The organism is Streptomyces sp. AM6-12, assembly GCF_044327085.1.
GTDB lineage: Bacteria > Actinomycetota > Actinomycetes > Streptomycetales > Streptomycetaceae > Streptomyces.
On the sequence record NZ_JBIQWN010000001.1, the window covers coordinates 3,390,144 to 3,503,787 of the forward strand.

The following is a 113,644-nucleotide window of genomic DNA, read 5'->3' on the forward strand; positions in this document are numbered from 1 at the left end:
CTCGTCGCCGAGGCGGAGCGCCGGGTCCAGGGCGCGCACCCGGCTGCCGGTCAGCTCCGCGAACCGGCCCGCGCCCTCGGCGTGGTCCTCGTGGCCGTGGGTGAGCAGGGTCAGGGCTATCCGCCGGCCGGCCTTCTCCGCCGTGTCCACGACCGCGCGCAGATGGCCCTCGTCCAGCGGTCCCGGATCGATCACCACGGCCAGGTCGGAGTCCGGCTCGGCGACGATCCAGGTGTTGGTGCCGTCCAGGGTCATCGCGGAGGGGTTCGGCGCGAGGACGTTGACGGCCCGCGCGGTGGCGGGTCCCGAGCCGGCCATGCCCCTGGGCTGGCCGGGCAGCGCGCTCGCGTCGGTCATGCGCGGCCTCCCCCGGTCGCGTCGGCGGGCGCGGCGCCCGTCGGGACGTGCTTGGTGAACTCCTCGTGCCCCGGCCAGGAGAGCACGATCTCGCCGTCCCTGAGCCGGGCGGTCGCCTGCACCGGGGTCAGATCGCGCGCCGCGGCGGCCGCGAGCGCCTCGGCGGCGGTGCCGTACGGCAGGAGTTCGCGCAGCGCGGCGATGGTGGGCGGCATCATCAGCAGCTCGCCCCGGTCGTACCCGGCGGCGGCCTCGGCCGGGCGCATCCACACCGTCCGGTCGGCCTCCGTGGAGGCGTTCCGGGTGCGCTGCCCCTCGGGGAGGACGGCCGCGAAGAACCAGGTGTCGTAGCGGCGCGCCTCGAACTCCGGGGTGATCCAGCGCGCCCAGGCGCCCAGCAGGTCCGAGCGCAGCACCAGGCCGCGCCGGTGCAGGAACTCGGCGAAGGACTGCTCGCGCGCGACCAGGGCGGCGCGGTCCGCCTCCCAGTCGTCGCCCGTGGTGTCGCCGACGACGGTGTCCGGATCGGGCCCGGCGAGCAGGACGCCCGCCTCCTCGTACGTCTCCCGGACCGCCGCGCAGACGATCGCCTGGGCGCCGGCCTCGTCCACCCCGAGCCGCTCGGCCCAGGACGCGCGCGAGGGGCCCGCCCAGCGGATCCGCGTGTCGTCGTCGCGCGGGTCGACACCGCCGCCGGGATACGCGTACGCGCCTCCGGCGAAGGCCATGGAGGCGCGTCTGCGCAGCATGTGGACGGCCGGTCCGGCCTCGGTGTCCTTCAGCAGGAGCACCGTCGCCGCGCGCCGGGGAGACACCGGGGTGAGGGTGCCGTCCGCGAGCGCGCGGATGCGGTCCGGCCACTCAGGGGGGTACCACTGACCGTTCGCCATGGCCGGAGGCTATCTGGTGTAGGGCGAATGTTCGAGAGGTACCGGAGTGGCCGGGCGGGCGGTGGCGGCTGGGGCTACGGAACCAGCTCGACCTGGATCTCGACCTCGACCGGCGCGTCCATCGGGAGCACCGCGACGCCGACCGCGCTGCGGGCGTGCACGCCCTTGTCGCCGAGGACCTCGCCGAGCAGCTCGCTGGCGCCGTTGATCACACCGGGCTGGCCGGTGAAGTCGGCCGCGGAGGCGACGAACCCGGTGACCTTGACCACGCGCGCGATCCGGTCCAGGTCGCCGGCCACGGACTTCACGGCCGCCAGCGCGTTCAGCGCGCAGGTGCGGGCCAGGTCCTTGGCCTCGTCGGCCGTGACCTCGGCGCCCACCTTGCCGGTGACGGGCAGCTTGCCCTCGACCATCGGCAGCTGGCCCGCGGTGTACACGTAGGCACCGGAGCGCACGGCCGGCTGGTAGGCGGCCAGCGGCGGTACGACCTCCGGCAGGCTCAGGCCCAGGGCGGCCAGCTTCTCCTCGACCGCGCTCATGCCTGCTTCTCCCGCTTCAGGTAGGCGACCAGCTGCTCGGGGTTCGGGCCGGGCACGACCTGGACGAGCTCCCAGCCGTCCTCGCCCCAGTTGTCCAGAATCTGCTTCGTGGCGTGGACGAGCAGCGGCACGGTTGAGTATTCCCACTTGGTCATGGGCCGACTGTATCCGCTGTGACCGATCACTCCCCCGTCGTCTCCCCGTTATCCACAGCCTCCCGCGTGACGGTCGGCCGGACTGGTTAGTCTCGAAGACGTGAGCAGGCTCCAGGTCGTCAGCGGCAAGGGCGGGACCGGAAAGACGACGGTCGCCGCCGCACTCGCGCTGGCCCTCGCGACCGAGGGGAAGCGGACGCTTCTCGTGGAGGTCGAGGGCCGGCAGGGCATCGCCCAACTCTTCGAGACGGAGGCGTTGCCGTACGAGGAGCGGAAGATCGCGGTCGCTCCCGGCGGCGGGGAGGTGTACGCGCTGGCCATAGACCCCGAACTGGCCCTCCTGGACTACCTCCAGATGTTCTACAAACTGGGCGGCGCGGGCAGAGCCCTGAAGAAGCTGGGCGCCATCGACTTCGCCACCACCATCGCGCCCGGCATCCGGGACGTCCTGCTCACCGGCAAGGCGTGCGAGGCGGTGCGCCGCAAGGACCGCCGCGGCCGGTTCGTCTACGACTACGTGGTCATGGACGCGCCCCCGACCGGCCGTGTCACCCGCTTCCTCAATGTCAACGACGAGGTGGCGGGCCTGGCGAAGATCGGCCCGATACACAATCAGGCACAGGCCGTGATGCGGGTCCTCAAGTCGCCGGAGACGGCGGTGCACCTGGTGACGCTGCTGGAGGAGATGCCGGTCCAGGAGACCGCCGACGGCATCGCCGAACTGCGGTCGGCGCGGCTGCCGGTGGGCCGGGTCATCGTGAACATGGTGCGGCCCGAGGTGTTGGACGCCGCGGACCTGGAACTCGTGCGGACGGTGGACCATTCCGCCGTGGCCCGGTCCCTGTCGGCCGCCGGCCTCGGCGGCGCGCGACGCGGCGGGAACGCGGAGAAGCTGGTGGACCCGCTGCTGGCCCAGGCCGCGGAGTACGCCGAGCGCCATGCCCTGGAGCAGGAGCAGCGCGCCGTGCTCGGCGAGCTGGGCCTGCCCCTGCACGAACTGCCGCTGCTGGCCGAGGGAATGGACCTGGCGGGTCTGTACGAACTCGCCGCCGAGCTGCGCGACCAGGAGGTGTCATGACAGCCGAGGAGCAGGGCACGGCCGCGGGCCGGAAGGCGGCGGCCGAGGACCGGGACGGGAGCCGCGAGGAGTCCGGGGGGCGCGAGGAGCCCGGGGGGCGGAGGGAGCACGGCGAGTCCGCTGGACGTGGGGCGTCCGAGGGGCGTGGTGGGGCGGAGGGGCGGGAGGCGGCGGCCCGGCGGCTGGCGTCCTCGCGGGTGCTCGACGTCGACGCGCTCCTCGACGACCCGAAGACGCGCATCGTGGTGTGCTGCGGCTCCGGCGGCGTCGGCAAGACGACCACCGCGGCCGCCCTGGGCCTGCGCGCGGCCGAGCGGGGCCGCAAGGTGGTCGTCCTCACCATCGACCCGGCCCGCAGACTGGCCCAGTCGATGGGCATCGACTCCCTCGACAACGTGCCCCGCCGGGTCAAGGGCACCGACGGCGACGGCGAACTGCACGCCATGATGCTCGACATGAAGCGCACCTTCGACGAGGTCGTGGAGGCGCACGCGGACCGCGAGCGGGCGGCCGCGATTCTGGCGAACCCCTTCTACCAGTCGCTCTCGGCGGGCTTCGCGGGCACGCAGGAGTACATGGCGATGGAGAAGCTGGGCCAGCTGCGGGCGCGGGACGAATGGGACCTGATCGTGGTCGACACCCCGCCCTCCCGTTCGGCCCTGGACTTCCTGGACGCCCCCAAGCGGCTCGGCTCCTTCCTGGACGGCCGGCTGATCCGCCTGCTCACCGCCCCCGCCAAGCTGGGCGGCCGGGCCGGCATGGCGTTCCTGAACGTGGGGATGTCGATGATGACCGGCACCCTGGGCAAGCTGCTCGGCGGTCAACTCCTCAAGGACGTCCAGACGTTCGTGTCCGCGATGGACACCACCTTCGGCGGCTTCCGCACCCGCGCGGACGCCACGTACAAGCTGCTCCAGGCGCCCGGCACCGCGTTCCTGGTGGTGGCGGCCCCGGAGCGGGACGCGCTGCGCGAGGCCGCGTACTTCGTGGAGCGGCTGGCCGCGGAGGACATGCCGCTGGTGGGGCTGGTGCTCAACCGGGTGCACGGCAGCGGCGCGGGCCGGCTGTCGGCCGAGCGGGCGCTCGACGCCGCGGAAAATCTTGCGGACCCCGGCATTGTGGATCAGGCGGGCGGGAAAGCTGGACTTCGTAACTCTCCCGACACGTACGGCAGTTCACGATCTCCCGCAACCGAGGCCGCACCCGGCGCGGCGACCGGTGCCGACGCTCCCCCCGGAGGCTCCCCCACCGACGAGGAACGCTCCGTCGACCGGCTCGCCGCGGGCCTGCTGAGGCTGCACGCCGAACGCATGCATCTCCTGGCGCGCGAGCAGCGCACGCGGGACCGTTTCACCGCCCGCCACCCCGAGGTGGCGGTGGTCGACGTACCCGCGCTGCCCGGCGATGTGCACGACCTCACGGGCCTGCGCGACATCGGCGACCGTCTCGCGGCGGGCGCGCTCACGGACCGCCCGGCGGAACCGTCGTAGTACCGGACCCGTCGTAGCACCGGACCCGTCGTGACCCGGCCGGAAGCCGGGCACCGTGAGGACAAGCCGGGCATCGGGCGGGCAAGGGGAACCGTGGCCGTCCGGGGGCTCTCGGCCGAACCCCAGGTGTGCCGGACGGATGCCCGCTAGCTGACGGCCGCGTAGTTCTCGTACACCTCGTCGCTGTCGAGGCGCACGAACCCGGTGCCGCGCTCGTACTCCGAGCGGGCGGTCTCCAGCAGCCTGCGCCAGGAGGTCACGGTGGGCCGGCGGCGCAGCAGTGCGCGGCGCTCCCGCTCCGTCATGCCTCCCCACACGCCGAACTCGACGCGATTGTCCAGCGCGTCCGCCAGGCACTCGGTGCGTACCGGACATCCGGTGCACACCGCCTTGGCTCTGTTCTGCGCTGCTCCTTGCACGAACAGTTCATCCGGATCGGTAGTGCGGCAGGCAGCCTGCGCACTCCAGTCGGTTACCCAGCCCATACCGGCGCCGTCCTCTCCCGAATCGAGGCTCCCCCACGGCGGCAGCGGCATATTCACCGCCGCCAGTTGAGGACGTTACGGAAGGTGGACACAGCGCAACACCCCCGTCGGGCCCAATCTTGAATGGCCCGAACGGACTATGGGTAAGCGGCAGATCACCCGCGGGAGTGAGCTGACGACATATGCGACTGTCCCGGCAAACCAGGACAGCTACGGTGCGCCACAGCGGGCACCGGGTGACACACGAGGCGCAAACGGACACGTCCCGAGGCGCGGCACGGGGGTTCGCGACGGTTCCGGACGCCGGAGCGAGTGGTACGGGCCGTGCGGCTGTGACAGTTGGGAGCAGCTTAGGCCAAGGGCTGCGCGCCTGTCCGGGAAATGGAAACGTAGGCAGGTCAGGCGGCTCGCGGGGACCGAGCGCCGGCACCGGAACATCCCGAGGGCAGGCCGCTCCCGCAAAACGCTCAGGAGTACGGATTAGGCTGCCCCCATGCCAAAGAAGCGCTCGGGCGGTGGTCTGTCGCCGCTGCAGCAGGCCGCGAAGTTCCTCGGTGTCAGTGTGCTCGCGGGAGCCGTGATGGCCGGCATCGCGCTGCCCGCGGCCGGCGCTCTGGGCCTCGCGGCCAAGGGCTCGGTCAAGAGCTTCGACGACATCCCGGCCAACCTGAAGAGTCCCCAGCTCAGCCAGCGCACCACGATCCTGGACGCCAAGGGGCGGCAGATCGCGAGCGTGTACAGCAGGGACCGTACGGTGGTCGACCTCAAGGACATCTCGCCGTACATGCAGAAGGCGATCGTCGCGATCGAGGACTCGCGCTTCTACCAGCACGGCGCGATCGACCTCAAGGGCGTGCTGCGCGCCCTGAACAAGAACGCGCAGGAGGGCGGGGTCGCGCAGGGCGCCTCCACCCTCACCCAGCAGCTGGTGAAGAACTACTTCATCGAGGAGGCCGGCGACGACCCGACGAAGGTCGCCGAGGCCACCCAGCAGACGCTGGGCCGCAAGGTCCGCGAGCTGAAGTACGCGATCCAGATCGAGGAACAGCTCGGCAAGAAGAAGATCCTCGAGAACTATCTGAACATCACCTTCTTCGGCGAGCAGGCGTACGGCGTGGAGGCCGCCTCCGAGCGGTACTTCTCCAAGCACGCCAAGGACCTGAACCTCCAGGAATCCGCGCTGCTGGCCGGCATCGTGCAGTCCCCGAGCCGCTACGACCCGGTCAACGACGAGGCGGAGGCCACCAAGCGCCGCAACATCGTGCTCCAGCGCATGGCGGAACTGGGCGACATCTCCCCGCAGGAGGCCGCCCACGCCAAGCGCGAGCCGCTCGGGCTGCACCCCAGCCAGCCGAAGAACGGCTGCATCACCGCGGTCCAGGGCGCCGGCTTCTTCTGCGACTACGTGCGCGAGGTCTTCCTCACCGACCCGGTCTTCGGCAAGACCAAGCAGGCGCGCGCGAAGCTGTGGAACCAGGGCGGTCTGACGATCCGTACGACGCTCGACCCGCAGGCCCAGCAGTCCGTGCAGAGCTCCATCAAGGACCACGTCTACAAGTCCGACCAGGTGGCGACGGCCGCGACGATCGTCGAGCCCGGCACCGGCAAGATCCTCGCCATGGGCCAGTCCCGGCCGTACGGCTTCGGCACGGACGAGACGCAGATCAACCTGTCGGTGAACCAGGCCATGGGCGGCGGCGCGGGCTACCAGCCGGGTTCGACGTTCAAGCCGATCGTCGCGGCGGCCGCGATCGAGGGCGGCAAGTCCCCGGCGCAGCAGTACTCCTCGCCGTACGAGATGCCGTACCCGAGCCCGGTGGCCGCCTGCAACGGCAAGGTCTGGCGCAACGACCCGGGCAAGCCGGCCAAGCTGACCAACGAGAACGAGTCGGAGCACGGGCCGTACGGCATGAAGGAGGCGACCGCCAAGTCGGTCAACACCTACTACGTGCAGCTGATCAGTGACATCGGCATCTGCCCGGTGACCGACATGGCGAAGAAGATGGGCGTGGCGCGCGCCGACGGCCGCCCGATCGACCAGGCCCCCTCGATCGCCCTCGGCACCCAGGAGATGTCCCCGCTGACGATGGCGAGCGCCTACGCCACCTTCGCCTCGCGCGGCATGTACTGCACCCCGGTCGCCATCGAGTCGGTCACGCAGACGACCGGCAGCCGGGTGAAGTCGCTGCCGGTGCCGCGTTCGACCTGCTCGCGCGCGATGTCCGAGAAGACGGCGGACACCGTCAGCACGCTCCTCAAGGGCGTGGTCGAGGACGGCACCGGCCAGGAGGCCGGCCTCGGCGACCGTCCGAGCGCGGGCAAGACCGGTACGACGGACGAGCGCTTCGCCGCCTGGTTCGTCGGCTACACCCCGAACATGGCGGGCGCGGTCTGGGTCGGCGACCCGCGGCACCAGCGCAAGATGATCAACATCACCATCGGCGGCGTCCCGCACGACAAGGTCTACGGCGGTGAGGTCCCCGGCCCGATCTGGCGCGACATGATGAACGGCGCCCTGGAGGGCAAGCCGGTGGAGGACTTCAACCTGGTCGACATCCCGGACGACAACGGCTCCGGCGGCAACCACCAGGGCCAGGGCAACGGCGGCCGGCACGGCGGCACCGACGGGGGCGCCAACGGCGGCGGCCACGGACAGCTGATCGGCGGCCTGCTCGGCGGTCTGACCGGCGGCGGCGCGACGGGCGGCGCCGGCGACATCGGCGGCACGGTGCCGCCGGGCAACATCATCCAGGGACAGACGAACGGCGGTCCGAACGGCCGGGCGGTCGGGGGGACGGGCGGTCGCCGCTAGTCCCTGCCGGGAGTACGACGACGGGGCCGCACCCTTTGTTCGGGGTGCGGCCCCGTCTTGTTCCGGGGTGCGGCCCCGTCGTCGTACTTCCGTACTGTCTTCCCGGTCTTCCGTACTGTCTTCCCGGTCCCCGGCGTCAGCCCTGGAGGAGCTTCTTCACCGCGGCGGCGACGCGGCCGCCCTCGGCCCGGCCGGCCACCTTGGGGTTCACGATCTTCATGACGGCGCCCATGGCCCGCGGCCCCTCCGCGCCCCCGGCCCTGGCCTCCGCGACGGCCTCGGCGACGATCGCGTTCAGTTCGTCGTCGGACAGCTGCTTCGGCAGGTACTCGGCGAGCACCTCGCCCTCCGCCCTCTCCCGCTCGGCCGACTCGGCGCGGCCGCCCTTCGCGAAGGCGTCGGCCGCCTCGCGGCGCTTCTTCGCCTCGCGGGTGATCACCTTGAGGACCTCGTCGTCGGACAGCTCCCGCTTCTCCTTGCCCGCGACCTCCTCATTGGTGATCGCCGAGAGGGTCAGCCGGAGCGTCGAGGAGCGGAGCTCGTTGCGCTCCTTGATCGCGGCGTTGAGGTCGTCCTGGAGCTTCGACTTGAGCGTGGTGGTCATGTGGTCGATTGTCTCAGGTGGAAGGCACCGGGTGCCCGCCGTTTTAGCGGGTGGGCGGTCCCGGAGCGCGGCCGCGGTCTGACACGATGGTCATATGCGCGCGCGATACGGAATCCCCCTGGGAATCATGGCGGCCGGCGCCGCCGGTCTGGCGTACTCGGTGGGCTTCGAGGCCCGCTCCTTCCGGCTGCGACGGGTGACCGTCCCCGTCCTGCCGCCGGGCATGCATCCGCTGCGCTTGCTCCAGGTCTCCGACATCCACATGGTCGGCGGCCAGCGCAAGAAGCAGCGCTGGCTGCGCTCGCTGGCGGGGCTGCGCCCGGACTTCGTGATCAACACGGGCGACAACCTGTCGGACCCGGAGGGCGTGCCGGAGGTGCTGGACGCGCTGGGCCCGCTGATGGAGTTCCCGGGGGCGTACGTCTTCGGCTCCAACGACTACTACGGCCCCAAACTCCGCAACCCCGCCCGCTACTTGATGGAGAAGGCGAACGGCCGCCACGGCCTGAACGGCAACGCCCCCGCGGTCGGCGCGATCCACAACCCGTGGGAGGACCTGCGGGACGGCTTCGACGAGGCGGGCTGGGTGAACCTGACCAACACCCGCGGCGCCCTCAAGATCGAGGGCGTGTCGATCGAGCTGACCGGACTGGACGACCCCCACATCAAGCGCGACCGCTACGCCAGGGTGGCCGGCGGTCCGACGGAGTCGTACGACTTCTCGCTCGGCGTGGTCCACGCCCCCTACCTGCGCGTCCTGGACGCCTTCACCGCCGACGGCTACCCGCTGATCCTGGCCGGCCACACGCACGGCGGCCAGCTGTGCATCCCCTTCTACGGCGCCCTGGTCACCAACTGCGACCTGGACACGGACCGGGTGAAGGGCCTGTCCACGCACACGGCCGAGGACCGCACCTCCTACCTGCACGTCTCGGCGGGCTGCGGCACCAACCGCTACACCCCGGTGCGCTTCGCCTGCCCCCCGGAGGCGACGCTGCTGACGCTGGTGCCGCGGACCTAGGGTCTTCCGTCCAGCTCAGGCCCGATGAGAGAGGGGGTCTGCTGCCGTGCGTCGCGAGGCGGAGGACGGCGACACGGCGGAGCCATGGCAACCGACGACAACGCCGCGAGGCGCGGTGCCGGGCCCCGCGAGCCCGGCATGATCCGAACGAGAGGCCCTCACCCACCTGGCGTAGCCCACATGGCCCGCACGCCGGTCGCTTCCTAGCGTGAGGGCATGACCGCCCAGATACCCAGGGAGATTCCGGGCCTGCCCCCGGTCCCGGCGTCGTCCCCGCTGCTCCCGCGTTCCCCGGCGCCGGCCAGGGCGGTGCCGGCCCCCTCCCACCGCCCCGCGGCCGCGGCGTTCCGCCTGCTGACGGCGCTGCTCGCGGCGGCGGGCGTGACCCTCGCGGTCCTGCGGAGCACTCCGGCGCACGCGCTGAGCTACTTCGGCGTGCAGGCGGGCGTGATCCTGGCCGTGACGACGCTCCTGTCGGCGTCCCGCGCCTGGCGCGGCCGCCGCGCCCTGCCGTCCTGGCTGACCGGCGCGGCCCTCCTGTACGCGCTGGTGTCCGCGCTGACGTACCACCTGCTTCTGGCCCGGACACCGTTCAGCATGACGGCAGGGTCGACGCCTCCCGAGCGCTGGCACACCCAGTGGATCACCCTCCAGCTCCTGCACACGGCGGCCCCCGCGGCTGCCCTGCTGGACTGGCTGTGCCTGACCCCGGCCCCCCGCCTGCACCTCCAGCAGGCCACGACCTGGCTCCTCTACCCCCTGGCCTACCTGGCCTTCTGCCTCACCCGCGGCGCGCCCTACCTCTACCCCTTCCTGAACCCCGCCGCCCACGGCTACCGCGCCACCCTGACCAACGCGCTCCTCCTGGGCCTCGCGACCTACATCCTGGCCGGGCTCATCGTGACCCTCGACCACACCCGCCCGACCCCGATCAGCCGCCGCCTGTGAACCGATTTCGTTTCCTGGCCCCCGGTGGGCTAAAGTAAACGACGTCGCCGCGACAAGCAGCGACACCGGGGTGTAGCGCAGCTTGGCAGCGCGCTTCGTTCGGGACGAAGAGGTCGTGGGTTCAAATCCCGCCACCCCGACGCTGGCCAGAGGGCCAATCGCATGATCGCGATTGGCCCTCTGTCATGCTCGGGGGGCCAAACAGGGGGCCAAACGAATTTGATCAGGCCACCGCGTCGCCCTCTTCGTCGTCCCCCGTGCCCTCCCCTTCCTGATCTTCGGCGAAGATGTCATCCATCGCTTCGGCGCCCTGCGTGATCACGGGCCGGAGCTGCTTGCGGTAGACCGCCTCTGTGGTCGCCTGACTGCTGTGACCGACCAAGAGTGCGATCCGTTCCAGGGGGATGCCGTGGTCGGAGAGCAGGGATACGAAGCTGTGCCGGAGCTCCCGGGGCGTCCACTCAGGCTTCAGTCCGGCCTTCTTCACGATGGCCTTGAAGTCTCGCCGGACGTTGGCAGCGTCCAGCGGCTCGCCACTCCGAGTCGTGAAGACACGGCCGGTCGGGCTCCACTCCATCCCTCTCGATGCCCGCTCCTGCTTCTGCCATCGCATGTGCTCTTCGAGCACCTCGACCACCTGTTTCGGCAGAGCGATGGTCCGGCGGCTCTTCCTGGTCTTGGTCTCACCGTGCTTGCGCACCGAACGCCACACCGCGACGTGAGGCGGGATGCCGTCCGTCGTTTCTAGGAAGACGTGATCCCAGGTGAGGGGTCGCGCCTCTTCCGTGCGCACACCGCTGAGGAGCGAGAGCACGAGGTAGGCGTACAGCCGTGACGGACGCGCGGCGGTGAGCACGGCTTTCGCCTGCTCCAAATTGAGCGCCTTGCTCGGTCGACCGGGGCGTCCCTCCGGTGCGGTGACGAGTAGGGCCACGTTCCGCGCGGCCTTGTCCCTGCGCTGAGCGTGCGCGATAGAGCGGCGCAAGATGGCGAGCAGGTCTCGCAGGCTTCGCGTCGCCAGGAATTCGGCCCTGTCGTCCAACCAGTCGTCGACATCGTCCGCGCTGAGTTCCTTCAGCTTGGCCTTGCCGATGAACGGGATCAGGTGCTTGTTCGCCATCGAGCGGTTCTTGCCGATGGTGCCCTTCTCGTCGCGCCCCTTCAGCCCGCGCTCCAACCAGTCGTTCACGGCGTCGGCCACGGTGTAGTTGGCCGGTGCCTTGACGCCCGTCTGAACCTCCTTTTTCAAGTCCCGGATCTTCTGGCGGACTTCGGTCTTCGTCTTGCCGTACACCTTCGGTCGGCGGCGCTTGCCGTTCGGCGCATACCCCAGAGAGACGGCTCCGACGTAGCTCTTCTTGACGGGGTCCCAATAGATCGTGTCCGCACCGTGGCCAGCCCTTTGGGCACGCTTCGGGGTCTCAGTCATGCTGTGTTGTGCCTCCACATGGGGCAGGGCCGCGCCCTTAAAGGACGCGGCCCTGGCGGTCGGGATGTTGAGGTTCAGCCGGTGGCTTCCGCCTCGCTTTTGAGGAGTTCGACGTACCGCTCGATGTACTCAGGTGGCACAAGTCGGCGGCGGCCAATGCGGACGGTCTTGAGGCGTCCAAGTCGGATCTCCTCGTAGACCATCGATCGGCCAATACGGAGAGCCTTGGCAGCCTCTTCAGGGCGGTAGAGGAGCTGTTCAGCAGGTTCTGCGACTGTGCTCATCCAGTGACTCCAGGGCATCTGTCCGAGGTGCGGATTTCTGCGTCACCGCGTCATCTGCGTCATTCAGGGCTCTGAGCTGCTGGTTTGAGTGACGCAGGGAGTTTCGAAGTGCGTCACCGGTGACGCAAGCTGCCGCCACCGGGTGACGCGGGTGACGCGGGATGACGCACCCGCCGCCCGTCTGCGTCACCAATCTCTCAGCAGGTCACGGGGCGTTTGCCGTCCGTGGGTGACACAGGTGACGCAGCGTCTCTTTACTTCGGACAAGAGAGGGGTGATGTCTGTTGTAGTGCGCGACTCAGGGCGTGAAGAAGGAGCCGCTTCGCGGCACGACCATCGCAGGGCGGCGCCGCCGCCGAAGAGCAAGAGGAGCACGCTGGGTCGGGGTGCTCCTCTTGCTTGTGTCGACCGTCAGGGGTGCCGGCGGTCAGAATGCCGGTTCCTGCTCGTGTGCGGGCGGCGGGGCCGGAGGCCGGGCCATTTCGATGTACCGGGCCGCCTTGGTGCGTCCCCAGTCGATGAGGACGCCCCGGGCGGCGAGGGTGGGCTGAAGGCGTTTGAGGCGGTCTGAGAGGACTTTGCCGGTGGTCGGCCAGCCTTTTGGAAGGGGGCGGCAGTCCTCGCCGCTGTAGAGGCCGGTGAGGGCGTGCAGCCACTCGGCAGAGGTCATCCGCTCCTCTGCCCCCGGGGCGATGCCGGCGGCGTGCTTCAGGACGGTCTGCGCCAGCAGGTCACCCTCGATCACGTCGTCGTTGAGGTCGTCCAGGCTGGCCCGGTAGGCGGCGAGCGCTCCGAACCCGGTGGCCGCGTCGAGCTGCGCGCAAAGGTGCGCGAAGTCGGCCATGCGCAGGTCGGTCGGGATGTCCGCCTCTGCCGCACGCACCTTGACCGTGAGGTCGAGCAGGGAGCCGAGGATCACGGGCAGGGCTTGTGCGTACTCCGCCCACAGTTCCGCTTCGGTGCGCCGGACGCTGGGGCGTTCCAGGCGCAGCGGCAGGAGACGTTCGGCAAGGTCGGGCCGGATCACCCCGACGTCGATGCCGGTCAGCAGCAGGGGGCGGCGGTAGCGGGCCCGGACCACGTCCCCGTCTGTGTACAGGGCGCGTTTGACGGTCTCCGCGCCGGTGACGATGCAGCACATCGCGTCGGACAGGTCGGGGGCGAGGTGGGAGAGGTTGTCCAGGGCGGTGACCCATCCAGCGGCCACGGCCGCGATCAGGTTTTCCTCATCCTTCGGGGCGCGGCGTAGGTCACCGCTCATACCCTCGATGATCCGCACGAGCATCCGCCCGCCCGTCGACTTGCCCGCCCCCTGGGGGCCGGTGAGGAACGGAGCGGGGACGGGCACGGACGGTCCGAGGCAGCCGATCAGCCACGCGATGGCCAGGCATTCGGTCTCGGCGTTGGCGAAGTTGCACAGCCTGAGCAGGAGATCGATGCCCTTGCCGTCGGTGTCCTTGGCCGGCATGGGCAATTCGCCCGTGAGCTGGGTGCGGCGCCAGCACACCTCTGCGGGGTCGGGGGTGCGGATGTCCCATCCGGTGGGGTGGATACGGACCGACTGTCCGTCGTCGCGTCCCAGGTCCAGCCACGTCGCCCCATCGAACCCCGGCGCGACGCGGATGTGGACGGGCTGTACGTCCTGGCTCAGCGCGAGTGCCTCGATCAAGTCGAGTGCCTCCTTCAAGGCGGTGCCGTTGAAGACGCCGTATCCGTCGCGGAAGAGACCGACCATGAGTTCCTGCCGGTGGCTGCCCGAGGTGCCCTGGGAGCGGATCGGGCGGGCCACGGGGTGACCGTTCTTCTGCGCGTACACGGTGCCGTCAGCGGTGCGGAAGTACCGGAAGTGCTCTTGCGCGTAACCGGCGATGACGTCGCGGGCGGGAGTCTTGTCGTCGTCGGACATGATCACAGTCCCAACGTGGTGCGGGCGTTGGTCCACGCGTCCGTGCAGTGCCGCAGGGTCTCGCCCTTGGTCTGCGCGACGGTGAACAGCCGCGTGACGTGAGCCTCGGTGAGGCAGCCGCACCGGCCGTGCGTGGACAGCACCGCGAGGAACGTCCGGTACACGGTCGCGTGGACCGCGCTGCGCGCCTCGGTGATGCGCTGCACGGCCATAGCGATGCCGCGTTCCAGGTAGGCGGGCGTGCGGTGCGGGCACTCCCCGAAGCCGATCCCTGCGGGCGCGGTGGCGACGTGCGGCACCGGCCGGACGGGGGAAGGCTTCTTCGCCGCGAGCGCGCGCACGGCGTCCGGCAGGTCGACCATGTGACCAGTGCCCGGCCCCAGGTAGCGGGCGTAGGACATGGACGACTTGATGTCGACGCCGGGCCGGACCGCGTTGTGAGAGGTCATGGTGCCCCGGTAGATCCAGTGCTCACCGCGCGTCGTCGGCACGGTTCGCGTGGTCGGCAGGGCGGTATGGGCCCATGCGATGGCGTCAGCGTTGTCCAGGTCCACGACGGTCAGCCCGGCGGCGCCGGGGTGGTACGCGACGCACACCGCCTGCCGCCACGCCGCCGCCCACGGGGGCGAGACGATGACCGCCGGGTCGGTGGTGGCGGCGGCCCACGCGTGGCAGACGCCGGGGCAATCGCAGGGCCCTGGGGTTTTCATGTTCGGTCGGCCGCCGCACGTGTTGCCCGCGCAGGTGGGGCAGTTGCCGAACGGGACCTTGCCCCGTCGGAGGGGCAGGACCGGCACGCCGGCAGCGGCCAGTGCCAGCGCAGCCGGCAAGGGTTCGGGGAGCGGGCCCATGCCGTCCCGCCCTCGCCGGATCAGGGTCGGTTGCGTCATGCTGGGAGACCTCCACAGGTCAAGTGGTTGGCAAGTGGACAAGGGCGGCCCCGGTGTTCTTGGCGGAATCGGGGGCCGCCCTTGGCGTAGCTAGAAGTCGGTGCCGGTCATGTGGGCGATAGGGCCGGGGCAGTAGCTGTCGGGGCAGTCGCAGCCGCTGCACTCGTTGCAGATGTCGCCGGAGCACTCGTCACACAGGAAGTGGCCCGGGCATCCGTAGTCGCCGCACTCGTCGCAGTACTCGTCTTCGAACACGCAGTGATCTCCTCTGGTCAGCCGTGGAAGTGGTTGCGCTTGATCACGGCCTTACGGATGTTGACCGTGGTCCCGCCGTGGTGGCCGCTCGTGCTGAAGACCTGGACAGCGATCCATCCGCCGAAGATGACTGCGGCGAGGATGATGAGTTGGCCGATGAACGCGGTCAGTGCGGCGATGAACGAGGTGAGCAGCAGCAGCCCGCCGCACACCGCGAGGAACCCGACGCCCCCGAGGGCGACGTTCACGGCCGTGCGGGACACGGCCGGCTTGGCGGCGACCGGTTCGGGCTGAGCCGGTGCCACGGCGTAGCCGGTGACGACACGGCCGTCCGGCAGGACGACGCTCGCCACGGCCGGTATGTGGTCCGGCTGGACGGGAACGATCGGCGCCGCGTGCATGGCGGCGGGGGTGATCGGGGTGGGTTGGTGGACCACGAGGGGCGCGGTCGGGCGGGTGGTGGGTTCGTTCACGGCCGGGTGTCCCTTCAGTTGCCGAGGGCGGACAGGGCGTCGGCGGATGCCTGCACGAGGTTGTGGATGGGCTCGTAGGCGCCGGTCCCGGCGGCGAAGAACCCGAACAGGAACAGCACGAGCGCGGCGCCGCCGCCGGCGGACTTGGTCTTGACCGCGAAGACGGAGGCGGCGCCAAACAGCAGCACGGCGGAGATGTCGAGGATCATCGGGACCCTCCCGGGGTGTCGGTGCCGGCGCGGTAGATGCGCGCCCAGCGGTTGTAGAGCCAGCGCCCGGTGCGGATGCGCTTGCCGGTGGCGTGGCAGCGGCGGCAGTCCTTGCCGCGCTTCATGCGTCCCTTGCGGTCGGTCTTCAGGGCGTGGCCCATGCCACGGCAGCGGCGGCAGTCTCCGAACGGCGACACCGCACACACCCCGGCGTAACAGAGCGTGATGCCGAGTATGAGGGTGATAGCGAGCAGGGCGGAGGTCATGCGGGGCCCTCCCAGGCAGGTTTTCGGGGTTTGCGCAGGTGGGCCGCTATCCGCTAGCGGCCTGATCAGAGGCGGTTTGGAGCGCTAGCGGGGCCGCTAACGTTAGCGGGGGTTGCCGCTATCGTTAGCGGCCCCGGAGCGTCAGCCCGCGTCCCGCTTTCCGTCACGCTCCGCGATCGCGGCGACGATGTGGGAGCGGTCGACGCCGCGCCGGTTGACGACCTTGCCGTTCACCCGGCGCCCGACCTGGATGGTGGACACGCCGTGCGGCTTGAGCGCGGCGGCGAGCGCGTCGGGGTCCCATCCGTCGTAGACCTCCGGGCGCAGGTCCGCGAGCCGGGCCACGATGGTCTCCGACCACGCCTTGGCCTCCTTGGCCGGGACCACCGCGAGGATGTCCGCCAGCAGGTCATAGGCGGCCGTGGTCGGCTCCGGTGCCTCTCCGAGGGCGTGGCCGGCGAGCAGTCCGGCCTTCTCGCGGACGCGGCGGGCGCGGGCTGCGATGGTTTCGGCGCCGCCGGCGTCGACGTAGACGGAGCGGACGATCCGGGCGTCGGAGCCTTCACCCACGAAGTAGTGGATGCCCTTGTCTCCCCAGGCGAACATGGTCGCCCGCACCCCGCGCTTGTAGGCGGAGGTGCCTAGCACCATGTCGTTCTCCAACTGGCCCATCACCTTCAGGCACCACCGCGCGGATGCGTTGGCGCTGATGCCGGTGGGCAGCGACTTGGCGTCCGGGCGCTGCGTGGCCAGCAACACGACGATGCCGGTGGCGGGGCCGCGCTTGACCAGGTCGGTGATGATCTCCTCGAACTCCTTGCCGTGCTCGGGGTGCTCGAACAGCACCTGGCACTCATCCACCCCGACCACGATCGGGTGCAGCCCCAACGACCGCTTGTCGGCAAGGGCGCTGGTCACCTTGGACTCGGGGCAGATGTCCCGGGGCAGGGACCGGATCACCTTCGTGCGGCGGCGCAGTTCCTCGCGCAGGGCCCGGAAGTCGTCCAGCGCATACTGCACCGGTTCGTCGTCGTCGCCGGCGGCGTGCCGGTAGCCGACCGCGTTGCCCACCGGGTCCAGGTCGCCGGTGCCCTTCATGTCGTAGGTGTGCAGCTCAGCGCGCGGATCGAGAGCCGCGATCAGCAGCAGCAGACGCAGAAGGAACGTCTTGCCCATGCGCGGGATGGCGCCGATGACGCCCGCGATGTACATGAGCGTCACCTCGGTCCACCGGCCGCGCTGGTCGGTGCCGTAGGCGACCGGCTTGAACAGGTCTACGCTGCCGGACTTCAGCAGCGGCCACGCCGGCTGAGACGCCCGCGACATGTCCTGATCCCCGACCCACAGCACCAGGTGCCCGGTGTGCTCATCGGGGACCGCCTCGGGCCACACACACCCGAGCGGGCGGCGCAGACCGGAAGCGAGCCGCTCGCGACGCTCGATGATGTCCGTCACGGTCACGCCGTAGGGCAGGTTGCCCTCCGCACGCCAGCCGGGCCCGTCGCGGGTGATCGGGGCGGTGAACTCGAACCCGTCCCGTCCCTTGCCCTGTGCCTGATTGATCGCGGGAATGCCGAGCGCTCCCAGGGCCCGCAGCACGATGTCACTGGTCAGCTTGGTCGCCTTGGGTAGTTCCACGGCCCGGTGCACGACCGGGGCGTCCGCCTTGCGGCCAGCGGCCCCCAGGGCGAGGACGACCGCGCCCACGGATACGGCTTGCAGCCAGTCGGGGGCCAGCACGTACAGGGCGAGCGCGAGACCGAGGCCGGTGAACATCGCGAGCGCGGCGACCAGGGTCCGCAGCCGGACCCGTCCGTCACGCTGCCTCGACAGCTTCAGGTACTCGGCAGCGTCCTCCCGCCGCACGGCGGCGAGCCGGACCGGTTCGCCCTCACGGTCGGCCACCCACCGCATCGTGCCCCCGCCGAACTTCGCGGCGCCGGCCGGGGCCTGGAAGGCGAGACGGGCGGCGTAGACCGGGGCACGAAGCGCGTGGTAGCCGGCGGCGTGGGCGTAGTGGCGGGCCACCCACGCGGACGCGGTGCGCAGCTCAGCCACGGACTTCAGCCAGATGGGCACGACCGCGCGGCGGCGGGCGCCGGCGAGCCGACCGAGGTAGCCGGGACCGGTAGCCGCGGGGGCGGGCTGGTCGACCATGACCGGCGTGTCCGGGTCCGTCGGCTCCGGCTCCGGGGCGGGTGTGGGGGCCGGTTCGCGGGCGGCGCGGGCCTTGTCCAGGTCGACCACATCGGCGCCGTGGTCGGCGGCCATTTCGGCTTCCAGGCGGTTGAACAGTTCGTGGTCGTCGTCGGGATGCTTCACTGAGGCTTCCTTCTCTCGCAGAGGGAAGGCGGGGCCCGGTCCGTCGCTGTAGGAGGTGGGCGGACGGGCCCCGCCGGGAGTTCAGGCGGCGTACTGCTCGGGGTAGGCGCACGGCGCGCAGATGCCGAGTGAGGTGGGGATGACGTAGCCGGCGTCACGCCGGCAGGCGGGGCAGGTGCGGCGGGCGGCGTTGGCTTTGGCGAGCGCCGCCCATCGGGCCGGCGTCATGGGACGGACCGGCTTGGCGAGGTCGATGCGGTAGAGGTAGGCGACCAGCGGGCCCCGGCGGCGGCGTGGCCGTTCGAGCTGTGCGGCCACGTCTTGGCCACCGGGCCGCAGGCCACGGGCACGGAGTTGGCGGCGGGTGGCGTAGCCGTCCGGGGCCATGCGCCACCGGTAGACCGGCAGCGCAGCCATCAGGCGACGCGCTTCCACGCGGCCCGCAACCGGACCTCAGAGGCGGAGTGGCCGGCGGCCCGGAAGCGGGCGGCCATGTCGCGGTACGACAGGGGCGGCGTCTGGCTGTGCCGGATGTCGTGAACGAGCGTGTCCAGCGCGTCATCCGACAGTGCGGGCGCCCCCGTCTCCAGCGCCGGCACCGGATCGGTCGGGCCCCATACGGGGAGTTCCCAGTGGGGCGTGACGCCGGGTGTGACGCAGCTCGTCACGCTGGTCAGCGCCCTGCCGGTCTCCTCGCCCTTGCGGGCGGTCTCCAGCGTCGACCACGCCCCCGCGAGCCTCTGCGCGGTCTGTGCCTGGACGCGTGCGACGCGGGCGCCGGCTTCCGTCACGGCCGTCAGCCGCGTCTCCTCCGTCGCGGCTTCCGCCCGCAGCCGGGCGCGGGCCACGGCCGCTTCGTCGCGTGCCTCCTGCTGGATTCCCCGGATCGCGTCCAGCGCGAGCGGCGTGAGCGCGGTGCGCTCCCACAGGCTGTGGACGAGCCACAGGGCCTTGGCAGCGATCGGCAGCCACGCCACGGCCAGCCAGGCGCCGGCGGAGTGCTCAGCGGTCAGGGCGTGCGCGACCAAGACGCCGGCGGCGAGAACGCCGAAGGACCAACCGACCGCCGTTACGGCGCGGTTGTGGTCACCCTGCGCGGCCAGGCGGCGTTCGTAGGCGAGGGTGGCCAGCCATCCACCGTCGATACCGAGACCGACGACCAGAGCGACCGGCCACGGCACCGCCGCACCCAGCCACATCATGACCACCGCGAGGGTGAGCACCATCGACACGGCCGTCATCGCGACAGCCGGCAGCACGGTCTTGGCCCTCACCGGGCACCTCCCGCCTGCCCTGCAAGGGCACGGTCGACGTCCGGCTGATCGGCATACGCGGTCAGGACGATGCCCGCGCCGGCGAACTGCCCTTCGGCCTTCAGGACGCGGGTGCGTCCGTCGCTCTGGGTGCGGGAGTCGACCGCTTCCGGGGCGATCCGCAGGGCAGTGCGCCACTGCTCGAACGCGGCGAGGCTCTCGCCCGAGGTGTCGTGGAAGGACAGCCGCAGCCACTCCGGGAAGATCGGGGACACATCCACGTCGGGGGCGGGCAGGTGCGGGAAGTCCACGGCCAGCAGCCGCAGCGCGCGCAGGGGGACCGTGAGGTCGTCCAGCGTCATGCCGCACCCCCGGGCAGGCTCGTACCGGCCGCGCGGTTGACCAGCGCGACCCGGGCGGCGAGCGCCCGGCGCCGGGCCCGGCGGATACGCCGCACGTCCAGTTCGGTCGGGGTGCGGTCCAGGGTGGTGATGTGCGCGTCCAACAGGTCGACGTCCGCCAGGATGACGGGCATCTCCTGCTCAATCGCGTCCAGCTCCGCATTCGTCGGTTCCATGAAGTCCGCGAACGCCGTAACGGCGTCCTGAAGTGTGACAACGTGGTACATGGGTCGTGGTTCCTTCCAGCGAGGAACGGCCCGAACAGCACCCCCGGGTGGCCCCCCGGGGGTGCGCGCCGTTGGAGCGGTACTTCCGGCTCCCCGCGCTCCCGCCCGTACGTCCTCGCGCAGTGCGCGGAACGGACGGACGGGAGAGGCAGCCGGCCGCAGCGTGACGTGCTGCGAGCCGTGGTGGACCGTGCATGCTGTCCAGGCGCCGCCGACCGGTCCGTAACGGTGGCGCCCAGGGTTTTCGTCGGTACATCAGGAGTCCTTTCGACGAGGTCAACAGTGGTGAAGCACTGCAAGGGGGATCGCGTCCCCACTCTCCGGCCGTTGCTCGCGGTCACCGGGCCACCTCGCCAGTACGGGCCGAAGCCCTGTTCCACCTGGCCTTTAGCGGGATTGCAGCGTCCCCGCCCTGTGCATTCGTGCAGGTCAAGCGGCTGATTCCCGAGAATCCGGGAGGCCCGCTCGTTGACTAGCTTGCACTAGTCTGCTGTGGTGCACAACCTCTGTGGGGTGATGCGCGCTAGTTCGCTGTGGTGGGTACGCTCAGAGCATGACTGTCACAGGAGGGCCGAAGCCGAAAGCGGTGCAGGTCGCGGACGCACTTCGCGACGACATCAAGAAGATGAGACCGGGAGACAAGCTCCCGTCACAGCGCGAGTTGATCGACCGCTTCGGATTCGCGAGCCAGACCATCCAGAACGGCTTGGCTGCGCTCCGAGCCGAAGGGCTGATCGTGTCGGCCGGAAACCTCGGCAACTTCGTCAGCGACGGGGCTTCCCCCAGCAGCGACGTGCGCGACGACATCAAGGAAATCCGCTCCCAGATTCAGGCGTTGGCTGAACGGGTCGCAGCGCTCGAAGAGCGTTCCGCCCCGGGTGGTGCGTGATCTGCAACCAGCATGCGAGGAACGGAAGGTGTGACGTAAGTGACAGCCAGGGGACAGAGAAGCGGAGGTGGGGACATGTCCAGTGACACCCCCATGTCCCCTTCCCTGTCCCCCCAGCGCGCGGGTGAGACTCGGAGTAGGCACTCGGAGGAGGGCACATGACCAACGACAGGCCCGCATGGGCGCGGCGCATCGCTGCCGAACGAATGGCGCGCGACTGGTCGCAGCGCCAGGCAGTGAGGGCACTGCGGGCGCACGCTCCCACGGAGCTGCCCGCAGAAGACAGCATGATTCGCCAGTGGAAGCGCTGGGAGTCAGGCCAGATGCCGAACGACTTCTACCAACCGATCATCGCGGCTCTGTTCGGCACCGTGACGCACGCGCTCTTCCCGGCCCCTTCGCGGCGCGACGGGGACAAGGAGATCCTTGCAGCGTCCGGCATGGAGACGCTGGAGATCGTGAGCCGTCTCAACCGGTCCGACGTCGACAATGCCACGCTTGACGCCCTGCGGATCACGGCGGACCGGCTCGCCTCGGAGTACCCGTTCATGCCGAGCGAACAGCTCCTCATCGAGGGGCGGCAGTGGCTCCGTCGTGTCGTCGAACTTCACACGAAGAGCCTCACGCTCGCGCAGCACCGCGAGGTGCTCGCACTGTCTGGTTGGCTCGCGCTACTGGTCGGCTGTGTCGAGTACGACACGGGCGCACGCCACGCGGCTGAGTCGACGCGACAGGCGGCGCTCTCGCTCGCGACCGAGGCGGACCATGCGGAGGTCGCCGGGTGGGCACACGAGATGCGGGCATGGTTCGCCCTCACGACCGGCGACTACCGCGGCGTCATCGCAGCGGCGCAGGCCGGATCCGAGACGGCTCAGCACCACGGCGTGGCCGTGCAGCTCGCTGCCCAGGAAGCCAAGGCGTGGGCCCGGATCGGGGACCGCCGGCAAGTCGAGGTGGCCTTGGACAAGGGGCGGCGGTTGCTCGAAGGGATGCCGTACCCCGAGAACCTGGACAACCACTTCGTGGTGGATCCCACCAAGTTCGACTTCTACGCGATGGACTGCTACCGCCTGGTCGGTGAGGACAAGCTCGCACGCACGCTCGCCGAAGAGGTGCTGAGGGCGGGAACGGACTTCGACGGCACCGAGCGCTCGCCGATGCGCAATGCTGAAGCACGCGTCACGCTGGGCGTCACGGCGGCACGTGAGGGTGACTTGGAACAGGCACTCATCATGGGTGAACGAGCCCTCGAAGGGGACCGGCAGTCGGTGCCGTCGCTCATCATGACCAGCCGCGAACTCGCGGCCGAGATGAGGCGCCGGTACAGTGCCGAACCTGCGGCACAGGATTACCTCGCGCGGCTTCACTCGCTCGCCGACGAAAAGCCCGGATTCATGCCTCGCTGATCGGACACATGCCCCACGGCACCACGTGGCAGCCCAACAAAGGAACTGGGTCGGCATGGGCCTGTGCTCGCATTGAATCGAGCGCAGGCCCACGGCTTCTACACCAAACTGAGTTCCTCGACTGCCTCTTCAATCGACTCGTCAGGGACCACCCTAATCCACTGCCGTGTAGCGAGATTAGCGATGGCGCGCAAGATTTCGTCACGCTTCAATGGTGGGACTCGCCGGACCTTCCAAGCCTCAACCGCCTTCAGCACGTCTGTGGCAGTTGGAATCGCACCGTTCTTTCGGTACAGGAAGTAGGCCGTATAGTGCACGGTGGCCGCTATTTCAGCCTGAGTCGTATTGAACCTTGCGACCAGGTCGCAAGTTGAATCGATTGCGTCGCTCCACTTGTCGATCTGCGCAGCGTACTCTTTTCGAGCATCCTTATATGCATCGCCCACCTGGACTTCGAACATCCTGCCACGCTGACGCTCTGCCAGTAGGCCATTGTTTTGCAGTTTCGCAATCGCCGGTTTCAGCTGAGGTGAGAATGGACCAAAGCTGGCGCGCTCATAGTTGAACCCTGTAGGCACGCCGGCCATGGTCGCGAAGTAGGCCATCTTTTGAAGCATGATGCGGCCCACGGGCCACCGATAGGGCTGACCTTCAAGTCGATGAAGGATCTCCACTAGCGCAATGAGTTGAGGGTCGATCCTGCGTTGCGGTTCTTGCGATTCCTTATCATCCCAAAGATTGAGCTGGCCGGACGTCACATCGACGTCATATGGCGCATATAGCTCAACCGGGATATCCAACTCACCAAGATGACGGATGAGTACGGGAGCTACAACAGACCATTCAAGCTGACCGTTCCCGCAGCCGAGCGGTGGCACGGCGATTGAGCGCAAGCCCCAAGCCTTATACTGGGACTTAAGGTACTCAAGCCCAGCAACAATATCGGACAGCTTGCTAACACTTCGCCAATGCGCCTTCGTCGGGAAATTCACAATCATGTGATTCGCGGCGACGTAAGGGTACGGCTCACCAAGGCGAACTTGATTAGCCTTGCACCTGCGCACATAGTCTGCGAACATTTCTGGATAGCGCTTCTTGAAAGACAGAGCGATACCCTTACCCATCACGCCAACGGTGTTAACCGTGTTCACGAGACCGTGCATGGAGGACTGCAATAGGTCCCCCTGAACGATCCGCACGTTGTTAACGGAAGTAGACATGGGTATTCACCTCCACCTTCCAATCTGGTTGCGCCTCTTTGCAGATTTCAGCCTGCTGCTTGGTCAGAGTATAACAGCCGAAGATGAAATTAGGCAATACGGAATTAGGCACCAGAACTTCAGCGCATCGAGCGCGCTTGCATTCAACTTTCTGCCAAAAATCGCTATGGTTCCAGCTATCGGCATAGACGAGATCGTGACGGAGAACTGCCAAACCTGACGGTGACGCAAGAAAAAGGGTTGTGTCCGCTGCCGCATTACCATCCGTGATAACTGTGCCTGGAATGTCGAGCACATCCGGCAGTACTCGCACAACCATAAGATCCCGATGCCCTTTGCTCATAAGGTAGTACATCATCGGATTCCGAGCATCGAAGTAGAGGTTTGTGTACGAATGAAGCGGACCGCCGTTGGGGACGCTTTTCCGAGCCCGCCGGTCTTGTACGTCCTGCAAAGCTACCGAAAGGTGGTCTACCGCCTCTGCGGCACGATGGCTCAGCAAACCCCTCGTTGCTATGGACGCGAGATTCGAAATGGGGGTGATGTAATGAAGCTCCGCAACCCGTTCACGCTCCAACTTCGCTCCTATCCTGCGGACAACCCCCTGTGCCGCAAGTGGGGGTTGACCGTGGCCCGGGATGCCACGCCGCATCATCCAGGGACATCATGCCGCCTCGCACTGACAACGGGACCCCAGCAGCAGCGATGCACGCTGCCGGCAGCCGCACCACAGCCGAACGCGCCCCCTCACGCCGCGCTGGTCAGCGCAGACATCGCACGAGCGACGAAGGGTCTGGGGGGCCAAACGGGGGGCCAAATGAGGCAACCGCACCAAGACCGTCCCGGACGGTAGTGGACAGTCCCGGAGTCGAAGGAGCAGGTCGATGGTCCCGAAGCAAGGTCACGTAGGGGGCTGATCGCGTTCGGGACGAAGAGGTCGTGGGTTCAAATCCCGCCACCCCGACGCCGTAGTACCAGGTCAGGGGCCTGATCCAGTTACTGGATCAGGCCCCTGAGTGGTTCCTGGGTCAATCTTGGGAGCCGTCTGGGAGCCAACTCCGGAATCCGGCTCCCAGGCGGCTCCCGCTCCTCTCACTCGGAGGCGGTGCCAGGCAGGTCACAGGGGAGGAGCCGTCGAGCACGCGACGTAGCGAGATTCGACCCAGCGCGAACCTGCGAGAGGCGTCGACCCGTTTTGGTTTGCCAGGCGAGCAGGTCTCGTGTTTGTGAGGGTTGTGCCAGCCCGATGACCTGCTGTCCAGCCAGCCAGCGTGAGCATGATTGCAAGAACGTGGGCGTCGGATCGACAACAAACGCGACTACTGAGCGCGCAGGAACCTTGCGCGGCCGCCAGCGATGAATGCCCAGGCACGAGAGCTCGGTGCGGTGGCTTACTCCTCATCCGGACAGCCTCCGTGGCCCGGGCCGGCTCCCGACCCCTGCGCCGCTCTGGAGCCGGAGGCGGGCTCAGAGCCAGCCCCACGCCCTCCCCGAGGATCCGGCGACGGCGGCGTTCCTCCGCCCTGGCGCCAGGCAGAGTAGAGGACGGCCGTTGCGGAGGTACTCGCGATGATCTGATCGGAGGGAAGGTTCAAGGCGATCAGACCTGCGGGTGCGGCAACGATGATGGCGAGGGCGCAGAGATCGGCCGTGCGCTGGCGCATCGAGATTCCTTCTCACGTGGTGATTGCTGGTTGGCCTGACCACGGTGTCGGACGGCCATGGGGGTGCGGAAGTTCGATCTTCCGATCAGCTAGATTGAATGCTCCTTCAAGGAGATCCAAGGAACCGGAGGCGGGGGGATGGCACGCCGGAAGAGGGGCGGCCAGTGGTCAGAGCCGGACCCTGACCTCAGCGCGCCCATGCGGGAGATAGTCGGGCTGCTGCGGGACTTGGTCGATAGCAGCGGGATCTGCCTGAAGGGACTCCAGCAACTCCTGCTGGCCGAGCACCGCGAAGGCCCGCGCCCTCCCTCGTACCAGGTGCTCTCGGATCGGCTCCGGGGCAGGGGGCTCCAGAACAACGCCTCACTGATCTACTCGATCATTGCGGTGCTCGCTCCGCCGGAGCGTAAGGAAGCCGTGGCCGACGAGGTCAGGCAGCACTTGTTGGACGCACGCGCAGTCCTGGCAGCCGACAGTCCCCAAGCATCGCAGAAGCCGGCGTCCGGAAGGCCGGATCCTGAACTCGTAGACGTGCTGCGGGAGAACCGCGCACTACACAACAAGGTGGAACGGATGGAGCGCCGTCTGGCGCGGAAGGAGAAGGAACTGCAAGCCCTGCGTGAGCGGCTACGCGCCGCCGAGCGCCCAACCCCGACTGCGCGGGTCGGCTCCGCACAGGACGAGCCAACCACCGTAACCCGACTCTCTCCGGACGCAAGCGCCGCATCGGTTCCCCCAGTGCGCGCCGACATCACAGCCGGGACCGACGCTCCTTCTCCCGCCACTGACGCCGGAACTGGATACAGGTATGAGTCCTCCGACGTCACGATAGTCACCGATGCCCTGCGTGACATGCCGGACTTCGAGGCTACGACGGCGGCCGCCCTGCGCAATGCACTCGACAGCGTGCTCGACGGACGGCGGACGGGACGGTTCGACCTGGCCACGCTCGGCAAGGCAGAGAAGACCTACCTCGGCGCCAAGGTCACCCACGAGCTCATGGCAGCCTGGAGACTGCAGCCTGGCCGGGAGACCGATCTCCTGATCGGACGCCAGGAGGTGGCGTTGAAATTCACCACGGGCTCGACATGGGCGATCACACCCGGCGAGATCGGCAGGGTGTGCCTGCTCGTGTCAGCCAACGACCAGCGCTCCAGCTGGAGCCTTGGACTAATCCGCATCGAACCCGACCACCTCAGCAAGGCAGCCAACCGCGACTTCAAGCGCACGCTATCGGCCGCAGGCCGGCAAGCCGTCGTTTGGCTGTTTCACGACGCACACCTGCCGGAGAACACCCTGCTCCACCTTCCGGCGTCGCTTCGCGCGCAGATCTTCACCGCCGACGTGAGCGAACGCGGTAACCAGGCCCGGGCGAACAACCTCTTCAGGCTCGTGCAAGGCCGGATACTCAATCGAACCACCGTTTCCACCGTCTCCTTGACCGCAGACAGCCCGAAGCTGGTTCGAACCGCCCGGGAGAGGCTGCGCAGAGAAGGAATTCTCCTGCTCGGAGGCACCGGCCAGCAGGCTGAGATCGCCCGTACCCTCGGTCTGCCAGTGCCGCGCAATGGTGAATGGGTCAGCCGAAGAGTCACCCGTCGGCGTCCCCACCACGGCGACGCTCCCAGCATCACCCTGTCCGATGAGGTGTGGACCGTGGCCGGCCAAGACGACCCTGTCGAGATGGCTCCCTCGGTCGCCACACTGCGCTGACGAGTGCGTTGGCGGACACCCGCCAACGCGCCTAATGCGAACGGACGGGGCCTTCCAAGCAGTGTTGCAGGGCACCATGAAGCTACCGTACGGCGGCCGCGCGGGCGCGCAGCAGATCGTTAAGCACACGCACTGGCGACGTCGAGCACAGTGCCAGACGGACGTCGAGCGCCGTCTCCCATCGTTCGGTCAGCCCGAGCATGAGGCGCTTGCGCATGCCTGGGGTGACGTGTGCGTAGCGCGCCGAGACCGAGCCGTCGATGTGGCCCATGCGTTCGTCCATGAGCACCTTCTCGGTTCCCAGGTCCTCCATCATCGTCCGGTGGGTGTGGCGAAGGCCGTGGGGTGTGAGCCCCTTGGCTATCGGGAGCCAGCAGGCGTCGGCCCGATCGCTGGCACCCCGCCCCCGTGCTGGGACGCCGGGCCAAGGCTCGCCGAGCAGGGGTACCGGCCGTGGCTCCTGCGGTGCCTTCTTCGGGTACCAGCCGGAGACCGCCGGCGTGAACAACCAGGTCGCGAAACCGTTCCTGCGCCAGTGAGCGGCATGCTCCGGCACGACGCCGCCCCGCACGAACCGGAGATCCGCGATGGCCTGCTCGACCTTCGCTCGCGTGGCCTCGGTGACGCGCTCTGGGTGGTTGAGCACGTTGGACACCGTGCCGGTCGAGACGTCGGCACAGCGGGCGACGTCGACGAGCTTCGCGCCTTGGTGGCCGCCTGTGCGGGCCGCGCCCTGTCCTCGGAAGACGTAGGTCCTGCCGTGGCAGGGGCACGGCTCGGGCTTCGTGCGGGCGATGTGGTTGGCGACCAGCGCCGACAGCCAGTCCATCGAGTCGATGGTGCGGTAGCTGTCGTCCTTCGGCGGGCAGCGCACCAGCTCCCCCGTGTCGAGCTCGTACAGCTGCCACTCGACCCGGACGGCTCCAGGGCGGACGAACGCGGTCTGCAGGCCCACGACCTCGCCCCAGCGCATGCCGGTGTACCCCTTGAGGACCACGGCGACGAACTCGTCGTCGCGGCCGGAGAGCAGGGCGGCGCGCTCGGCGGTCAGCAGGATGCCGAGCGCGTCGGTGACCACCTTCTCCGGACCACGGTCTCGGGAGCGGCCGGCGCGCTTACCCCGTCCGCGCCGCCGAGCGGCTGGGTTGGACGTGATCAGGCCCTCGTCGATCGCGTCCTCGAAGATCAGGTGGAGCGTCGAGCGCCAGGTCTTGACGCTGGAGGCCGCGTACACGGCCTTCTCCTTCTTCTCCCACAGGTCGACGTCCGTGCGCAGGATGCCGGCGAGCGCCTTGTCCTCGAACTCGGGGAGCAGGTGCTCCTCGATGTGGCGCTTGTAGTTCTGCATCGTCGAGGCCGCCAGGTCCTGGGCCTCGTACCAGCGGTTCGCGTACTCGCCGAAGGTCTCCTGGCCGAGGGCCGGGTCGCGCCAGTCGCCCCGACGGTACTTGTTCTCGGCCTCAGCCGCTGCCCGTTGGGCCTCGCCCTTGGTGGCGAACCTGATCGCCTTGCCGTTCTCGTCGACGACCGTGTTGTGCTTGCCGGGCGCGACCTTGTACCGGCCGCGCCAGTAGTTTCCACGCTTCTCCGCGAAACCCAAGTCCCGCTGTCCCCCTCTTTTTGTCCTCGGCTACGCCAGATGCGATCGGGTCACGCGACGGTGCCGTACTGCTGCTGTCGACGCGGCGGGCGGGCCCGCAGGCGGGTCGCCGGCGCAACGACAGGGCGGCGAGGTTGCGCGGAGCCGGTCTGCGTACCGGGCTCGAAGAGCGGCTCCGTCCCCCGTGCAACTGACTGCGCAGGCTGGGCCGGCCGCTGCTCGTAGAGGCGGATGATCTCGGCGAGATGCTCGGCGGTGAAGCGGTAGGCACGGCCGACCCGGGTGTGCGGTATCAGGCGACGTCGCGCGCGGTCCTTGACCCACCAGGCCGAGCATCCGAGGGTGTCGGCGATCTCCTCGGGGCGGTAGAGGCGGGGCGGAGGGGCGTCAGACGGCCTGTGGGGGACGAGCGCGGGCGTGGATCGGTGCAAGGGGGCGGCTCCTGGTCGGGAGGTCGGGGAGGGGCTGCGTGGGCGGCTCAGGCGGCGCCCGGCCCCTGGAGGAGGGCGGCGGGTGACACCTGCAGGGCTGCGGCGATGGCGACGAGGTCGTCGATATCGCATCGCCGCTTGGCGAGTTCGATGCGGGACAGCATCGTGTTGGACATAGGGCGGCCCAAAGCGCAACAGCGCGCTGCGAGTTGGCGCTGCCCAAGGCCGCGTTCCGTACGCAGGATTTCGATGGCGCGAGCCGCCAGCATTCCTGCGGGCCCTATTTCCAGAGATCGTGCTGCCATGGCTCCAGTTGTAGTGTGCATTCGCCGGTTTGGTTAACCGGCGATCATCGGTTATGTTGCGCCGCGCTCAATGGGCGAGCGAGACGGTCGGGGTGCTGCGAAGGTCCGGATCCCCGAACGGACCCCGACACCAGAGACCCTCTCTGACGTGGGGCGTTGTGTTGTAGCTTCATCGCTCGCAGGACGTCAACGGCTTCCCGATGTGATCCTTCTGGCTCGGGATGTCGCGCAACTATTTGGTCAACCGCCGATCGTGCCCTACCGTTTTCGCACCGCCCTCGCCGACTCGATTTCCAGCGGCATTTCTGCCGTGAGAGATTGCGCCGGATAGTGCTGGACTTGCGCGACCTGGGTGTGGCTATGTTGACGACACCCCCGGAAAGCGCGAGCGGCCATCAACGCACCCCGCCTCAACGGCCGGACATCCCCCGCCCTTCACGCCCGTCCAACCCCCGACCGACGGTGAACCGTGGGCACCCAGCCCACCGGTCACCGAGTGAGGACCGCCCCTCTTGGCACGAATCCGCACCATCAAGCCCGAAGCCTTCGTCTCCGAGTCCCTGGCCGCCGTCACCCTGACCGCCGAGCGCACCTTCTTCGGCCTGCTCACCCAGGCTGACGACCAGGGCCGCCACCGCGACCACGCCGCGATCATCACCGGGCAGCTGTGGGTCCTGCGCCCCGAACACACACCTGCCGACGTCGAGAAGGACCTCGCCCAGCTCGCCGACACAGGGCTGATATGCCGCTACAAGGGCCTGGACGACAAGCGCTACCTGCACATCGTCACCTGGCGGCAGCACCAGAAGATCAACCGCCCCAGCGCGAGCCGGCTTCCCGCCTGCCCCCACCACGACACGCCGACGCCGGCCCGCACTGCACCCGGCGTCGGCGCCCCGACTGCGGGAGTCGGGATCACGGAGCCCCCACCGCAGCCTCACGGAGCCCTCCGCGAGGGCTCCGGGCGAATACGCGAGCCTGTGGTGAATCCGGTCACCGATGATGAAATAGCAGGTCAGGGCGATTTCACTGAGCCCTCCGTGAGACAGCGGGGAGAGCTCAGTGAGGGAGCGGTGACGCCTCAGCGTCCGGATCTAGGACCTAGGATCATGGATCTAGGAAATATCCCTTCGGGGGGCGCGAGCGCCCCCGCACCCCACGCCGTCTCGGCCAGCGAACTCATCGCCGAGTACGCCGCCGCTTGCACACACCGTCCGCCCAAGGACGTCCTGGGCCATCTCGCGCGCGAGGTGCGCAAGCTGCTCGGCGAGGGCATCGCCCCCGCCCACATCCGGGCCGGCCTAGAACGGCACCGCGCCAAGGGCCTGCATCCCAGCACTCTGCCGAGCCTCGTGCACGAGGTCATGAACGCGGTCCCCACCGCGCCGGTTGTCCACAGGGCGTGGACAAACCCCGCCGATGTCGAAGCCGCCTACGGAGGTGACCTCTGACCGCCACCCTCACCCGCGAGCCCCGCCGGGTCGGCCCGCTCGCCGATCGGCTCAACGGCATCCTTGCCAGTCGCGGCATCGACCTCGCCACCGCCGCCGTCGAGGAAGGGCACGCCGAGCCCGTCACCGCGCTGGAACTCGCCGACGCCAAAATCCCCGCCCGGTACCGCCGAGCCCTGGCCGACCATCCGAAGGTCACCACCTGGGCCGACGAGATCGCCCGCGCCGGACGCCCCGGCCCGGGCGGGCCGGGCATCGCCGAAGGCCCGTCGCTGCTGATCGCCGGCCCCACGGGCACGGGCAAGACGTACCAGGCGTACGGCGCCATCCGCACCCTGCTCGCCCGAGGGGTCCGTCTGCGCTGGGAAGCGACCACCACCGCCGACTTCCACGCGCGCCTGCGCCCCCGCGCCGGTCACGACGCCGAGCGTGACCTGCAGACCCTGGCGCGCTGCCCGCTGCTGTTCCTGGACGACCTCGGCGCGGCCAAGACCAGCGAATGGACCGAGGAGCTGACCTACCGGTTCATCAATTGCCGGTACGAGCACATGCTCCCCACCCTCATCACCACCAACCTTCCGATGGAGCAGCTGCGCGTCACCCTCGGTGACCGCGTCGCCTCCCGCCTCGCCGAGATGACGGAGCGCGTCATCCTCGACGGCCCCGACCGACGACGCCGCACAGCGCCCGCCGCCTGACTGGCCGCCTCAGCGCCCTCTCCTGGCCGACCCCGCCGCATCACCCTCGCTCACACCAGCCCTGCCCGCGCCAGCCACTCGCGTAGGCGGTTGCTCAGCGCTCCGTCGATTCGCCCTTCGCCCTCAATCCTCGACGCCTTGGAGCCTCCTCCTGCTTCCTCTCAGCCCCGTCCCCCTCGCCATACGGATCAGCGGCACGCCGCTCCTTCCTGACTGGGCCACCTCCCCGGTGATGAGCGTGGCGCTCCTCATCCCGCCCGTGGTGCTCGGCCTGCTCGCCGCGTGGCTGATCCGCCAGCAGCGCCTCCGACGGCATCACACCAACCGCTGGCGTGGAACCGCCGCGGTGCCGGTCGCGGCCGTGGCCGCGCTCGGCTGCACCGCGTACAGCGCGGACACCAGCTGGCGGTTCGCCGCCGACTACCTCGACATGGGCGGCACCGCCGAGCGCGTCGCGATGTTCGCCGCCGCCGAGCTGGCCCTGTTCGCCACCGCCCTGATGGCCCGGCAGAACCTCAACGGCCCGAAGCAGGCTCCCGGCCTGCCCGGCAGCCTCACTTGGGTCATCACCACCGTCCAAGTTCTGCCCGCCTACGCCGAGTCCGGGCTGGTCGGCGGCATCGTGCGAGCCTTCGTCGGCCCCGTCATGGCCGCGATGCTGTGGCACCTGGCCATGGGCATCGAGCTGCGCCACCGCACCCCCGACGCCGCCTCACGCGGCCTGGCCGCCGTCCTCGTCCGCCAGGCACGCGAACGCCTCCTGGCCCGGCTCGGCGTCGCCGACCAGGACGCCGATGCCGCCCGCCTCATCCGCGAGCGCGCACTGAGCGAAGCCGTCGCCCTGATCCTGCGCGCCGAGTCGACGACCGACCGCCAGCGCGGCAAGCGGCGGCAACGACGCCTGACGGAACGCCTGCACGAAGCCCTGGAGCGGGCCGACGTCGATGGCGACCTGCTCCAGGACGAGATGCTGCTGCGCAAGCTCGCCACCCGTAAGCAGGCCCTCGGCCTCGCTTCCATCACGCTGCCGCCGCGCTGGCAGGTCCCGGCCTCCAACCCCGCCCGGGAATCCGGGCACAGCAGCCCGCGCGCCGGCCGCACGGCACAACTGCCGCGGGCAGAGGAAACTGCCCGCCCGCACCCGTCAGATCCGGGTGACGACGAGGTGCCTCCGGCTGCCCGCCCGCAGCCTGCCCGCTCGGAGCCCGGGCTGCCCGCACGGGCAGAAACTGAAGAGAGCCGGGTGCTCACGGGCAAGACCTCGGGCAACCCTTCGGGCAGGCACGAGCGGAGACCAGCTGCCCGGAAGAAACGCGACGCCGGCAAAGCCCGTGCCTCCGACGAGGTCATCCTCAAGCACGCTCGCCTCATCTACGAGGAGACCGGCAGCGTCGGCCGCGACCGGGTCGAGGACGCCCTGCGCGCCGCCGGCTACACCGTCTCCAGCGACGGCGTCGGACGAGTCGTCCGCGAGTTCAAGGCCCAGCTCAAAGCCGCAGCCGGACATCCACCCCACTGATCCCCGCAGCACCAGCACTCCCGACCACACCCCGACCCGGAAGGCCCCATGCAGACCCCGCACCACGAAGACCCCATGGCCCCCGAAGAATCCCTGCCGCCCAACCCTGCCCCAGACGGAGCAAGTTGGAGGTCCGGACACTCCCCCGTGGGGGGAGCGCCCGAACCCGGTCCCGCCCCTGGGGTGGCGGGGCCCGTCCGGCGCCAGGGGGCGCCGGACGGGAAAGCTGCGACCGAGGGCGGACCGCAGCCAGGCAAGGCCAGCCCGAAGGGCAAGGCCAGGAAGGGAAAGTCGCGTCCGCGTGACAAGAAGCAGCGCCCCGCCCACAGCGTCCGCCTCAACGAGCCAGAACTCGCCATCATCCAGGCCGGCGCAGACCATGTCGGCATGAGCGTGGCCGGGTTCATGGCCCACTCCGCGCTGGCCGCTGCCCGGGACCAGTCCCGCACCGCCGCGGCCATCGCCACCGAGCGAGATGTCCTGACCGCGCTGTTCGGTGTGCGTCGTCAGCTCGGCTGGGCAGGCGGCAACGTCAACCAGATTGCCAAGGCACTCAACTCCGGTGCCGACGCACCGCACTTCGCCGCTGCCCTCGCCGACCTTCAGCGTGCCACACAGGCCGTCCAACGGGCAGCCGACAGGGTCGCCAACGGGCAGGAGGGCGAGACGGCTTGATCCCCCGGATCCACCAGCAGGGCAGCAACACCCTCGGGCTCCTGCACTACCTGTACGGTAAGGGCACCCACGAGGAGCACTTCGACCCGCACCTGGTCGCTTCCTTCGACGGCATGGCCGCCGACCCCGGCCGCGACCCCTCGGTCATGAAGAAGGGCCTCCAGAACCTCCTTGACCAGCCCCTCGCCCTCCTCGCCCCGGACCAACGCCCCGACAAGCACGTCTGGCACTGCTCGGTGCGCGCCGCCCCGGACGACCCGATCCTGTCCGACGAGCAGTGGGGCGACATCGCCCGCCGTATGGTCGCCGCTACCGGCATCGACCCTGGCGACGGCGCCGGCTGCCGCTGGGCCGCCGTCCGGCACGCCGACGACCACATCCACATCATCGCCACCCTCGTCCGCGAGGACGGCCGCCGCCCCGACCACCACCGCTCCGGCAAACGCGCTCAGGCCGAGTGCCGCCTGATCGAAAAGGCACTCGGCCTGCACCAGGTCGCGCCCGGGGACGGCACCGCCGCCAAGCGGACCACCAGCGCGGAGCGGCACAAGGCCGAACGACAGGGCAGGGAGCGTCCGGCGCGTGCGGAGCTGCGGGAGACCGTACGGCGTGCGGTGGCCGGCGCCGGCAGCGAGGAGGAGTTCTTCGACCGGCTGGCCGCCGCCGGTCTGTTGATCCGCAAGCGCATCGCGCCCTCCGGCGACCTGCTTGGCTACAAGGTCGCGCTGCCCGATGACCGCAATGGGGAGAAGGAGCCGGTGTTCTACGCGGGCTCCACGCTCGCTCCTGATCTGTCCCTGCCCCGCATCCGCGAACGCTGGACGCTTCCCGCCGAGGCCGCTTCGGCGAACGGTTCTCGGCCGGAGCAGGCCGCCCTGCCGGACGTGACAGGTCCCGCGTTCGCGCGGCGCCGGGCCACTGTCGCCACCTGGCAGGCGCTGCTGATCATCGATCACGGTGACGACGGCACGGCAGCGGCGCAGATCGCTGCGGCGGGTGAGGTCCTGGACGCGCTGGCCAAGACCTCCGCCTCCCATACCCGTGCTGAGCTGCGCGAGGCGGCCTTCGTGTTCGAGCGTGCCAGTCGCTCCCACATCAGGGCTGTACGCGGGCATGACCGGGGCCTGCGCCAGGCCGCCCGCGACCTCGTCCACAGCGGGCCCGCTCTGGGCCGCGGGGAAGACGGCGCCACCACCGCCATGCTCATCGACATGGCCTTCTTCCTCGCCATCGCGGCGGCGAACTGGCACGCGAAGAAGCACCACAGCCAGCAGGCCGCAGCAGCCTGGCAAGCCGCCGAACACCTCCGCGCCGCCTACCAAGCCGCAGCAGCCCAGCCGATGGCCGTCCTCCGCCAGCGAGGCCAACGTCTGGCCCTGCGTGCTCGGCAGCGGGAAGCCGACCTCCTGCACGAGGTGCTGCCGGACCTGGCCGCACGGGTCCAGGCCGAGCCCGGCTGGCCCGCCCTGGCCGCCACCCTCGACGACGCCCGGAAAGTCGGCCATGACCCGGGCGTCCTGCTGAGCGAGGCCGCCGGACGGCGCGAGCTCGACACCGCCACCTCCATCAGCGACGTCCTGGTATGGCGCTTGCGGCGCAGCGCCCACCTGCCCGCCCTGTCCGAGCGCTCCCACGACACACCCGCGCGAGGCGGTCGGCGCCAGGGGGCCTCGGCGCCCCGCGCGTTGCCGAAGCAGGGCCCTCTCGCTGCCCCACTGCTACGGTCGCCTGTATGACGCTCTCGGTCCCCACGAGTCAGACTGTTGACCTACGCGTGCAGCCAGTTGACGAGGTTCTGGATCGCGTGGCCCGGTCTCTGCAGGTGCGTTTCCTACCGGAAACGGTGGTGCGCAAGCGTCGATCCGTAGGAGCACGGACCGACCGCGAGACCTGGGTCCGCATTGAGCGACGCTTGCTCGACAAGATCACCGATCAAGGATGGAACGGCGCGGAGTGCGCCGCCCGCTTGGACGGCGTCGCCCAGCCGGCATGGCGGGGGTGCCTGGTCTGGCGGGACACGAACGAACAGGTGATGTGGCGGGCCGACGAAACTGACCTTCTGCCCGCCGCTCCAGTCGGAAGCGCCATTCTGAGTGAGGCCCCGGAAGTCTCGGACGAGTGGTGGGAAGGGTTGAACGCCTCTCTGGCCGCGCTGGCAGCGCACCAGACAAGGCGGATCGCCACACCCGACACCGAGACCATCACCCAGACGTCGGTCACCGAGGCCATTCGGGCTGTCTTTCCGAGCGATTTCGATACGACCGTCCAGCGTTGGGTGCCCGCCCACGCCGACCTGAACTGGGCCAACGTCACGGCGCCGGTTTTCAGCCTCTTCGACTGGGAGGACTGGGGGAACGCCCCACAGGGACTGGACTCGGCCTCGCTGTGGGCGAGCTCGCTTGCCGTCCCGTCTCTGGCCGATCGTGTACGGCAGGAGCGTCGGCGGGACTTCGAGAGCCGGGAGGGCAAGCTGATGACGCTGTTCGTCTGCTCTAAGATCCTTGGGCCGTACGCGCACCCTGAGGATCCGCGGTTGGAGCCTGCACAGCGCACGGCCGAGCAAGTCATCGAGGAGCTTCAAGCAGAGTGATGAGGCGAGCGGTCGCGGAGGAGCTTCCGATACTCCTGGACGGTCCGCTCCTCCACCTGGCCGGCCAGAGCTCCGACGTGTTCCCCAAGGTGGGTCGGCTCGTCGGTGCCCACGGCGATGGAGCCGACCTGCGGGAGATGGTAGGCGACTCTGAATGCTGCCTGGACGCGGGAGAGCCGACGGCCGTCCCGGAGGAAAAGGCGCGGGTCCAACCTGTGCCACACCGAGGCACTGGTGCTGCCCCCAAAGGGGCTCATCCCCCAAACCTCGCCACACCCCAGATTCCACGCATTGATGAGGGCGTCCGCCGCGGCCAGCGTTCTGGCGCCGACCAGCAAGCCGGCGCGCACCATGAGAATCGATGGCCTCGGCACGGTCAGGTCGACCACGCTCAGCACCGGTGACGGATCCCACGACGCGACCCCCCAGGCGCCGCACAGCCCCCTAGCTTTGGCGTCATCCAGGGCGGTGCACGCCGCTGCAAGCAGATCCTTGTCGTGCGGGACAGCTTTCCGGAGCGAGTGTTCCGGGTTGTGCAGGAACACCAGGTCCGGCTCCCGCCCCAGGTTCTTGGCCGCCTCCTCCACGGCCGAGTACAGCCGCGTGGGATCCAGGGAGTGCTCCGCCCCGTCGGACCCCGGGAAGTAGCCGACCTTCGTGGAGACCGTGAACTTCGGCAGCAGGTCACCGGCTGCCCGAGCCAGGACCTGGTGCGAGCGGAAGCCAAGGTAGTTGGTGCTGGTGTCGAGCGCGGTGACGCCCAGGTCCAGCGCCCCGGTCAGGAGTCGGCGTTCGTGACGAGACCGGTGTAGCCCGAGGACAATTCGGGGGTCAGGACCGCGCACAGCTCCTCCTTCACCAGGATCTCGGCGACCTCCACCACTTCGGCCCCTGCGACGGCCGCGGCCTGTTCCAGCACGACCGGCCTGCCGCTCAACAGCAGACGCAGCGCCGGCAGGGCCTTGGCCGCGAGGGTCAGCTTCTTCCCCGAGGCCAGGACATCGACGGTCTCCCCGCTCTCCCGTATCCGGGCAGGGAAGTGGGTGGTGCACACGACGGCGTCGAGCGGCCCGAGGATGTCGAGGAACGGCACATGCCTGGGCAGGGTCGTCTCCTGCTCGTACGCGGCCAGATAGTCGGCCGGGGAGCGCTCGCCGAGCAGTGCCGTGGCGGCCTCGGCCAGAGCCGCGCTGTCGGGAAGGTGCCAGCGGTCCAGATCGTGCCTGAAGATCTCGTGCTCCCGGCTCCAGTCGGCTAGCCAGGCGAGCCAGCTTGCGCCGGTGCGCTTGGTGATGCCGAACGTGACGTGGAGGCTCTTCCCCGAGCCGCTGCCGGTCCTGGTCGCCTGGTGCCAATGGCCTCGGGGGATGTGCATGACGTCACCGGTCCGCATCACTCCGGACCAGATGATCTCGTCGCTCGGAATGGTGTTGGGGTCGGAGTCCCGGTACATGGGGACCTTGCGGGAAGTCGCGCGCACCTCCCACTCCTTCTCGCCAGCCAGCTGCACGATCACGACGTCGTGGTCGTCCCAGTGCAGGGGGAAGCCAGCGGCGTCGTTCGTCGTCAGGTACGCGTTGACCTGCACACGCTCATGGGACCACCACTGCAACGCCCGGCACGCGACCTCCATCGTCGGGTCGAAGACGTTGGCCTGGTCGAGGATGAGCGTCGCGCCTTCTCGCAGGAGGTTTCCGAGGCTGCGCATGTTGACCATGGGGATGCTCTGACCCCGGGGGCTGACGCTGTCTGTGTAGTAGACAGCCGGGTGAACCTCCACACCCTTCTGGAAGCACCGGAACTGCGGACGGTTCAGGCTCCTGCGCATGGCGATGTCGAGCAGCCGGTTGGGGGTCAGGAGGCGGGAGAGGAGCGCGGGGTCGTCCAGACCGCCCCGCGCGAAACCCTTGCCCAGCTCCTCGGCCCCGCTCCATCCGAGTGCTGTCTCGATCGCGTTGATCAACCGATGTTCCATCGCTGCCCTTCCAAGGGTGTGGTCGCCTGATGTGGACACGGCTGGGGCAGGCACGGCCAGTCGTGCCTGCCCCAGCCGCTTGGGGCGGGCGTGCCTACTCGCTGTCGTGCAGGTTGCCGTCGCCGCCCGGCCACGGCGCGTCGCCGGAGCTTCCGGCGTTGTCGGACCGGAGGCTGTCGTACCGGTCGTGGACGGCGGTCAGCTCCTCGACCGCCATCAGCAAGCCGCTACGGGCCGAAGGCGGTGCCGTGCGCTCTTCCACCTCGTGCTCCTTCCTCTTGGGTCTCCCGCCGGGGCTCCGGCGGAAGGTCAGGGCCGCCTCACGGCCGTGGGAGAGATGGATTTCCGTGAGGCGGCGGTCATTGGGCGGCCCCGTAAGCCGCAGCTCTGCGCCTACGGCCGCATGGACTGACCGCTCATCGGCAGAACGGCCGCGTCCTGACGCATGTTGGCCTCCAGGACGCGCTGGTCCAGTTCGTACAGGCACGCCCGGCACGCGAAGAGAGCCGCGTGCATGCCGCTCGACCGGACGGGCCCGATCCACGTCACCTCAACGTCGTCACGGCCACACCACAGCCAGCACTCGCCATGCGCCTGCCATTCATGCCTGTCCCACAGCGCATAGGCCGTCGGCTCGCCGGTGACGGGGTCGATGTCGCGGCGGGTGGGGCGGAAGACCACATCGCGGTCGGGAGACAAAGCCGCTCGTACTGCGTGCCTCCCCATCAGGCGACTGCCATCGTCAGCGACCTGGGCTCGGCCGCATCCCGGTGCTTGGCCCACATCGCGAATAAGCCACGTGGTCCAGCGGCAGCCGTGCTCGCCTCCACCGCCATGGGCAGCGTCATCTCGGCCCATACGCGCTTACCGGCGCCGGCGGGCTCCCAGGCACAGCGCGCCGAGAACAGTCGGACCAACGCCAAGCCGCGCCCGTTCTCGTCATCCGGTTGGGCACGCCCTGTCCGCGGAACCGACGGGTCGCCGTCCAGGACATCGATCAGCAAGCGACCGGGCCGGTTGGCCAGGGTGACGGTGATCGGCCCCTCTCCGTGGACCACGGCGTTGGTGATGAGCTCCGAGGCGACGAGTCGGATGGCGTCGGCGATCTCCTCGTCCAGCGGCACACCCCATGCGCGTACCTTGTCGACGATCTCGCGCCGGGCCGGGGGCACCTCGGATTCGATACCCGCGAGGACGAACCGATGGACGAGCGTGGGCATGGCGGACGCCTCCGAAGAACTGGAGAGCGGCTCCATCCCCGACGGGGGGCACAGGAATGGAGCCGCCGATCTGAGGAGCCGCTCCGCGAGCGTTCAACTGAACTCGCTCGCCAGCGGCTGATACTCAGTCAACGGCGGTGCCCCGGTGCACCGGAACGTTTCTAGGGGGTTTCTCCTGGGGACGCCCTCCCCGTACTCGGGCACGCGAAGTAGCCTTCCAACTACGTCTTGAGCGGACGACAGGAGTGATGACGTGCCTACCGAGCCGTTAGCAGTCCACCCGCTGACCTTCCTCCTCCAGACGCGTGGATGGGGCAAGGCCGAGTTCGCCCGGCGCATACAAGACCACGGGAGGAAGCTCGGGATCCCGCTCGCCACCAACCGGACGACTGTATGGAAGTGGGCACAGGGCCAGGAGCCGGACGCGGACGCCCAGCGCGTCCTCGCCGACCTACTGGGCGTCCCGTACGAGCAGGCGCGTGCAGAGGGATGGCCCCGCTGGCTTCCCGTCTGGGAGGTGACCGGACTCACCGCTCCGTGGACAGAGGCCGGTACCGTCGAGGCATTGTCCGATCTGGTGGGGAGTGGACGGATGGACCGCAGAGGCTTCCTCACCATCACAGGAGCCGCCCTGACCGGTCTCGCGGCGAGCTGGGTGGACGCGCCCTCCGCCATGGCGGCGCTCAACGGCGACCGGGTCACGAACACAATGGTCTCGACGATCGAGCAACGCATCAGCACCCTCCGCACGCTCGACGACCAGCTTGGCGGTGCTCGACTACTGGAACAGGCTCGAGGCGACCTGGCTCTGGTCGCCGGTCTCCTCGGCGGTGGCCGCTACACCGACAAAGTCAGGCTCCGGCTGTACGCGCTCGCGGCACGCGTGTCGCACCTGACCGGATGGATGGCCTACGACGCCGGCCTACGATCCGCAGGCCAGCGCTATTACGTCGGTGCCCTGCGCAGCGCCCGCACCGCCGGCGACGACGCCTTCGGCGCCTTCATCCTCGCGGAGATGGGCGTACACGTCTCCGAGGCCGGGCGCACCGCCGAGCGTGTGGACCTCATCTCGACCGCCATCGACAACGCGCCACGCTCTCTGTCGCCCTGCACCCAGTCGTTCCTCTACCTGCACAAGGCAGAGGCCCTCTCACGCGACGGCGACCACCGCGAGGCTGGCACGGCTCTCAACCGTGCCACCTTCCTATGGGAGCGCCAGGTAACGGACGACAACCCGGACTGGCTCGACTGGTTCGGCGAGGCACAACTGCGGTCGACCGAGGGGAAGGTCCTGTTGCGCTCGGGGCAGGTGGAACGCGCGACCAGTTCCCTGGAGACTTCCGTGACGAGAGCCGCCCCCCGGGACAAGGCGGTACGGTCGAGCCGTCTCGCTGAGGCGCGGCTCGCCGGCGGCGACCTGGAGGGTGCGTTGGACGCAGCGAACTACGGCGCCGAACTGCTGGAGGACAGCGTCAGCTCCATTCGGGCCCTGAACCGCCTCAAGGAGTTCTCCACACGGCTGGAGCCGCACAAGTCCGTCCCCTCCGTGTGCGAGTTCCGGGAGCGCCTGCAGGAACTGTCCGTCGCCGTTTGATGTCGACCGCCTGGCCACCGCGAACAAGCCGGTCTCGGTGAAGAGGGCTGCAAGACTGCCAGGATGGCCGACATGACGACGATCTACGGTGAGGTGGCACCCGGGTTCGAGCCAGTGCGGGCGGCGTTCATGGAGAACTTCACCCGGCACGGAGACCTCGGCGCGGCGGTGTGCGTGTACCGGAACGGCCGATCGGTGGTGGACCTGTGGGGTGGTGTGGCCGACGCCGAAACCGGGCGTCCCTGGACACGCGACACGCTGCAACTGGTCTACTCGGCGACCAAAGGCGCGACCGCGACGATGGCGCACATGCTGGTCGAGCGCGGAGAGCTCGACCTGGACGCGCCCGTCTCGAAGTACTGGCCGGAGTTCGCCGCGAACGGCAAGGCGGACATCCCTGTGCGCTGGCTCCTGGCCCACCGGGCCGGCCTGGTCGCGCTGGATCAGCCGGTGCCGTTGAAGGAGGCGCTGGCCTGGCAACCGATGGCGACGGCACTGGCTGCTCAACACCCCCTCTGGACTCCGGGCACAGCGCACGGATACCACGGCCGGACCTGGGGCTGGCTGGTCGGCGAGGTGATCCGACGGGTGTCCGGCCGCTCACCGGGCCGCTTCTTCGCCGACGAGATCGCGGCCCCACTGGGATTGGACTTCTTCATCGGCCTGCCCGCCAACGAACGCGACCGAGTCAGCCGCATGGTGTACCAACGGCCGAACGTCGACCTCACCACCCTGCCCACCGAGTCGGTCCCCGAGGAACTCCGCGAGCAGGTCGCCGCTTGGCGGGACCCGAACTCATTCAGCAACAGGGCGTACGCCGTCACCGACCCGCCAGAGATCGACTTCGACTCACCGGAGGTGCAGGCCGCGGAGCTCCCGGCCTCCAACGGCATCGGCACCGCACGCGCCCTTGCCCGCATGTACGCCGCGCTGATCGGCGAGGTGGACGGCGTGCGCCTGCTCTCCCTGGACGCCCTGGCGTCAGCGACCGAGGAGCAGGCCAGCGGGAAAGACCGGGTGATGCTGATCCCGAGCCGGTTCAGCGCCGGGTACATGCTGCCCACCGAGGCCAATCCCATGACTGGCCAGAACTCCTTCGGCCACACCGGCCGAGGGGGCTCGCTTGGCTTCGCCGACCCGGAGCACGGCATCGCGTTCGGTTACACGATGAACCACATCATCGGGGGCCCCGACGACGTACGTGCGACGTCGCTGGTTGACGCAGTACGACGGTCGCTGCTGTAACCGGCATGCGGGCTACCCCATCAGATCTCCTTGAATGTCGCCTTTATGCCGAGTTCTTCTAGGCGCTGCTGGATCTGCTCGGCCTCATCGGCCTGTATGACCAGCTGGAGAGTGCCCTGTAGATAGCTGATCTGCCTTTCGTCTAGGGCCATGTAGAACGCCCGGAAGAGTGCGGCGAAACCGTCGGCGCTGTCACCGTTGGCCAGGAGGTTCTTGGTGAACGAGAAGGCGACCTGCCGGTCCCTAACCTGCTCCGTTTTCGGAGATTGGTCCGGACTCGGCCTGTCGGTCTCCCGCTGCCGGGGCACGCTTGGTGTGTCGATCGCCGAGCTGCCGGGCTTGCGCGGTGAGCCATTGTCGACGGTGTCGTCGGCGCTCACGAAGCATGGACCTTCGTGAACCGGCTGGTCGCAGTCGGCGCACGTCTTGGGTTGTGGCTTGGCGAGGCGCAGGCCCGTGCTCGCGAGGTTGACCTGCCCCGGTGCTGTGACCTCCACCTCGGTGCCCGCTCCGTCGACGATGCTCAGCAGGCCCTGGCTGACAGCATCGTAGATCGCCTGCTGAAGGTCGCGGTCACCGCCGTACAGCAGCGGCAATCGTGGGGCGCTGTAGAAGGCGGCTCGGATGTCAGAGAGGGTCTTGCCGTAGTCGTGGTCGCGAAGGTTGTGCAGGAGAGCCTTGGCGCTGAACTGGCCAGTGTCGAAAACCTTGTCCCGAGCAGCGAGGCCCTTCCAGACGAGCATGCCGTCGAGGGCGGTGATGTTGTCCTTGTCGAACGTGAGCTGGTCGAGGTACCGCTCCCCGTCCGGATCGGGCTGGGCGAGGTAGGCGACATGCTGGTAGGCCCGCTTGAGTGCCCTCTCCAACTGAGTCTTGGCCTCGGCGAGCTCCTTGGCGCCGATGGTCTTGAGCTCGTCGTCGTTCTGAATCTCGGGAGCCTGTAGAGCCTTCTGCCTCGCTAGATACTCCACCGCCAGGTTGCGTGCCAGGGCTCGCTGCTGGGTGTTCACCACGGCGTATACCGCACTGCTGGCCCACTGGACGGGGAGCTGCTGGGCACCTTGCCCGAGCCCCATGGCGACGGTGAGAGCCTCAAGGGTCGGCTTCTCCATGCCGTTGCGCAGGCTGTACTGCGCGGGGTCCAGCACGATGAGCCGGGTGGTGTAGGCGGTGTCCAAGCCTGCAGTGGCAAGGACGTCGGCAGGACTGCGTTGCGGGTCCGCCGAGACGAACTGCACCTCGCGGAAGGGGCCGTTGCTGGCCAGTCGCTTCGAGATGGCGGCGATGACCTGGTCACGCTCGGCTTCGGTGATGGTGCGCCGGATGTTCTTGACCAGCATGCGGTGGGTGAGCCGGGTGGAGAGGAAGTAACGGGCCGGCTTGTTGTTGCCCTGGCCGGGAGTGATATCGAGAGCGCTCATCCCTCGGTTGGGGTTGACCAGCTCATCGACGACGCCGTCGGCGTCGGTGACGGTGTACGTGGTCCCCGGCACGCTGGTGGCCGCCTTGACCTCAGGAGCACTGGCTCCGCGGCCCCGCCCCGGGCGCAGGGTGCCGACAACACTCGCCAGGAAGATAAAGGTGGCCGCACGTTCAGCCGCGCGTGGGTTGTTCGGGGCCCAAGTGCTGGATTGCCGCTCAAGGTCCTGGCGGCGCGCTGCGCCCGACGAGCCGTCGTGGTTGATAACTTCGATCTCGGCCAGGCTCCGGTAGTTCGCGATGGTGCGGTCGTCTTCCACCAGGCCGCTGCCCAGGAGCGCCTCCCGGACGGTGCTGTCCGACAGTGGCAGGTCTCCGGGCCCTATGAGTGCCGGCACCCACTCGCCTGCCTTGCCGCGCTGCTGCAGGGCATAGACCGTGGCAGCGAAGATGCGGATCGTGGACCGGACTCGCTGGAAACCGGCGACCTTGCTCCACTCTTCCTGCGCCAGACTCATCAGCATGGGGTGGAACGGGTAGCAAGCTGCCATCTGCATGGGCCAGTTGCGGCGCCACCCGGCTCCGATCGGGTCCCAGACCTGCTTGCTCCAGGTCTTGTCCGTCAGCACGTCCTCGTAGAGCGCGGCAGTCGCGGCGAGCACTTCACCGGCGGGTTCGGCGTCGAACAGCCGGCGGCGGAGGATGTCGGCGAAGTCACCCACGCCGGTCACGGTGGTCGGCAGACCATTGCGGTCGAGCTGACTGTTCAGGTCGTCGCGGCGAGCCTGAGCGGCGGGCGAGAGCGCAGTCTTGTCGATGTCGGAGGCGATCATCACGACCAGCATCGAAACGTGGGGGATATCGTTGACGGCATCGAGCAGTGCCCGCAGGAACGCCATGTCCTGAGCTGCCAGGTCGGTCTGGTTCGCGCCATCGAGCCCGTTGCCGATGTAGTCGAGCACCTCGTCGATGATGATCAGAACGGGTCGGTTCACCGCACTGATGGCCTCAGCGATCTTGTGCTTGTCGCTCCAGAACCGCCGGTAGCGCTCGAAGAGGGTGTAGTCCTTGGAGAACAGACGCCACAGGAAACGCTCATAGAGGTTGACCGCAGGCCCGTCGAGCTCCTGTACCCCAGCCCCCGGAGTCATGTTGTCGCAGGGCAGCACGACGACATGCGGACGTCCGAGGTCGCCGGTAAGAGCGTGGCCGATCCTGGCTTTCGCGCGCTCGGTCACCTTCTGACCGAGCTCGGTTCGCAGTAGCGCCCCTGGGTTGGCGGCCAGATGGTAGGCGCCGATGCACGCGTGCGACTTACCGCCGCCCATGCCCTGGTCGAGTCGAGTGACTGCTCGGGCTTTCAAGTAGTCGCTGCCACCACCGATGCGGATTGCAATTTCGCTGAGCAGGTCGATGAGTCGCTCGGTCGGATGCGTGATGTCACCGTAGTAGTCGGCGTCGGCATAGGGCGGCCGGTCCGCTCCCGTGGCGTGAACGGCCCGGAACAGCGACATCTGTACGTCATCGATTTGCCCGGATGCACTGCGGATCTCTTGGCGGAGCTTGAGCGCCTTCCACCACGGCGTCACGCTGGTCGTCATGGCTGCTCTCCTGGGCTGGCGGATACGAGGATCACGGGGGTGAGGGTGGTGTTGGTCGTCATCACATGAGCCGCAACTGGACGTCGTCGGTCAGTTGGAACTGGCCCTTTTCGTAGTCGCTCGCAGCAACGGCCTCAGCGGCACTGACCACGCCGGGCCGGTTGCGCAACACGCGGGTGAAGCGGACGGAGTCTGGGTCGTTGTCGGGAAGCCGGTCTGCGAGGAACTGGACTGCGGCCCACAGGAAGGTGTCGTCGGCCGCGTGCTCTGCGGCCGCCAGTACCTGCCCCATGGCATGTAGGCCCTCCTCCGAGGCAGCTGCGAGCGCGAGGGCAATGTCGATCACGGTCGAATCTCCGTCGATCTTGCCCTTGTAGTCCCGGGAGGCGATGAACCGCACACCCTTGTCGGCATCAGGAACCAGGTCGCGTATCGCCGCCAGGTCGAGCGAGGAAGCCAGAGCCTGCCAGCGCAGTTCGGACTTCGCCCGGATCTGGCGGTTGTAGAGCGTGATCCACCACAACGCGAACCGCGTTCGAGCGTCAAAGGTCTCCAGCGGCTGATGGTTGATCTCGACGGCCATGGCCTCCTGGACTGCAGCTCGCGCCAGCGGAAGAAACGTGTAGATGTCGACGGGTTCGCCCTTGGCGTCGAGGATCTCGCTGTAACGGCCGACGACCTCCATGGCGGGTCCGGCAGCGGCCATCAGCATGTCCGCCGGCGCCAAGCCCCACCGCTCCCAGTCCGGGTAACGCCGCTTGATCTCGGCCTTGATCTCGGCCTCGACCGCGCCCTTCCGCCCGGGGGATCGTCCGGGCGCCATGGGGCGGCACGACATGGTCAGGGTGGTCTCGATGTTCGCCTTGCCCTGGTGGTTGCTCGCCTCGGTGTTCGCGGGCCAGGAGCCCGTCATCACCAGGCCAGCCTTCTCGATGGCCGTGAGCAGGCGCTGCCAGACCTCCGGGTCTCCGGAGCCGAACACGATAGTCACCAGTCCGTCGTCGCGGACCACGCGACGCATCTCACTGAATGCCTCGGCGATCTTCGTGTCGTAATGCTCGCGAGTTCGGTGCTCGTTGGGTGCCTCCCCCCGGACCCGCTTGACGATGATCTCTTCCGACTTCTCCTGGCAGCCGTGTTCGTCGGAAGTGATGACGAGTTCGGGCCAAGTGTTGTGCAGGGCTCGCTTCAGCCATGCGTAGATCAGATCGGAGGAGTCGGCGTACGCGAGCATCTCGTCGTACGGCGGGTCGGTGACCACAGCAGTGATGCACGCGTCCCGCAGATTCATCGAGGTAGCCGACCCCCGAGTCACGCTGACCGACGTCCCCTGGATATCAGCCATCAGATTCGAAAGCGTCGACATGCTGCTCTTGCACAGAGACGCCCAAGAGCCCGGCCCAGTGCCGATTCCCACTTCGAAGAAGTCCTGAGAGAAGGTAATTGAGCCTTGATTGGCGTATATGTCATGGACCCCTGCGCGACTGATGTCGATCGTGCACCCGCGGGTAGCGCGTCGAAGCTTCCGCGCAACGACTGACCCGGCGTATCCGCTCAGCGCCCGTGCGTAGTCAGCGCTCACCCCCGCCTTGTACGTGAGTTCGTCGGCCACCTGAGCAATGGTCTGGGTGAGCATGACGAAAGCCAGGGTCTGCCGATCACACATGAAGTCGCCGTAGGTGCGCGCCCCGTAGATGGACGGCCCGATGATGTTGTTATTGCCCGGTGCGATCCGTTCGTCGGGTACGGCACTCAGAAAGGGGCTCGGGTCGGACAGCTCGCGTAGTGCCGCCGGCGTTGCGGCGACAGCCTCGAGCTCCGCCTCGGTGGGCTCCCGATACTCCTTGCCGAAGTCGGCCGAGTGGTCGGCCACCACTAGGAGCATGTCCGTGGCACGCCTCTCGTCGGTGAGTCGGCGATGCACATCGAGTGGGTGTACATGGCTGCAGAACGGACAGATCGCCGACTTCCCCGGCAGCGTCCGACCCTCAGCCGTACGAGCGCGTGTCAGCGTTGGGGTACGCCTTGGAGGTCCCTCGTGCACCACCGGTGCGCAGGTACCAGCAGCCGGGTCGGCTTCGATGTAGAACGACTGGCCGGGATCATTGACAGGCGGGGCGCCCTTGCGGCCACGTTTTTGACTCGGCCGTCGCAGCTCGTACGAGCCGACCAGAGGGAACCGGTTGCCGCACTCCTGGCACGGTATGGCGATGGCCCACAGGTACCCCCACGGTCGTTTGCCGTTGACCTCGGGGTAGTAGTCCGCCATGGCTGCCGTCCACCGGCGTCCCACCTCATCGAGAGTGGCGCGAACGTCAACAAGCAGCCGCGGCCGGTCGTCGTAGAGAGCGTCGCTCTCCTCAGCGAACGGCAGGCTCGGCTCCTGAGACCAGTCCCGGAAGGGGAAGTCGGTGAGGAGCGAGCTGGCCAGCACCGCGACCGGGCTGTAGTCGACACCGTGGGCTTCAAGCCCAAGCCGCCCCGCCTCGAGCGGGATCATTCCGCGCCCACTGAACGGGTCCAGGACCGATGCGCCCTCAGGGTTCGCCTTGAGAATCTCGTCGTGGAGTATCTGCCAGGCGGCGTAGCGCCCGGACATGGCAGTGTGCACCAGCTCTTGAAGACGCTGTTGCTCGGCCTGATCCTCTGGCCAGGGCAGCAGCGAGCAGAGCACCGCTGCCTTGGCCTGTGCGACAGGACGCTTTGCGAACCACGGAAACAGCCCGATCTCGGTCGCACCGCTTCCCCACCCCGCTGAACTGTTCACCGAAACCTCGGCACAGGGGAACCAGCGTTCGATCATGCGGGTCATGCGTTGCTCCCGGGGGCGTTCTTGAGACTGCTGCCCGGGACGCGGAACACCGCGTTCCCGGTCATGACGTTCGCGAAGAGGGTGGCGGGGTCCTGATAGGCGCCGAAGAATCGGCCCTTGCCGTCGGCACACTGGTCGATGACGTACAGCCAGTACTCCTTGCGGTGCTGGGTCGCGATAAGGACTTCGTTGCCGGTCATCCGAATGCCGTCGCTGGCCGCGCTGCCGAGCACGCCCTTGACCTCGACATGGCGGACCTGGCTGTGGCGGCGGGCCTCCAGGTCGTAACCGCGGCCCTCGGTATGGACATCGGCCACTGTCCAGCCGTCATCCTCAAGGAGTTGCTGCACGCGTCGCATGGAGACCAGTTCGGCGTCGATCTCGGCCTGGACAGTGATGTCGGCAGTAGCCAGGACCCGGATCCGACCCACCTGCTTCGGTTCGGTCAGCTGCACGTCTGCGAGCCGCTCGAGTTCTTCGAGGCGCTGAGCGGTCTGGGCCTGAAGCCGGTGCCTCAGCTCTAGCCGGGCAGTGCGATCATCGATGCGGTCGGTGAGGCTCAGTGGCAGGTTGGTCAGGTCACGGCGGGCTTGAGCGAACCAGTCGGCGCGCACCTTCCGGTGCTCTGCGACGGTCGCGGCAGCCACTCGTCGGGCAGCTGTGAGCGCGTGTCCCTCCCGGGCCGGATGCGGTGCGCTGCCGTTCTGGTCGGTGGGCACGAGGTTGGCCAGGGACTCCCACCTCACCGGGCGGGCGGTGCCGCTGTCGTCAACCTTGATCAAGGTGGCCCATACGCTGGCGCGCTTGCCGTTGCTCTCCGTCATCGTGGCCTCGTACGCGTACAGGTCGTACGGGGTGAGGCTGGTGGGATCTGCCGCGGCGCCGGACTGGTAGAGGTCCTCGGCCAGGGTGTGCTCGGCTATGTCAATCAGGTCGCTGAAGCCGGGCTCCCCGGGCCCGAGGGTGACGGTGTCGCCGACATCGATGCTCTCCGAGGCTTCGCGCACCACGTCCCCGCTGGTGGCGACGTGAACCTCGTTCCCTCCGCCCAACGTGGCCGGAAATCTTGCCTTGCCGCTCCGGGAGAGCCGCCGGAACCCGGGGCCGGCCGCGGTGGGCGTGGACTTCAGTACACCGGCCGCCGCGAGCCGGTCTAGGTATGCCTCGACAATGGCAGGGTTGATGCGTGCGAACAGGTCACGCTGGAGCAGCGTCAGCGCGGCCACTGCGTCCACCTGGCTGGCGAGGCGTCGCTCGTTGTCCCGTACCTTCCGGGCCGCCCGGATGAGTTCCTGGGCCTGGACTGCCTGGACAGCGTCGATGGCCTGCTGTTTCTTCAGCTCGTCGTTGCCGTAGAGGTCCGACAGCCACTTGTCATAGTCAACGCCGGTCATTTCGGCGACCACCGACAGGCTGTCGAACATCTGGCCGCGCAGTTCGTTCGCGGCCGTTACGAAGTTGTCCAGGAGGCGCAGCAAGGTCACGCCTTCCCGGGTGTCGGTGGCGACCAGGTTGTAGAGGTAGACATCGCGCTGCTGACCCACGCGGTGGATGCGGCCCATCCGCTGTTCGAGGCGGACCAAGGACCACGGGATGTCGTAGTTCACGAGCACGTGCGCGGCCTGCAGGTCGATGCCCTCGTTGCCGGCATCGGTGGTGACGATGATCTGGAATTCGCCGCGCATGAATGCCTTGCGCGCCTCGTCACGTTCGGTCTTGCTCTGGCGGCCGGAGTAGAGCTGGGCGCTGTATCCCTGGTCCTGGAGCTGCCGGGCGATCCACCCGGCAGAGTCGGCATACTCGGTGAAGATCACGGCCTGATCACCGCTTCCGGGGTGAATCCCGTGGGGTGCCAGGCAGTCGTCGGTGAGCCGCTTCCACTTAGACGGCTGCCAGCGGGAGTCGTTGAGCGTTGCCTCGATCTGCTGCACGAGGCTGTTGATCGCAGTTCGCTCCGCCCGCGTAGAAGCCGAGACCGTATGGATCACCTTGGCCTCGTCGACCTCGGCCTCGTCACCGTGGTCCTCACGGTCGGCGATGAGCGCCGCCTCAGCCTCGCTCATCGCCCCCATGTGCTCATGCCGCCGGCGCAGCGTCTGGGCCAGAGCGTAGAGACTGGAGGCTGCTCGCTTGCCGTAGACCATGCGGGCAAGCGGCTGCGCCACCGGAGGGAAGAACCGGTCGACCATTTCCAGGGCGGCCTTGTAGAAGCCGTACTCGGTCTGCGACAGCGGGACGCTGTGGTTGTGCGCCGTGCGGCCCTTGAACAACCGGGTCGTGCCGTCGTAGTCGACCAAGTCCTCCTTCATTCGCCGCAAGAAGTGGATGGGGCCAGGGCGCAGGGCACTGAGCTCGACGTTAGGGTCGCTGCCCGGATCCGGGTAGATCTCCGGGTCGACCAGGTGCAGCAGGTGCCGGAAGAGCCACTCCTTGCCTCGGTGGGGCGTTGCCGTCATCAGCAACGCCCGCGGTGTGTTCTTGGCCAGCAGCCGTCCGACCTGGTGGAATCCGGCGGCAGTCGGAGTCAGCCGGTGCGCCTCGTCGAAGACGACCAAATCCCAGCCAGCCTTGTCCGGCCGGATGGCGTCCTGTACCGCGGGATTCACGGCTGCTAACTCGAGCGAAACCACCCACAGGTCGTTGGAGTTCAGGGCGTCCTCACGCACCGTGGCTGAGGTTAACTGACGCAGACCGCCCCCCAGCAGCCGCTGGAAGTCGTCCACCCACTTCGTGGCGAGGTTCGCCGGGCACACGATGATCGCCCGCTTGATCAGGCCGAGCCTCTGCATCTCACGCAGGTACAGACCGGCCATGATCGTTTTTCCCGTACCCGGCTCGTCGGCCAGGAGGAAACGCAGCAGGGGCTGGGGAAGCATCGCTCCGTAGACGGCCGTCGTCTGGTGCGCGTACGGCTTCAGCGGTGTGGCTGCCATCGCGCTGGACTCGGCGTTGGTCGCCGCGGCGTTCATCCACTGTGTCCACATGGCCGCCAGCACACGTGCGGAGTCAGCCTTCCCGTCGCTGACGAGAGGCCGCACGGTCTCCGTGTCTCCAGCTACCAGATTCACTTCGTGACGACGGTCTTCGTCGTCGACCAGGATGAGGTCCCATGACCCCGGTTGATCTCCGGGCAGGGCGAACCTGACCGTGGCGAACTCCGGTACGCCAGCGGCCTGGACCCTTACTCTCTGACCACGCTCAAACGTGCCTGGGGCCTGCATGCCTATGCGTCAGCCTCAAGACTCGCCGGAACCCAGCCGAGACTGGCCAGGAGCCAACCCACTGCACGTGGATAAGCCATGCCCTGGTCCCTCCCCCTCGGCCAGCCGCGGTTCCCCCACCTGCGACTTACTAATGGAATGTCAAATTACTGTATCTCGCTGCTACTTCCAATACGAAGAGCACGAAGGGGGTCGCGCGGGCACGACTCCGCCCCCCCGTAGCCACGGACGCAAGGGGGGGTTGGAGCAGATGCGGGTCGGTCGGTCAGGGCAGCACGAGCGACAGGCAGGCAGCAGCCTTCCCTGGCGGCCGCCTCGCGTTTCGCCTCCAGTGCGGCGCAGGCGCCCCCGCTGCCACTGAAGGCACGTAACTGAGTTCAGCGATAGCAGGCTTTCAGCCGGATCTCCTCACTTGACGCCCTTGCGCGCAGGTGGGCCGCCGATGACGGTGCGGTTGGGGTCTCCGACTCATACCTCGCCCACACGCCCTCAAGGCGCTATGCTCCGGTCTCAGGCGACCACGCTCGCCGTTACGTCGGACCTGGGTTCCTCCCGCAACTACCCAGGGTTGAGGGCGCAAAGTGCCGCCGGGCGCGCGTGAATGAAAACTGCCGTTCCTCCTATGGGGCGCAGTGGGCGGGAGCACTGATACGCGCCCACCGGGAGCCGGACATGACGCTCGACAGGGACATCGCCACACTCGCACGCCGTATCCGGCGCGAGTCCGGGGACGTCATCCCCTTCCAACAGGCACGGTTGACCGCCGCGCGCGAGTTGGGCGGACTCCCCGTCCACACCATGGCGCCCAAGGAGCGGATCTCACTTCGCGTCCAGTACACCGGGGAGAGCAAAGCCGCTGCCCGATCCGCGATCAGCAGCGACACCCGCGGACTGGGCCTGGACGACTGCTCGGACGACCAGCGCGCCTTCCGGGCCGTACTAGCGTTCGCGCTTTTCAACGGCAACGTGTACACCGGTCCGACGGCGAAGTGGAACTACTCGGTTGTCGCCTCGTACGACCCAGTGATGTCGCCCCGCAGGGACCAGTTGGTGATGGTCGCGGAGCGCGCCCCGGAGAACGTGGCCACCCGGCTGCTGGCCAACGAGGGGGCCGACTCACGCGGCGTCCCCGGACTACGGCACGAGGCCAGCTACACGTGCCATGGGCAGCGCTCCGTCTGTCTGCGCCATCTGCCCACCGGTGCACTGCTGACCATCACCGGTGACCCGGCCGGATGTCGGCGCGGCAACAGGCGCAGCCTCGTGCCCCGGCACCCCTATCTCACGCTGGACAACGACCTCACCGCGCAGGAGCGTCGCGCACTGGCAGCGGTCCCCCCGATCTCGGGGGAAGCGACCACTCTGCTGGCAGGTCTCGTTTCCCGCTACAACCTGGTTGACCGGCGTGGCCACTGGGCGACCAGTCTGTCCTGGGACCCTCTGGAGCGCCCCGGAGTCGAACGCCGCAAGGAACCAGAAGTGATCCAGCACGGTCCCGTACGTCGACTCTGGGGCGCCGGCGACTCATGGGAGTACCGCTGGACCGGCTATCCAGAACCCCGCGACCTGGCTATGGCCCTGACCCACCGGGAGGCCGGAGTCAAGGGTGCGCGATTTACCCGCCACGGTGACACCTACCGGGTGGTGCTGGGCACCGCCTCGCTCGACCTCTGCGATGGGAAGGGCTGATCCATGCCGTTCCTCACCGCCCACCCGGGGTCCGCACCCGTGCTGGTGACTGCCGTTGTCCTGGGAGTCCTCCGCTTCACGTTCCCGAAGGACTCTCGCCACCGCCTGGAGCTCTGGAAGGCGATCCTCGAACACCGACGTCGGCGTTGGCAGGTGGCAGAGTGCCGCCGCGAGGTTGGAAGGTCCGGCAAGACGGGCCAACCGGCTCGTCCTACTGGAGCGGTGCGACGCGGCGGTCACCGATCAGCCCGGCCGCCCGGCAGCACCACCTGCGGGAGAACAGCACCTACCCCCTCGACGCTGAAGAATGATTACTCCCAGTCGCCTGATTGATCGTTTCAGAATGAATTGGCTGCGGGCTTGGCTGTCAGGTGCGGACGAGCTCGCTGGACATGATCGCGGAGCAGCCGGTGGCCATCGCGCCGTTTCCCGTATCGGGAGACTGCGAGGGCGACCCCGGGGATGAGGCTGACGCCGTCGCCCGTCGCTGCACAAACAGCTGCGCCGCACACGATCCAGAGCGTCCCGTGAGCCGGTCACCCAGGGTCTGGTCCGGTGCGCCTTGGAGGAGCTGGGTCGACTCGCCGCGGAGCCAGAGCGCGAGCCCCGCATCGCCTACCTGGAGCCGTTGGAGGAACTGGTGGACTTGCTCATGGAGCACGGAGCCGAGGAGGAGCTCCCGGAGGTGTCCTCTGTCGTGTACCGCAGGGCCGAGCGCGTGTTCGCGGAGGCGGAACGAAACGAGTGGTTCCGGAAAGGCCGCATCTTGCGTGATCCGTCCGAGCCTTCCGACGCCGCTCGCGACCACGCGCTGGTCACCGAGCTGTTGCGTAAGCTCGACGACACACGCTGACCGCTTCCTGCTGGGAGCCATCTGGGAGCCAACCCGCTCCCCGAACCCCTTCCAGGCCACGCGACACCAACCAAGCCAAACGCTCTGACCTGCGGAAACGCCATCGAAGCTGGCAGGCTCAACAACCGAACCTCATTCGGGACGAAGAGGTCGTGGGTTCAAATCCCGCCACCCCGACGCCGTAGTACCAGGTCAGGGGCCTGATCCGCTTAGCGGGTTGGGTCCCTTCTGGGTTTCTGGGGCACTCTTGGGAGCCATTTGGGAGCCGGACCCGAAAATAGGGACCAGCCCCCTGCACAGCTCCACGGAGGCAACCGCCGTCACGTGTCGATGCTCGGCTCCTGCGCCCAGGCGTCGTCATCCCAGCACCAACAATCCTTCGGATCACCAAGCGCACGCGGCACATCGGCACCTCCCCAAGGCACGGCGTGACCACGAAGGAAGCCCTCCGCCGCACTCATGGCTATCCACCGGACGGAGTACGCCTCCACCTTCGAGCGGCCGCCTTCGCACCGGAGCGCGCGGCGGCAGCTGTGCGGGAGATCCAGGACCTCCTGGCAGTGGGCCTCCTCAGCGACGAGATCGCTGAGGACGTTGAGTTGCTGCCCCACATCCGTCCGCCCCGAGGTGTAAGCGTCGAGGACTGCCTTCGGGTCATCCAGCAGCATCTTGAGCGTTTCCTGGCGGCTCCACCACCGCCCCGTTCCACAGTTCGACCCAAGATCGCATGGGAATGGAAGAAACGGTTCCCGGCACTTGCTCACTTCCTCGGGGCCTACTTCTACCAAGACAGCCTCATGGTGGAGTACTCCTCACATGCCGAGGCAGTCGACGACTATCTCTCCGGCGAACCACAGGAGGATGTCGAAAAGACCGCGTCGGAGATCGGCGAGTTCCTGACGCTCAGCCCCTCGGACGAGGAACTGGACGAGGCAGCGACCACGCTCGGTCTCTACGAGCCTCCGCCAGCAGATGTTTCTCTCCGTCAGTGGCTCATGGACATCAGGGACATCATCGTTCACCACTGTCCGCACGACTGAGTCACCCTCAGCGGTCCTCCGCACCCGAGAGCAACGCGCTCATGCGCCGTCGTAGACGTACAGCACCCCGAAGCGCGCGCCGCGCTCCTGGACGGCAGCGTCGTGACGGGCCACGGCACGGCGACGTCGGACCTCGACATCGTGGTCCTGCTCCACGGAACCAGGGTGGCGACCGCCATGTCGCTCGTCTTCTCGCCCGCGCCGCCGTCCGGGCACTTGCCCGCGCCGCCGTCCGGGCGCTCACCCTCGACACCGCCCGGGCGCTCGCCCTCTCCACCGTAAGGGCTTTCACCCGCGCCGCCGTTCGCCCTGCCGGCGGTGGTCGGGGGCCGACGGACCGGTGAAGTCAGGGCGGGCGGGCGCGGGCTGGGGCGAACGGCCCGCGCGGGTGTTCGAGCCTCCAGGAGTCACGCAGGCGAGTACCCGGGAGCCCCGCAGGTGAGCCCTCCAGGAGTCACGCAGGCGAGTACCCGGGAGCCCCGCAGGTGGGCCCCGGAAGTCCCACTGGTGAGTCCTCAGGAGTTCCAGAGGGCCGCGCCTCACGCCAGCGACAGGAACAGCCGCTCCATCCGTGCCTTCATCGCCTCCGCGTCCTCCCCGTTCCTGCGGCCCGACTCGATGTCGGCCACGCACTGCTGGAGCCCGGTGGCGATGATCGCGAAGCCGGCGCGGTCCAGCGCCCGCGAGGCGGCGGCCAGCTGGGTGACGACCTCCTCGCAGTCCCGGCCCTCCTCGATCATCCGGATCACCCCGGAGATCTGGCCCTGCGCACGCCGCAGCCGGTTCAGGACGGCCTTCAGGGAGGCGCCCTCGAGCTCCAGTTCCACGCTCACTCCTCCAGCAATACCCCTAGGGGTACTGTACGTCCGGATTCGGGGCCAAGGCGAGCGCCCGCGACCGCCGTGGCACGGAAGTTCTAGGCTTCCCTCTGTGAACTTCTGGTCGATCTATCAGCATGGCTTCGCGCGCATCGCCGCGTGCACGGGCCACACCGTCATCGCCGACCCCCGCGCCAACGCCGAATCGGTCCTGCGCCAGGCACGCCGGTGCGCCGGGGAGGGCGTCGCCGTCGCCGTCTTCCCGGAGATGGTGCTGTGCGGCTACTCGATCGAGGACCTGCTGCTCCAGGACCCGCTGCTGGACGCGGTCGAGGCGGCCCTGGCGGAGGTGGTCGCCGGGTCCGCCGACCTGCTGCCGGTGCTCGTCGTCGGCGCCCCGCTGCGCCACCGCAACCGGATCTACAACTGCGCGGTCGTCGTGCACCGCGGCAAGATCCTCGGCGTGGCCCCGAAGTCGTACCCGCCGAACTACCGGGAGTTCTACGAGCGCCGCCAGATCGCCGCGGCCGACGACGAGCGCGGCGGCACCATCCAGGTCGGCGGCGCGGACGTGCCGTTCGGCGTGGATCTGCTGTTCGCCGCCGACGACGTGCCCGGACTGGTGCTGCACGCGGAGATCTGCGAGGACATGTGGGTGCCGGTGCCGCCGAGCGCGGAGGCGGCGCTGGCGGGGGCGACGGTGCTCGCGAACCTCTCCGGCAGCCCGATCACCGTGGGCCGCGCCGAGGACCGCAAGCTGCTGTGCCGCTCGGCCTCCTCCCGCTGCCTGGCCGCGTACGTCTACGCGGCGGCCGGTCTCGGCGAGTCGACCACCGACCTGTCCTGGGACGGGCAGACGATGATCTACGAGAACGGGATGCTGCTGGCCGAGTCCGAGCGCTTCCCGCTCGGCGAGCAGTTCGCGGCGGCCGACGTCGACCTCGACCTGCTGCGGCAGGAGCGCAGCCGGATGGGCAGCTTCGACGACAACCGCCGTACCCACGCCGCCCGCACCGGCGACTTCCGCACGGTCCCCTTCGTGCTGGACCCGCCGCTCGCCGCCGACCTGGGGCTGCGGCGCCGGGTGGAGCGCTTCCCGTTCGTGCCCGCCGACCCCGACCGGCTCGCCCTGGACTGCTACGAGGCGTACAACATCCAGGTCGAGGGGCTCCAGCAGCGGCTCGGAGCGATCGGCGGCCCCAAGGTGGTCATCGGCGTCTCCGGCGGTCTGGACTCCACGCACGCGCTGATCGTCGCCGCCCGCGCGATGGACCGCGCCGGGCGCCCGCGCAGCGACATCCTGGGCTTCACCCTGCCCGGCTTCGCGACCAGCGACCACACCAAGGACAACGCGCACCGGCTGATGCGGGCACTCGGCATCACCGCGGCCGAGCTGGACATCACCCCGACCGCGCGGCTGATGCTCAAGGAGATGGGCCACCCCTTCGCCGAGGGCGAGCCGGTGTACGACGTCACGTTCGAGAACGTCCAGGCGGGCCTGCGCACCGACTACCTGTTCCGGCTGGCCAACCAGCGCGGCGGCATCGTGCTCGGCACCGGCGACCTCTCCGAGCTGGCGCTCGGCTGGTCGACGTACGGCGTCGGCGACCAGATGAGCCACTACAACGTCAACTCCGGCGTGCCCAAGACGCTGATCCAGCACCTGATCCGCTGGGTGATCAGCAGCGAGCAGTTCGACGCGGAGACCGGCGAGATCCTGGCCGCGATCCTGGACACCGAGATCAGCCCGGAGCTGGTGCCGGGCGAGGAGATGCAGTCCACCGAGTTGAAGATCGGCCCGTACGCGCTGCACGACTTCACCCTCTTCCACGTGCTGCGCTACGGCTTGCGCCCCTCGAAGATCGCCTTCCTGGCCTGGCACGCCTGGCACGACCCGGCCTCCGGCGCCTGGCCGCCCGGCTTCCCCGAGGCCAAGCGGGGGGCGTACGACCTCGCGGAGATCGTGCGCTGGCTGGAGGTCTTCTGCCGACGCTTCTTCGCGTTCGCCCAGTTCAAGCGCTCGGCCATGCCGAACGGGCCCAAGGTCTCGGCCGGCGGCTCCCTCTCCCCGCGCGGCGACTGGCGAGCCCCCTCGGACGGCAACGCGCGGGTGTGGCTCGCGGATCTGGCGCGGTTCGACTTCGAGCAGGCGGCACAGGGACGCTGACCGCCCGTCAGCCGCCGCGGCGGCAGTGGAACCAGGCGTCCCGCTGAGGCAGTCTTTTCCCTCGTGGCGAGTGTTCCGTTTCAAGGGGGACCCGGCGCACCCCACATGGTGGTGTGCGGGGACGACGGGCTCGCGCACCGGCTGGCGGCCGAGTTGCGCGGGGTGTACGGCGAGCAGGTCACCCTCGTGGTGCCGCCCACCGAACGCGCGGCGAGAGGGCCGGTGGTCGGCCGGGCGCGGGCCGCGTCGGCGGCGCTGCTCGACCGGATGGTCAACGCGGCGGTCGGCGGCCGGCCCGGCGTGACGGGCGGGCCGCCGACGGCGGGCGCGACGACCCCGGCAGGCGGTTCGGGCGGTGAAGCCCTGCTGGAAGCGGGGGAGTTGACCGAGGCGGTGCTCGCCGAGGCCGGGGTGGGGCGGGCCACCGCGCTCGCGCTGGTGCACGACGACGACGAGACCAACATCCGTGCCGCGCTCACCGCCCGCCGGCTCAACCCGCGGCTGCGGCTGGTGCTGCGGCTGTACAACCGGCGGCTCGGCCAGCACATCGAGGAACTCCTCGACCAGGCGGCGGCGTTGGCGTACGACGGCGGGGACGGCGCGGGCGCGGAAGCCTCGACCACCGTGCTGTCCGACGCCGACACCGCCGCGCCGGCGCTGGCCGCGACCGCGCTCGCCGGCACCAGCAAGGTCGTACAGACCGAGGGCCTGCTGCTGCGGGCGGTGGAACGCCCGCTGCCCGCCGACTCCGGTCTGCACACCCTCGCCCTGCTGTCGGTGAACGACCCCACCGGGTCGGCCGGCGGGGACCAGGAGCCGCGGCTGCTGCCGTCCGACGAGGAGGTACGGGGGGCCGCCGGGCGGACGGTGATCGTGCTGGAGCAGGTGTCGACGGCGGGCGGCCCGGAGTCGGCGGCGGGCGGGGCAGGGGTCGTCCCCTGGCTCAACTCGCTGTTCTCGCGGCGGCTGCGGTGGTCGCTGGCCGGTCTGGTCGGCTGTGTGCTGGCGCTGGCGATCGCCCTGTGGACGGTCACCGGTATCCATCCGGTGCGGGCCCTCTACCTCACCCTGCTCGACATGTTCGCCATCGACGACCCGGCGCTCGGCGCGCCGCTGGGCCGCCAGCTGCTCCAACTCCTGTCCGCACTGGTGGGGTTGCTGCTGCTGCCGGTGCTGCTGGCCGCGGTCCTCGAAGTGCTGGGCACCTTCCGCACCGCCACCTCGCTGCGCAGGCCGCCACGCGGGCTCGGCGGGCATGTGGTGCTGCTGGGTCTCGGCAAGATCGGCACACGGGTGCTGACCCGGCTGCGGGAGCTGAACGTGCCCGTGGTGTGCGTCGAGTCCGACCCGGAGGCGCGGGGACTGGCGACGGCGCGGCGGCTGCGGGTGCCGGTGGTGCTCGGGGACGTCACGCAGGAGGGGGTGCTGGAGTCCGCGAAGATCAGCCGGGCGCAGGCACTGCTCGCGGTGACCAGCTCGGACACCACGAACCTTGAGGCGGTGCTGTACGCGCGGACGGTACGGCCGGAGCTGCGGGTGGTGCTGCGGCTGTACGACGACGACTTCGCCACCGCGGTCTACCGCACCCTGCGCGCCGCGTACCCGCACGCCCTGACCCGGAGCCGGAGCGTGACGCATCTGGCGGCGCCGGCGTTCGCCGGGGCGATGCTCGGCCGGCAGGTGCTCGGCGCGGTGGCGGTGGAGCGGCAGGTGCTGCTGTTCGCCGCGGTCGACGTGGACGGCCATCCGATGCTGGAGGGCCGGACGGTGGGCCAGGCGTTCCGCCCCGGCGCCTGGCGGGTCCTGGCGCTCGCGGGCCGCAGCGACACCCCCGCGGACCATGTGCTGGCGAAGGGGGACCGCGTGGTGGTCGCCGTCACCCGCCGCGGCCTGGCCACCCTGCGCTGACCCCGCCCGCCACCTCCCCCACCTCGCCCACCCACCACCCGACTCGGTCGGCCAAGTGGGCACCGGCCCCGCGGGGGCGGTGAGCCGGAGACCGGCGCCGGTGGCGGCCCGGCGGGGGCGGCAAGCCCGGGACCGGAACCGGTGGCGAGCCGGAACCGGGGGGCGGAGCGGCGAGGCCGAGGCGGAGGCGGGACCCGGCGACAGCCCGGCGGGGGCGGCAAGCCCGAGACCGGAACCGGTGGCGGGCCGGAGGCCGGACCCGGAGACAACCCACGCGGGAGCCGAGGCTGAGACCGGCAACGGCAGCAACCCGGAACCAGAACCGGAGACCCGGGGACCCGGAGACCGGGACCGGCGGCGAACCGGAACCGGTGGCGGGTCGGGGAGCCGGAAGCGGTGGTTACGCCGGGAGGTGGCGTTTGGCGAAGTCCAGTTCCAGGGCCACCTGCTTGATGCGCTCGTCGACGACCAGGGAGCCGTGGCCGGCGTCGTAGCGGTACACCTCGTGGGTGGCGCCGAGGGACTGGAGGCGGTGGATGTAGTTGTCGATCTGGCGGATGGGGCAGCGGGGGTCGTTGACACCCGCGGAGATGTAGACCGGGGCCTTGACGCGGTCGACGTAGGTGAGCGGGGAGGACGCCTCGAAGCGCTCCGGGACCTCCTCGGGGGTGCCGCCGAGGAGGGTGCGGTCCATGGCCTTCAGCGCCTCCATCTCGTCGTGGTACGCCGTGACGTAGTCCGCGACCGGGACGGCCGCGATGCCCACCGTCCACGCCTCCGGCTGGGTGCCGAGGCCGAGGAGGGTGAGGTAGCCGCCCCAGGAGCCGCCGGTCAGCACCAGGCGGTCGGGGTCGGCGAGGCCCGAGGAGACCGCCCAGTCACGGACCGCCGCCACGTCCTCCAGCTCGATCAGGCCGACCCGGTGCTTGAGGGCGTCGGTCCACGCGCGGCCGTACCCGGTGGAGCCGCGGTAGTTGACGCGGACCACCGCGTACCCGTGGTCCACCCAGGCGGCCGGGCCCGAGGCGAAGGAGTCGCTGTCGTGCCAGGTCGGGCCGCCGTGCAGGTCGAAGACGGTGGGCAGGGGACCGCTCGCACCCGCGGGCTTCTGGATCAGGGCGTGGATACGGCCGCCGGGGCCCTCCACCCACACGTCCTCCACCGGCACCGACGGCGGGCACTTCATGCCGGGCGGGTCCAGGACCACACCGCCGGAGGTGGACCGCACGGCCGACGGCTCGGCGGCCGAGGACCACAGGTACTCCACACTGCCGTCCGGGCGCGCGGTGGCCCCGGAGACGGTGCCGGGCGGGGTGGGGACGCGGGTCAGCTCGCGGGTCGCCAGGTCGTACCGGAACAGTTCGCTGCGGGCCTCGAAGCTGTGCGCGATCAGCAGGCCCGAGCCGTCCGGGTACCACTCGGCGCTGACGTCGCCGGGCAGCTCCAGGGCGAGGTCCGTCTCCTCCCCCGAGGCCACGTCCCACACCAGCGGCTCCCAGCGGCCCCGGCGCTGGTGCCCGATGAGCAGCCGGGTGTCGCCCTCGACCGGGGCGAAGCCCAGCACCTCGAGGCCCAGCTCCTCGGCGCCGCCCTTGGTGTCGTCCAGCTCGGCGACCGTCGAGCCGTCCGGGCGCAGGACGCGCAGCGCGGCGTGCATGGCGTCGCCGTGCTCGGTGTGCTCGATGGCGATCAGGGAGCCGTCGTGGGAGAGGTCGCCGACGCCCGCGGACTCGCGGTGCCGGTAGATCTCCACCGGGTCGGCGCCCGCGCGGGCCAGGTGGATCGTCGTACCGTCCTCGTCCGTGGAGCGGCCCACGACCGCGGTGCGGCCGTCGCGGCCCAGGGCGAGGCCGGCCGGATAGGAGGGGGCGAGGCCGGGCACGGCCGGCTCGTCGGGGCCGCCGGTGAAGGGCTGGCGGCGCCAGATGCCGAACTCGTCGCCGTCCTTGTCGTCGAACCACCAGATCCAGGCGCCGTCCGGGGAGAGGGTGCCGTCCGTCGTGCCGTTCGGCCGGTCGGTGGCCTGGCGCTGCTCGCCCGTGGCGCGGTCCCACGCGTACAGCTCGTACGTCCCCGTCGCGTTCGACACGAACAGCGCGCGGTCGGGTGCGTCCTCGGCCCAGTCGGGCAGGGACACCCGCGGCGCCCGGAACCGCTTCTCCCAGTCCGGCATGTCCGCGCTGTCCGGCGCCTGCGGTGCGCTCGGCTTCGTGCTCTCAGTCTTGGCCCCAGTCATGCGCCCATACTGCCTGGCCGCGACGACAATTGTGCGCCGGGTGGGCACAGCCTGTGGATAACTTTCCGGCATGGGCATGCGGAGGAAGGCGCACAAGGGCCGACCCGCGGGCGGGGTGGTGGGGTGGGCGCCGTACCGTGGGGGCGTGTACCGGTTTCTGCTGACTCCGCGCTGGTGGGGCATCAACGTCTTCGTGCTGCTCGCCATCCCCTTCTGCATCTTCATGGGGTCCTGGCAGCTGAGCCGGTTCGAGGGGCGGCTGCACGAGGCACATGCCGCGACCCGGCAGGCGGCGTCCGACGGCACCGAGGCGGCGCGCCCGCTCGATTCGATGCTGCCGGTGAACAAGGCGACGTCGGGGCGGCGGGTGTCCGCGCACGGACGGTACGGGGCGCAGCTGCTCGTGCCCGGCCGGCAGCTGGACGGGAAGAACGGGTTCTACGTCCTGACGCTGCTGCGGACCGGCACCGGGAAGTCCCTTCCCGTGGTGCGGGGGTGGCTGCCCGGAACGGCGTCCGCGGCGAAGGCGCCCGCGCCGCCGCGGGGTGAGGTGACCGTCGTCGGGGCGTTGCAGGCGTCCGAAACGCCCGGGGACAACGGGGTCAGCGCGCAGGGCGGGCTGCCCGCGGGGCAGACGGCGGCGATCAGCTCGGCGTCGCTGGTCAACCTGGTGCCGGACCGGTTGTACGACGCGTGGGTGACGCTGGACAAGGCGGACGCCGGTATGAAGGCGGTGCCGGCGTCGGCGCCGGACGGTACGGGGCTCGATCTGAAGGCGTTCCAGAACCTCGGGTACACCGGGGAGTGGTTCGTGTTCGCCGGGTTCACGGTGTTCATGTGGTTCCGGCTGTTGCGGCGGGAGGTCGAGGCAGCGCGGGACGCTGCGCTGGGCTTGGCGCCGGAGGAGAGCGTGCCGGTGACGGTGTCCGGTAGCTGAGCCGCCCCGGCGGCACGACTGCCCGCAGCCTGATGCGGCATCCGTCTACGTCCCCCTGTCGTCCCTACGAATCCGCCAGTACCCCCGTGTAATACACCGTCCCCGCGCACTCCCCCGGCACCGTCGCCGAGGCGGTGGGGCCGCCGGGGGACGGGGTGTGGGTGATCAGGACACTGCCGTCGGCCGGGGCGCCGCCCGTGCCCAGTTGGGGGGCGGTGCCGGAGGAGCCGCCGGTGTCGGCCGCCGGGCCTTCGCTGGAGGTGGGCGTCGGGTCCGGGGACGGCCCGCCGTCCGTGCCGCCGCCGGTCGTGCCGCCCGCGCTGGGGCAGGTCTCGGAGGGGACGAAGGCGAACTTCTCCTGGTAGGCGGAACCCGGCTGGAGGACCAGACCCGCGACCTCCTGGGAGGGGTCGGGCAGACCCGTCGCCGCGTCGCCCGCCGCATGCCGTACGACGGTGATCTTCGCGGGGTCGGCCGCGCCCTGCGCACTCGCGCCCACCGTGCCCGCCCCGCTCACCGTGCAGGGACCGGAGGAGGTGTTGGTGACGCGGAACGTGCCGTACACCACCCCCGTGGAGTCCGGCGCGGCCGCGCTGCCCGTGGCGGAGCCCAACTGGGCCGGCGTGCACGCCGGGACGCCCGCGGCCAGGGTGGCGGAAGGGTTCGCGCCACCGGCGGCACCGGCGCCCGCCGCGCCGCCGCTGTCCTTGCCGCCCGGCTTCCCCGCGCCCTTGCCGGGCTGGGCCGGGTTGCCGTCCGTGCCCCGGCCGCCGCTCGTCCCGCCGCCCTGGTCCGTGCCGTGCCGCGTGCCGGAGTGCGCCTGGGAGGACTGGCCGGCCATCGCGGTGTCCGGGTCGGAGCCGCCGGAGTCGGAGACATGGACGAGGGCCGGGATCGCCGTGCCGAGGAACAGGGCCGCCGCCGCCATGCCCACGGCCGCCTGCCGCTTGCGGGCCCGGCGCGCGGGGACCGCCCGGCGCAGCCGCTCCAGCGCGCTCGCGTCCGGCTCGATGCCGTCGACCGCGGAGTGCAGCAGCCGCCGCACCGCCGCCTCGTCCGAGCCGAGGCCGCCGAGCGTCCGGGCGAGCCACTCGCCCTCGGACCCCGGACCGGTCCCTTCGCGGGCGGAGCCGGAGAGGTCGGCGCCCTCGGTGCTCCTGTCGTCGGGGCCGTGGTTCACAGTTTCGTTCCCAGCGTGCGGTGCGGAGTGGTGGTGGCGTGGGGATGGGGGCCGTAGGTCATGACGATTGCTCCATGGCCACCCGCAGCGCGGCGATGCCGCGGGAGCCGTACGCCTTCACCGAGCCCAGGGAGATGCCGAGCGTCTCGGCGACCTGGGCCTCGGTCATGTCCGCGAAGTAGCGCAGCACCAGGACCTCCCGCTGGCGGCGCTGGAGACCCTTCATCGCCTTGATGAGGTCGCGGCGCTCCAGCTGGTCGTACGCGCCCTCCTCCGCGCTCGCCATGTCCGGCATCGGCTTGGCCAGCAGCTTCAGGCCGAGGATGCGGCGGCGCAGCGTGGAGCGGGAGAGGTTGACGACCGTCTGCCGGAGGTAGGCGAGGGTCTTCTGCGGGTCCCGGACGCGTTTGCGCGCCGAGTGGACCCGGATGAACGCCTCCTGCACGACGTCCTCGCAGGAGGCGGTGTCGTCGAGGAGGAGGGCGGCGAGACCCAGCAGCGAGCGGTAGTGCGCCCGGTAGGTCTCGGTGAGATGGTCCACGGTGGTGCCGGTGACGGCCTCCGTGGCCGCGGTGTCGTCGGCGCCGTCACGCTGACCGGGTATGCGGGCGGGCCGCGCGGCTGGCATGGGCGCGATCACCGGCATGCCGCCGGGCGTGCGGGGACGCAGCGCCGCACGCGGCGGCCGGAGGGCCGCGGTGCCGCGTGCCCCGGTGAGTTCCAGTACCTCTGCCACGCCAGTTGGACACGTCTGCCCCCGCCAGGGTTGTACGCGCCGGACGCCACATGTGCGACAGCCGGCGATGCCTCAAGTGCCGTCATGCGTACCGTTCTTCCCCTATGTCCGATGTGGACGGGCACGACCCCGCGCCCGGTCCGCTCACGGCGCCCCCACCGCCCCCGAAGAGTGACCGCAAAGACGCTCCCGCCCTCCGCGTGGTTGCGGAGGGCGGGGAGGCACATCTTCTGTCGCCGGGAAGGCCGGCTCAAGCGATTTGGACCATGCCGCCGGACACACTTCGCACACAGATCCTACAAAGCGGCCACACGGCTCACCCGGTGTACTCCCGCGCGACCGACTCCGCGATCTGTACGAGGTTCAAAGCGGCGCCTTTGCGCAAATTGTCGCCGCAGACGAAGAGTTCGAGCGCGCTCGCGTCGTCCAGCGACTGGCGCAGCCGGCCCACCCAGGCGGGGTCGGTGCCCACCACGTCGGCGGGGGTGGGGTATTCGCCGGACGCCGGGTCGTCGCACAGCACCACGCCGGGCGCGGTGGCGAGGATCTCGCGGGCGCCGTCCACCCCGGCCGCGCCCTGGAAGCGGGCGTGGACCGTGAGCGAGTGGGTGGTGACCACCGGGACCCGGACGCAGGTGACGGCGACCGGCAGGCCGGGCAGCGAGAGGATCCGGCGGATCTCGTCGCGCACCCGCAGTTCCTCCGAGGACCAGCCGTCCTCGGCCGCGGTGCCGGCCCACGGTACGACGTTCAGCGCGACCGGCTCCGGGAACGGACCGGTGGCATCGCCCACCAGGCGTCGTACGTCCCCCGGCGCGGTGCCCAGTTCGGTGCCGGCGACCTGGGAGAGCTGGGCGCGCAGCGCCTCCACGCCGGCCCGGCCGGCCTCGCTCACCGCCTGGTAGGAGGAGATGACCAGCTCGCGCAGCCCGTACTCGGCGTGCAGGGCGCCGAGCGCGACGATCAGGGTGAGGGTGGTGGCGCCGGGGTTGGCGATGATGCCGCGCGGGCGGTTGCGCGCCCGGTGGGCGTTGACCTCGGGCACCACCAGGGGCACGTCCGGGTCGGCGCGGAAGGCGCCGGAGTTGTCCACGACCACCGCGCCGGCCGCGGCGGCGACGGGCGCCCACTCGGCGGCGACCGGCTCCGGCACGTCGAACAGGGCGATGTCGACCCCGTCGAAGGCGTCCTCGGTCAGGGCCGCGACCTCGGCCTCCGCCCCGCGCACGGACAGCTTGCGGCCGGCCGGGCGGGGGGAGGCGAACAGTCGGATCTCGCCCCAGATGTCCTTGCGCTGGGACAGGATCTGGAGCATGACCCGGCCGACCACTCCGGTCGCTCCCACGACCGCGAGCGTCGGCTTGGCGTTCATCGGCCGGTGCCTCCGTAGACGACGGCCTCGTCGGTGTCGGAGTCGAGCCCGAAGGCGGTGTGCACGGCGCGCACGGCCTCCGGCACGTCGTCCTTGCGGGTGACGACCGAGATGCGGATCTCGGAGGTCGAGATCAGCTCGATGTTCACGCCCGCGTCGGACAGCGCCTCGAAGAAGGCCGCGGTGACGCCCGGATTGGTCTTCATACCGGCGCCGACCAGGGAGATCTTGCCGATCTGGTCGTCGTAGCGCAGCGAGTCGAAGCCGATGCCGGCGCGGCACTTCTCCAGGGCGTCGATGGCCTTGCGGCCCTCGGTCTTCGGCAGCGTGAAGGAGATGTCCGTCAGGCCGGTGGAGGCGGCGGACACGTTCTGCACGACCATGTCGATGTTGATCTGCGCGTCGGCGATGGCCCGGAAGATCGAGGCGGCCTCACCCGGCTTGTCGGGCACGCCGACGACCGTGATCTTGGCCTCGGAGGTGTCGTGCGCGACACCGGAGATGATGGCCTGCTCCACCTTCTTGACCCCAATCGGCTCACTGCTGACCCACGTGCCCTGCAACCCGCTGAAGCTGGAGCGTACGTGGATCGGGATGTTGTAGCGGCGGGCGTACTCCACACAGCGGTGGAGCAGCACCTTGGAGCCGGAGGCCGCCAGCTCCAGCATGTCCTCGAAGGAGATCCAGTCGATCTTCTTCGCCTTCTTCACCACCCGCGGGTCGGCGGTGAACACGCCGTCCACGTCGGTGTAGATCTCGCAGACCTCGGCGTCGAGGGCGGCGGCGAGGGCCACGGCCGTGGTGTCCGAGCCACCGCGGCCGAGCGTGGTGATGTCCTTCTTGTCGGCGCTGACGCCCTGGAAACCGGCGACGATCGCGATGTTGCCCTCGTCCAGCGCGGTCCGGATGCGGCCCGGCGTGACATCGATGATCCGGGCCTTGTTGTGGACCGAGTCGGTGATGACGCCGGCCTGGCTGCCGGTGAAGGACTGGGCTTCGTGGCCCAGGTTTTTGATCGCCATGGCCAGCAGCGCCATGGAGATCCGCTCTCCGGCGGTCAGCAGCATGTCGAATTCGCGCCCGGCAGGCATGGGAGAGACCTGCGCGGCGAGATCGATCAACTCGTCCGTCGTGTCGCCCATCGCGGAAACGACGACGACAACCTGGTTGCCGTTCTTCTTCGCTTCCACGATCCGCTTGGCGACGCGCTTGATGCCCTCGGCATCGGCTACGGAGGAGCCTCCGTACTTCTGCACGACAAGGCCCACGTGCGCTCCTCGCTCGGTTCGTTTGTGTCGGCTCAGTTTAACGAGCGTCCGAAATCCACCAGCCTGCTCCCGCATGGTGAGACATCGGCCCGGAAGTTCCCGGACGCCCGCTTCCGGATGGCCTCCTGCCCGCCGGGGCCCGGCCCACGCGGAACGTGCGCCGGGTCACAGCGGGCGCCGCGGCGCGCGGGACCCGGTCACGGCGTCACGAACCCGGCTGGATCCCCAGCGGACCGCCGATCTCCTCGGCCATCACCCGGCCGGCCTCGAACTCCAGCGTCTCGTCGCCCATCGGACTCTGGTCGGTGTCGAGGCCGTCCAGCTCCTCCAGGGGCTGGTTGAGGCGGACGTGGATGAGCACCGACTGGAGGGCGCGCAGCACGGCGGAGGCAGTCGGGCCCCAGTTGGAGAAGTAGGAGAACTGCCACCACCACAGCGCCTCGCTGGTGCGGCCCGCGCGGTAGTGGACCATGCCGTGGCGCAGGTCCGCGATGATGTCGGCGAGGTCGTCGGAGATCCGGGCCGGCACCGGTGCCTTGCGGGGCTCGTAGGGGTCGAAGACCTCGGAGTAGACGTCGACGGGCTCCAGCAGCCGGGCGAAGTTCTCCCGCAGCTCGTCCACGTCCGGCTCCGGGCCCGGATCGGGCTCGTAGCGCTCGTCGGGGACGATGTCCTCGTGGGCGCCCAGCCGGCCGCCGGCCAGCAGCAGCTGGGAGATCTCCAGGAGGAGGAAGGGGACGGTCGAGCCGGGCTCGTCGCCCCGCGCCACCTCCGTGACGGCCACCAGGAAGCTCTCGACCTGGTCCGCGACCTGTACCGCGAAGTCGTCGGGGTTCTGCGACGTGGCGTGCAGCGTGGCGTCAGACATCTAGGAGTCTTCTCCCCTCGAAGGCGCGGCCGAGGGTCACCTCGTCCGCGTATTCCAGGTCGCCACCCACCGGGAGGCCGCTGGCCAGGCGGGTGACCTTCAGGCCCATGGGCTTGATCATGCGCGCGAGGTACGTGGCCGTCGCCTCGCCCTCGAGATTCGGATCGGTGGCCAGGATCAGCTCCGTGACCGTCCCGTCGGCCAACCGCGCGAGAAGTTCCCGTATACGCAGGTCGTCGGGACCGACCCCCTCGATGGGGCTGATCGCCCCGCCGAGCACGTGGTAGCGGCCGCGGAACTCGCGGGTGCGCTCGATCGCGACGACGTCCTTCGGCTCCTCCACGACGCAGATCACCGAGGGGTCGCGGCGCGGGTCACGGCAGATGTTGCACAGCTCCTCCTGCGCGACATTGCCGCACATCGCGCAGAAGCGGACCTTCGCCTTGACCTCCAGGAGTGCCTGGGCGAGCCGCTTCACGTCCGTCGGCTCGGCCTGGAGGATGTGGAAGGCGATCCGCTGCGCGCTCTTGGGACCGACGCCGGGCAGCCGCCCCAGTTCGTCGATGAGGTCCTGGACCACGCCTTCGTACAACGGACTGCCCTTCCTGGAGACCTTTCGGTACGTACGCTAGTTGGCCCGGGGTCAGAACGGCAGACCGGGGATGCCCGTGCCGCCGCCCAGGCCCTGGGCCAGCGGGCCGAGCTTCTGCTGCTGGAGCGCCTGCGCGTTCTCGTTGGCGGCCTGGACGGCGGCCACGATCAGGTCGGCGAGGGTCTCGGTGTCCTCCGGGTCCACCGCCTTGGGGTCGATCTTCAGGCCGCGCAGTTCGCCGGCGCCGGTCACGGTGGCCCTGACCAGGCCGCCGCCCGCCTGCCCGTCGACCTCCGTGTTCGCCAGTTCCTCCTGGGCCCGCTGAAGGTCCTGCTGCATCTTCTGGGCCTGCTGGAGCAACTGCTGCATGTTGGGCTGGCCACCACCGGGGATCACGATCAGCTCCTCTGTGTCTTTCTCCTTGGCACGAGCCTACGTGGTCCGGGCGGCCATCACACCGCCACTCTTTCGAGTGAGTCGGCGGCCGGGTCTCCAGCTGATCAAGGCCCTCTTCCGGGCGGAAAAGCCGGGAAAGTCACGACCGGGCCACCCGTCGGGCGGTAGGAAGGGTGCCGCACGTCGGCAGGGGATGTCACGCTACGTGACCGGTCGCGATCAGTAGGGAGTGCCGGGTGGGTCAGCCGGAGATGCAGCCCGAGGGGCCGCCCCAGGACGGGCGGGGCGAGGGCTCGGCCGGACCCCGGCCGGGTGATCTGACCGGGCGGGCGCTGCCGCCCGGCGACTGGGGCGAGCCCGGCGAGCGGCTGGACGAGCTGTACCGGTGGGTGGAGCACGGAGCGCTGCGGACGGCGGACTGGTATCTGCGGGACCGGGTGTGGAAGCGGCGCGGGGCGCGGGCGCTGCGGGCCGGGGCGGCCGTGGGGGTGACGACCGGGGCGGCGCTGCCGCTGCTGGAGCTGACGGGGGTGGCCGGGGGCGTGGCGCCGTGGGGCTGCCTGGCCCTGCTGCTCGCGGCCGCGTGCGCCGGCGCGGACCGGTACTTCGGGGTGACGTCCGGCTGGATGCGGGACGTGGCGACGGCCCAGGCGGTGCAACGGCGCCTGCAGGCGCTCCAGTTCGACTGGGCGGTGGAGGGGGTGCGGGAGGTGCTGGGCCCCACGGAGGGCACGGCGAGCGAGGCGGCGGAGCGGTGCGTGGTGCTGCTGCGCCGCTTCTCGGAGGACATGACGGAACTGGTCCGGGCGGAAACGGCGGACTGGATGGTGGCCTTCCGGGCGGGCGCGGTGCCGCTGGGAGTGCACTCGGTGGCGTACGTGCCCCGGCAGGAAGCGGTGGGCCAGACCGGCCGCTTCGCCCTGCCGCCGGCGGGGGGCGCGCGGCCGAACATGCCGAGACAGCGGCCACCGGAGCCGCGGTGACCGTGGAGTCCTCCTGCGGACCCCGGCCCGGCGATCCCACCGGTTCGGCGGTCGAGCCGGATCAGGGGCGGCAGCGGTACGGGCGGGCGGGAGGGCGAGAGGACGAACCGGGCACGTCCGCGGGAATTCGCCGTACGTTCAACCAGCCCGTACGGCAAGGGAGTTGGCCGATGCCATCCGCTCACTGCCGGGTGTACGTCAGGCTCTCCCCGCCGCCGCCCTGCTGCGCCCGCCGCAACCGCCCGTCCGGCAGCAGGCTGACCTCCGTCGGGTCGCCCGGTGTGCACGAGGAGGCGGGCTCGCCGCTGGTCACGACCGACGGCCCGATCTCCAGCGGGCCGCCGGCGCCCGGCGCCCGGCTCAGCCCGGCCGCGAAGACGCAGTGGTACACCCCGCCGCCCTGCGCGGGTCCCTCCGCGACCAGCGTCAGCACGTTCTCCCCCACCTCGCCCTGCCGGATGGTGAGCCGGCGGATGTTGATGCCGCCCGCGGTGTCGATGCTCGCCGCCCAGGTCCCGAGGTAGGCGTCCGGGACGGCACCCGCGCCCGAGGCGGAGGGCGAGGCCGGGGCGCGCTCCCCGGAGCCGGTGGGCGAGGCGGACCGCGACACCGGCGCGGGCCCTGCCGCACCGCTCCTCCTGCCGTCCACCCCGCTGTTCAGCAGCGCGTACACCGACCCGCCCGCGCCCACCGCCACGATCACCGCGATCACGACCAGCAGGGCCGTGGAGCGCCCGCTGCGCCGCTCCGGCTCCGGCTCGGGCTCCGCGCCGTAGGGCGGGTACGGCGGGTACGGCTGCTGGGGGTAGCCGTACCCGAAGGACGGGGCGGCCGGTGGCGGCGCGGACGCGGTGCCCCGCGCGACGTACGGCCGCGGATCGCCCTGCCGGGGGTGCGGCTGGGCCTCCTGCCGCGCCTCCCCGTACGCGCCGGGGACCGTCACCGGCAGCGGCGCCCCCTGCCCCGGCGCCGGCCGCCCGGCCCCGGCCCCCTCGGCCGGCTCTCCCCCGTCCAGCACGGCGGAGTGCTCGGGCGAACCCCCGGAACCGCCGCCCCGCGCACCACCCCCCTGGGCACCGGCGTCCCCGGTGTCCCCCGCACCCGGGCGCGCCCCCGCCCCACCGGAGCCGCCCGCACCCGTCTCCGGCTCCTCGACCTCCAGCAACCCCGCCGCCTGCCGTCCCAGTTGGGCCACCAGCGACCCCGGGAGCCAGGGCTCAAGGGAGCGGCCGCCGGTCACGGTGTCCTCCGCCCCCGTGCGCTCCAGCAGCGCGTCCAGGGACGGCCGGGCCGCCGGGTCCTTGTGCAGGCACTCCCGCACCAGGTCGGCTATCCCCTCCGGCACCCCCGCCAGCTCCGGCTCCTCCTGGGCGATCCGGAACATCAGCGCGTGCACCCCGCCGCCGGTGTTCCCGAACGGCAGCCGCCCGGTCGCCGCGTAGGTGAGCACCGAGCCGAGCGAGAAGACGTCGCACGCCGGGGTGATCGCGTCGCCGCGCACCTGCTCCGGCGCCATGAACCCCGGCGAGCCGACCAGCGACCCGGTCGAGGTGAGCCCCTCGCCGCCCGCCGTGCCCGTCTCCAGGGCGCGGGCGATGCCGAAGTCGATCACGCGCGGCCCGTCGATGGTCACCAGCACATTGGACGGCTTCAGGTCCCGGTGCACGATCCCGGCCGCGTGGATGTCCTTGAGCGCGTGCGCGAGCCCCGCCGCGAGGATCCGTACCGACCGCTCGGGCAGCGCCCCGTGCTCGTGTTCGACGACCCGTTCGAGGCTGGGCCCGGCCACGTACCCGGTGGCCACCCAGGGCACCGCCGCCTCGGTGTCCGCGTCCAGCACCGGCGCGGTCCAGTACCCGCCGACCCGCCGCGCCGCCCCCACCTCGCGCCGGAACCGGGCCCGGAACTCCTCCCGCGCGGCCAGTTCGGCGCGCACCAGCTTCACGGCGACCGTGCGGCCCCGGTCCGAGCGGGCCAGGTACACCCTGCCCATGCCGCCCGCGCCCAGCCGCGCCAGCAGCCGGTACCCCCCGATGCGGTGCGGGTCCCCCGGACCGAGTTCCTCCATGACCGCCCGCCCTTCCCGCCCCGTCAGCTGTGGCAACGGCCCGAGAATAATCCGGTCGTACGAGGTGCCGGAGGCCCGGTCGTCCACGGTTCCGTAACAGGCCGGACGCCCCGGTGCGGACCCGGTGTCGACAACCTGTCGCGGATTGGCCCCGCCCACGGAACAGGACGCCGATACCCCGTCCGCATGCCGGACATCTACGCTCGCCCGCATGACCCCTCAGACCGACCCCGCAGCCGGCGCCGCAGTGAAGGCCGCGGACCGCGCGCACGTCTTCCACTCCTGGTCCGCCCAGGACCTCATCGACCCGCTCGCCGTCGCCGGCGCCGAGGGGTCGTACTTCTGGGACTACGACGGCACGCGCTACCTGGACTTCACCAGCGGGCTCGTCTACACCAACATCGGCTACCAGCACCCCAAGGTCGTCGCGGCCATCCAGGAGCAGGCGGCGAAGATGACCACCTTCGCGCCCGCGTTCGCCATCGAGGCGCGCTCGGAGGCGGCCCGGCTGATCGCCGAGCGGACCCCCGGCGACCTGGACAAGATCTTCTTCACCAACGGCGGCGCCGACGCCGTCGAGCACGCGGTGCGCATGGCCCGGCTGCACACGGGCCGCCCGAAGGTGCTCTCGGCGTACCGCTCGTACCACGGCGGCACCCAGCAGGCCGTGAACCTCACCGGCGACCCGCGCCGCTGGCCCTCCGACAGCGGCACCAACGGCGTCGTGCACTTCTGGGCGCCGTTCCTGTACCGCTCCCGCTTCTACGCCGAGACGGAGGAGCAGGAGACCGCGCGGGCGCTGGAGCACCTGGAGACGACGATCGCCTTCGAGGGCCCCGGCACCGTCGCCGCGATCATCCTGGAGACCATCCCCGGCACCGCCGGGATCATGCTGCCCCCGCCGGGTTACCTCGCCGGGGTGCGGGAGCTGTGCGACAAGTACGGGATCGTCTTCATCCTGGACGAGGTCATGGCCGGTTTCGGCCGTACCGGCGAGTGGTTCGCCGCCGACCTGTTCGGTGTCGTGCCGGACCTGATGACCTTCGCCAAGGGCGTGAACTCCGGTTACGTGCCGCTCGGCGGCGTCGCCATCTCCGGGGAGATCGCGGAGACCTTCGGCAAGCGCCCCTATCCGGGCGGTCTGACCTACTCCGGGCACCCGCTGGCCTGTGCCGCCGCGGTCGCCACGATCGGCGCGATGGCCGAGGAGGGCGTGGTCGAGAACGCCAGGCGGCTCGGGGAGAGCGTGCTCGCGCCGGGTCTGGCGGAGCTGGCCGCGCGCCACCCGAGCGTGGGCGAGGTCCGCGGCGTGGGCATGTTCTGGGCGCTGGAGCTGGTCAGGGACCGGGGGACGCGCGAGCCCCTGGTGCCGTACAACGCGACCGGCGAGGCGAACGCGCCGATGGCCGCCTTCGCCGCGGCCGCCAAGAAGCACGGCCTGTGGCCGTTCGTGAACATGAACCGCACCCATGTGGTGCCGCCGTGCAACACGAGCGAGGCCGAGCTGAAGGAGGGCCTGGCCGCCCTCGACGCCGCGCTGTCCGTCGCCGACGAGTACACGGCGTAACCGGAGCTGCCGTCGGCACAGGCCGAACGCGTAAGGTGACGTGCTCATAAGACTCCGCAGAGTCGCTCAAAGGTACGAGTGCGTCACCCATACGCGTGAGGAGAATCCGGCCATGCCCGGCAACGGCGTCGTCACCCGCAGCACCCTGCGCCAGCAGATCGCGGACGCCCTCCGTGACGAGGTGCTGGCGGGACGGCTGCGGCCGGGCCGGGCGTTCACCGTGAAGGAGATCGCCGAGCAGTACGGCGTCTCGGCCACCCCGGTGCGCGAGGCGCTGGTCGACCTGTCCGCGCAGGGCATCCTGGAGGCGGACCAGCACCGCGGCTTCAGCGTGCCGGAGTACTCGCTCGCCGACTACCGGCACATGATCGGGGCCCGCGCCCTGGTCACGGACGGCATGTTCCAGGCCCTCGCCGCCGGGCACCCCGCCTTCCGCACCCCGCCCGAGGACCCGGCCACCCGTGCCCTGCTGGCGACCGTCCGCCGCCGCGGCGAGGAGGCGCAGCGCGCCGCCGCCGCGGGCGACCTCACCGTCCTGATCGGCTACGACCTGCGCTTCTGGCGCGAGCTGAGCGTGCTGTTCGGCAACCCCTACCTGGGCGACTTCCTGCACCGGCTGCGCGTGCAGTCCTGGGTCTGCGCCGTCCAGCACCTGCGCCGCCTGCCCGAGCTGCGCGGCCGCCTGTGGGCCGGCCACACGGAGCTGGTCGAGGCCCTGGCCCGGCGCGACACCGAGGGCGCCCGCGCCCTGGTCGGCGCGGCCAACGCCCACTCCCTGACGCTGCTGGAAGATCTGTCCGATAGCTGAGCGGACGTGAGGGTATGGGACCACACAGGCACCGATTAGGCTTCCCGGACGACCTCTTTGTGTGAGGAGCTCTCTTTGGCCTGTGACCTGTGGCTGGTACCGCTCGTCGACGTGTTGTGCCACACGCCGGACAACCCGTTCGCCGAGGAACTCGCGCACTACAACCACGCGCTGGCCGCGGCGGGGCTGCCGCCCGTGCCGGTGTACCAGTACATGCCGGGCCTGTCCGGCGAGGTCGCGCCGGTCGCCGGGTTCGACTACGACGCCCTGCACTTCCTGCGCCGCGCATACCTCCTCCAGGTCTGCGGTCTCCCGGTGACGCCGGTGGACGAACTCGGCGGGGACTACGAGCAGTTGCTGGAGATGTTCGAGTCCACGGCCCAGCAGTCGCACCTGGTCTGGCACTACGACCACGCGGGCGCCTACGTCCCGGTCGACTTCCCGCATCCGCTCTCCGACGAGCAACTCCTGGCGGGCGGCGGCCCGTTGGGTTCCGCGCAGGCGCTGCTGCGCGAACTCCAGTACGTCGCCCCGGTCATCGGCATCGATCCGGCCAACCCCCCGGCCCCGCCGACGCCGCCCGCGGCCCCCACCGAACTGGAGGAACCGGCCGCCCCCACCCCCTACGACCCGAACCCCTTCGCCCGCGAACGCCATGTCTGGCTGGGCCTGCACGCCGCCGCGACCCGTTCGCTGGCCCAGGGCTCGATGATCGTCTTCAGCTGAGCGCGGCCCTGAGCAAGGACGTGTGCACGAACCGGTCGGCGCCGGTGGGCCGATAGCGCCAGAAGAGCGGCCAGGTGGGTCCGTCGAGCGCGGGCACGGGAATGTAACTCGCCCAGTACGGCCCACTGGTGAGCCGGGTGACGCACTCCGGCCAGGCGCGGTGCCCGGTGGTCCCCGGCGCCACGAGGAAGTACACGCCCCGCCGCCCGCCGTCCGACTGCACGACCGGCCCCGGGTCCCCACGGGTCAGCCCGGCCAGCCGGTCGGCGATCTCGCGCCCGTACTCCCCGTCCAGCCGCACGGCGGTGGGCCTGGAGGCACACATCGGCGGCGGACTGGGGGTCTTCCAGGAGGCCCGCAAGTGGATGCTCATGGAGAAGTACCCGGCGCGGTTCCGGGACTTCTCGGGCCTGGAGGCCGGGGCGACCACCATCAGCTCGTACGAGACGCTGGTGGTCGACGGCCTGTTCCAGACGGAGGAGTACGCGCGGGCGCTGATCGGCGGCGGCTATCCGGCGGTCTCCGAGCAGAAGCGCGAGGAACTGGTCGAGGCGCGACTGGCCCGCCGGGCGCTCTTCGACCGGGACCCGGCCCCGATGATCGAGCTGATCCTGGAAGAGGGCGTGCTACGGCGGCCGTTCGGGTCCTGGGAGGTGCTGCGCGGCCAGCTGCGCTCGCTCGCCGAGGACGCGCAGCGGGACAACGTCTGCGTCCAGGTGCTCCCCATGGACCGTGGCCTTCGGGGCACGTACGCGGGAGACCGGGGCAGCATGAAGCTGGTCGTCACCAAGGACCACGAGCACGTCGTCTACTTGGAGATCGAGGACCAGGGCATCCTCGTCAGCGATCCGCCCGAGGTGTCCCAACTGGACCACCGCTATGCGAAGATCCGGGCACAGGCACTGAGTCCCGACGACTCACTGAGCCTCATCGAACGGTTGGCAGGGGAGATCCAATGACCGGCACCGGAGCCCTTCGGTGGTTCAAGTCCAGCTACAGCGACAGCGGGGGCGGGAACTGCGTGGAAACCGCCTTCACCTGGCGCAAGTCCTCGTACAGCAACGACAGCGGCGGCCAGTGCGTCGAAGTCGCCCCCTGCCCCACCCGGATCCACGTCCGCGACTCCAAGAACCCCGCCGGCCCCCACCTCTCGGTCACCGGCACCGCCTGGACGGCGTTCCTGGCGCACGCCGCCAAGTAACTGTCGCCCGCCCCCGCGCCCACCCCTCGGCCAAGCGAGTCGGGTGGGCGGGGGGGCGGAAGGACAACCGCTAGAAGACCGGCGTGCCCGCCTGGGTCAGCTTCCAGTTGGTGACCGCGAAGTCGGCCGGGTCGAGGGTCTTCGTCGCGGTGACGTAGTCGATCATCATGTCGCGGATCTCGTTGGTGGAGCTGTACGCGATCTCCGCCGTGGCGATGTGCGGGTAGCCCGAACCCCCGTTGGCCCGGTAGTTGTTGACGGCGACCACGAAGACTTGGTCGTCGGCGACGGGGGCGCCGTTGTAGGCGAGGTTCTTGATGCGGGAGCCCTCGGGCTGGGCGATGTCGATCTCGTAGTCGACACCCGCGGCGGTGTCGTACATGTAGTCCCAGAAGCTGTTGGCATTGGTCAGCGTCGCGGTGTCGACCTTCGTGCCCGCCGGGACCTGGACGTAGTACTTGGCCGCGTACTCCAGGTAATCCTTGAGCTGGGCGCCGGTGAGCTTCTTGGCGTAGAGGGTGTTGTCGTAGATGTAGAGGCCGGCGATGTCCTTGATGGTGACGTTGCCCTGCGGGATGTCGGCCGTGCGGCTGAAAGGCGCGGCGACCGAGATCAGCGGGAGGGCGGCGTCGGCGGCGGACAGGCCGGTCTTGACCGTCTCCATCTGCACCTTGTGGATGAAGTCCATGATCGGCACGTCCTTCCAGCAGGACTCCGCCGCCGAGAGGTTCGCCGTGCAGGTGCCGACCGGGGTGTTGACGTACTTCACCACCAGCTCGTGGTCGGCCTCCAGCAGCTTCTTGATCTGCGGGTCCTCCTCCACCCCGTTGGGGTTGAGGGTCCCCGCCTTCTTGCCCGTCACCTTCCACTGCCCGTGGTGGAGTTCGAGCTCGAAGTCGAAGACACTGAGCCGGTAGCCCCAGCAGTACGGCTCGGACAGCAGGACGTCCTCGCCGGTCTGCTCGTTCTTGACGGTGTACGACGGCACCTCGACGTGGGTGTGGCCCACCAGGATCGCGTCGATGCCCGGCACCTGCTCGGCGACCAGGTTGGACGCGTTCTCGACGTAGGGGAGTTCGTCGCCCCAGGAGGAGGAGCCGTCCAGGCCGGAGTGGTCGGTCAGGAAGACCACGTCGCAGCCGAGGGCGCGCAGCCGCGGCACGTACTTCTTCGCCTGCTCGACCAGGCCGGGGAAGACCAGCTTGCCGCCGACGTTGTCCTTGTCCCAGATCGCGATGCCGGGGTTGGTCAGGCCGAGGATGCCGACCTTGATGTCGGGGGCGCCGGGGACCTTGATGCGCTTGACGGTGTACGGCTCGAAGGCCGGGCGCAGCGTCTTGGCGTGCAGGGCGTTCGCGCCGAGCAGCGGGAAGTCGCACTGCTCCTCGAACTTGCGCAGCGTGTCGATGCCGTAGTTGAACTCGTGGTTGCCGAGGGCGGCGGCGTCGTAGCGCATGTGGTTCATGGCGACGGCCATGGGGTGCTTGGGGCCGTGCTTGCCGCCGGTGCCGGTGATCGGGTCGACACGGGCGAAGTAGTAGGCGAGCGAGGTGCCCTGGATGATGTCGCCGGCGTCGACGAGCACCACGCGGTGCTCGCCCTTGGCCTCGCGCTGCTGCTTGATGAGGGTGGCGACGCGGGCCACGCCGACCGAGTTGCCGGCCTTGTCGGTGTAGGGCGCGTCGGCGTAGTAGTCCCAGTCGAAGACGTGGCCGTGCAGGTCGGTGGTGCCCAGGATGGAGAACGACCAGGTGCGCGGAGCCTTTCCGGGGCGGTGACCGCGGTCGGCCGCCTCCGCGGTGCCGCTGCCCACCGCGCCCGCCGCGGCGACGGCGGCGCCGGTGACGGCCGACTTCTTCACGAACTCCCGGCGGTTCATCGGGCTGTGGGTCATTCAAGGCTCCTGAGACTGGAGTTGGCGCGAGCAGGGGGTCGTTCCATGCGGAGGCTACCCGCGTAGATCGTGCTCGCGCCCCTCATCGCCGGGAACCAGGAAATGACCATGTCCAGGTCAAGGATGGGTCAGGCGGGGCGGAAAACGGCGGCGCCCGCCGGACCCGCCCGAGGGCGGCTCCGGCGGGCGCTGCCGCAGGTGAAGCCGGGCCGAACGCCGGCTTGCCGGAAGGGATCAGAGGAAGGAATTGATCTCGATCGTCTCGTCCCGGCCCGGGCCCACGCCGATCGCGGAGATCGGGGCGCCGGACATCTCCTCCAGCGCCTTGACGTAGTTCTGCGCGTTCTTCGGCAGGTCGGCGAAGGTCTTGGCCTTGGTGATGTCCTCGGACCAGCCCGGCAGGTTCTCGTAGACCGGCTTCGCGTGGTGGAAGTCGGTCTGGGAGTAGGGCAGTTCCTCGACCCGCTTGCCGTCGATCTCGTACGCCACGCACACCGGGATCTGCTCCCAGCCGGTGAGCACGTCCAACTTGGTGAGGAAGAAGTCGGTCAGGCCGTTCACCCGCGTCGCGTAGCGCGCGATCACCGCGTCGAACCAGCCGCAGCGGCGGTCCCGGCCGGTGGTCACACCGCGCTCGCCGCCGATCCGGCGCAGCGCCTCGCCGTCCTCGTCGAACAGCTCGGTCGGGAACGGGCCGGCGCCGACGCGGGTGGTGTACGCCTTGAGGATGCCGATGACCCGGCTGATCTTCGTCGGACCCACGCCCGCGCCGGTGCAGGCGCCGCCGGCGGTAGGGTTGGAGGAGGTGACGAAGGGGTACGTGCCGTGGTCGATGTCGAGCAGCGTGCCCTGGCCGCCCTCGAACAGCACGACCTTGTCCTGCTCCAGGGCCTGGTTGAGGACCAGCACGGTGTCCGCGACGTACGGCTTGATCTGCTCGGCGTAGCCCAGCAGCTCCTCGACCACCTGGTCGGCGGCGATGGCGCGGCGGTTGTACAGCTTGGTGAGGACCTGGTTCTTGACGTCGAGCGCGGCCTCCACCTTCTGCTGGAGGATCGACTCGTCGTACAGGTCCTGGACCCGGATGCCCACGCGGTTGATCTTGTCCGCGTAGGTGGGGCCGATACCGCGCCCGGTCGTGCCGATCTTCCGCTTGCCGAGGAAGCGTTCCGTCACCTTGTCGACCGTCACGTTGTACGGCGTGATGACGTGCGCGTTGCCGCTGATGAGCAGCTTGGACGTGTCGACGCCACGCTCGTTCAGACCGCTCAGCTCGGAGAGCAGGACCGAGGGGTCGACGACGACACCGTTGCCGATGACCGGCGTGCATCCGGGAGAGAGGATGCCGGAGGGCAGGAGGTGGAGGGCGTACTTCTGGTCGCCGACGACGACCGTGTGGCCGGCGTTGTTGCCGCCCTGGTACCGCACCACATAATCCACCGATCCACCGAGCAGGTCGGTGGCCTTCCCCTTGCCCTCGTCACCCCACTGAGCACCGAGCAGCACAAGTGCGGGCACGCGCGTACACCCCTTCCGGGCGGGGCATGTCCAAGGTCAGGGGCGCGGGCGTAAGGTTCACCGCCGCGTGCCACCGCGACCGTCGTTGGCCGCACAACCGTCGGACCGGATGCCCCGGAATAGACGAAGCCCCTGGCGCAATAGCGCAAGGGGCTCTTGCACAAAGATGCTACCCGAGGAAGCGAGGCAGGACCGAGGTGGCGACCTTCGCGATGTCCGATCAGCTGCTGGTGATCATCGATCCGGGGGCACGGCAGACGGACGGGGAGTCCGTACGGATCGCGAAAGACGTGCTCAGCGCGGGTGCGGCGGCCAAGGTGTGCCTCCCCCAGGGTCCGGAGGAATTCGCCCGCGCACTGGGCCGCAGGGGGTCGCGCCGGCCGGTGGTGGTGGGCGACGACGCCGCCCTGACGCGGGCGGTGACCCTGCTGCACCGGGAGCGGGAGCTGGCCGGATGTGCGCTGTCGGTGGTGCCGGTGGGCGAGTCCCTCACGCTCGCGGCGTCCCTCGGGGTGCCGACCGGGGCGGTGGCGGCGGCGCGGGCGGTGCTGGACGGCGCGGAGCGGCGCCTGGACCTGCTGGCCGACGACAGCGGGGGCCTGGTGCTCGGCGGGCTCGCCATCCCCCCGGCCCCGGCGCGGGTGCCCGCGCCCGCGCCGCTGGCTGCCGCCGGCCGCCCCTGGTACCGGTCCCTGGTGCGCACCCTGAGCCCGCGCCCCACCCGGCTGACCGCGATACCCTCGCCCGGCCCCACCCGGCTGCGGGTGGAGGTCGACGGCGAGGCGCTGGTGGACCTCGACCGGCCGGTGGAGTCCCTCTCCCTGGCCCCGGCCACCGGCGGGCTCGCCGAACTGGAGGTCCATCCCCTCTCCGTGGGCGCCGAGGCGACGCCCCTGCGGGCCTCGGGGCACACCGTCACGGTCACCGGCCCCGACTTCCACTACCGCGCCGACGCACGGGTGACGGGCCCGGTACGGCGGCGGACCTGGCGGGTGCTGGAAGGGGCGTGGGGGCTGGTGCTGCCCGCCGGCAGATGACCCCGCACGCCTCACCTCAATGGTCTAGTGACAAATATTTAACCATGCGGACCCCTTCCCGTGCCCCCTTCTCGTCCAGCATCCTGCTCCATCAGGACCCAGGGACCGGACCCGGAGGGGATCATTCATGGCAGTGGACGAGGGCGTCGTCCCGGCGGCGGAGACCGGCGGCGATGAAACGATTCACCGGCTGAAACCCAACGCCGTCGGGTTGCTCGGCGTGGTGTTCATGGCGGTGGCGACGGCCGCGCCGATCACCGCGATGACCGGGAACGTGCCGTTCATGGTCTCGTCCGGCAATGGCATCGGGGCGCCCGCAAGCTATCTCGTCGCAATGGTCGTACTGGCAATCTTTTCCGTCGGATTCACCTCGATGGCGAAGCACATCACGTCCACGGGCGCCTTCTACGGATTCATCTCCTACGGCCTCGGCCGCACGATCGGCCTCGCCTCCGGACTGCTCGCCACCTTCGCCTACGTCGTCTTCGAGCCCGCGCTCATCGGGATCTTCTCCACCTTCGCCACGACCACCCTGCGGGACCAGACCGGGGTGCACCTGCCCTGGTGGTCGTTCGCGATCCTGATGCTGGCGATCAACGCCACCGGCACCTGGTTCGGGGTCAGCGTCGCCGAGAAACTGCTGGTGGTGCTGCTGGCGACCGAGGTGACGGTGCTCGCCGCGATGGCCGTGTCCGTCGCCCTGCACGGCGGCGGGCCGCACGGCTTCAGCCTCGCGCCGGTCGATCCGGTCAACGCGTTCAAGGGCACCTCCGCCGGGCTCGGCCTCTTCTTCGCCTTCTGGTCCTGGGTCGGCTTCGAGTCGACCGCGATGTACGGCGAGGAGTCCCGCGACCCCAAGCGGATCATCCCCAAGGCGACGATGGTCAGCGTCCTGGGCGTCGGCGTCTTCTACGTCTTCGTCTCCTGGATTGCCATCTGCGGCAACGGCGAGGCGGCGGCGGTGAAGGCCGCGTCCTCCGCGAACCCGCTCTCGATGTTCTTCGACCCCACCGAGCGGTACGTCGGCCACTGGGCCGTGGACGTCATGCAGTGGCTGATGATCACCGGGTCGCTGGCCTGCGGGATGGCCTTCCACAACTGCGCCGCGCGCTACCTGTACGCCCTGGGCCGCGAGGGCGTGCTGCCCTCGCTGAAGCGCACCATCGGACGCACCCACGCGCGGCACGGCTCGCCGCACGTCGCCGGGCTGGTGCAGACGGCGGTGGCGGCGGTGCTGATCGGCGCGTTCTGGATCGCGGGGAAGGACCCGTACACCGGGACGTACGTGCTGCTCGCGATCCTCGGGACGATGGCGATCCTCGTCGTCCAGGCCGTGTGCTCCTTCGCCGTGCTGGCGTACTTCCGCTCGCACCACCCGGAGAGCCGGCACTGGTTCCGCACGTTCGCCGCGCCGCTGGTGGGGGGCGTGGCGATGCTCGGGGTCGTGGTGCTGCTGGTGTCCAACATGGGAGCGGCGGCGGGCAGCGAGTCGGGCTCGCTGGTGCTGCGGGCCACGCCGTGGCTGGTGGGGGCGGTCGCGGTGGCGGGGGTGGCCTACGCGCAGTACCTGAAGCGGCGGGCGCCGGAGCGGTACGCGCTGGTGGGCAGGACCGTGCTGGAGGAGACGAAGGAGCGGTAGGCCGTCTTCAGCGGGCCCACTTCCCGCCCCGGCGGACCCGCCACCGCTCCGTCGTCTCCGGCGCGCCGGGCCACCGCACGGCCGGGCCGCCATACGGCCGGGCCGCCGCACGGCCGGCTCACCGCACAGCCGAGTCGCCGCACAGCCGCGCCACCGCACGGCCGGCTCACCGCACAGCCGGGCCACCGCACGGCCGGGACGCCATACAGCCGGGTCACCGCACGGCCGAGTCACCGCACAGCCGGGACGCCATACGGCCGGGCCACCGTACGGGCTGGGCCGCCGTACGGGCTGGGCCGCCGTACCGCCGGGCCGCCGTACAGCCGGGTTACCGCACGGCCGGGACGCCGTACGGGCTGGGTGGAAACGGCAGCCCGGTCGGCCGAGCGGGTGGTCAGCGGACCTGCACGCTCAGTCCCTCCAGTCCGCGGATCACGTAGTTCGGTTTGCGGGTCGGTTCCTCCGCCAGGGTGAGGGTGGGGGCCTGGCGGAGCAGGGAGGTCATGGAGGCGGTCAGTTCGAGGCGGGCCAGCGGGGCGCCGATGCAGTAGTGGATGCCGGCGCTGAAGGAGATGTGGGGGTTGTCGGCGCGGGCGAGGTCCAGGCGGGCGGGGTCGGCGAAGACGGCGGGGTCGTGGTTGGCGGAGCCGAAGACCATGGCGATCTCGGCGCCGCGCGGGATCACCGTGCCGTCGATCTCGATGTCGTCCAGCACCCAGCGCTCGAACAGCTGGAGCGGGGTGTCGTAGCGCATCAGCTCCTCGATCGCGGCCGGGACCAGCGAGTGGTCGGCGCGCAGGGCGGCGAGCTGGGCGGGGTTGCGGAACAGGGCCCACCAGCCGTTGACCGTGGCGTTGACGGTGGCCTCGTGGCCCGCGTTGAGCAGCAGGACGGCGGTGGAGATCACCTCCTGCTCGGTCAGCCGGCCGCCCACCCCGCCGTCACCGTCCTGCGCGGCGATCAACCCGGAGATCAGGTCGTCGCCGGGGTGCTTGCGCCGCTCGGCGATCAACTCCCGCAGGTAGTCGGAGAATTCGACCGACGCCCGGACCGCGCGCGCCGCCGTGTCCTCGGCGGGGTTCAGCTCGTACATCCCGCAGATCGCCGCCGACCAGGGCCGCAGCCGGTCCCGGTCGGCCTCCGGGATGCCCAGCATCTCGGCGATCACCGCGACCGGCAGCGGCTCGGCGACGTCCGTCAGCAGATCACCGCCGCCCTCCCGGACGAGGCCCGCGACCAGCTCGTCGGCCAGGCCGTGCACATACGGCTTCAGCCGCTCCACCGTGCGCGGGGTGAACGCCTTCGACACCAGCCGCCGGATCCGGGTGTGGTCCGGCGGTTCCAGGTCCAGCATCCCGTGGTCGTTGAGCGTGTGGAACGGCTCGTGCGCGGGCGGCGGCGAGGACTTGCCGAACTCCTCGTGGGTGTACCGGTGCTGGTACGTCCGCCCGAGCCGCCGGTCCCGCAGCAGCGCCGAGACGTCGGCGTGGTGCGGCACCAGCCACTGGTCCGTGGGCTCGTACCGGATCACCCGGCCGCGGGCCCGCAGCTCGGCGTAGGCCGGGTACGGGTCGGCCACGAACGCCGGGTCCCAGGGGTCGAAAGCGAGATCGCTGGAGCCTGCCATGCCCGGACGCTAACCCACCGGCCCCCGCTCCGACCAGATCAGCCGATGCGCTCCGCGAGGAGCACGTAGTCGTAGTAGAGGGGGCGGCCCTCCTCGTCCGCCGGGAGTTCGCGGCCGCTCTCGTTCGCCAGGATCACGTCGAGTTCCGGCAGGGCGTCGAAGCCGAGGTCGCCGTCCTCCCCGAGGTCGCCGTCCTCCCCGATGGCGTGGCCCCGTTCCGCGAGCCGCGCGCGCAGGTCCTCGCTCGGCGTGCGGAAGACGTCGAGCCCGTCGAGCAGCACCCGCACCCCGGCGTCCTCCTTCCGGAACCGGAAGATTTCGATGTCGCTCAGCTTCCCCTGGGTGAACCCGAGGGAGATGCCCGATCCCGAGGCGTCGTGCGTGAGATGGAGCTGGCCCGGTTCCTCGGCGGCCAGGGTGATCCGGGAGCCCCCAGCCGCGGCCACCGCGTCCCGCGCCTCCCCCACCGGCATGCCGAGCCGGAACGGCCCGACACCGGCATGCGGTACGAGTTCCAGCTCCAGCCCCTGACCCGGCTCCCGCTCCCGGCCCGACGCCGCGCTCATCCCGGCGTCACCAGGCGGGCCTCGTACGCGAACACCGCCGCCTGGGTGCGGTCGCGCAGGCCCAGTTTGACCAGGATGCGGCTGACGTGGGTCTTCGTCGTGGACTCGGCCACCACCAGGCGTTCGGCGATCTCCGCGTTGGACAGGCCCTGGGCGATGAGCACGAGGACCTCGGTCTCGCGGTCGGTGAGGTCGCCGTACGCGGCCGGGGCGGTGGGCAGCGGGCGGCGGACCTCCGGGAGGCGGGAGAACTCGGAGATCAGGCGTTTGGTGACGGAGGGGGCGAGCAACGCCTCACCGGCGGCCACCACCCGTACCCCGTCGGCCAGTTGGCGGGCCGAGGCGTCCTTGAGGAGGAAGCCGGAGGCGCCCGCCCGCAGGGCCTGGTAGACGTACTCGTCCAGATCGAAGGTGGTCAGCACCAGGACCTTCGCCGCAGCGTCGGCCGCGACGATCTCGCGGGTCGCCTCGATGCCGTTCAGCTCGGGCATGCGGATGTCCATCAGCACGACGTCCGGGGCGAGTTCGCGTACCCGCGCCACCGCCTCGCGGCCGTTGACGGCCTCGCCGACGACCTCGATGTCCGGCATCGCGTTCAGCAGGACGGAGAAACCCTCGCGGACCATCATCTGGTCGTCCGCGATCAGGACGCGGATCGTCATGCGCCGCCCCCGGCTCCGCCTCCGGCCGCCGGGTCCGCCGGGGCTGCCGGTGCTGCCGGTGCTGCCGGTGCTGCCGGTGCTGCCGGTTCCGCCGGGGTCGCCACGGGGAGGAACACCGCCACCTCGTAGCCTCCCTCGGCCGTGCGGCCCGCCGTCATCTCACCGTCCAGCATGGTGACGCGCTCCCGCATGCCGGTGATGCCGTGCCCGGCGCCCGGTGACGGCTTCAGCAGGCTCGGCGCGGGCGGCGGGCCGTTGACCACGCGCAGGCCGAGCCCGCCGAGGACGTAGGAGACCTCCACCCGTGCGCTCGCCCCCGGCGCGTGCCGCAGCGTGTTGCTCAGCGCCTCCTGCACGATCCGGTAGGCGGACAGCTCCACCCCCTGCGGCAGCTCGCGCACCGCGCCGGTCACCGCCTTGTCCACGCTGAGCCCGGCCTCGCGCACATTGGCGAGCAGCCCGTCCAGGTCGGCGAGCGTGGGCTGCGGGGCGTCCGGCGCCGCGTAGTCCTCCGCGCGGACGACCCCGAGGACCCGGCGCAGCTCGGTCAGGGCCGCGACCGCGTTCTCCCGGATGGTGGCGAACGCCTTCTCCAGCTCCGGCGGCGGGTTCTCCACCCGGTACGGCGCCGCCTCCGCCTGGATGGCGACCACCGACATGTGGTGGGCGACCACGTCGTGCAGCTCCCGCGCGATCGTGGTGCGCTCCTCCAGCAGGGTGCGCCGCGAGCGCTCGTGCTCGGTCACCGTCTGCTGCGCGGTCACCTCCAGGGCGGCCTCCTTGCGGACGTGCCGCACGGCGACCACCAGCAGGATCAGCGCGGACAGGAACATCATCTGGGCTATGTCGCCCTCGGCGTACGTGTGCCCGAACAGGCTCGCGTTGAAGAAGCCGTACACGCCGGTCAGCGCCCACATCCAGGCCGCCGTGCGCGGGCGGGTGCGGATCGCCACGACGGTGAGGACCACCAGGTGGGAGAAGAAACTGCCCGGCGTCCAGGTGCCGCTCATCCAGTCCCCGCCGCCGGCGATCGTGGTGACCGTGCCCGCGGCGAGGGACAGCCAGAACGCCCCGGCCGGGCGCGCCAGGGTCAGCAGGACCGGGGCCAGGGCCAGCAGCCCGCAGATCAGGGCCGGCCCCAGCGAGGTGCCGGCGCGGACCAGACCGACCCACATTGCCAGCACGCCGAAGAGAGCCACCACGGCGTGCGGGGCCCAGGGCGCGTACTCCCGCAGCCGGCCCGAGCGGCGGCGCACGAAGCGGCTGTCGGGGCCCAGCGGGGGCAGCGGCCGGTAGGCGAAGGCGTCGTGGAACAGGTCCTGCCGCAGCCCGGCGAGGGCGTCGGCGGCCAGCCGGAACTCCGGGCTGCGCGGGCGGCCGGACCCGAACGGCGAGGTCGGGGGCGGGGGCGTCGTCTCGGTCACACGGTAAACGGTAGGCGGCGGGCCGGAGTGGGTCGTCAGCTTGGAGACGGGTTCCGCGGGGTCCGTCTCAGGTACTACACGGGCCCCCGCCTCCCACGCGGGTCTACGCCACTCACCGCGCGCCGGGGCGTATCAGCCCCGACTCGTACGCGAAGATCGCCGCCTGGGTACCTCTCACAAGGGGGATCACGAGAGGATGAACGATGCATCTCGCTCTGAAGCGCGCCGGGACTTCGGCCGCTGCCCCGTTGCTTGTCGCCTGATGACGGTAGCCCGGCGGTCCGCCAGCATGCTCGGCTGCGCCCTGATGATCGCGTTGGCGACAGCCGGCTGCGAATCCGGTCATCGTGCCACCACACCGGCAAGCCGTTCACCCCGAAACGCACCATCATCGCTCCCCGAGTCGGCCGACGGAGAAACGCAGGACCCCCACGCACCATCGGTCGCCAAAGCCCCACACATCGCCTCCGATGGCATCACGTCTCTGGTCAGTGGCGCTGCGGTCAAAGGCAACGCCGTCTATGCGATCCCTGGCGGCATCAAAAAGGGAAAAACCCTTGCAATTGCCATCAATTGCAAGGGTTCGGGGCAACTTGCTGTACAGGTGCAACCGACCGCCACCTCCTTTCCGCTCCTATGCGAGAAAGGGAAGGTACTGCCGACCATGAACGAAATTCACATGAGCAACGCTCATTCCAGTGCCTCACTCCGTTTCACCTCAGGGCCAAACGTCGTGTGGTCCTTTGCTGCCGGATGGGACTCCAACCCGCCCGAGCAACGGTAATTACCAAGCCAGTTGGGCGATCTCCTCCGCGACGACCGCGCACGCGTCCGCCGCTGGGTCGATCAGGGGGAAGTGGCCCACGTCCGCCAGCAGGGTCAGGCCCACCGTCTCGCCCGCCTTCGCCGCGGCGTCCGCGTACGACTCGCTGACCGCCTCCGGTACGACCAGGTCCGCGCGGCCCTGTACGACGGTGGTGGCGATGCCGGTCGGGAGGAGGAGGGCGGGGTCGGCGTACGGGAGGCGCTGGGTGAAGTGGTCGGCGCCGCCCAGGAGTTGGAGTGAGGCGTGTTCGCAGACGGCCAGTCGCTCGGCGACCGTGAGGTCGGCGATCGGGGCGAGGGCGACCACGCCGCGCAGGGGGGCGGCGGCGGGCGGGCGCCAGGGGGAGTCGGCGGGCAGGACGTGCCGGGCGGCGGCCCACAGCGCGAGGTGGCCGCCGGCGGAGTGACCGGTGAGGACGGTACGGCGGAGGTCGGCGCCAGGCAGCGCCGTGCGGGTCAGGTCCGGGAGGGCGTCCAGGGCGGCGGCGACGTCCTGGAAGGTGTCGGGCCAGCGACCGGCGGGCGGGGTGACACCCTCGGCCCCGGCAACGGCCCCCGTCTCGCCGCCGCGGCGGTACTCCACGTTGGCCACGGCGAAGCCCCTGCGGGCCAGGAAGGCGGCGAAGGGGGTGACATGCCGGCGGTCGTAGCGGGCGCGCCAGGCGCCGCCGTGCAGGACGACGACCAGCGGGGCCGGGGTGTCGCCCGTCGTGCGGGGGGCGTAGAAGTCGATCACCTGGTCGGGGTGGGTGCCGTAGGAGGCGGTGGCGTCGGGGTCGACCGGGGCGTGCGAGAAGGCCGACTCCTCTTCGGCGGCGGCGCGGGCTGCGGCGGCGTCGTCCGGCATGCTCCAACCTCTCAGCGACGGAACGTTTCTGGGCGCGGCGGACCAGGTGGGGGTCATCGCCGGCCGTTGGCGGGGAACGGTATCAGGCACGTGACGTGCCGGTACGCGGGGCGGGTACGCCCATCGGCTCCCCGTCCCCGTCCGCCGGCCGCGGCCGGCGGACGGGGACGGCGGGGTGTCACCCCTTCAGGACCGCCCCGAGCACCCGCGCCGCCCGCTCCGCCTCCGCGAAGCTCGTGTACAGCGGGGTGAAGCCGAAGCGCAGCACGTCCGGCGGGCGGAAGTCGCCCACGACACCCGCCTCGATCAGCCGCTTCATGACGTCACCGGCGTTCTCGCAGCGCAGGGAGACCTGGCTGCCGCGCTCGGCGTGGGCGGCCGGCGTCACGGACTCGACCCGGTCCCCGGCGTACTCCGCCACGCAGGAGAGGAAGAAGTCCGTCAGCGCGAGCGACTTCGCGCGGACCGCGCCGATGTCCACGCCCTCCCAGACCTCCAGCGCCGCCTCCAGGGGCAGCATGGAGAGGATGTCCGGCGTACCGACCCGGCCGCGCACCGCGCCCGGCGCCGGGTCGTACGACGGCCGCATCCCGAAGGGCTCCGCGTGGGAGTTCCAGCCGGGCAGCGGGGAGTCGAAGCGGGGCTGGAGCCCGCGGCGGACGTACAGGAACGCCGGTGAACCGGGCCCGCCGTTCAGGTACTTGTAGGTGCAGCCGACCGCGAGATCGACGCCGTGCTCGTCCAGTCCCACCGGCAGCGCGCCCGCGCTGTGGCACAGGTCCCACACCGCGAGGGCGCCCGCCGCGTGCACCGCGGCCGTGAGCCGCGGCAGATCGTGCAGCCGGCCGGTGCGGTAGTCGACGTGGTTGAGCAGCACCGCCGCCGTACGCGGCCCGAGCGCGTCCGGCACCTCGGCGGGCGTCACCGCGCACAGGGTACGGCCGGTCAGCCGGGCCGCCGACGCCGCGATGTAGCCGTCCGTGGGGAACGTGGTGGCGTCCACCAGGATCTCGGTGCGCTCCTCTCCCGCCATCCGGGCCGCGGCCACCACCGCCTTGAACACGTTGACGCTGGTGGAGTCGCCGACCACGACCTGCCCCGGCGCCGCCCCGATGAGCGGGGCGATCCGGTCGCCGATCCGCTCGGGCGCGGTCCACCAGCCGCTCTCCTCCCAGGAGCGGATCCGCAGCTCGCCCCACTGGCGGCGCACGACGTCCGCGACCCGGTCCGGGACGTGCGCGGGCAGCGCGCCCAGCGAGTTGCCGTCGAGGTAGACGACGTCGTCGAGGACGAAGCGGGACCGCACCGGAGCCAGCGCGTCCGCCGCGTCCAACTCCTTCGCCCGCAAGGTGAGTTCAGACATAAGACCTGGCCGTCCACAGCTCGGGGAACACGTTCTTTCGGGCCCGCTTCTCCAGCCAGGCCACCCCGGCGGAGCCACCGGTGCCGGTCTTGGAGCCCATCGCGCGGCGGGTGGCGACCAGGTGGTCGTTGCGCCAGCGCCACACCAGCTCGGCCACGTCGGTCAACGCCTCGCCCAGCCGGACGAGTTCGCCGTCCTGGTCACCGGAGTAGATGTCCGCCCAGACCTGTTCGACGGCCGCGAAAGGCTCATGGCGCTGGGAGACGTCGCGGTCGAGAACCTCGTCCGGGACCGGGTGGCCCCGGCGGGCCAGCAGCCGCAGCACCTCGTCGTAGAGGCTGGGTTCGTGCAGTGCCTTCTCCAGTTCCGCGTGGGCGCGGGGGACGCCGCGGTGCGGGACGAGCATGGACGCGGACTTCTCGCCGAGCAGGAACTCCAGGCGCCGGTACATCGCGGACTGGAAGCCGGAACCCTCGCCGAGGGCGGCGCGGTAGGAGTTGAACTGGGCGGGGGTGAGACCGGCGAGCGGGGTCCAGGAGGCGTTCAGGGCCTCCAGCTCGCGCACCGAGCGCTTCAGCGCGGCGATCGCGGTGGGCACGTCGTCCGAGCGCAGCGCCTTGGCGGCGGTCTCCCACTCGTGCACCAGCACCGTGAACCACAGCTCCATCACCTGCGTGGTGACCAGGAAGACCATCTCGCCGGGGTCCTCGGAGAGGGGGTGCTGGAGGTGCGTGAGCACGTCCGCGCGGACGTAGTCCTCGTACGGCGTCGTGCCCGCGAAATCGAGATGCGGGGTCTCGGGCTCAGCGGCCTCGTGGGGGTGAGCCTGTTGGGACATCGCTGTCTCCTGTTGTTGCTCCGGGTAGCGGTCCGCCCCTGCCGATGCCGGCACGGGGGCCCCGGTCCCCACTCGCATCCTCCGCAATCACCCCCGCTACGGCAAGGCCCGCCTGTTGCCAGACGGGCCACACAGGTGACGCGCGCGCGTCAGCCGAGGGTCGAGGCCGCGGTGGGCGAGGAGTCCTTCAGGAACTGGGAGCAGCGCTCGTACTCCTCCTGCTCGCCGATGGCCTGGGCGGCGCGGGCGAGGGCGTGCAGGGCGCGCAGGAAGCCGCGGTTGGGCTCGTGCTCCCAGGGGACGGGGCCGTGCCCCTTCCAGCCGCTGCGGCGCAGCGCGTCGAGCCCGCGGTGGTAGCCCGTACGGGCGTAGGCGTACGACTCTACGACGGAGCCGCGCTCGAAGGCGTCGTCGGCGAGCTGCGCCCACGCGAGGGAGGAGGTGGGGTGCTGCGCGGCGACGTCCGCCGGCGCGGCGCCGCCCGCCAGCTGCTCACGGGGTTCCGGGTCATCGGGAAGGTGGGTCGGGGGCGGCCCGCCGAGCAGGTTCTCGTGAATGGTCATGGGTTCAGTCTCGCGTACGCGCGTCCACGACCGGCGCAGCCCCGTACGGGACGGCTACGAACCGCTTCCGGGGGACGGCTGCGAACCACTGCCGGGGGACGGCTGCGAGCCGCTCCGCTCGCCCTCCAGCGGAGGCGCCGCGAGCGAGCAGTGCGTATGCCGCTCCGGGTGCTGGCATCCCGCTGTCGGACGGCCCGTGACCAGGAAGAACGCGAGGATCGCGCCCAGCACCAAGACGCCCGCGCAGATCGGCATCGCCCGGTCGAAGGAGGCGTCGAAGGCCGACGCGGAGCGGTACGCGTCCGCCCCCATCCCGGCCAGCAGCGGCAGCGCCGCCACCGCCACCAGGCCCGCCGCCCGCGCCGCCGCGTTGTTGATGCCGCTGGCCACGCCCGCGCGGGCGGTGTCGACGGAGGCGAGGACCGTGGCGGTGAGCGGGGCGACGAGGGTGACCATGCCGGCGCCCATGACCAGCAGCGCGGGCAGCACGTCGGTGAGATAGCCCGCCCCCGGCCCGACGCGCAGCATCAGCAGCATCGCGACCGCGCACAGCAGTGGCCCCACGGTGAGCGGCAGCCGGGGGCCGGTGCGGTCGGACAGCGCGCCGGACGCGGAGGAGAACAGCAGCATCAGGATGGTGGTCGGCAGCAGCGCCGTCCCCGCGACCAGCGGCGACCAGCCGACCGCCACCTGCAACTGGAGCGCGGTGAGGAAGAAGAAGCCGCCGAAGGCCGCGTACACGCACAGCGTGACCAGGTTGACCGCGGTGAACTGCCGTGAGGCGAAGACGTCCGGCGGCAGCATCGGATCGGGCCGGTGCCGTTCGACGTACACGAACGCGGCCGCCGCGGCGAGGCCCAGCACCGCGCTCACCACCACCGCGGCCGTACCCCCACGCGCCTCGATGAGCGCGTACGTCAGCAGCGCCAGCGCCAGCGCGCCCAGTACCGCGCCGAGGACGTCGAAACGGCCGTGGGCGCCCTCGTCGGCGGACTCCGGCACATGCCGCAGGGCGACGGGCACGCACAGCAGGGCGAGCGGCACATTGAGCAGGAAGACCCAGCGCCAGCCGGGCCCGGAGACCAGCCAGCCGCCCAGGAAGGGGCCGACCGCGGCGCCGATCCCGCCGAACCCGGACCACAGGCCGACGGCGCGGCTGCGGTCGTCCGGGTGGAAGGACGCCTGGATCAGCGCGAGCGAGCCGGGGGTGAGCAGCGCCCCGCCGACGCCCTGGAGGGCGCGCGCCACGATCAGCAGCACGGAGTTCGGCGCGATGCCGCACAGCAGGGAGGCGGTGGCGAACCAGACCACCCCGAGCACGAAGATCCGGCGCCGTCCGTAGCGGTCGCCGAGGGAGCCGCCGAGCAGGATCAGCCCGGCCAGCGTGACCATGTACGCGTTGACGGTCCACTGCAGGGCGCCGAGGCTCGCGTCCAGATCGCGGCCGATGCGGGGCAGCGCCACATTGACGACGGTCGAGTCCAGCATGGCCATGCTGGAGCCGAGCACCGTGGTGAGCAGGATCCAGGTACCGCGGGACGAGCCGATCCGGACGTCGGGCATGTCCGAGATATAACCGGTGAGGTACGGCGGTACGCCTGACGACAGCGATACGGCGGACCCGGCGGCGCCGTGCTGACGACCGCCGGACCCGCCGTACGCGAGGTACGAAACCTACGGGCGCTCAGTTACTTGATCTTGTTGCCCGCGGAGCGCAGGTGCTGCGTGGCCTCCACGACGCGCGCGGCCATGCCCGCCTCGGCCAGCTTGCCCCAGGTGCGCGGGTCGTAGGCCTTCTTGTTGCCGACCTCGCCGTCCACCTTCAGGACGCCGTCGTAGTTGGCGAACATGTGACCGGCGACGGGGCGGGTGAAGGCGTACTGGGTGTCGGTGTCCAGGTTCATCTTCACCACGCCGTTCTCCAGCGCCGTGCGGATCTCCTCCTCGCTGGAGCCGGAGCCGCCGTGGAAGACGAAGTCGAACGGGGACTCCTTGCCGAACCGCGCGGCCACGCCCTCGTTGAGCTCCTTCAGCAGCTCGGGGCGGAGCACGACGTTGCCCGGCTTGTACACGCCGTGCACATTGCCGAAGGACGCGGCCAGCAGGTAGCGGCCCTTCTCGCCGAGGCCGAGCGCCTCCGCCGTACGGATCGCGTCCTCGACCGTGGTGTACAGGGAGTCGTTGATCTCGTGCGAGACGCCGTCCTCCTCGCCGCCGGTCGGGGTGATCTCCACCTCCAGGATGATCCGGGCGGCGCGGGCCTGCTCCAGCAGCTCCTGCGCGATCTCCAGGTTGTCGGCGAGGGTCTCGGCGGAGCCGTCCCACATGTGCGACTGGAAGAGCGGGCTGAGACCGGCGTCCACGCGCTTCTTGGACAGCGCGATGAGCGGACGGACGTACCCGTCGAGCTTGTCCTTCGGGCAGTGGTCGGTGTGCAGCGCGATGTTGACCGGGTACTTCTCCGCGACGATGTGCGCGAACTCGGCGAGCGCGACCGCGCCGGTCACCATGTCCTTGCTGTACTGGCCGCCGAGGAACTCGGCGCCACCGGTCGAGATCTGGACGATGCCGTCGCTCTCCGCCTCCGCGAAGCCGCGCAGCGCCGCGTGCAGGGTCTGGCTGGAGGTGACGTTGATGGCCGGGTAGGCGAACTTGCCTGCCTTCGCCCGGTCGAGCATCTCGGCGTAGACCTCGGGGGTTGCGATGGGCATCTGTCCGCTCCTTGTGTTGCGGGTGGGTTCTGCGTACGGCCCTGACCTAGACCTGGTGGGTGACGTCGTCGTCGGCCCCCCATCTTTCCAGACGGGGGGTGACGCACGACGCCCCCCAAGTCCAGGTCACACGGTCGTGTCAGTCCAGACCCAGTTCACCCTTCGAGAAGGCGAAACGGTACGGAACCCCCGCGCCGGCCTCGATCTTCTCGGCGGCGCCGGTCGCCCGGTCCACGATGGTCGCGACGGCGACGACCTCGGCACCGGCCTCGCGCACCGCCTCGACGGCGGTCAGCGGGGAACCGCCGGTGGTGGAGGTGTCCTCGACCACCAGGACCCGGCGGCCCTTGATCTCCGGGCCCTCGACCCTGCGCTGCAACCCGTGCGCCTTGGCCGCCTTGCGGACCACGAAGGCGTCCAGCCGGCGCCCGCGCGCGGCGGCGGCGTGCAGCATGGCGGCGGCGACCGGGTCGGCACCCATGGTGAGCCCGCCCACCGCGTCGAACTCCAGGTCCGCGGTGAGGTCCAGCAGCACCTGGCCGACCAGCGGAGCGGCCTCGCCGTCCAGGGTGATGCGGCGCAGGTCGACGTAGTAGTCGGCCTCCAGACCCGAGGAGAGGGTCACCTTGCCGTGCACCACGGCCTTGTCCTTGATCTGCTGAAGCAGCTCGCTACGCACGTCGCTCATGCCGCCCAGCTTAAAGGCGCCGCCAGCTCCAGGTGGTGGTCGCCTCCAGCGGCTCCAGGGGCGTGACCAGGCGCGGGCAGGTGTTCAGCCCGTTCGGCGGCCCGGTCTGGGGCTCCACGCAGACCGCCTCGGCCTGCTCGTCGTACACCACCACCCACTCCTCACGGCTGGCCACCTTCAGCTCCAGCCGCTCCGGCCAGGTGAGCGTGACGTCCACGCCGCCGGGCATCCCGAAGCAGTCGTCCCAGGGGCCCGGCTTCGGGTCGACGCGGTTGCCGGTGGGCAGGTGGTCGGCGCCGCGCTCCTCCTGCCAGGCGGGTTCGAAGTCCAGGGAGAGGTCCACGCCGTCGAGGGTGCGGTGGAACCAGGGGTGCCAGCCGATCTGCGCCGGGAACGAGTCGTCGTACGTCTCCACGGACATCGTCAGCGTCAGGCTGTCCCCGGCGAGCGCGACGACCTGGGTGACGCGGCCGGAGTGCGGCCAGGGGTCGGTCAGCTCGTACGTGATCACCGCCTCGTTCTCCGTGACGCGCGCGGTGCGCCAGGCGCCGTCGCGGGCCGTGCCGTGGATGGCGTGCGGCGGGGAGTTGAGGGGCATCTGCCGGACGATGCCGCCGTCCAGGAAACGGCCGTCACGGATGCGGCCGGCCCAGGGGACCATGGGGAAGCAGCCGAAGCGGTCGCCCTGCCGCAGCAGTTCCGTGCCGCCGATCCTCAGTCCACCGATGCGGCCGCCGCTGCCGGGCCGCACGATCACCTCCGCGTCGCCCGCGGTCAGCGTGATGTCGTCGTTACTCACGGGAAGACAGTACTGGTGATCGCGCCCCGAAGGAGCGCGGGGAGCTGGGCGACCGGCCACGACGAGATCCGCACAAGGCAGCCGCTCTCAACGGCGCTTGCGAAGGGCCCGGCCCACCACGATCGCCGACGCCACCGCCAACGCCGCGGCCGGCGCCGCCCACTTGAGTGCCTGGTTCGCCGAAACGGTCTGCGGGGCCGGTACCGGGGCGTAGCGGCCGCGCGGCGGGGCGTGGTCGACCTCCTCCGCGCTGCGGCCGATCATCGTGCGGCGGGCGTGGGCCGCCTCGGCGGGCGGCAGCCCGGCGTCGGCGAAGTCGTCCGCGGGGCGCTCCACGTCCCCGGCCGCCTGCCGCGCGTCCTCCTCGCCCTCTTCGCCATCCTCCTCCTCGCCCTCTTCGCCATCCTCCTCGTCGCCCTCTTCGCCGTCCTCCTCGTCGTCCGCGTCGGGGTCGAGCGAGGATGGCGGGATCTCGGTGTCGAAAACGGACGCGTGCCCGGCCTCCGGCGCCTCCCCCGGCTCCCGCGCCCCGTCCTCCCGCTCCCCCAGCCCCTCCAGGAACCGGCTCAGCAGCCGGGCCGCCGCCGCGCGGACCGCCTCCGCGGGAAGCTCCGCGAGGCGGCCGGACGCGTCCGCGCCGCCCTCGACCGTGACCGTCGTACCGCCCTCGGCGGCCGCGAGGCGCAGGGTGAGGGCGAGCTTGACCGCGCCGGTGCCGCGGGCCTCGGTGGCGTCCCCCTCGACGGTGTAGGTGCCGTCCTGCTGGGCGCGCACCCGTGCGGTTCCCCGGTAGGTGACGGAGTGTCCGCCGACGCGCAGTTTGAGGCGGCCGGCGACGGGTGGGGCGCCGGCGTCCTGCTGGAGTCCGGGGACGGCCTGTGCGACGCGCGCGGGGTCGGCGAGTGCCGTGGCGAGGCGGTCGGCCGGGACCGGGACGAAGACCTGGTGCTCCATGTCGGCTGAGCCTACCCAGCAGCGGGCGGATCGTACCCTCGGCGGAACGGCGGAACCCGCGCGGGCGCCCCGCTCAGTACCGCGGGTGGATCAGGGTGGAGGCCGGCATCCCGCCGGTCCGGGTCCGCTCGGCCGCCCGCCGGTCCGCCGCGAGGGCGGCCGGGGTGAGGGTGCCCGCGGGCACCGCCGGGTCCAGGCGCAGCGGCGGGGCGGCGCGGCCGGGGGCGGCGAGCAGGAAGCCCCAGTCGTGCGGGGCCTCGGGCGCGCCCGCCGAGCGGTCGGGGCCCGCCGGGAAGCCGGGGTCCTGGCCGGACACCCGGTAGGGGGTGGCGGCGAACCCGGCGGCGCGCAGGGTCGCGGCGACCGTCCAGAAGACACGGGGGCGCGTGGTGACGGACCCGGCGTGCACGACGAGCCGCCCGCCGGGGGCGAGCACGCGGCGGGTGAGGCCGTAGAACTCCTCGGAGTACAGCTTGGTGCTGGCGGTGATGCCGGGGTCGGGGAGGTCCGCGATCACGACGTCGTACGAGGCGGCGGGCGCGGTGCGCAGCCAGTTGAGGGCGTCGGCGGTGGTGAGGCGGACGCGGGGGTCGGCGTAGACATGGCCGTTGGCGGCGGCGAGGCCGGGGTCGCGGCGGGCCAACCGGGCGAGTTCCGGGTCGAGTTCGACGATGTCGACGCGGCGCACCCCCCGGTGGCGCAGCACCTCGCGCGCGGCGAGTCCGTCGCCGCCGCCGAGGATCAGCACGCGGGCGTGCGCTCCGGTGAGGGCGGGGTGGACCAGGGCCTCGTGGTAGCGGCGGGCGTCCCGGCCGCCGACGCGCAGCCGGCCGTCGAGGTAGAGGTCGAGGGGGCGGCCGCCGGTGCCGCCCGCGAGGACGACCTCCTGCACCCCGGTCTGCACGGCGACCCGCACGTCCGCGCCGTACACCGCCCGGCGCGCGGCGCGTTCGAAGTCGGCGGAGAGGGCGGCGGCGGAGGCGAGGACGCCGAGGACGGCGCAGCCGACGACGAGCAGGGTCCAGCGGGCGCGGCGGGTCAGGTCGCGCCGGAACAGTCCGAGGACGAGGGCGCCGCCCGCCACCACGTTGACCGTGCCGGTGAGCAGCGCGCCGGTCAACTGGCCGAAGAACGGCAGGAGTACGAAGGGGAAGGCGAGTCCGCCGACGAGGGCGCCGACGTAGTCCGCGGCGAACAGGTCGGCCACGGCGGCGGGCGCGTCCTGCCGGCGGATGCGCTGGATCAGCTCCATCAGCAGCGGGACCTCGGCGCCGATGAGCAGGCCGATGGCGAGCGAGAAGGCGACCAGCAGGCAGCGCGGTCCCTCGGCCCACAGCCCGCCCCAGCCGCCGGTCCAGGCGAACACGGCGTACAGGGCCATCGCGCTGCACCCGCCGACCAGGGCGAGCAGCGTCTCGACCGCGCCGAAGCCGACGGCGGTGTGCCGGCGCAGCCGCTTGGCGCCGAGCGAGCCGATGCCCATCGCGAACACCATCACGGACAGCACCACGGACGCCTGGGTGACCGAGTCGCCGATCAAGTACGAGGCGAACGCGACGAGTTCGAGTTCGTACACGAGTCCGCAGGCCGCGCAGACGAAGACGCACACGAGGACCAGGAACCGCCCGGTGCCGGGCCGGACGGGCAGCACCGCGGGGCCGGTCCGGGAGGGCGGGGGGCCCGTGGGCGCGGGGGCCTGCGGTTCGATCACCCTGCGACGTTACGTCACGCGGCGGGCACGCCTCGTCACCCACAGGTGTGGATCTGGGGTCGTCGGCCCGATCCGGGTTTATGCGGCGGACGCCCCGGGAGTTACGCGGCGCGGGCGTCCTGGCGGGGCCGGCCGCAGCGCGCCCGCGCGCCCACCCGGGTGCGGGTGGCGACGACCTGGCCATCCTGCGGGTAGGCGTGCCAGGTGCGCCAGTGCACATGGTCTTCGTGCCGCTGGGCCAGCATCGCGGTGAACGCGTGCGGGCTGCCGGGGAAGACGCCCGCGAGTCCGTGCGGGTGCTCGGAGACGAGGGCCAGCAACTCCTGGGCGCGGCCCGCGAAGGAGCCGGGGGTGAGCATCTCGACGCGCGCCGCGAACTCGTACTCCCACTCGCCGACGCGCTTGGCGACGCCGAGCGGCAGCGGGGTGCTGGAGCCGGGGATGCAGGCCACGGTCTCGGAGCACAGGCCGCGCTCCTCCTCCAGGAGGACCTGGTGCGAGGCGCCGAGCAGCCTCAACTGGAGCTTGGCGCCGGCCAGTTCGAGGTCGAGGGTGGCCAGGGCCGGAAGCGGTTCGCGCCCCAGGGCCCAGGCGAGGTCGGCAGCGCGCGTATCGCTGTAGCTGGTGTTCAGGGTCGTGAGCATGGATCGGCTCCGCTAACACGCAAATGAGGGGAGATGGCCGTGTCAGCCCGGCCGGCCCGGCCGGTAAGAGGCGTCTGCGAGACGTCCTGGGGGCTGCGTTGGCTGTATTGGCGTTTTAGAGGGAATCATGAACAGAGGGGCCGCCACAGCGTTTTTACCCAACTTCGGGGGCTTTCCATCCCTCGGGGGGCTCACAGCTCAACTGTTCCACCACGGCGCACGCCGGGCGCGGAAGCGGAGGCCCGCATCCCTCGTCCCGGCGGCCTCTCCCCGCCGCCGTCCGCCCCGCGCGCCTCAGCTGCTCCCGCCGCCGCACGAGGAACCCCCGCCGCAGGACGACCCGCCACCGCACGAGGAACCCCCGCCGCAGGACGAGCCACCGCCGCACGAGGAGTGCCCGCCGCCGCAGGAGTGCCCGCCGTGGTGGCCGCCGTGGCCGCCGTGGTGGCCTCCGTGCCCGCCCTGGTGCCCGTGGTGCCCGCCGGAGGAACCAGGGTCCCCGGCCCACCAACTGGCGCTGGTGTCACCCATCCCGCTCCTGCGCCCGCCCCGCGACCCGCCCCTGCCGCTCTCCTTGCCGAACACCCGCACGACGACGATGAACAGGACGAGCACACCCACCAGGCCGATCACGAACGGATCCATGGCGCCACCTTCTTCCGGTCCCCCGAAGCCACCCCCCGTGGGTGCCTCGTTCCTCCCCCGCGCCACGCGCGGTGCCCCGGAGATGCCCGCCCCGGACGCGCGCCAAAGCGGAGTTGAGGAACTCCAGAGCTTGGGCGCAGGATGGCCGCCATGACCTCCACCGCGCGCCCCTTCCTCAATCGCAGGCTCGCCGAGTTCGGTACGACGATCTTCGCGGAGATGTCCGCCCTCGCCGTCGCCACCGGGTCGATCAACCTGGGCCAGGGCTTCCCCGACACCGACGGCCCCGAGGAGGTAAGGGAGGCCGCCGTACGGGCGCTGCGCGACGGGCGCGGCAACCAGTACCCGCCGGGCCCCGGCGTCCCCGAGCTGCGCACCGCGATCGCCGCGCACCAGCAGCGCCGGTACGGGCTGTCGTACGACCCCGACACGGAGGTGCTGGTGACGGCGGGCGCCACCGAGGCCATCGCGGCCGCGCTGCTCGCGCTGCTGGAGCCGGGCGACGAGGTGGTGGCCCTGGAGCCGTACTACGACTCCTACGCGGCGAGCATCGCGCTGGCGGGCGGTCGCCGGGTGCCGGTGACCCTGCGCCCGCACGAGGGCGGCTTCCGGCTCGACCTGGACGAACTGCGCGCCGCCGTCACCGGCAGGACCCGGCTGCTGCTGATCAACACCCCGCACAACCCCACCGGAACCGTCCTCACCCGCGCCGAGCTGGCCGCCATCGCCGAGCTGGCGGTGGAACGGGACCTGCTGGTGGTGACGGACGAGGTCTACGAGCACCTGGTGTTCGACGACGCCGAGCACCTCCCCCTGGCGGGCTTCCCGGGGATGCGCGAGCGCACGGTGACCATCGGCTCGGCCGGCAAGACGTTCTCCTTCACCGGCTGGAAGGTCGGCTGGGTGACGGCCGCGCCCGCCCTGGTCAGCGCGGTCCGCGCGGCCAAGCAGTTCCTCACCTACGTCGCCTCGGGCCCCTTCCAGTACGCGGTGGCCGAGGCCCTCGCCCTGCCCGAGTCCTACTACGACGACGTCCGGCGCTCGATGCGAGAGCGCCGGGACATCCTGTCGGCCGGGCTCGCGGCGGCCGGCTTCGGGGTGTTCCGGCCGGCGGGCACCTACTTCGTCACCACCGACATCCGCCCCCTCGGCGAGAAGGACGGCTTCGCCTTCTGCCGCGCCCTGCCCGAACGCGCCGGTGTGGTGGCCATCCCCAACGCGGTCTTCTACGACGACCGCGAGGCGGGCGCGCCCTTCGTGCGGTTCGCGTTCTGCAAGCGCACGGACGTGCTGCGCGAGGCGGCGGAGCGGTTGCGGGCCATGTGAGGGACGGTTCGCCGCCGGTTGGCCGTGCCCTGCTCGCATCCGGGGCCCGGCCCTTGCAAGGTGCGGAGGTGTGACCCACGCCAGCACCGTTCTCGCTCCGCCCGTCACCACGCCCGAGCCCGCGCCCGGCGAACGCGCCCGCGCCTGTCTGCTGCGGGCGAGCTGCGTCGCCGTAGGACTGTTCCTCGGCGCGCGGCTCGCCGGCACCGCCGTCCTCGCCCTGCTCGCCGAGGCCGCGGGCCGGCCCGTCCTGGCCCTGCTGGGCCGCTCCTGGGACTCGGTCTGGTACCTGGGCATCGCGGCGCACGGGTACGGCCACGCCCTGGGCCGGCACGGCTACAGCGATCTGGCGTTCTTCCCGCTGTACCCGGCGCTGGTGCGGGCGGTGGGCGAGGTGAGCACGCTCGGCGGGGGCGCGGCCGGGCTGCTGGTGTCCTGGTCGGCGGCGCTGGTGGCGGCGGCGGGTCTGTACGCGGTGGGGACGCTGCTGTACGGGCGGCCGGTGGGGATCGCACTGGTGCTGCTGTGGGGGCTGCTGCCGCACTCGGTGGTGCTGTCCATGGCGTACACCGAGCCGGTGCTCACCGCGTGCGCCGCCTGGTCGCTGTACGCGGTGCTGACCGGGCGCTGGCTGTGGGCGGGGTCCCTCGCGGCGCTCGCGGGGCTGGCCCGCCCGAACGGGTTCGCGGTGGCCGCCGCCGTGCTGGCCGCGGTCGGCGGCGAGGTGTGGCGGCGGCGCGGCCGGGTTTCCCCCAGGCTGTGGACGGGCGCGGCGCTCGCCCCGCTGGGCTGGACCGGGTTCCTGCTGTGGGTGGGCCACCGCCGGGGCGATCTGCTGGGCGGCTACTTCGCCGTGCAGGCGCGCTGGGGCTCGCGGTTCGACCTCGGGCGCGGCTCGCTGCGCTTCGTACGCGCCCTGCTGCTGCACGGCGGCCGGGTGGTGTTCCCCATGGCGCTGCTGCTGGTGGCCGTGGGCGTGGTGCTGTTCGCGCTGCTGCTGCTCGACCGGCCGCCGCTGCCGCTGCTGGTCTACAGCGGGGTGCTGCTGCTGGTCGTGCTCGGCGGCTCGGGCATCTTCGAGTCCAAGCCGCGCTTCCTGCTGCCGGCCTTCCCGCTGCTGCTGCCGCCGGCCCGCGCGCTGGTGCGCACGGCGCGAGCCCGGCCCTGGCACGCGGCCGTGGTGGTCGCGGCCCTGGCCGGGCTGTCGTACCTCTACGGCGCGTACCTGCTGGTGCTGGGGCGCGCGCCGCTGTAGCGGTCCGGGCCGGTCACTCGCCGGAGCCGGCCTCGCCGTCCTCCGGCTTCTGCGGGCCGTCCGCCTCCTGCTCCAGGCCCAGCTGCTCCACCAGCCACTTGTCGAACTCGATCGCGGCGCGCACCCAGCTGACCGTGGAGGAGACGAAGTGGTTCAGGTCGACGCCGGTGCCGATCAGCATCTGGGCCTCGCCGATGAGGCGGACCGTGCCGTCGTCGTGGGTGTGCGTGTAGACCTTGGGCCACAGGGTGCGGCGGTTCCAGTCGTCGACCGACTCGAGGAGCTGGGCCTTGTCCTCGATCTGGTGCGGCCGGTCGTAGAAGGTCCGCACCGAGAAGACCGCGTGCTCGTCCTCCCCGCGGAACATGAAGTAGGTGCGGAACTGCTCCCAGGGGGCCGCGAGGTCGCCTTCCTCGTCGACGACGTACTTCAGCTCCATCTGCTCCAGGAGCTGCTTCACGAGGTCCTGGTCCGGGAGGACGGGGCCGCCCGGTCCCTGGGGCTGCGGCTCGGGCTGGCCCCCGAAGTTCGGAATCGAGGACGGGTCGATGCTCACCGTGTTTTTCCCTTCGTACGGATCCCGCCATCCTCCCCCATGCGGGGAGGGGGGTGGCAAGCCCGAGCGGCCGTAACACACCGATCTTTCAGAACGGGCCGGCTCGGGCAGGGGCCCTGATCGAGGGCGGCGATCCGGTCCGCCTCCGGGGCACCCCCTGCTACAGCGTCTTCCCCGTCGCCGGGCCCACCAGCAGGCCCTCGCCGGCGCGGTCGACGCGGACCGTGTCGCCGTCCTTGATCTCGCCGGAGAGGATCTCGCGGGCGAGCCGGTCGCCGATGGCGGTCTGCACCAGGCGGCGCAGCGGCCGGGCGCCGTACGCCGGGTCCAGGCCCTCCTCCGCGAGCCAGGCCAGCGCCTGGGGCGTGACGTCCAGGGTGAGCCGGCGCTCGGCGAGCCGCCTGCCGAGCCGCTGGATCTGGAGCTCCGCGATCCGCTCCAGCTCGGGCTTGGTCAGCGCGGAGAACACCACCAGGTCGTCCAGGCGGTTGAGGAACTCCGGCTTGAAGGACGCCCGTACGACCTCCAGCACCTGCTCCCTCTTCTCCTCCTCGCTCCTGAGCGGGTCGACCAGGAACTGGCTGCCCAGGTTGGAGGTGAGCACCAGGATGGTGTTGCGGAAGTCGACGGTGCGGCCCTGGCCATCCGTCAGGCGGCCGTCGTCCAGCACCTGGAGCAGGATGTCGAAGACCTCCGGGTGGGCCTTCTCCACCTCGTCCAGGAGCACCACGCTGTACGGGCGCCTGCGCACCGCCTCGGTCAGCTGGCCGCCCTCCTCGTAGCCGACGTAGCCGGGGGGCGCGCCGACCAGCCGGGCCACGCTGTGCTTCTCGCCGTACTCCGACATGTCGATGCGGACCATGGCCCGCTCGTCGTCGAAGAGGAAGTCCGCGAGCGCCTTGGCGAGTTCGGTCTTGCCGACGCCGGTCGGGCCGAGGAAGAGGAACGATCCGGTGGGCCGGTCGGGGTCGGCGACACCGGCACGGGAGCGCCGTACCGCGTCGCTGACCGCGCGCACCGCCTCGCTCTGCCCGATCAGCCGCTTGCCCAGCTCCTCCTCCATGCGCAGCAGTTTCTGCGTCTCGCCCTCCAGCAGCCGGCCGGCCGGGATGCCTGTCCAGGCGGCGACCACGTCGGCGATGTCGTCGGCGCCGACCTCCTCCTTGACCATGGTGTCGGCGACGGCCTCCTCCTCGGCCTCGGAGGCGGCCTCCAGTTCCTTCTCCAGCTGCGGGATCTCGCCGTAGAGCAGCTTGGCGGCCTTGTCGAAGTCGCCGTCGCGCTGGGCACGTTCGGCCTGCCCGCGCAGGTCGTCCAGCTTCTCCTTCAGCTCACCGACCCGGTTGAGGGACTGCTTCTCCTTCTCCCAGCGGGCGGTCAGTCCGCGCAACTCCTCCTCGCGGTCGGCGAGATCGCGGCGCAGCTTCTCCAGGCGGGCCAGCGAGGCCGGGTCGGTCTCCTTGCCGATCGCCAGCTCCTCCATCTTCAACCGGTCGACGGAGCGCTGGAGTTCGTCGATCTCGACCGGCGAGGAGTCGATCTCCATGCGCAGCCGGGAGGCCGCCTCGTCCACCAGGTCGATGGCCTTGTCCGGCAGGAAGCGGGAGGTGATGTAGCGGTCGGACAGGGTGGCCGCGGCGACCAGCGCGCTGTCCGCGATCTGCACCTTGTGGTGGGCCTCGTAGCGGCCCTTGAGACCGCGCAGGATCGCGATGGTGTCCTCGACCGTGGGCTCGGCCACCAGCACCTGCTGGAAGCGGCGCTCCAGGGCGGGGTCCTTCTCGATCCGCTCCCGGTACTCGTCCAGCGTGGTGGCGCCGACCATGCGCAGCTCACCGCGGGCGAGCATGGGCTTGAGCATGTTGCCCGCGTCCATGGCGGAGTCGCCGCCCGCGCCCGCGCCGACGACCGTGTGCAGCTCGTCGATGAAGGTGATGATCTGTCCGTCGGAGTCCTTGATCTCGGCGAGGACGGCCTTGAGGCGTTCCTCGAACTCGCCGCGGTACTTGGCACCGGCGACCATCGCGCCGAGGTCCAGCGCGACCAGGCGCTTGTCCTTCAGCGACTCGGGCACGTCACCCTTGACGATCCGCTGGGCGAGCCCCTCCACGACGGCGGTCTTGCCGACGCCCGGCTCGCCGATGAGGACCGGGTTGTTCTTCGTACGGCGGCTCAGCACCTGCACGACCCGCCGGATCTCCTGGTCCCGCCCGATGACCGGGTCGAGCCGGCCCTCGCGGGCGGCGGCGGTGAAGTCGGTGCCGAACTTCTCCAGGGCCTTGTACTGGCCCTCCGGGTCGGCGGTGGTCACGCGGCGTCCTCCCCTGGCCTTCTTGAAGGCCTCCAGCAGCTTCTTCGCCTCGGCGCCCTGCCGCCTCAGCAGCTCACCGGCGGCCCCGCCCTTGGCGGCGATCCCGATGAGCAGGTGTTCGGTCGACAGGTATTCGTCGCCGAGGTCCTTCGCCCGCTCGCCCGCGTCCGCGATCACGGCCAGCAGATCGCGGTTGGGCTGCGGGGGCGCGACGGTGGAGCCGGTCACGCTCGGCAGCGCGGCCAGGAGCTTCTCCGCGCCCGCCCGCACGGCGGCCTGGTCGGCCTCCACGGCGGCGAGCAGGTCGGCGATGTTCGCGCTCGCCCGGCCGGGGCCCTCGCCCTCCAGCAGTGCCAGCAGCAGATGCGCGGGGGTCAGGTCCGGGTGTCCCTCGGTCACGGCCCGGTTGCTGGCCGCGTTGATCGCGTCCCGGCTCTTGTTGGTCAGCTCGGCGTCCACGTGTGCCTTCTCCTCCTCGACGTACCTCGGCCTGCATCCTCTGCTGACTTAACCAGCGTACATAAAGTTGAGTCTATTCCACTCAAGGCGGCTCGCGCACCGCCCTGCGGCTAGGTTTTCGGGCATGGCGAACCACTCCGTGGCTCCGGGTTCCCCGGACGACGCGTACCTCGGCTTCTGGCGCGAGCGGCATCTGTGCACCCTGACGACCATCCGCCCGGACGGCAGCCCGCACGTGGTGCCGGTCGGGGTGACGTACGACCCCGGGGCGCGCCTCGCGCGGGTGATCTGCGACGGCGCCAGCGCGAAGGCGGCCCATGTCCGCGCCGCGGGACCGGACGGCGCCCTCGCGGCCGTCTGCCAGGTCGACGGGCGCCGCTGGGCCACACTGGAGGGCCGGGCGCGTCTGTCCGCGGACCCGGTCCGGATCCAGGAGGCGGAGCGCCGCTACGCCGAGCGCTACGGGCGCGAGCCCCGGCCGAACCCGAATCGCGTGGTGATCGAGATCACGCTGGAGAGGGCGCTGGGGCGCGGGTGAACGGGATGTGGAGGACGCGTGTCTCCACGGCGGCCGTGTTCGATCGGTTTCGGCCACTGTGGCAGCGGGGTCATACCGCGACATCCCCGATATGTCGCCACGCACAACAGCGGCGTCACCGTGTTCAGGTCACGGTGACGCCGCTGCGGGGGGAAGCGCCTGAGCGATCTTTTACGACGGGGGAATCGCGTCAGGCACTGCGGGGGGTGGCAGAGATGGTTCTCAGGTCGGACTCCACCGGCTCGGTGAGCCGGTGATCCCGCTGGTCCAGGTTCACGAAGATCATTCCGTACCGTATGGCACACCGCACCGGCTGAGGCGCCCCGCGCGGCTTGCGCAGGCACCGGTAGGCCCGGACGTCCTCCTCGTCGTCGCGCGTGACGACGACCGGCTCACCGAAGACGGTCACCATCAGCGAGTCACCGGGATGGGGAATCGCGGTCACCAGATCGATGAAGTGCCAGCCGGAGCGGTAGGCGGTGGCCATCTCACGGCGGAAGGAGCGGTCGTCGGGAGGCGTGGTCACATCAGCTCCCGGCTGCCGAAGGCCACTTGGTGTCGGAGGGCCACTTGGTGTCCGCCGGCCACTTGGTGTCGGAAGGCCACTTCGTGTCCGCGGGCACGGCGTTCGTCACGCCGCCAGCCGCCACCGACGGCCACTTGGTGTCGGAGGGCCACTTGGTGTCCGCGGGCACCACGCTGTTCGCGTCGAGCGTCGCCACCGACGGCCACTTGGTGTCGCTGGGCCACTTGGTGTCCGCACGCACCACGCTGTTCGCGTCGAGCGTCGCCACCGAGGGCCACTTCGTGTCCGCGCGCACGTCGCTCTTCGCGCCGAAGGGGCCACTCAGCACTCCAAGGGCCACAACGGCGGAGAAGGTGGCGACCAGCCCCGAGCGAATCATCTTCTTGCCCATGGTCGACTTCGTCCTCACTTGAAGGTCCCCTTCTTCCCCCGTCGGATAAGACGATGGCTCATTCAGGCACATCATGACCACACAATCAGTGCATCATGTTCCTGCATGTTCAGGACCCTGGGGGGTGGAGATTTGACTTCAAATCGGCACAATACGGTACATCCCCATGCGGTCACCGAACTGTGCGAGGAAGGGCGCCGACTTTACGCCAACGCCCTGCGTACCGGGCGTGTCTCACGTGCCGATGTCGCGGCGGTCCCGTGTCTGATGGAGTTCGCCCTGCTCCACCCGGACCCGGACGATCCCGACTGGCTGCGCCCGGTGCCCCCGGCCGTGGCTCTGGCCCAGCGGCTGTCGCCCCTCGAACGCGAGATAGCAGATCGCCGGCGCTGGGCCGTGGAACTCTCCGACATCTTCGAGCCGTTCCTCGCGCTGAGCACCCAGACGGCCTCCGCGACCGACTCGATCACCGTCCTGGAGGGCAACGACCGCATCAACGCCGCGCTCGACCTGGCCACCACCGAATGCCGGTCCTCGGTGCTCACCGTGCAACCGAGCAACCACTTCACCGAACGCAACGTACGCCAGGGCCTGGAGCGCGACACCGCCCTGGTGGAACGGGGCGTGCACATCCGCACCCTCTACCAGCACACCGTCCGCTACAACCTCAAGCAGCTCGGCTACGTCTCCCAGCTCACCAGCGGCAAGGTGGAGTACCGCACCATCGACGAACTGGTCGAACGGCTCATCATCTGCGACGAGTCGGTCGCCTTCATCCCCACCCGCGACGACCAGCAGGTCGCCCTCGAACTGCGCAACCCCGGACTCATCCGCTACCTCATCAAGGTCTTCGAGTTCATGTGGAACCGCGCCGTCCCGCTGACCGCCGGCGCCCCGTACGAGACCGCGCCCGACGGCATCACCGAGATCCAGCACTCCATCGCCAAACTCCTGGTCGAGGGGCACGTCGACGAGGCCATCGCGCGCCGGCTCGGCATGAACGTCCGCACCTGCCGAGCCCACATCGCCAAGCTGGCGCAGGCGCTGGGCAGCGGCAGCCGGGCCCAACTGGGTTTCCTCATCGCCCAGTCCGGCATGCTGGACCGGGACCTGTAGCCGGTGACCACGGTGGTACCGCACCCGTAACACGGCATCGAGGAGCTGTGCGCGCAGGGCCGCGAACCGTACCGGCACGCGCCTGCTGGAACCGGTGGCCGCTTCGGTGGCCCTACAGGAGCTGCTGCGCTCCTCCGCCGGACGCGTCGCCGCCGAACGCCGCCGTGAGGCCCATATCGCCCGGAGCCTCGAACCGCTGCTGCGGGCGGCCCGCGACCTGCCCGGCACCGCCCCCGGCAGCGCCCCCGTGGTCCGGGTGCACAGCGGCATCGACCGCATCAACCAGGTCGGCGCCACGGCCGAGGTCCGCGAGGAGTTCCTGGCGATCCAGCCACATGTGGACCACGCCCGGATGGCCCCCGAACCGGACGCCGCCACCTCCGACCGCGACCAGGCACTGCTGGGCCGGACGGTGGCCTTCATCCCCGCCGACGCCGAGCGCACCATGGCCCTGGAGATCCGCCGGCCGGCGATCGTGGCCCGTCTGGCGACGATGCCCGACCGGTTCTGGCCCCTGGCCACGCCGATCGGACCGCGGCACCCGCCGCGCCCCGCCGCGGGCGGCACCACTGCGCGCCAGCGGGCCATCGCCGCCCTCCCGGTGGAGGGCCGCACCGATGCCGCCCTCGCCGGCCGGCTGGGCATGAACGTGCGTACGTGCGGCTGCACATCGCCAAGCTCTCGGCCGCGCTCGGCAGCGTCAGCCGGGCCCAACCGGGTCATCTCCCCGGGCAGTCGGAGATCCTGCGCCGCGCGGACGAGACGCCGGGCTCATAGCGAGGCGTCCCGCGCGCCCGTCGGCAGGCCCCGGCCGCTGCCGTCCAGACCCGCCTGGGCGATCCGCACCCCGAGCTGCGTACGGCTCGCCGCGCCCAGGGTCTCCGAGAGGCGGGCGATGTGCGCGCGGCAGGTGCGCACGCTGATGCCGAGCCGCTCGGCGATCACCGCGTCCTGATGACCCTCGGCGAGCAGCGCCGCGATGGACTGCTCACGGTGCGAGATGCCCTCGATCCCGGTGTCCGGCAGCGGCGCGGTGAGCGGGATGGCCAACCGCCACAGCCGCTCGAAGACGGTCACCAGGTACTCCACCAGCGCCGGATGACGCAGCTCCAGGGCCATGGTGCGGTCCGCGTTCGCGGGGATGAAGGCCACGGTGCGGTCGAAGAGGATGAGCCGGTCGATGACCTCGTCCAGGGTGCGGGCCTCCACCGTGTCGCCCATCAGCTCCAGGTAGTTGAGCAGTCCCTGCCCGTGCCGGGCCACGTGCGTGTACAGGTCCCGCATGCGCACGCCCCGCCCGCGCAGCGCCAGCGCCCGGTGCAGGCCCTCGGTCAGCTCGGCCTCCCGCCGGATGCCGCCCGGCTGCACGGTGAGCACCTCGGTGGTGCACGCCTCGGTCGCCTCGTCCATCGCGGCCTGGATGCGGGACAGCCCGTCCAGCACCCGTACCGCGCTGCCCCCGGCCGGCGCCGCGAGCGCCTGCAACTGCCCGAGCCCGGCGTACCACTCGAAGGCGGCCAGCGCCGAGCCGACCCGGCGCTGGCTCTCGCTGACCTCGTCGTGGACCCCGCGCAGCAGCCGGGTCAGGATCTCCTGCGGGGCGGTGGGGACCAGCCAGTCCATGTCGTCGGGGTCCGGGTGCAGCAGGGCCAGCTCCAGCAGGCAGGGCACCGCCTCGGCCTCGGTGCGGGGCACCCGGCCCCGCCGTACCGCCCGCTCGTACACGCGGTCCCCGGCCTCGCACAGCCGGTCGGCACCGTGAGGATGCTGCCCCGCCCTCCGCCCGGCCATCGCGCATTCCACCCCCGGTGTGCTGCCACTTCCGCAGCGCAACTATGCGGGGCGCCGACCGGCTCCGCAACACGGCTCCCCGGAGCGCAGCGGCCGTTATCGGCCACTGTGTCCGGTTATCCACCGGGCTCCGCCCCTCGCATTGCAACAAGATGACGGTGGCGGCATGCACATGATCAAGGCATCGTCGGTCTCGCCGTACCGCGCTCACGGGGGTGGCGCGGTACGGCCCGCTACTTGAGACCGATGGCGGCGCACTCGGCCTTGTACTTGGCGGTGCAGATGTCCCCCACGGTGTAGATGCCGTCCGCGATGACGGTGTCCTTGATGGACTTGCGGGTCAGCGCGCTGACCTGGACCAGCTTGGCGGGGATGTTCTTCGTGGTGGGGCTGTCCACCCTGTCCTCGGTGAGGGCGTCGAACTGGATGTCCTTGCCCTGGACCTCGGCGACGGCCATCTGCGCCGCGGCCTCGGCCTCGTCGGGGTAGGACTTGTAGACGCTCATGTACTGCTCGCCCGCCACCACCCGCTGTACGGCGTCCAGTTCGGAGTCCTGGCCGGTGACCGGCGGCAGGCTGGTGACGCCCGCGGCCTTCAGGGCCTTGATGACGCCGCCCGCCATGCCGTCGTTGGCGGCGTAGACACCCGCGATGTTCGCCGCGCCGATCTGGCTGATCGCCTTGGCCATGTTGGCCTGGGCGATCTCCGGCTTCCAGTCGGTGGTGTCGTAGCTGGCCGCGATGGTCACCTTGCCGTTCAGCTCGGAGAGCGCGCCCTCCTTGAACTGCTTGGCGTTGGGGTCGGTGGGCGAGCCGTTCATCATCACGATCTTCTTGGCGGTGCTCACGTTCGAGCCCAGCGCCTCCAGCAGCGAGCGGCCCTGCACCTCGCCGACGAGTTCGTTGTCGAAGGAGACGTACGCGGTGATCGGGCCCTCGGCCAGGCGGTCGTAGGCGATGACCGGGATGCCCGCGTCCTTGGCCTTCTTCACCTCGCCGGCGATGGCGTGCGCGTCGACGGCGTCGAGCAGGATCACATCGACCTTGTCGTCGATCATCTTCTGCATCTGGCCGGCCTGCTTGGCCGCGTCAGCGTCCGCGTTCACGTACTCGACCTTGCCCTGCGTGGAGGTCAGGTCGGCGACCTTGCTCTTGATGATGGGGTAGTCGAACTTGTCGTAGCGCGTATTGGTCGTCTCCGGCAGCAGCAGGCCCACCGTGAGGTCGTTGCCCTTGGCCGGGCTCGCGCTCGTGCTGTTCCCCGTCGCGTTGAGGACGCCGCAGCCGGCCAGCGAGAGGGTCGCCGCGGAGGCGGCCACGGACAGGGCGATACGGCGCATACGAGGGCTCACTTCACGTGTGTTTCGGACGTGGGTGCTGCTAGAGGACCCAGGTGTCTGAAAAGACAACGCGGAGCCGACAGCCGGCGTCAAGAAGCCTTGCTTAACGAGTACGCAACGCTACGCGCCGTCCAACATGTGAAAGCAATGGGGAAAGCTCTCCAAACACCCTTTACGGACCGTCCATCCAAGGGGAGTTCAGGAGGCGGTAAAGAAAGGGTTGTGCCCGGGTTGTGCCCTCGCCCGGCCGGCCGCCGTGTCCGACGGGCCCAAAGGCGCCGAGGGGCCCGCGGACGGGATGCGTCCACGGGCCCCTCGCCGTGCGTGGTGCTGCGCGCGGTCAGTCGCCCTGCTGCGGGGACCGCTTGGGCCGCCACACGACCAGCGCGCTGGTCTGCTGGACCTCCTGGTACGGGACCAGGTCCCGGCGGTAGGAGGCGTGCACGGCGGCCTCGCGCTGGCGCATGGTGGCCGCCGCGCCGTCCAGGGCCGCTTCCAGCTCCGCGACGCGGGACTGGAGCGCGGCGACCTGGTTCTCCAGTTCGATGATGCGCTTGATGCCGGCCAGGTTGATGCCCTCGTCCTGCGACAACTGCTGCACCTGGCGGAGCAGTTCGATGTCACGGGCGGAGTAGCGCCGGCCCCGGCCCGCGGTGCGGTCCGGGGAGACCAGGCCCAGGCGGTCGTACTGGCGCAGCGTCTGCGGGTGGAGTCCGGAGAGCTGGGCCGCCACCGAGATGACGTAGACCGGGGTCTCCTCGGTCAGTTCGTACGGATTGCGCCGGCGGCCTTCCATCACCCTCAAGCTCCCTTCGCGGCCTCGAACAGCTCCGCCCGCGGGTCCTCGCCCGCGGTGGCCTCGCGATACGCCTCCAGTGCGTCACGAGCCTTCCCCGACAGGTCCTGCGGAACACTCACCTCGACGGTGACCAGGAGGTCGCCGCGGGTGCCGTCCTTGCGGACCGCGCCCTTGCCGCGGGCCCGCATGGTCCTGCCGTTCGGTGTGCCCGGAGGCAGCTTCAGGGTGACCGGCGGACCGCCCAGGGTCGGCACCCGCACCTCGCCGCCGAGCGCGGCCTCGGCGAAGGTGACCGGGACGGTCACCGTGAGGTTGTCGCCCTTGCGGCCGAACACCGGGTGCTCGCCCACGTGCACGGTCACGTACAGATCGCCCGCCGGACCGCCCCGCTCGCCGGGGGCGCCCTTGCCGCGCAGCCGGATCCGCTGCCCGTCGGTGACACCCGCCGGGATGCGGACCTGCATGGTGCGCGAGGACTTGGCACGCCCGCTGCCCTTGCAGTCCGGGCAGGGGTTCTCCGCGATCAGGCCGCGGCCCTTGCAGTCGGGGCACGGGTCGGTGAGCGAGAAGCCGCCGCCCGAACCCCGCGCGATCTGGCCGGTGCCGACACAGGTCGGGCACACCCGGGGGGTGCCGTTCTTGTCGCCGGTGCCGGAACAGGCCTTGCAGGGCTGCTGGGAGGTCATCCGCAGCGGCACCGTGGCCCCCTCGATCGCCTCGGTGAAGCTGAGGGTGACCTCGGTGTCCACGTCCTGGCCGCGGCGCGGCTGCGTACGGGTCGCCCCGCCCGCGCCGCCCCGGTTGAACAGGCCCCCGAAGACGTCACCGAGTCCGCCGCCGAAGCCCCCGCCCTGGGCGGTGCCGCCTCCGAAGAGGTCGCCCAGGTCGAAGTTGAAGTTGCCGCCGCCGGCGCCGGGTCCGGGGCGGAAACCGCCGCTCCCGAACAGGGCGCGCGCCTCGTCGTACTCCTTGCGCTTCTTGGGGTCGCCGAGGATGTCGTTCGCCTCGGAGATCTCCTTGAAGCGCTCCTCGGCCTTGGCGTTGCCCTTGTTGGCGTCCGGGTGGAACTCGCGCGCGAGCTTCCGGTACGCCTTCTTGATCTCGGCCTCGGTGGCGTCCTTGGGGACGCCGAGGACCTTGTAGAAGTCCTTCTCGATGAAGTCCTTGGTGCTCATCCCCGACGTCCCTCCTTCCCGTCCGCTGTGATTACGTCAGCCCTCCTCCGGGCCACCGTTCTCCTTGTCGTCGGCCGCCTCGGACTTCTCCTCGGCGCCCTCGGCCTTGCCCGCCTTCTCCGGCTTCGCGGCCTGCGCGCCGGGCTGCGGC

105 protein-coding genes and 1 tRNA gene (2 of these 106 only partly in view) are annotated in these 113,644 nt (G+C 70.5%); 36 read left to right on the plus strand and 70 right to left on the minus strand.

The genetic code is table 11. The features are described from left to right. The 4 genes from ACE4Q9_RS15290 to ACE4Q9_RS15305 all read right to left on the minus strand — a co-directional run. Positions 1–357: the beginning of an MBL fold metallo-hydrolase gene (locus tag ACE4Q9_RS15290; RefSeq protein ID WP_397984784.1), read on the minus strand. It extends 474 nt beyond the left edge of the window; the window shows 357 of its 831 coding nt (coding positions 1–357); it begins with the start codon at positions 355–357; its stop codon lies beyond the left edge, outside the window. Beyond that, on the minus strand, positions 354–1,247 hold the full coding sequence (locus ACE4Q9_RS15295; RefSeq protein WP_397984785.1) for an NUDIX hydrolase: 894 nt from the start codon (positions 1,245–1,247) through the stop codon (positions 354–356). The genes ACE4Q9_RS15290 and ACE4Q9_RS15295 overlap by 4 nt, the downstream gene beginning before the upstream one ends. 74 nt (positions 1,248–1,321) lie before the next feature. Next, a complete protein-coding gene (locus ACE4Q9_RS15300) occupies positions 1,322–1,786 on the minus strand; it encodes a RidA family protein (protein ID WP_397984786.1) in 465 nt (154 codons plus the stop codon). Beyond that, positions 1,783–1,941 carry a DUF4177 domain-containing protein gene (locus ACE4Q9_RS15305; protein WP_018547934.1) on the minus strand — a complete coding sequence of 53 codons (159 nt, stop codon included), beginning with the start codon at positions 1,939–1,941 and terminating at the stop codon, positions 1,783–1,785. Before ACE4Q9_RS15305 ends, ACE4Q9_RS15300 begins: the two co-directional genes overlap by 4 nt. Before the next feature lie 100 nt (positions 1,942–2,041). On the opposite strand from ACE4Q9_RS15305, the gene ACE4Q9_RS15310 reads away from it, so the two are divergent. Together ACE4Q9_RS15310 and ACE4Q9_RS15315 are read left to right on the plus strand one after the other, a co-directional pair. Next, a complete protein-coding gene (locus ACE4Q9_RS15310) occupies positions 2,042–3,019 on the plus strand; it encodes an ArsA family ATPase (protein ID WP_397984787.1) in 978 nt (325 codons plus the stop codon). Beyond that, positions 3,016–4,509, plus strand: a complete 1,494-nt coding sequence (locus ACE4Q9_RS15315) for an ArsA family ATPase (RefSeq protein ID WP_397984788.1) — start codon at positions 3,016–3,018, stop codon at positions 4,507–4,509. The genes ACE4Q9_RS15310 and ACE4Q9_RS15315 overlap by 4 nt, the downstream gene beginning before the upstream one ends. Positions 4,510–4,655: 146 nt before the next feature. Here ACE4Q9_RS15315 and wblA read toward each other — a convergent pair whose 3' ends face one another. Further along, complete coding sequence (gene wblA / locus ACE4Q9_RS15320) at positions 4,656–4,994, minus strand: transcriptional regulator WblA (protein ID WP_366669404.1); 339 nt, start codon at positions 4,992–4,994, stop codon at positions 4,656–4,658. 493 nt (positions 4,995–5,487) lie between these two features. Here wblA and ACE4Q9_RS15325 point away from each other — a divergent pair, with 493 nt between their 5' ends. After that, positions 5,488–7,806, plus strand: a complete 2,319-nt coding sequence (locus ACE4Q9_RS15325) for a transglycosylase domain-containing protein (protein WP_397984789.1) — start codon at positions 5,488–5,490, stop codon at positions 7,804–7,806. 136 nt (positions 7,807–7,942) lie between these two features. On the opposite strand, the gene ACE4Q9_RS15330 is transcribed toward ACE4Q9_RS15325, so the two are convergent. Beyond that, positions 7,943–8,410 carry a GatB/YqeY domain-containing protein gene (locus ACE4Q9_RS15330; RefSeq protein ID WP_397984790.1) on the minus strand — a complete coding sequence of 156 codons (468 nt, stop codon included), beginning with the start codon at positions 8,408–8,410 and terminating at the stop codon, positions 7,943–7,945. Positions 8,411–8,504: 94 nt separating this feature from the next. Between ACE4Q9_RS15330 and ACE4Q9_RS15335 the strand changes: the two genes are divergently transcribed. The 3 genes from ACE4Q9_RS15335 (at position 8,505) to ACE4Q9_RS15345 (ending at position 10,519) form a co-directional block, all read left to right on the plus strand. Beyond that, complete coding sequence (locus ACE4Q9_RS15335) at positions 8,505–9,431, plus strand: metallophosphoesterase (RefSeq protein ID WP_397984791.1); 927 nt, start codon at positions 8,505–8,507, stop codon at positions 9,429–9,431. A 216-nt stretch (positions 9,432–9,647) separates the two neighbouring features. Further along, positions 9,648–10,379 carry a Pr6Pr family membrane protein gene (locus ACE4Q9_RS15340; RefSeq protein ID WP_397984792.1) on the plus strand — a complete coding sequence of 244 codons (732 nt, stop codon included), beginning with the start codon at positions 9,648–9,650 and terminating at the stop codon, positions 10,377–10,379. A 66-nt stretch (positions 10,380–10,445) separates the two neighbouring features. Next, a tRNA-Pro gene (locus tag ACE4Q9_RS15345) sits at positions 10,446–10,519 on the plus strand. A gap of 83 nt (positions 10,520–10,602) precedes the next feature. On the opposite strand, the gene xerC is transcribed toward ACE4Q9_RS15345, so the two are convergent. The 13 genes from xerC to ACE4Q9_RS15410 form a co-directional block, all read right to left on the minus strand. Beyond that, entirely contained in the window at positions 10,603–11,808 is a 1,206-nt protein-coding gene (gene xerC / locus ACE4Q9_RS15350) for a tyrosine recombinase XerC (protein ID WP_397984793.1), read from the minus strand. A 74-nt stretch (positions 11,809–11,882) separates the two neighbouring features. Next, entirely contained in the window at positions 11,883–12,092 is a 210-nt protein-coding gene (locus ACE4Q9_RS15355) for a helix-turn-helix domain-containing protein (protein ID WP_274818003.1), read from the minus strand. A gap of 427 nt (positions 12,093–12,519) precedes the next feature. Continuing rightward, complete coding sequence (locus ACE4Q9_RS15360; RefSeq protein ID WP_397984794.1) at positions 12,520–13,998, minus strand: ATP-binding protein; 1,479 nt, start codon at positions 13,996–13,998, stop codon at positions 12,520–12,522. A gap of 2 nt (positions 13,999–14,000) precedes the next feature. Beyond that, positions 14,001–14,888 (minus strand): bifunctional DNA primase/polymerase, encoded by an 888-nt coding sequence (locus tag ACE4Q9_RS15365; RefSeq protein WP_397984795.1) that lies wholly within the window; start codon positions 14,886–14,888, stop codon positions 14,001–14,003. Positions 14,889–14,978: 90 nt separating this feature from the next. Then, positions 14,979–15,143 carry a hypothetical protein gene (locus tag ACE4Q9_RS15370; protein ID WP_358957433.1) on the minus strand — a complete coding sequence of 55 codons (165 nt, stop codon included), beginning with the start codon at positions 15,141–15,143 and terminating at the stop codon, positions 14,979–14,981. 17 nt (positions 15,144–15,160) lie between these two features. Next, the gene (locus tag ACE4Q9_RS15375; RefSeq protein WP_397984796.1) at positions 15,161–15,616 is read right to left on the minus strand and encodes a hypothetical protein; all 456 of its coding nucleotides are present in this window, start codon (positions 15,614–15,616) and stop codon (positions 15,161–15,163) included. 14 nt (positions 15,617–15,630) lie between these two features. Further along, positions 15,631–15,825, minus strand: a complete 195-nt coding sequence (locus ACE4Q9_RS15380; protein WP_328398940.1) for a hypothetical protein — start codon at positions 15,823–15,825, stop codon at positions 15,631–15,633. After that, entirely contained in the window at positions 15,822–16,091 is a 270-nt protein-coding gene (locus tag ACE4Q9_RS15385) for a hypothetical protein (protein WP_397984797.1), read from the minus strand. The genes ACE4Q9_RS15380 and ACE4Q9_RS15385 overlap by 4 nt, the downstream gene beginning before the upstream one ends. Positions 16,092–16,232: 141 nt before the next feature. Continuing rightward, positions 16,233–18,413: a cell division protein FtsK gene (locus tag ACE4Q9_RS15390; RefSeq protein ID WP_397984798.1), complete on the minus strand. Its 2,181-nt coding sequence runs from the start codon at positions 18,411–18,413 to the stop codon at positions 16,233–16,235. 81 nt (positions 18,414–18,494) lie between these two features. Continuing rightward, positions 18,495–18,830: an RRQRL motif-containing zinc-binding protein gene (locus ACE4Q9_RS15395; RefSeq protein ID WP_397984799.1), complete on the minus strand. Its 336-nt coding sequence runs from the start codon at positions 18,828–18,830 to the stop codon at positions 18,495–18,497. Continuing rightward, positions 18,830–19,687 (minus strand): protein spdB, encoded by an 858-nt coding sequence (locus tag ACE4Q9_RS15400; protein WP_397984800.1) that lies wholly within the window; start codon positions 19,685–19,687, stop codon positions 18,830–18,832. The genes ACE4Q9_RS15395 and ACE4Q9_RS15400 overlap by 1 nt, the downstream gene beginning before the upstream one ends. Continuing rightward, positions 19,684–20,028 (minus strand): hypothetical protein, encoded by a 345-nt coding sequence (locus ACE4Q9_RS15405; RefSeq protein WP_397984801.1) that lies wholly within the window; start codon positions 20,026–20,028, stop codon positions 19,684–19,686. The genes ACE4Q9_RS15400 and ACE4Q9_RS15405 overlap by 4 nt, the downstream gene beginning before the upstream one ends. Next, positions 20,025–20,294, minus strand: coding sequence for a DUF6284 family protein (locus ACE4Q9_RS15410; protein ID WP_397984802.1), 270 nt, complete (start codon positions 20,292–20,294; stop codon positions 20,025–20,027). The genes ACE4Q9_RS15405 and ACE4Q9_RS15410 overlap by 4 nt, the downstream gene beginning before the upstream one ends. Before the next feature lie 553 nt (positions 20,295–20,847). Here ACE4Q9_RS15410 and ACE4Q9_RS15415 point away from each other — a divergent pair. Both ACE4Q9_RS15415 and ACE4Q9_RS15420 read left to right on the plus strand, forming a co-directional pair. Next, positions 20,848–21,183 (plus strand): GntR family transcriptional regulator, encoded by a 336-nt coding sequence (locus tag ACE4Q9_RS15415; protein WP_397984803.1) that lies wholly within the window; start codon positions 20,848–20,850, stop codon positions 21,181–21,183. Between the two features lie 158 nt (positions 21,184–21,341). After that, entirely contained in the window at positions 21,342–22,589 is a 1,248-nt protein-coding gene (locus ACE4Q9_RS15420) for an XRE family transcriptional regulator (protein WP_397984804.1), read from the plus strand. A 98-nt stretch (positions 22,590–22,687) separates the two neighbouring features. Here ACE4Q9_RS15420 and ACE4Q9_RS15425 read toward each other — a convergent pair whose 3' ends face one another. Then, entirely contained in the window at positions 22,688–23,809 is a 1,122-nt protein-coding gene (locus ACE4Q9_RS15425; protein WP_397984805.1) for a macro domain-containing protein, read from the minus strand. After that, on the minus strand, positions 23,793–24,386 hold the full coding sequence (locus tag ACE4Q9_RS15430) for a DUF4433 domain-containing protein (protein WP_397984806.1): 594 nt from the start codon (positions 24,384–24,386) through the stop codon (positions 23,793–23,795). The genes ACE4Q9_RS15425 and ACE4Q9_RS15430 overlap by 17 nt, the downstream gene beginning before the upstream one ends. 1,285 nt (positions 24,387–25,671) lie before the next feature. Between ACE4Q9_RS15430 and ACE4Q9_RS15435 the strand changes: the two genes are divergently transcribed. Beyond that, positions 25,672–27,186 (plus strand): NaeI family type II restriction endonuclease, encoded by a 1,515-nt coding sequence (locus tag ACE4Q9_RS15435; protein WP_397984807.1) that lies wholly within the window; start codon positions 25,672–25,674, stop codon positions 27,184–27,186. 82 nt (positions 27,187–27,268) lie between these two features. Here the strand turns inward: ACE4Q9_RS15435 and ACE4Q9_RS15440 are convergent, their stop codons facing one another. Genes ACE4Q9_RS15440 through ACE4Q9_RS15450 form a run of 3 tightly spaced genes read right to left on the minus strand, consistent with a single transcriptional unit; the run spans position 27,269 to position 29,522 of the window. Then, positions 27,269–28,786 (minus strand): LacI family DNA-binding transcriptional regulator, encoded by a 1,518-nt coding sequence (locus ACE4Q9_RS15440; RefSeq protein WP_397984808.1) that lies wholly within the window; start codon positions 28,784–28,786, stop codon positions 27,269–27,271. A gap of 50 nt (positions 28,787–28,836) precedes the next feature. Beyond that, complete coding sequence (locus ACE4Q9_RS15445) at positions 28,837–29,217, minus strand: helix-turn-helix domain-containing protein (protein ID WP_397984809.1); 381 nt, start codon at positions 29,215–29,217, stop codon at positions 28,837–28,839. Between the two features lie 47 nt (positions 29,218–29,264). Then, positions 29,265–29,522 (minus strand): helix-turn-helix domain-containing protein, encoded by a 258-nt coding sequence (locus ACE4Q9_RS15450; protein ID WP_397984810.1) that lies wholly within the window; start codon positions 29,520–29,522, stop codon positions 29,265–29,267. Between the two features lie 512 nt (positions 29,523–30,034). Here ACE4Q9_RS15450 and ACE4Q9_RS15455 point away from each other — a divergent pair. The 6 genes from ACE4Q9_RS15455 (at position 30,035) to ACE4Q9_RS15480 (ending at position 36,455) form a co-directional block, all read left to right on the plus strand. Then, positions 30,035–30,973 carry a hypothetical protein gene (locus tag ACE4Q9_RS15455; RefSeq protein ID WP_397984811.1) on the plus strand — a complete coding sequence of 313 codons (939 nt, stop codon included), beginning with the start codon at positions 30,035–30,037 and terminating at the stop codon, positions 30,971–30,973. Then, complete coding sequence (locus ACE4Q9_RS15460) at positions 30,970–31,671, plus strand: ATP-binding protein (RefSeq protein WP_397987227.1); 702 nt, start codon at positions 30,970–30,972, stop codon at positions 31,669–31,671. Before ACE4Q9_RS15455 ends, ACE4Q9_RS15460 begins: the two co-directional genes overlap by 4 nt. Before the next feature lie 232 nt (positions 31,672–31,903). Continuing rightward, positions 31,904–33,190 (plus strand): hypothetical protein, encoded by a 1,287-nt coding sequence (locus tag ACE4Q9_RS15465; protein ID WP_397984812.1) that lies wholly within the window; start codon positions 31,904–31,906, stop codon positions 33,188–33,190. A 183-nt stretch (positions 33,191–33,373) separates the two neighbouring features. Beyond that, entirely contained in the window at positions 33,374–33,865 is a 492-nt protein-coding gene (locus ACE4Q9_RS15470; RefSeq protein ID WP_397987228.1) for a plasmid mobilization protein, read from the plus strand. After that, positions 33,862–35,601 (plus strand): relaxase/mobilization nuclease domain-containing protein, encoded by a 1,740-nt coding sequence (locus tag ACE4Q9_RS15475; RefSeq protein WP_397984813.1) that lies wholly within the window; start codon positions 33,862–33,864, stop codon positions 35,599–35,601. Before ACE4Q9_RS15470 ends, ACE4Q9_RS15475 begins: the two co-directional genes overlap by 4 nt. Continuing rightward, positions 35,598–36,455 (plus strand): hypothetical protein, encoded by an 858-nt coding sequence (locus tag ACE4Q9_RS15480; protein WP_397984814.1) that lies wholly within the window; start codon positions 35,598–35,600, stop codon positions 36,453–36,455. The genes ACE4Q9_RS15475 and ACE4Q9_RS15480 overlap by 4 nt, the downstream gene beginning before the upstream one ends. Here the strand turns inward: ACE4Q9_RS15480 and ACE4Q9_RS15485 are convergent. The 5 genes from ACE4Q9_RS15485 to ACE4Q9_RS15505 form a co-directional block, all read right to left on the minus strand. Continuing rightward, positions 36,443–37,300 (minus strand): aldo/keto reductase, encoded by an 858-nt coding sequence (locus ACE4Q9_RS15485; RefSeq protein ID WP_397984815.1) that lies wholly within the window; start codon positions 37,298–37,300, stop codon positions 36,443–36,445. The two genes, ACE4Q9_RS15480 and ACE4Q9_RS15485, sit on opposite strands and share 13 nt — an antisense overlap. Beyond that, positions 37,234–38,430: a JmjC domain-containing protein gene (locus tag ACE4Q9_RS15490; RefSeq protein ID WP_397984816.1), complete on the minus strand. Its 1,197-nt coding sequence runs from the start codon at positions 38,428–38,430 to the stop codon at positions 37,234–37,236. The genes ACE4Q9_RS15485 and ACE4Q9_RS15490 overlap by 67 nt, the downstream gene beginning before the upstream one ends. 94 nt (positions 38,431–38,524) lie before the next feature. Continuing rightward, positions 38,525–38,692, minus strand: coding sequence for a hypothetical protein (locus ACE4Q9_RS15495; protein WP_182790285.1), 168 nt, complete (start codon positions 38,690–38,692; stop codon positions 38,525–38,527). A 131-nt stretch (positions 38,693–38,823) separates the two neighbouring features. Then, complete coding sequence (locus tag ACE4Q9_RS15500) at positions 38,824–39,129, minus strand: hypothetical protein (RefSeq protein ID WP_397984817.1); 306 nt, start codon at positions 39,127–39,129, stop codon at positions 38,824–38,826. Positions 39,130–39,155: 26 nt separating this feature from the next. Continuing rightward, positions 39,156–39,650, minus strand: a complete 495-nt coding sequence (locus tag ACE4Q9_RS15505) for an ATP-binding protein (RefSeq protein WP_397984818.1) — start codon at positions 39,648–39,650, stop codon at positions 39,156–39,158. 253 nt (positions 39,651–39,903) lie between these two features. Here ACE4Q9_RS15505 and ACE4Q9_RS15510 point away from each other — a divergent pair, with 253 nt between their 5' ends. Both ACE4Q9_RS15510 and ACE4Q9_RS15515 read left to right on the plus strand, forming a co-directional pair. Continuing rightward, positions 39,904–41,244, plus strand: coding sequence for a tetratricopeptide repeat protein (locus ACE4Q9_RS15510; RefSeq protein ID WP_397984819.1), 1,341 nt, complete (start codon positions 39,904–39,906; stop codon positions 41,242–41,244). A gap of 72 nt (positions 41,245–41,316) precedes the next feature. Then, complete coding sequence (locus tag ACE4Q9_RS15515; protein WP_397984820.1) at positions 41,317–42,489, plus strand: serine hydrolase domain-containing protein; 1,173 nt, start codon at positions 41,317–41,319, stop codon at positions 42,487–42,489. A 20-nt stretch (positions 42,490–42,509) separates the two neighbouring features. Here ACE4Q9_RS15515 and ACE4Q9_RS15520 read toward each other — a convergent pair whose 3' ends face one another. The 3 genes from ACE4Q9_RS15520 to ACE4Q9_RS15530 form a co-directional block, all read right to left on the minus strand. Beyond that, complete coding sequence (locus ACE4Q9_RS15520; RefSeq protein WP_397984821.1) at positions 42,510–45,509, minus strand: DUF499 domain-containing protein; 3,000 nt, start codon at positions 45,507–45,509, stop codon at positions 42,510–42,512. Between the two features lie 61 nt (positions 45,510–45,570). Further along, positions 45,571–48,321 carry a DUF1156 domain-containing protein gene (locus ACE4Q9_RS15525; protein WP_397984822.1) on the minus strand — a complete coding sequence of 917 codons (2,751 nt, stop codon included), beginning with the start codon at positions 48,319–48,321 and terminating at the stop codon, positions 45,571–45,573. After that, complete coding sequence (locus ACE4Q9_RS15530; protein ID WP_397984823.1) at positions 48,318–51,290, minus strand: helicase-related protein; 2,973 nt, start codon at positions 51,288–51,290, stop codon at positions 48,318–48,320. The genes ACE4Q9_RS15525 and ACE4Q9_RS15530 overlap by 4 nt, the downstream gene beginning before the upstream one ends. A gap of 924 nt (positions 51,291–52,214) precedes the next feature. Between ACE4Q9_RS15530 and ACE4Q9_RS15535 the strand changes: the two genes are divergently transcribed. From ACE4Q9_RS15535 to ACE4Q9_RS15545, 3 genes are all read left to right on the plus strand, one after another. Continuing rightward, positions 52,215–53,231 carry a hypothetical protein gene (locus tag ACE4Q9_RS15535; protein ID WP_397984824.1) on the plus strand — a complete coding sequence of 339 codons (1,017 nt, stop codon included), beginning with the start codon at positions 52,215–52,217 and terminating at the stop codon, positions 53,229–53,231. A 562-nt stretch (positions 53,232–53,793) separates the two neighbouring features. Continuing rightward, positions 53,794–54,084: a hypothetical protein gene (locus tag ACE4Q9_RS15540; RefSeq protein WP_397984825.1), complete on the plus strand. Its 291-nt coding sequence runs from the start codon at positions 53,794–53,796 to the stop codon at positions 54,082–54,084. Positions 54,085–54,512: 428 nt separating this feature from the next. After that, the gene (locus tag ACE4Q9_RS15545; protein ID WP_397984826.1) at positions 54,513–55,124 is read left to right on the plus strand and encodes a contact-dependent growth inhibition system immunity protein; all 612 of its coding nucleotides are present in this window, start codon (positions 54,513–54,515) and stop codon (positions 55,122–55,124) included. A gap of 539 nt (positions 55,125–55,663) precedes the next feature. On the opposite strand, the gene ACE4Q9_RS15550 is transcribed toward ACE4Q9_RS15545, so the two are convergent. Continuing rightward, complete coding sequence (locus ACE4Q9_RS15550) at positions 55,664–55,951, minus strand: metal-sensitive transcriptional regulator (protein ID WP_111583148.1); 288 nt, start codon at positions 55,949–55,951, stop codon at positions 55,664–55,666. A gap of 103 nt (positions 55,952–56,054) precedes the next feature. Between ACE4Q9_RS15550 and ACE4Q9_RS15555 the strand changes: the two genes are divergently transcribed. Both ACE4Q9_RS15555 and ACE4Q9_RS15560 read left to right on the plus strand, forming a co-directional pair. Continuing rightward, positions 56,055–58,109 (plus strand): NAD(+) synthase, encoded by a 2,055-nt coding sequence (locus ACE4Q9_RS15555; RefSeq protein ID WP_397984827.1) that lies wholly within the window; start codon positions 56,055–56,057, stop codon positions 58,107–58,109. Positions 58,110–58,214: 105 nt separating this feature from the next. Continuing rightward, a complete protein-coding gene (locus tag ACE4Q9_RS15560) occupies positions 58,215–60,017 on the plus strand; it encodes an NAD-binding protein (RefSeq protein ID WP_397984828.1) in 1,803 nt (600 codons plus the stop codon). A gap of 400 nt (positions 60,018–60,417) precedes the next feature. Here the strand turns inward: ACE4Q9_RS15560 and ACE4Q9_RS15565 are convergent, their stop codons facing one another. Then, positions 60,418–62,190: a prolyl oligopeptidase family serine peptidase gene (locus tag ACE4Q9_RS15565; protein WP_397987229.1), complete on the minus strand. Its 1,773-nt coding sequence runs from the start codon at positions 62,188–62,190 to the stop codon at positions 60,418–60,420. Positions 62,191–62,398: 208 nt separating this feature from the next. On the opposite strand from ACE4Q9_RS15565, the gene ACE4Q9_RS15570 reads away from it, so the two are divergent. Beyond that, positions 62,399–63,190: an SURF1 family protein gene (locus ACE4Q9_RS15570; protein WP_397984829.1), complete on the plus strand. Its 792-nt coding sequence runs from the start codon at positions 62,399–62,401 to the stop codon at positions 63,188–63,190. Positions 63,191–63,254: 64 nt separating this feature from the next. Here ACE4Q9_RS15570 and ACE4Q9_RS15575 read toward each other — a convergent pair whose 3' ends face one another. The 7 genes from ACE4Q9_RS15575 to ACE4Q9_RS15605 all read right to left on the minus strand — a co-directional run bounded on the left by ACE4Q9_RS15575 (position 63,255) and on the right by ACE4Q9_RS15605 (position 69,602). Then, positions 63,255–64,370: a hypothetical protein gene (locus ACE4Q9_RS15575; RefSeq protein ID WP_397984830.1), complete on the minus strand. Its 1,116-nt coding sequence runs from the start codon at positions 64,368–64,370 to the stop codon at positions 63,255–63,257. 58 nt (positions 64,371–64,428) lie between these two features. Then, complete coding sequence (locus ACE4Q9_RS15580; protein ID WP_397984831.1) at positions 64,429–65,106, minus strand: SigE family RNA polymerase sigma factor; 678 nt, start codon at positions 65,104–65,106, stop codon at positions 64,429–64,431. A gap of 316 nt (positions 65,107–65,422) precedes the next feature. Next, positions 65,423–66,478: an aspartate-semialdehyde dehydrogenase gene (locus ACE4Q9_RS15585; protein WP_397984832.1), complete on the minus strand. Its 1,056-nt coding sequence runs from the start codon at positions 66,476–66,478 to the stop codon at positions 65,423–65,425. Then, positions 66,475–67,746 (minus strand): aspartate kinase, encoded by a 1,272-nt coding sequence (locus ACE4Q9_RS15590; RefSeq protein ID WP_397984833.1) that lies wholly within the window; start codon positions 67,744–67,746, stop codon positions 66,475–66,477. The genes ACE4Q9_RS15585 and ACE4Q9_RS15590 overlap by 4 nt, the downstream gene beginning before the upstream one ends. Positions 67,747–67,951: 205 nt before the next feature. Beyond that, a complete protein-coding gene (locus ACE4Q9_RS15595; RefSeq protein WP_397984834.1) occupies positions 67,952–68,614 on the minus strand; it encodes a DUF5063 domain-containing protein in 663 nt (220 codons plus the stop codon). After that, the gene (gene recR / locus ACE4Q9_RS15600; protein ID WP_069779610.1) at positions 68,607–69,206 is read right to left on the minus strand and encodes a recombination mediator RecR; all 600 of its coding nucleotides are present in this window, start codon (positions 69,204–69,206) and stop codon (positions 68,607–68,609) included. The genes ACE4Q9_RS15595 and recR overlap by 8 nt, the downstream gene beginning before the upstream one ends. Before the next feature lie 51 nt (positions 69,207–69,257). Further along, a complete protein-coding gene (locus tag ACE4Q9_RS15605; protein ID WP_397984835.1) occupies positions 69,258–69,602 on the minus strand; it encodes a YbaB/EbfC family nucleoid-associated protein in 345 nt (114 codons plus the stop codon). Between the two features lie 236 nt (positions 69,603–69,838). Between ACE4Q9_RS15605 and ACE4Q9_RS15610 the strand changes: the two genes are divergently transcribed. Then, complete coding sequence (locus ACE4Q9_RS15610) at positions 69,839–70,585, plus strand: SLATT domain-containing protein (protein ID WP_397984836.1); 747 nt, start codon at positions 69,839–69,841, stop codon at positions 70,583–70,585. Between the two features lie 181 nt (positions 70,586–70,766). Here the strand turns inward: ACE4Q9_RS15610 and ACE4Q9_RS15615 are convergent, their stop codons facing one another. Beyond that, the gene (locus tag ACE4Q9_RS15615) at positions 70,767–72,653 is read right to left on the minus strand and encodes a serine/threonine-protein kinase (RefSeq protein WP_397987230.1); all 1,887 of its coding nucleotides are present in this window, start codon (positions 72,651–72,653) and stop codon (positions 70,767–70,769) included. 211 nt (positions 72,654–72,864) lie between these two features. On the opposite strand from ACE4Q9_RS15615, the gene ACE4Q9_RS15620 reads away from it, so the two are divergent. From ACE4Q9_RS15620 to ACE4Q9_RS15630, 3 genes are all read left to right on the plus strand, one after another. Then, the gene (locus tag ACE4Q9_RS15620; protein WP_397984837.1) at positions 72,865–74,220 is read left to right on the plus strand and encodes an aspartate aminotransferase family protein; all 1,356 of its coding nucleotides are present in this window, start codon (positions 72,865–72,867) and stop codon (positions 74,218–74,220) included. 112 nt (positions 74,221–74,332) lie between these two features. Then, the gene (locus ACE4Q9_RS15625) at positions 74,333–75,028 is read left to right on the plus strand and encodes a GntR family transcriptional regulator (protein ID WP_397984838.1); all 696 of its coding nucleotides are present in this window, start codon (positions 74,333–74,335) and stop codon (positions 75,026–75,028) included. 75 nt (positions 75,029–75,103) lie between these two features. Further along, positions 75,104–75,754: a hypothetical protein gene (locus ACE4Q9_RS15630; protein WP_397984839.1), complete on the plus strand. Its 651-nt coding sequence runs from the start codon at positions 75,104–75,106 to the stop codon at positions 75,752–75,754. Here the strand turns inward: ACE4Q9_RS15630 and ACE4Q9_RS15635 are convergent. After that, positions 75,747–76,055 (minus strand): hypothetical protein, encoded by a 309-nt coding sequence (locus ACE4Q9_RS15635; RefSeq protein WP_397984840.1) that lies wholly within the window; start codon positions 76,053–76,055, stop codon positions 75,747–75,749. The two genes, ACE4Q9_RS15630 and ACE4Q9_RS15635, sit on opposite strands and share 8 nt — an antisense overlap. A gap of 64 nt (positions 76,056–76,119) precedes the next feature. Between ACE4Q9_RS15635 and ACE4Q9_RS15640 the strand changes: the two genes are divergently transcribed. After that, positions 76,120–76,713 (plus strand): DUF5753 domain-containing protein, encoded by a 594-nt coding sequence (locus ACE4Q9_RS15640; protein ID WP_397987231.1) that lies wholly within the window; start codon positions 76,120–76,122, stop codon positions 76,711–76,713. Beyond that, positions 76,710–76,955 (plus strand): DUF397 domain-containing protein, encoded by a 246-nt coding sequence (locus ACE4Q9_RS15645; RefSeq protein WP_397984841.1) that lies wholly within the window; start codon positions 76,710–76,712, stop codon positions 76,953–76,955. Before ACE4Q9_RS15640 ends, ACE4Q9_RS15645 begins: the two co-directional genes overlap by 4 nt. Before the next feature lie 70 nt (positions 76,956–77,025). Here the strand turns inward: ACE4Q9_RS15645 and ACE4Q9_RS15650 are convergent, their stop codons facing one another. Both ACE4Q9_RS15650 and ACE4Q9_RS15655 read right to left on the minus strand, forming a co-directional pair. Beyond that, positions 77,026–78,849, minus strand: coding sequence for a bifunctional metallophosphatase/5'-nucleotidase (locus ACE4Q9_RS15650; RefSeq protein ID WP_397984842.1), 1,824 nt, complete (start codon positions 78,847–78,849; stop codon positions 77,026–77,028). Positions 78,850–79,083: 234 nt separating this feature from the next. Then, positions 79,084–80,367: an adenylosuccinate synthase gene (locus ACE4Q9_RS15655; RefSeq protein WP_397984843.1), complete on the minus strand. Its 1,284-nt coding sequence runs from the start codon at positions 80,365–80,367 to the stop codon at positions 79,084–79,086. A gap of 212 nt (positions 80,368–80,579) precedes the next feature. Here ACE4Q9_RS15655 and ACE4Q9_RS15660 point away from each other — a divergent pair, with 212 nt between their 5' ends. Then, positions 80,580–81,404 (plus strand): diacylglycerol kinase, encoded by an 825-nt coding sequence (locus ACE4Q9_RS15660; RefSeq protein ID WP_397984844.1) that lies wholly within the window; start codon positions 80,580–80,582, stop codon positions 81,402–81,404. A 127-nt stretch (positions 81,405–81,531) separates the two neighbouring features. After that, entirely contained in the window at positions 81,532–83,043 is a 1,512-nt protein-coding gene (locus ACE4Q9_RS15665; RefSeq protein WP_397984845.1) for an APC family permease, read from the plus strand. Between the two features lie 394 nt (positions 83,044–83,437). On the opposite strand, the gene ACE4Q9_RS15670 is transcribed toward ACE4Q9_RS15665, so the two are convergent. From ACE4Q9_RS15670 to ACE4Q9_RS15685, 4 genes are read right to left on the minus strand one after another with little or no spacing between them, the layout of a single operon-like run. Next, on the minus strand, positions 83,438–84,670 hold the full coding sequence (locus ACE4Q9_RS15670) for a cytochrome P450 (protein WP_397984846.1): 1,233 nt from the start codon (positions 84,668–84,670) through the stop codon (positions 83,438–83,440). 38 nt (positions 84,671–84,708) lie between these two features. Then, positions 84,709–85,236: a hypothetical protein gene (locus tag ACE4Q9_RS15675; RefSeq protein WP_397984847.1), complete on the minus strand. Its 528-nt coding sequence runs from the start codon at positions 85,234–85,236 to the stop codon at positions 84,709–84,711. Next, positions 85,233–85,898 carry a response regulator gene (locus ACE4Q9_RS15680; RefSeq protein WP_397984848.1) on the minus strand — a complete coding sequence of 222 codons (666 nt, stop codon included), beginning with the start codon at positions 85,896–85,898 and terminating at the stop codon, positions 85,233–85,235. Before ACE4Q9_RS15680 ends, ACE4Q9_RS15675 begins: the two co-directional genes overlap by 4 nt. Next, positions 85,895–87,322 carry a sensor histidine kinase gene (locus ACE4Q9_RS15685; RefSeq protein WP_397984849.1) on the minus strand — a complete coding sequence of 476 codons (1,428 nt, stop codon included), beginning with the start codon at positions 87,320–87,322 and terminating at the stop codon, positions 85,895–85,897. The genes ACE4Q9_RS15680 and ACE4Q9_RS15685 overlap by 4 nt, the downstream gene beginning before the upstream one ends. Before the next feature lie 196 nt (positions 87,323–87,518). Between ACE4Q9_RS15685 and ACE4Q9_RS15690 the strand changes: the two genes are divergently transcribed. Beyond that, positions 87,519–88,106, plus strand: a complete 588-nt coding sequence (locus ACE4Q9_RS15690) for a hypothetical protein (protein ID WP_397984850.1) — start codon at positions 87,519–87,521, stop codon at positions 88,104–88,106. Here ACE4Q9_RS15690 and ACE4Q9_RS15695 read toward each other — a convergent pair whose 3' ends face one another. The 12 genes from ACE4Q9_RS15695 to ACE4Q9_RS15750 all read right to left on the minus strand — a co-directional run bounded on the left by ACE4Q9_RS15695 (position 88,107) and on the right by ACE4Q9_RS15750 (position 99,910). Then, positions 88,107–88,994 (minus strand): alpha/beta hydrolase, encoded by an 888-nt coding sequence (locus ACE4Q9_RS15695; protein WP_397984851.1) that lies wholly within the window; start codon positions 88,992–88,994, stop codon positions 88,107–88,109. Between the two features lie 178 nt (positions 88,995–89,172). Continuing rightward, the gene (gene kynU, locus ACE4Q9_RS15700; RefSeq protein ID WP_397984852.1) at positions 89,173–90,357 is read right to left on the minus strand and encodes a kynureninase; all 1,185 of its coding nucleotides are present in this window, start codon (positions 90,355–90,357) and stop codon (positions 89,173–89,175) included. Then, entirely contained in the window at positions 90,350–91,195 is an 846-nt protein-coding gene (locus ACE4Q9_RS15705) for a tryptophan 2,3-dioxygenase family protein (protein WP_397984853.1), read from the minus strand. The genes kynU and ACE4Q9_RS15705 overlap by 8 nt, the downstream gene beginning before the upstream one ends. A 149-nt stretch (positions 91,196–91,344) precedes the next feature. Continuing rightward, positions 91,345–91,758, minus strand: a complete 414-nt coding sequence (locus tag ACE4Q9_RS15710) for a DUF3151 domain-containing protein (RefSeq protein ID WP_397984854.1) — start codon at positions 91,756–91,758, stop codon at positions 91,345–91,347. 54 nt (positions 91,759–91,812) lie between these two features. Further along, a complete protein-coding gene (locus ACE4Q9_RS15715) occupies positions 91,813–93,321 on the minus strand; it encodes an MFS transporter (protein WP_397984855.1) in 1,509 nt (502 codons plus the stop codon). Between the two features lie 125 nt (positions 93,322–93,446). Further along, a complete protein-coding gene (gene fbaA / locus ACE4Q9_RS15720) occupies positions 93,447–94,469 on the minus strand; it encodes a class II fructose-bisphosphate aldolase (protein WP_397984856.1) in 1,023 nt (340 codons plus the stop codon). 139 nt (positions 94,470–94,608) lie between these two features. Continuing rightward, entirely contained in the window at positions 94,609–95,157 is a 549-nt protein-coding gene (gene pyrE / locus ACE4Q9_RS15725; RefSeq protein WP_397984857.1) for an orotate phosphoribosyltransferase, read from the minus strand. A 10-nt stretch (positions 95,158–95,167) separates the two neighbouring features. Next, positions 95,168–95,956: an aldose 1-epimerase gene (locus ACE4Q9_RS15730; RefSeq protein WP_397984858.1), complete on the minus strand. Its 789-nt coding sequence runs from the start codon at positions 95,954–95,956 to the stop codon at positions 95,168–95,170. Between the two features lie 87 nt (positions 95,957–96,043). Continuing rightward, positions 96,044–96,910 (minus strand): SRPBCC family protein, encoded by an 867-nt coding sequence (locus tag ACE4Q9_RS15735; RefSeq protein ID WP_397984859.1) that lies wholly within the window; start codon positions 96,908–96,910, stop codon positions 96,044–96,046. 73 nt (positions 96,911–96,983) lie between these two features. Next, entirely contained in the window at positions 96,984–98,621 is a 1,638-nt protein-coding gene (locus tag ACE4Q9_RS15740; protein ID WP_397984860.1) for a polyamine aminopropyltransferase, read from the minus strand. A 101-nt stretch (positions 98,622–98,722) separates the two neighbouring features. Beyond that, positions 98,723–99,265: a DUF2617 family protein gene (locus tag ACE4Q9_RS15745; protein ID WP_397984861.1), complete on the minus strand. Its 543-nt coding sequence runs from the start codon at positions 99,263–99,265 to the stop codon at positions 98,723–98,725. A 294-nt stretch (positions 99,266–99,559) separates the two neighbouring features. After that, on the minus strand, positions 99,560–99,910 hold the full coding sequence (locus tag ACE4Q9_RS15750) for a hypothetical protein (RefSeq protein ID WP_397984862.1): 351 nt from the start codon (positions 99,908–99,910) through the stop codon (positions 99,560–99,562). A gap of 141 nt (positions 99,911–100,051) precedes the next feature. On the opposite strand from ACE4Q9_RS15750, the gene ACE4Q9_RS15755 reads away from it, so the two are divergent. Both ACE4Q9_RS15755 and ACE4Q9_RS15760 read left to right on the plus strand, forming a co-directional pair. Beyond that, positions 100,052–101,236 carry a pyridoxal phosphate-dependent aminotransferase gene (locus ACE4Q9_RS15755; RefSeq protein ID WP_397984863.1) on the plus strand — a complete coding sequence of 395 codons (1,185 nt, stop codon included), beginning with the start codon at positions 100,052–100,054 and terminating at the stop codon, positions 101,234–101,236. Between the two features lie 70 nt (positions 101,237–101,306). Continuing rightward, entirely contained in the window at positions 101,307–102,491 is a 1,185-nt protein-coding gene (locus ACE4Q9_RS15760; RefSeq protein ID WP_397984864.1) for a hypothetical protein, read from the plus strand. 13 nt (positions 102,492–102,504) lie between these two features. On the opposite strand, the gene ACE4Q9_RS15765 is transcribed toward ACE4Q9_RS15760, so the two are convergent. Both ACE4Q9_RS15765 and clpB read right to left on the minus strand, forming a co-directional pair. Beyond that, a complete protein-coding gene (locus ACE4Q9_RS15765; RefSeq protein WP_397984865.1) occupies positions 102,505–103,047 on the minus strand; it encodes a YbjN domain-containing protein in 543 nt (180 codons plus the stop codon). Positions 103,048–103,207: 160 nt separating this feature from the next. Next, entirely contained in the window at positions 103,208–105,817 is a 2,610-nt protein-coding gene (gene clpB / locus ACE4Q9_RS15770) for an ATP-dependent chaperone ClpB (RefSeq protein WP_397984866.1), read from the minus strand. A 124-nt stretch (positions 105,818–105,941) separates the two neighbouring features. On the opposite strand from clpB, the gene ACE4Q9_RS15775 reads away from it, so the two are divergent. Beyond that, positions 105,942–106,355, plus strand: coding sequence for a pyridoxamine 5'-phosphate oxidase family protein (locus ACE4Q9_RS15775; protein ID WP_397984867.1), 414 nt, complete (start codon positions 105,942–105,944; stop codon positions 106,353–106,355). A gap of 190 nt (positions 106,356–106,545) precedes the next feature. On the opposite strand, the gene ACE4Q9_RS15780 is transcribed toward ACE4Q9_RS15775, so the two are convergent. Both ACE4Q9_RS15780 and ACE4Q9_RS15785 read right to left on the minus strand, forming a co-directional pair. Continuing rightward, complete coding sequence (locus tag ACE4Q9_RS15780; RefSeq protein WP_085565785.1) at positions 106,546–106,881, minus strand: hypothetical protein; 336 nt, start codon at positions 106,879–106,881, stop codon at positions 106,546–106,548. A 1-nt stretch (position 106,882) separates the two neighbouring features. Next, positions 106,883–107,272 (minus strand): hypothetical protein, encoded by a 390-nt coding sequence (locus ACE4Q9_RS15785; protein WP_397984868.1) that lies wholly within the window; start codon positions 107,270–107,272, stop codon positions 106,883–106,885. Positions 107,273–107,377: 105 nt separating this feature from the next. Between ACE4Q9_RS15785 and ACE4Q9_RS15790 the strand changes: the two genes are divergently transcribed. After that, positions 107,378–108,388, plus strand: a complete 1,011-nt coding sequence (locus tag ACE4Q9_RS15790) for a helix-turn-helix transcriptional regulator (protein ID WP_397984869.1) — start codon at positions 107,378–107,380, stop codon at positions 108,386–108,388. Between the two features lie 771 nt (positions 108,389–109,159). Here the strand turns inward: ACE4Q9_RS15790 and ACE4Q9_RS15795 are convergent. From ACE4Q9_RS15795 to grpE, 5 genes are all read right to left on the minus strand, one after another. Then, positions 109,160–110,179, minus strand: a complete 1,020-nt coding sequence (locus ACE4Q9_RS15795) for a LuxR C-terminal-related transcriptional regulator (RefSeq protein WP_397984870.1) — start codon at positions 110,177–110,179, stop codon at positions 109,160–109,162. A gap of 233 nt (positions 110,180–110,412) precedes the next feature. Further along, on the minus strand, positions 110,413–111,519 hold the full coding sequence (locus ACE4Q9_RS15800) for a sugar ABC transporter substrate-binding protein (protein ID WP_397984871.1): 1,107 nt from the start codon (positions 111,517–111,519) through the stop codon (positions 110,413–110,415). Positions 111,520–111,859: 340 nt separating this feature from the next. Continuing rightward, positions 111,860–112,315 carry a heat shock protein transcriptional repressor HspR gene (locus tag ACE4Q9_RS15805; protein WP_397984872.1) on the minus strand — a complete coding sequence of 152 codons (456 nt, stop codon included), beginning with the start codon at positions 112,313–112,315 and terminating at the stop codon, positions 111,860–111,862. A gap of 5 nt (positions 112,316–112,320) precedes the next feature. Further along, the gene (gene dnaJ / locus ACE4Q9_RS15810; RefSeq protein ID WP_397984873.1) at positions 112,321–113,493 is read right to left on the minus strand and encodes a molecular chaperone DnaJ; all 1,173 of its coding nucleotides are present in this window, start codon (positions 113,491–113,493) and stop codon (positions 112,321–112,323) included. Between the two features lie 36 nt (positions 113,494–113,529). Beyond that, a protein-coding gene (grpE, locus tag ACE4Q9_RS15815) for a nucleotide exchange factor GrpE (RefSeq protein WP_397984874.1) crosses the window boundary here: on the minus strand, positions 113,530–113,644 show its final stretch. The gene runs 560 nt beyond the window's last position; only the last 115 of its 675 coding nucleotides appear in the window; its start codon lies beyond the right edge, outside the window — the gene reads right to left on this strand; the stop codon is at positions 113,530–113,532.

Coding starts and splice junctions, on each gene's coding strand:
- ACE4Q9_RS15295 (WP_397984785.1), bottom strand. CDS start 1,247: ATGGCGAACGGTCAGTGGTACCCCCCTGAGTGGCCGGACCGCATCCGC.
- ACE4Q9_RS15300 (WP_397984786.1), bottom strand. CDS start 1,786: ATGAGCGCGGTCGAGGAGAAGCTGGCCGCCCTGGGCCTGAGCCTGCCG.
- ACE4Q9_RS15305 (WP_018547934.1), bottom strand. CDS start 1,941: ATGACCAAGTGGGAATACTCAACCGTGCCGCTGCTCGTCCACGCCACG.
- ACE4Q9_RS15315 (WP_397984788.1), top strand. CDS start 3,016: ATGACAGCCGAGGAGCAGGGCACGGCCGCGGGCCGGAAGGCGGCGGCC.
- wblA (WP_366669404.1), bottom strand. CDS start 4,994: ATGGGCTGGGTAACCGACTGGAGTGCGCAGGCTGCCTGCCGCACTACC.
- ACE4Q9_RS15325 (WP_397984789.1), top strand. CDS start 5,488: ATGCCAAAGAAGCGCTCGGGCGGTGGTCTGTCGCCGCTGCAGCAGGCC.
- ACE4Q9_RS15330 (WP_397984790.1), bottom strand. CDS start 8,410: ATGACCACCACGCTCAAGTCGAAGCTCCAGGACGACCTCAACGCCGCG.
- ACE4Q9_RS15335 (WP_397984791.1), top strand. CDS start 8,505: ATGCGCGCGCGATACGGAATCCCCCTGGGAATCATGGCGGCCGGCGCC.
- ACE4Q9_RS15340 (WP_397984792.1), top strand. CDS start 9,648: ATGACCGCCCAGATACCCAGGGAGATTCCGGGCCTGCCCCCGGTCCCG.
- xerC (WP_397984793.1), bottom strand. CDS start 11,808: ATGACTGAGACCCCGAAGCGTGCCCAAAGGGCTGGCCACGGTGCGGAC.
- ACE4Q9_RS15355 (WP_274818003.1), bottom strand. CDS start 12,092: ATGAGCACAGTCGCAGAACCTGCTGAACAGCTCCTCTACCGCCCTGAA.
- ACE4Q9_RS15360 (WP_397984794.1), bottom strand. CDS start 13,998: ATGTCCGACGACGACAAGACTCCCGCCCGCGACGTCATCGCCGGTTAC.
- ACE4Q9_RS15365 (WP_397984795.1), bottom strand. CDS start 14,888: ATGACGCAACCGACCCTGATCCGGCGAGGGCGGGACGGCATGGGCCCG.
- ACE4Q9_RS15380 (WP_328398940.1), bottom strand. CDS start 15,825: ATGATCCTCGACATCTCCGCCGTGCTGCTGTTTGGCGCCGCCTCCGTC.
- ACE4Q9_RS15385 (WP_397984797.1), bottom strand. CDS start 16,091: ATGACCTCCGCCCTGCTCGCTATCACCCTCATACTCGGCATCACGCTC.
- ACE4Q9_RS15395 (WP_397984799.1), bottom strand. CDS start 18,830: ATGGCTGCGCTGCCGGTCTACCGGTGGCGCATGGCCCCGGACGGCTAC.
- ACE4Q9_RS15405 (WP_397984801.1), bottom strand. CDS start 20,028: ATGACGCTGGACGACCTCACGGTCCCCCTGCGCGCGCTGCGGCTGCTG.
- ACE4Q9_RS15410 (WP_397984802.1), bottom strand. CDS start 20,294: ATGTACCACGTTGTCACACTTCAGGACGCCGTTACGGCGTTCGCGGAC.
- ACE4Q9_RS15415 (WP_397984803.1), top strand. CDS start 20,848: ATGACTGTCACAGGAGGGCCGAAGCCGAAAGCGGTGCAGGTCGCGGAC.
- ACE4Q9_RS15420 (WP_397984804.1), top strand. CDS start 21,342: ATGACCAACGACAGGCCCGCATGGGCGCGGCGCATCGCTGCCGAACGA.
- ACE4Q9_RS15425 (WP_397984805.1), bottom strand. CDS start 23,809: ATGTCTACTTCCGTTAACAACGTGCGGATCGTTCAGGGGGACCTATTG.
- ACE4Q9_RS15435 (WP_397984807.1), top strand. CDS start 25,672: ATGCGGGAGATAGTCGGGCTGCTGCGGGACTTGGTCGATAGCAGCGGG.
- ACE4Q9_RS15450 (WP_397984810.1), bottom strand. CDS start 29,522: ATGGCAGCACGATCTCTGGAAATAGGGCCCGCAGGAATGCTGGCGGCT.
- ACE4Q9_RS15465 (WP_397984812.1), top strand. CDS start 31,904: ATGAGCGTGGCGCTCCTCATCCCGCCCGTGGTGCTCGGCCTGCTCGCC.
- ACE4Q9_RS15480 (WP_397984814.1), top strand. CDS start 35,598: ATGACGCTCTCGGTCCCCACGAGTCAGACTGTTGACCTACGCGTGCAG.
- ACE4Q9_RS15490 (WP_397984816.1), bottom strand. CDS start 38,430: ATGGAACATCGGTTGATCAACGCGATCGAGACAGCACTCGGATGGAGC.
- ACE4Q9_RS15505 (WP_397984818.1), bottom strand. CDS start 39,650: ATGCCCACGCTCGTCCATCGGTTCGTCCTCGCGGGTATCGAATCCGAG.
- ACE4Q9_RS15515 (WP_397984820.1), top strand. CDS start 41,317: ATGACGACGATCTACGGTGAGGTGGCACCCGGGTTCGAGCCAGTGCGG.
- ACE4Q9_RS15520 (WP_397984821.1), bottom strand. CDS start 45,509: ATGACGACCAGCGTGACGCCGTGGTGGAAGGCGCTCAAGCTCCGCCAA.
- ACE4Q9_RS15525 (WP_397984822.1), bottom strand. CDS start 48,321: ATGACCCGCATGATCGAACGCTGGTTCCCCTGTGCCGAGGTTTCGGTG.
- ACE4Q9_RS15530 (WP_397984823.1), bottom strand. CDS start 51,290: ATGAACGCCGCGGCGACCAACGCCGAGTCCAGCGCGATGGCAGCCACA.
- ACE4Q9_RS15535 (WP_397984824.1), top strand. CDS start 52,215: ATGACGCTCGACAGGGACATCGCCACACTCGCACGCCGTATCCGGCGC.
- ACE4Q9_RS15560 (WP_397984828.1), top strand. CDS start 58,215: ATGGTGGTGTGCGGGGACGACGGGCTCGCGCACCGGCTGGCGGCCGAG.
- ACE4Q9_RS15565 (WP_397987229.1), bottom strand. CDS start 62,190: ATGCCGGACTGGGAGAAGCGGTTCCGGGCGCCGCGGGTGTCCCTGCCC.
- ACE4Q9_RS15585 (WP_397984832.1), bottom strand. CDS start 66,478: ATGAACGCCAAGCCGACGCTCGCGGTCGTGGGAGCGACCGGAGTGGTC.
- ACE4Q9_RS15595 (WP_397984834.1), bottom strand. CDS start 68,614: ATGTCTGACGCCACGCTGCACGCCACGTCGCAGAACCCCGACGACTTC.
- ACE4Q9_RS15615 (WP_397987230.1), bottom strand. CDS start 72,653: ATGGAGGAACTCGGTCCGGGGGACCCGCACCGCATCGGGGGGTACCGG.
- ACE4Q9_RS15620 (WP_397984837.1), top strand. CDS start 72,865: ATGACCCCTCAGACCGACCCCGCAGCCGGCGCCGCAGTGAAGGCCGCG.
- ACE4Q9_RS15625 (WP_397984838.1), top strand. CDS start 74,333: ATGCCCGGCAACGGCGTCGTCACCCGCAGCACCCTGCGCCAGCAGATC.
- ACE4Q9_RS15640 (WP_397987231.1), top strand. CDS start 76,120: ATGCTCATGGAGAAGTACCCGGCGCGGTTCCGGGACTTCTCGGGCCTG.
- ACE4Q9_RS15645 (WP_397984841.1), top strand. CDS start 76,710: ATGACCGGCACCGGAGCCCTTCGGTGGTTCAAGTCCAGCTACAGCGAC.
- ACE4Q9_RS15650 (WP_397984842.1), bottom strand. CDS start 78,849: ATGACCCACAGCCCGATGAACCGCCGGGAGTTCGTGAAGAAGTCGGCC.
- ACE4Q9_RS15660 (WP_397984844.1), top strand. CDS start 80,580: ATGTCCGATCAGCTGCTGGTGATCATCGATCCGGGGGCACGGCAGACG.
- ACE4Q9_RS15665 (WP_397984845.1), top strand. CDS start 81,532: ATGGCAGTGGACGAGGGCGTCGTCCCGGCGGCGGAGACCGGCGGCGAT.
- ACE4Q9_RS15670 (WP_397984846.1), bottom strand. CDS start 84,670: ATGGCAGGCTCCAGCGATCTCGCTTTCGACCCCTGGGACCCGGCGTTC.
- ACE4Q9_RS15675 (WP_397984847.1), bottom strand. CDS start 85,236: ATGAGCGCGGCGTCGGGCCGGGAGCGGGAGCCGGGTCAGGGGCTGGAG.
- ACE4Q9_RS15680 (WP_397984848.1), bottom strand. CDS start 85,898: ATGACGATCCGCGTCCTGATCGCGGACGACCAGATGATGGTCCGCGAG.
- ACE4Q9_RS15690 (WP_397984850.1), top strand. CDS start 87,519: ATGAACGATGCATCTCGCTCTGAAGCGCGCCGGGACTTCGGCCGCTGC.
- ACE4Q9_RS15695 (WP_397984851.1), bottom strand. CDS start 88,994: ATGCCGGACGACGCCGCCGCAGCCCGCGCCGCCGCCGAAGAGGAGTCG.
- kynU (WP_397984852.1), bottom strand. CDS start 90,357: ATGTCTGAACTCACCTTGCGGGCGAAGGAGTTGGACGCGGCGGACGCG.
- ACE4Q9_RS15705 (WP_397984853.1), bottom strand. CDS start 91,195: ATGTCCCAACAGGCTCACCCCCACGAGGCCGCTGAGCCCGAGACCCCG.
- ACE4Q9_RS15710 (WP_397984854.1), bottom strand. CDS start 91,758: ATGACCATTCACGAGAACCTGCTCGGCGGGCCGCCCCCGACCCACCTT.
- ACE4Q9_RS15715 (WP_397984855.1), bottom strand. CDS start 93,321: ATGCCCGACGTCCGGATCGGCTCGTCCCGCGGTACCTGGATCCTGCTC.
- fbaA (WP_397984856.1), bottom strand. CDS start 94,469: ATGCCCATCGCAACCCCCGAGGTCTACGCCGAGATGCTCGACCGGGCG.
- pyrE (WP_397984857.1), bottom strand. CDS start 95,157: ATGAGCGACGTGCGTAGCGAGCTGCTTCAGCAGATCAAGGACAAGGCC.
- ACE4Q9_RS15735 (WP_397984859.1), bottom strand. CDS start 96,910: ATGGAGCACCAGGTCTTCGTCCCGGTCCCGGCCGACCGCCTCGCCACG.
- ACE4Q9_RS15745 (WP_397984861.1), bottom strand. CDS start 99,265: ATGCTCACGACCCTGAACACCAGCTACAGCGATACGCGCGCTGCCGAC.
- ACE4Q9_RS15750 (WP_397984862.1), bottom strand. CDS start 99,910: ATGGATCCGTTCGTGATCGGCCTGGTGGGTGTGCTCGTCCTGTTCATC.
- ACE4Q9_RS15755 (WP_397984863.1), top strand. CDS start 100,052: ATGGCCGCCATGACCTCCACCGCGCGCCCCTTCCTCAATCGCAGGCTC.
- ACE4Q9_RS15775 (WP_397984867.1), top strand. CDS start 105,942: ATGGCGAACCACTCCGTGGCTCCGGGTTCCCCGGACGACGCGTACCTC.
- ACE4Q9_RS15785 (WP_397984868.1), bottom strand. CDS start 107,272: ATGGGCAAGAAGATGATTCGCTCGGGGCTGGTCGCCACCTTCTCCGCC.
- ACE4Q9_RS15790 (WP_397984869.1), top strand. CDS start 107,378: ATGTTCAGGACCCTGGGGGGTGGAGATTTGACTTCAAATCGGCACAAT.
- ACE4Q9_RS15795 (WP_397984870.1), bottom strand. CDS start 110,179: ATGGCCGGGCGGAGGGCGGGGCAGCATCCTCACGGTGCCGACCGGCTG.
- ACE4Q9_RS15800 (WP_397984871.1), bottom strand. CDS start 111,519: ATGCGCCGTATCGCCCTGTCCGTGGCCGCCTCCGCGGCGACCCTCTCG.
- ACE4Q9_RS15805 (WP_397984872.1), bottom strand. CDS start 112,315: ATGGAAGGCCGCCGGCGCAATCCGTACGAACTGACCGAGGAGACCCCG.
- dnaJ (WP_397984873.1), bottom strand. CDS start 113,493: ATGAGCACCAAGGACTTCATCGAGAAGGACTTCTACAAGGTCCTCGGC.